The 115,343-nt window shown below is 45.0% G+C and carries 106 protein-coding genes (1 of these 106 running past the window's edge); 87 read left to right on the top strand and 19 right to left on the bottom strand.

The window, feature by feature from the left end; translation table 11 throughout:
* The 23 genes from HP548_RS07135 to HP548_RS07030 all read left to right on the top strand — a co-directional run.
* Positions 1 to 46 carry the end of a GNAT family N-acetyltransferase gene (locus HP548_RS07135; protein WP_175381282.1) on the top strand. Its footprint begins 509 nt before the window's first position, so the window shows 46 of its 555 coding nt (coding positions 510-555); its start codon lies beyond the left edge, outside the window; the stop codon is at positions 44 to 46.
* A gap of 63 nt (positions 47 to 109) precedes the next feature.
* Positions 110 to 586, top strand: coding sequence for a GNAT family N-acetyltransferase (locus tag HP548_RS07130; protein ID WP_175381281.1), 477 nt, complete (start codon positions 110 to 112; stop codon positions 584 to 586).
* Between the two features lie 171 nt (positions 587 to 757).
* On the top strand, positions 758 to 1,693 hold the full coding sequence (gene cysK, locus HP548_RS07125; RefSeq protein WP_175381280.1) for a cysteine synthase A: 936 nt from the start codon (positions 758 to 760) through the stop codon (positions 1,691 to 1,693).
* A gap of 135 nt (positions 1,694 to 1,828) precedes the next feature.
* Complete coding sequence (locus HP548_RS07120; protein WP_099853012.1) at positions 1,829 to 2,296, top strand: hypothetical protein; 468 nt, start codon at positions 1,829 to 1,831, stop codon at positions 2,294 to 2,296.
* Between the two features lie 73 nt (positions 2,297 to 2,369).
* Positions 2,370 to 3,428 carry an alpha/beta hydrolase gene (locus tag HP548_RS07115; RefSeq protein ID WP_217504643.1) on the top strand — a complete coding sequence of 353 codons (1,059 nt, stop codon included), beginning with the start codon at positions 2,370 to 2,372 and terminating at the stop codon, positions 3,426 to 3,428.
* 79 nt (positions 3,429 to 3,507) lie between these two features.
* Positions 3,508 to 4,449, top strand: a complete 942-nt coding sequence (locus HP548_RS33910; RefSeq protein WP_175381278.1) for a GNAT family N-acetyltransferase — start codon at positions 3,508 to 3,510, stop codon at positions 4,447 to 4,449.
* 130 nt (positions 4,450 to 4,579) lie between these two features.
* Positions 4,580 to 4,705: a hypothetical protein gene (locus HP548_RS33680; RefSeq protein WP_281364820.1), complete on the top strand. Its 126-nt coding sequence runs from the start codon at positions 4,580 to 4,582 to the stop codon at positions 4,703 to 4,705.
* Positions 4,706 to 4,729: 24 nt separating this feature from the next.
* The gene (locus HP548_RS07105; protein ID WP_175381277.1) at positions 4,730 to 5,251 is read left to right on the top strand and encodes a DinB family protein; all 522 of its coding nucleotides are present in this window, start codon (positions 4,730 to 4,732) and stop codon (positions 5,249 to 5,251) included.
* A 141-nt stretch (positions 5,252 to 5,392) separates the two neighbouring features.
* Positions 5,393 to 5,839, top strand: coding sequence for a hypothetical protein (locus HP548_RS07100; protein ID WP_175381276.1), 447 nt, complete (start codon positions 5,393 to 5,395; stop codon positions 5,837 to 5,839).
* Between the two features lie 159 nt (positions 5,840 to 5,998).
* Positions 5,999 to 6,856 (top strand): MBL fold metallo-hydrolase, encoded by an 858-nt coding sequence (locus tag HP548_RS07095; protein WP_175381275.1) that lies wholly within the window; start codon positions 5,999 to 6,001, stop codon positions 6,854 to 6,856.
* Between the two features lie 265 nt (positions 6,857 to 7,121).
* The gene (locus HP548_RS07090) at positions 7,122 to 7,763 is read left to right on the top strand and encodes a FusB/FusC family EF-G-binding protein (RefSeq protein ID WP_076289644.1); all 642 of its coding nucleotides are present in this window, start codon (positions 7,122 to 7,124) and stop codon (positions 7,761 to 7,763) included.
* A 152-nt stretch (positions 7,764 to 7,915) separates the two neighbouring features.
* A complete protein-coding gene (locus tag HP548_RS07085; RefSeq protein ID WP_175381274.1) occupies positions 7,916 to 8,359 on the top strand; it encodes a GNAT family N-acetyltransferase in 444 nt (147 codons plus the stop codon).
* 53 nt (positions 8,360 to 8,412) lie between these two features.
* Complete coding sequence (locus HP548_RS07080; RefSeq protein WP_076289645.1) at positions 8,413 to 9,048, top strand: hypothetical protein; 636 nt, start codon at positions 8,413 to 8,415, stop codon at positions 9,046 to 9,048.
* Positions 9,049 to 9,086: 38 nt separating this feature from the next.
* Positions 9,087 to 9,587, top strand: coding sequence for a GNAT family N-acetyltransferase (locus HP548_RS07075; protein WP_175381273.1), 501 nt, complete (start codon positions 9,087 to 9,089; stop codon positions 9,585 to 9,587).
* 50 nt (positions 9,588 to 9,637) lie between these two features.
* Positions 9,638 to 10,150, top strand: coding sequence for a DUF6886 family protein (locus HP548_RS07070; RefSeq protein WP_175381272.1), 513 nt, complete (start codon positions 9,638 to 9,640; stop codon positions 10,148 to 10,150).
* Positions 10,151 to 10,212: 62 nt separating this feature from the next.
* Positions 10,213 to 10,689 carry a GyrI-like domain-containing protein gene (locus HP548_RS07065; protein WP_175381271.1) on the top strand — a complete coding sequence of 159 codons (477 nt, stop codon included), beginning with the start codon at positions 10,213 to 10,215 and terminating at the stop codon, positions 10,687 to 10,689.
* Positions 10,690 to 10,789: 100 nt separating this feature from the next.
* Positions 10,790 to 11,338 carry a glutathione peroxidase gene (locus tag HP548_RS07060; protein WP_076289649.1) on the top strand — a complete coding sequence of 183 codons (549 nt, stop codon included), beginning with the start codon at positions 10,790 to 10,792 and terminating at the stop codon, positions 11,336 to 11,338.
* A 158-nt stretch (positions 11,339 to 11,496) separates the two neighbouring features.
* Complete coding sequence (locus tag HP548_RS07055; protein ID WP_099852974.1) at positions 11,497 to 12,357, top strand: AraC family transcriptional regulator; 861 nt, start codon at positions 11,497 to 11,499, stop codon at positions 12,355 to 12,357.
* Positions 12,358 to 12,409: 52 nt separating this feature from the next.
* Positions 12,410 to 13,180, top strand: a complete 771-nt coding sequence (locus HP548_RS07050) for an acyl-ACP thioesterase domain-containing protein (protein WP_175381270.1) — start codon at positions 12,410 to 12,412, stop codon at positions 13,178 to 13,180.
* 182 nt (positions 13,181 to 13,362) lie between these two features.
* Entirely contained in the window at positions 13,363 to 13,608 is a 246-nt protein-coding gene (locus HP548_RS07045; RefSeq protein ID WP_175381269.1) for a hypothetical protein, read from the top strand.
* A gap of 143 nt (positions 13,609 to 13,751) precedes the next feature.
* The gene (locus HP548_RS07040; RefSeq protein ID WP_076289652.1) at positions 13,752 to 14,354 is read left to right on the top strand and encodes a nitroreductase family protein; all 603 of its coding nucleotides are present in this window, start codon (positions 13,752 to 13,754) and stop codon (positions 14,352 to 14,354) included.
* 150 nt (positions 14,355 to 14,504) lie between these two features.
* On the top strand, positions 14,505 to 16,136 hold the full coding sequence (locus HP548_RS07035) for an S-layer homology domain-containing protein (RefSeq protein WP_343054785.1): 1,632 nt from the start codon (positions 14,505 to 14,507) through the stop codon (positions 16,134 to 16,136).
* 198 nt (positions 16,137 to 16,334) lie between these two features.
* Positions 16,335 to 17,264 carry an NAD(P)/FAD-dependent oxidoreductase gene (locus tag HP548_RS07030; protein WP_175381268.1) on the top strand — a complete coding sequence of 310 codons (930 nt, stop codon included), beginning with the start codon at positions 16,335 to 16,337 and terminating at the stop codon, positions 17,262 to 17,264.
* Between the two features lie 130 nt (positions 17,265 to 17,394).
* Here the strand turns inward: HP548_RS07030 and HP548_RS07025 are convergent, their stop codons facing one another.
* Positions 17,395 to 17,583, bottom strand: a complete 189-nt coding sequence (locus tag HP548_RS07025) for a hypothetical protein (protein WP_099852957.1) — start codon at positions 17,581 to 17,583, stop codon at positions 17,395 to 17,397.
* A gap of 171 nt (positions 17,584 to 17,754) precedes the next feature.
* On the opposite strand from HP548_RS07025, the gene HP548_RS07020 reads away from it, so the two are divergent.
* From HP548_RS07020 to HP548_RS06990, 7 genes are all read left to right on the top strand, one after another.
* A complete protein-coding gene (locus HP548_RS07020; RefSeq protein ID WP_246317978.1) occupies positions 17,755 to 19,155 on the top strand; it encodes an FAD-binding oxidoreductase in 1,401 nt (466 codons plus the stop codon).
* On the top strand, positions 19,152 to 19,703 hold the full coding sequence (locus HP548_RS07015; RefSeq protein ID WP_175381267.1) for an MFS transporter: 552 nt from the start codon (positions 19,152 to 19,154) through the stop codon (positions 19,701 to 19,703). The genes HP548_RS07020 and HP548_RS07015 overlap by 4 nt, the downstream gene beginning before the upstream one ends.
* A gap of 116 nt (positions 19,704 to 19,819) precedes the next feature.
* Positions 19,820 to 20,173 (top strand): DUF3243 domain-containing protein, encoded by a 354-nt coding sequence (locus tag HP548_RS07010; RefSeq protein WP_072732493.1) that lies wholly within the window; start codon positions 19,820 to 19,822, stop codon positions 20,171 to 20,173.
* Positions 20,174 to 20,409: 236 nt separating this feature from the next.
* On the top strand, positions 20,410 to 20,973 hold the full coding sequence (locus HP548_RS07005) for a hypothetical protein (protein WP_083678925.1): 564 nt from the start codon (positions 20,410 to 20,412) through the stop codon (positions 20,971 to 20,973).
* Positions 20,974 to 21,131: 158 nt separating this feature from the next.
* On the top strand, positions 21,132 to 21,989 hold the full coding sequence (gene cyoE, locus HP548_RS07000) for a heme o synthase (RefSeq protein ID WP_099852949.1): 858 nt from the start codon (positions 21,132 to 21,134) through the stop codon (positions 21,987 to 21,989).
* 194 nt (positions 21,990 to 22,183) lie between these two features.
* Positions 22,184 to 22,666, top strand: a complete 483-nt coding sequence (locus HP548_RS06995) for a tetratricopeptide repeat protein (RefSeq protein WP_175381266.1) — start codon at positions 22,184 to 22,186, stop codon at positions 22,664 to 22,666.
* 47 nt (positions 22,667 to 22,713) lie between these two features.
* A complete protein-coding gene (locus HP548_RS06990; RefSeq protein ID WP_076289659.1) occupies positions 22,714 to 22,917 on the top strand; it encodes a hypothetical protein in 204 nt (67 codons plus the stop codon).
* 16 nt (positions 22,918 to 22,933) lie between these two features.
* Here the strand turns inward: HP548_RS06990 and HP548_RS06985 are convergent, their stop codons facing one another.
* Positions 22,934 to 23,809, bottom strand: a complete 876-nt coding sequence (locus HP548_RS06985) for a LysR family transcriptional regulator (RefSeq protein ID WP_076289660.1) — start codon at positions 23,807 to 23,809, stop codon at positions 22,934 to 22,936.
* Between the two features lie 164 nt (positions 23,810 to 23,973).
* Here HP548_RS06985 and HP548_RS06980 point away from each other — a divergent pair, with 164 nt between their 5' ends.
* From HP548_RS06980 to HP548_RS06965, 4 genes are all read left to right on the top strand, one after another.
* Positions 23,974 to 24,921: a DMT family transporter gene (locus HP548_RS06980; protein WP_076289661.1), complete on the top strand. Its 948-nt coding sequence runs from the start codon at positions 23,974 to 23,976 to the stop codon at positions 24,919 to 24,921.
* Positions 24,922 to 25,123: 202 nt separating this feature from the next.
* Complete coding sequence (locus HP548_RS06975; protein WP_076289662.1) at positions 25,124 to 26,149, top strand: LacI family DNA-binding transcriptional regulator; 1,026 nt, start codon at positions 25,124 to 25,126, stop codon at positions 26,147 to 26,149.
* Positions 26,150 to 26,405: 256 nt separating this feature from the next.
* Complete coding sequence (locus HP548_RS06970; protein ID WP_175381265.1) at positions 26,406 to 28,955, top strand: beta-mannosidase; 2,550 nt, start codon at positions 26,406 to 26,408, stop codon at positions 28,953 to 28,955.
* Positions 28,956 to 29,157: 202 nt separating this feature from the next.
* A complete protein-coding gene (locus HP548_RS06965) occupies positions 29,158 to 31,068 on the top strand; it encodes an AraC family transcriptional regulator (protein WP_175381264.1) in 1,911 nt (636 codons plus the stop codon).
* A 104-nt stretch (positions 31,069 to 31,172) separates the two neighbouring features.
* Here the strand turns inward: HP548_RS06965 and HP548_RS06960 are convergent, their stop codons facing one another.
* On the bottom strand, positions 31,173 to 33,167 hold the full coding sequence (locus HP548_RS06960; RefSeq protein WP_175381263.1) for a beta-galactosidase: 1,995 nt from the start codon (positions 33,165 to 33,167) through the stop codon (positions 31,173 to 31,175).
* 192 nt (positions 33,168 to 33,359) lie between these two features.
* On the opposite strand from HP548_RS06960, the gene HP548_RS06955 reads away from it, so the two are divergent.
* From HP548_RS06955 to HP548_RS06930, 6 genes are all read left to right on the top strand, one after another.
* A complete protein-coding gene (locus HP548_RS06955) occupies positions 33,360 to 34,199 on the top strand; it encodes a helix-turn-helix transcriptional regulator (protein ID WP_175381262.1) in 840 nt (279 codons plus the stop codon).
* Between the two features lie 110 nt (positions 34,200 to 34,309).
* A complete protein-coding gene (locus HP548_RS06950; RefSeq protein ID WP_099852930.1) occupies positions 34,310 to 34,987 on the top strand; it encodes an SOS response-associated peptidase in 678 nt (225 codons plus the stop codon).
* 250 nt (positions 34,988 to 35,237) lie between these two features.
* Positions 35,238 to 36,368: an NADH-dependent flavin oxidoreductase gene (locus tag HP548_RS06945; protein ID WP_175381261.1), complete on the top strand. Its 1,131-nt coding sequence runs from the start codon at positions 35,238 to 35,240 to the stop codon at positions 36,366 to 36,368.
* A 150-nt stretch (positions 36,369 to 36,518) separates the two neighbouring features.
* The gene (locus HP548_RS06940) at positions 36,519 to 37,286 is read left to right on the top strand and encodes a DeoR/GlpR family DNA-binding transcription regulator (RefSeq protein ID WP_175381384.1); all 768 of its coding nucleotides are present in this window, start codon (positions 36,519 to 36,521) and stop codon (positions 37,284 to 37,286) included.
* A gap of 19 nt (positions 37,287 to 37,305) precedes the next feature.
* Complete coding sequence (locus tag HP548_RS06935) at positions 37,306 to 37,764, top strand: OsmC family protein (protein ID WP_076289670.1); 459 nt, start codon at positions 37,306 to 37,308, stop codon at positions 37,762 to 37,764.
* Between the two features lie 58 nt (positions 37,765 to 37,822).
* Positions 37,823 to 38,413 carry a DUF2062 domain-containing protein gene (locus HP548_RS06930; RefSeq protein WP_076289671.1) on the top strand — a complete coding sequence of 197 codons (591 nt, stop codon included), beginning with the start codon at positions 37,823 to 37,825 and terminating at the stop codon, positions 38,411 to 38,413.
* On the opposite strand, the gene HP548_RS06925 is transcribed toward HP548_RS06930, so the two are convergent.
* Complete coding sequence (locus HP548_RS06925; protein WP_175381260.1) at positions 38,391 to 39,320, bottom strand: AEC family transporter; 930 nt, start codon at positions 39,318 to 39,320, stop codon at positions 38,391 to 38,393. The genes HP548_RS06930 and HP548_RS06925 overlap by 23 nt on opposite strands.
* A 215-nt stretch (positions 39,321 to 39,535) precedes the next feature.
* Between HP548_RS06925 and HP548_RS06920 the strand changes: the two genes are divergently transcribed.
* From HP548_RS06920 to HP548_RS06850, 15 genes are all read left to right on the top strand, one after another.
* Positions 39,536 to 40,618, top strand: a complete 1,083-nt coding sequence (locus HP548_RS06920) for a lactonase family protein (RefSeq protein ID WP_175381259.1) — start codon at positions 39,536 to 39,538, stop codon at positions 40,616 to 40,618.
* A 269-nt stretch (positions 40,619 to 40,887) separates the two neighbouring features.
* The gene (locus HP548_RS06915; protein WP_175381258.1) at positions 40,888 to 44,424 is read left to right on the top strand and encodes an nSTAND3 domain-containing NTPase; all 3,537 of its coding nucleotides are present in this window, start codon (positions 40,888 to 40,890) and stop codon (positions 44,422 to 44,424) included.
* Positions 44,425 to 44,438: 14 nt separating this feature from the next.
* Positions 44,439 to 46,100, top strand: coding sequence for a restriction endonuclease (locus HP548_RS06910; RefSeq protein ID WP_175381257.1), 1,662 nt, complete (start codon positions 44,439 to 44,441; stop codon positions 46,098 to 46,100).
* A 396-nt stretch (positions 46,101 to 46,496) separates the two neighbouring features.
* Positions 46,497 to 47,129: a 3-hexulose-6-phosphate synthase gene (hxlA, locus tag HP548_RS06905; RefSeq protein WP_175381256.1), complete on the top strand. Its 633-nt coding sequence runs from the start codon at positions 46,497 to 46,499 to the stop codon at positions 47,127 to 47,129.
* Positions 47,130 to 47,134: 5 nt separating this feature from the next.
* Positions 47,135 to 47,698 (top strand): 6-phospho-3-hexuloisomerase, encoded by a 564-nt coding sequence (gene hxlB / locus HP548_RS06900; RefSeq protein ID WP_175381255.1) that lies wholly within the window; start codon positions 47,135 to 47,137, stop codon positions 47,696 to 47,698.
* Between the two features lie 511 nt (positions 47,699 to 48,209).
* Positions 48,210 to 48,569 carry a winged helix-turn-helix transcriptional regulator gene (locus tag HP548_RS06895; protein WP_076289676.1) on the top strand — a complete coding sequence of 120 codons (360 nt, stop codon included), beginning with the start codon at positions 48,210 to 48,212 and terminating at the stop codon, positions 48,567 to 48,569.
* Between the two features lie 404 nt (positions 48,570 to 48,973).
* Entirely contained in the window at positions 48,974 to 50,776 is a 1,803-nt protein-coding gene (pepF, locus tag HP548_RS06890; protein WP_175381254.1) for an oligoendopeptidase F, read from the top strand.
* 109 nt (positions 50,777 to 50,885) lie between these two features.
* Positions 50,886 to 51,401, top strand: a complete 516-nt coding sequence (locus tag HP548_RS06885; RefSeq protein WP_246317977.1) for a DUF2500 domain-containing protein — start codon at positions 50,886 to 50,888, stop codon at positions 51,399 to 51,401.
* A 240-nt stretch (positions 51,402 to 51,641) separates the two neighbouring features.
* The gene (locus tag HP548_RS06880; RefSeq protein WP_175381253.1) at positions 51,642 to 53,135 is read left to right on the top strand and encodes an FGGY-family carbohydrate kinase; all 1,494 of its coding nucleotides are present in this window, start codon (positions 51,642 to 51,644) and stop codon (positions 53,133 to 53,135) included.
* Between the two features lies 1 nt (position 53,136).
* Positions 53,137 to 53,898 (top strand): DeoR/GlpR family DNA-binding transcription regulator, encoded by a 762-nt coding sequence (locus tag HP548_RS06875; RefSeq protein ID WP_175381252.1) that lies wholly within the window; start codon positions 53,137 to 53,139, stop codon positions 53,896 to 53,898.
* A 67-nt stretch (positions 53,899 to 53,965) separates the two neighbouring features.
* Entirely contained in the window at positions 53,966 to 54,694 is a 729-nt protein-coding gene (locus tag HP548_RS06870; RefSeq protein ID WP_063563333.1) for a (Fe-S)-binding protein, read from the top strand.
* On the top strand, positions 54,691 to 56,208 hold the full coding sequence (locus tag HP548_RS06865) for a LutB/LldF family L-lactate oxidation iron-sulfur protein (RefSeq protein WP_175381251.1): 1,518 nt from the start codon (positions 54,691 to 54,693) through the stop codon (positions 56,206 to 56,208). The genes HP548_RS06870 and HP548_RS06865 overlap by 4 nt, the downstream gene beginning before the upstream one ends.
* The gene (locus HP548_RS06860) at positions 56,198 to 56,923 is read left to right on the top strand and encodes a LutC/YkgG family protein (RefSeq protein WP_076289681.1); all 726 of its coding nucleotides are present in this window, start codon (positions 56,198 to 56,200) and stop codon (positions 56,921 to 56,923) included. Before HP548_RS06865 ends, HP548_RS06860 begins: the two co-directional genes overlap by 11 nt.
* Positions 56,924 to 57,184: 261 nt before the next feature.
* Positions 57,185 to 57,739 (top strand): glutathione peroxidase, encoded by a 555-nt coding sequence (locus HP548_RS06855; protein WP_175381250.1) that lies wholly within the window; start codon positions 57,185 to 57,187, stop codon positions 57,737 to 57,739.
* A gap of 379 nt (positions 57,740 to 58,118) precedes the next feature.
* A complete protein-coding gene (locus HP548_RS06850) occupies positions 58,119 to 61,292 on the top strand; it encodes a bifunctional cytochrome P450/NADPH--P450 reductase (RefSeq protein WP_217504642.1) in 3,174 nt (1,057 codons plus the stop codon).
* A 235-nt stretch (positions 61,293 to 61,527) separates the two neighbouring features.
* Here the strand turns inward: HP548_RS06850 and HP548_RS06845 are convergent, their stop codons facing one another.
* The gene (locus HP548_RS06845) at positions 61,528 to 61,926 is read right to left on the bottom strand and encodes a hypothetical protein (protein ID WP_090896607.1); all 399 of its coding nucleotides are present in this window, start codon (positions 61,924 to 61,926) and stop codon (positions 61,528 to 61,530) included.
* Positions 61,927 to 62,046: 120 nt separating this feature from the next.
* Here HP548_RS06845 and HP548_RS06840 point away from each other — a divergent pair, with 120 nt between their 5' ends.
* Complete coding sequence (locus HP548_RS06840; RefSeq protein ID WP_175381249.1) at positions 62,047 to 62,391, top strand: hypothetical protein; 345 nt, start codon at positions 62,047 to 62,049, stop codon at positions 62,389 to 62,391.
* Positions 62,392 to 62,595: 204 nt separating this feature from the next.
* Here the strand turns inward: HP548_RS06840 and HP548_RS06835 are convergent, their stop codons facing one another.
* From HP548_RS06835 to HP548_RS06805, 7 genes are all read right to left on the bottom strand, one after another.
* Complete coding sequence (locus tag HP548_RS06835) at positions 62,596 to 64,242, bottom strand: MGH1-like glycoside hydrolase domain-containing protein (protein ID WP_175381248.1); 1,647 nt, start codon at positions 64,240 to 64,242, stop codon at positions 62,596 to 62,598.
* Between the two features lie 23 nt (positions 64,243 to 64,265).
* Positions 64,266 to 65,582, bottom strand: coding sequence for an ABC transporter substrate-binding protein (locus tag HP548_RS06830; RefSeq protein WP_175381247.1), 1,317 nt, complete (start codon positions 65,580 to 65,582; stop codon positions 64,266 to 64,268).
* Between the two features lie 88 nt (positions 65,583 to 65,670).
* Positions 65,671 to 66,510, bottom strand: coding sequence for a carbohydrate ABC transporter permease (locus HP548_RS06825; protein ID WP_175381246.1), 840 nt, complete (start codon positions 66,508 to 66,510; stop codon positions 65,671 to 65,673).
* A 5-nt stretch (positions 66,511 to 66,515) separates the two neighbouring features.
* Positions 66,516 to 67,430, bottom strand: a complete 915-nt coding sequence (locus HP548_RS06820) for a carbohydrate ABC transporter permease (protein ID WP_099852891.1) — start codon at positions 67,428 to 67,430, stop codon at positions 66,516 to 66,518.
* A 123-nt stretch (positions 67,431 to 67,553) separates the two neighbouring features.
* A complete protein-coding gene (locus HP548_RS06815) occupies positions 67,554 to 69,116 on the bottom strand; it encodes a response regulator (protein ID WP_175381245.1) in 1,563 nt (520 codons plus the stop codon).
* Positions 69,091 to 70,908 carry a cache domain-containing sensor histidine kinase gene (locus HP548_RS06810; protein WP_175381244.1) on the bottom strand — a complete coding sequence of 606 codons (1,818 nt, stop codon included), beginning with the start codon at positions 70,906 to 70,908 and terminating at the stop codon, positions 69,091 to 69,093. The genes HP548_RS06815 and HP548_RS06810 overlap by 26 nt, the downstream gene beginning before the upstream one ends.
* 108 nt (positions 70,909 to 71,016) lie before the next feature.
* Positions 71,017 to 72,306, bottom strand: coding sequence for a Gfo/Idh/MocA family oxidoreductase (locus HP548_RS06805; RefSeq protein ID WP_076289691.1), 1,290 nt, complete (start codon positions 72,304 to 72,306; stop codon positions 71,017 to 71,019).
* Positions 72,307 to 72,431: 125 nt separating this feature from the next.
* Between HP548_RS06805 and HP548_RS06800 the strand changes: the two genes are divergently transcribed.
* Entirely contained in the window at positions 72,432 to 73,316 is an 885-nt protein-coding gene (locus tag HP548_RS06800) for an AraC family transcriptional regulator (protein WP_175381243.1), read from the top strand.
* A gap of 50 nt (positions 73,317 to 73,366) precedes the next feature.
* On the opposite strand, the gene HP548_RS06795 is transcribed toward HP548_RS06800, so the two are convergent.
* Positions 73,367 to 73,654: a hypothetical protein gene (locus HP548_RS06795; RefSeq protein ID WP_175381242.1), complete on the bottom strand. Its 288-nt coding sequence runs from the start codon at positions 73,652 to 73,654 to the stop codon at positions 73,367 to 73,369.
* Positions 73,655 to 73,900: 246 nt separating this feature from the next.
* A complete protein-coding gene (locus HP548_RS06790) occupies positions 73,901 to 74,845 on the bottom strand; it encodes a glycoside hydrolase family protein (protein ID WP_175381241.1) in 945 nt (314 codons plus the stop codon).
* A 376-nt stretch (positions 74,846 to 75,221) separates the two neighbouring features.
* Here HP548_RS06790 and HP548_RS06785 point away from each other — a divergent pair, with 376 nt between their 5' ends.
* The 10 genes from HP548_RS06785 to HP548_RS06740 all read left to right on the top strand — a co-directional run bounded on the left by HP548_RS06785 (position 75,222) and on the right by HP548_RS06740 (position 84,518).
* Entirely contained in the window at positions 75,222 to 75,668 is a 447-nt protein-coding gene (locus HP548_RS06785) for a RidA family protein (RefSeq protein ID WP_076289695.1), read from the top strand.
* A 5-nt stretch (positions 75,669 to 75,673) separates the two neighbouring features.
* The gene (locus tag HP548_RS06780; RefSeq protein ID WP_409347646.1) at positions 75,674 to 76,264 is read left to right on the top strand and encodes a GNAT family N-acetyltransferase; all 591 of its coding nucleotides are present in this window, start codon (positions 75,674 to 75,676) and stop codon (positions 76,262 to 76,264) included.
* A 257-nt stretch (positions 76,265 to 76,521) separates the two neighbouring features.
* Positions 76,522 to 76,689 carry a hypothetical protein gene (locus tag HP548_RS06775; protein ID WP_163753275.1) on the top strand — a complete coding sequence of 56 codons (168 nt, stop codon included), beginning with the start codon at positions 76,522 to 76,524 and terminating at the stop codon, positions 76,687 to 76,689.
* A gap of 39 nt (positions 76,690 to 76,728) precedes the next feature.
* Positions 76,729 to 77,541 carry a phosphotransferase family protein gene (locus tag HP548_RS06770; protein WP_175381240.1) on the top strand — a complete coding sequence of 271 codons (813 nt, stop codon included), beginning with the start codon at positions 76,729 to 76,731 and terminating at the stop codon, positions 77,539 to 77,541.
* A 43-nt stretch (positions 77,542 to 77,584) separates the two neighbouring features.
* Entirely contained in the window at positions 77,585 to 79,894 is a 2,310-nt protein-coding gene (locus HP548_RS06765) for a class I SAM-dependent methyltransferase (protein WP_175381239.1), read from the top strand.
* A complete protein-coding gene (locus HP548_RS06760) occupies positions 79,891 to 80,478 on the top strand; it encodes a histidine phosphatase family protein (protein WP_175381238.1) in 588 nt (195 codons plus the stop codon). Before HP548_RS06765 ends, HP548_RS06760 begins: the two co-directional genes overlap by 4 nt.
* Positions 80,479 to 80,522: 44 nt before the next feature.
* Positions 80,523 to 81,215 carry a 3'-5' exonuclease gene (locus tag HP548_RS06755; protein WP_175381237.1) on the top strand — a complete coding sequence of 231 codons (693 nt, stop codon included), beginning with the start codon at positions 80,523 to 80,525 and terminating at the stop codon, positions 81,213 to 81,215.
* Positions 81,208 to 81,579 carry a hypothetical protein gene (locus HP548_RS06750; protein WP_175381236.1) on the top strand — a complete coding sequence of 124 codons (372 nt, stop codon included), beginning with the start codon at positions 81,208 to 81,210 and terminating at the stop codon, positions 81,577 to 81,579. Before HP548_RS06755 ends, HP548_RS06750 begins: the two co-directional genes overlap by 8 nt.
* A gap of 180 nt (positions 81,580 to 81,759) precedes the next feature.
* Positions 81,760 to 82,761 carry an ABC transporter substrate-binding protein gene (locus HP548_RS06745; protein WP_175381235.1) on the top strand — a complete coding sequence of 334 codons (1,002 nt, stop codon included), beginning with the start codon at positions 81,760 to 81,762 and terminating at the stop codon, positions 82,759 to 82,761.
* A gap of 167 nt (positions 82,762 to 82,928) precedes the next feature.
* Entirely contained in the window at positions 82,929 to 84,518 is a 1,590-nt protein-coding gene (locus tag HP548_RS06740) for an AraC family transcriptional regulator (protein ID WP_175381234.1), read from the top strand.
* Between the two features lie 211 nt (positions 84,519 to 84,729).
* Here the strand turns inward: HP548_RS06740 and HP548_RS06735 are convergent, their stop codons facing one another.
* Both HP548_RS06735 and HP548_RS06730 read right to left on the bottom strand, forming a co-directional pair.
* Positions 84,730 to 85,398, bottom strand: a complete 669-nt coding sequence (locus HP548_RS06735; protein ID WP_175381233.1) for an SOS response-associated peptidase — start codon at positions 85,396 to 85,398, stop codon at positions 84,730 to 84,732.
* 253 nt (positions 85,399 to 85,651) lie between these two features.
* A complete protein-coding gene (locus tag HP548_RS06730; RefSeq protein WP_053779906.1) occupies positions 85,652 to 86,029 on the bottom strand; it encodes a VOC family protein in 378 nt (125 codons plus the stop codon).
* A gap of 252 nt (positions 86,030 to 86,281) precedes the next feature.
* On the opposite strand from HP548_RS06730, the gene HP548_RS06725 reads away from it, so the two are divergent.
* The 7 genes from HP548_RS06725 (at position 86,282) to infC (ending at position 95,846) form a co-directional block, all read left to right on the top strand.
* Positions 86,282 to 88,552 (top strand): putative PEP-binding protein, encoded by a 2,271-nt coding sequence (locus HP548_RS06725; protein WP_175381232.1) that lies wholly within the window; start codon positions 86,282 to 86,284, stop codon positions 88,550 to 88,552.
* A gap of 221 nt (positions 88,553 to 88,773) precedes the next feature.
* Complete coding sequence (locus HP548_RS33905) at positions 88,774 to 89,859, top strand: HAD-IIIA family hydrolase (RefSeq protein ID WP_175381231.1); 1,086 nt, start codon at positions 88,774 to 88,776, stop codon at positions 89,857 to 89,859.
* A gap of 147 nt (positions 89,860 to 90,006) precedes the next feature.
* Entirely contained in the window at positions 90,007 to 91,947 is a 1,941-nt protein-coding gene (locus HP548_RS06715; protein ID WP_175381230.1) for an LTA synthase family protein, read from the top strand.
* 194 nt (positions 91,948 to 92,141) lie between these two features.
* Positions 92,142 to 93,149 (top strand): LLM class flavin-dependent oxidoreductase, encoded by a 1,008-nt coding sequence (locus HP548_RS06710; RefSeq protein ID WP_175381229.1) that lies wholly within the window; start codon positions 92,142 to 92,144, stop codon positions 93,147 to 93,149.
* Between the two features lie 90 nt (positions 93,150 to 93,239).
* Positions 93,240 to 93,992 carry a metallophosphoesterase family protein gene (locus HP548_RS06705; RefSeq protein ID WP_343054796.1) on the top strand — a complete coding sequence of 251 codons (753 nt, stop codon included), beginning with the start codon at positions 93,240 to 93,242 and terminating at the stop codon, positions 93,990 to 93,992.
* Positions 93,993 to 94,296: 304 nt separating this feature from the next.
* Positions 94,297 to 95,229 (top strand): manganese-dependent inorganic pyrophosphatase, encoded by a 933-nt coding sequence (locus tag HP548_RS06700; protein WP_175381228.1) that lies wholly within the window; start codon positions 94,297 to 94,299, stop codon positions 95,227 to 95,229.
* A 125-nt stretch (positions 95,230 to 95,354) separates the two neighbouring features.
* Complete coding sequence (gene infC / locus HP548_RS06695) at positions 95,355 to 95,846, top strand: translation initiation factor IF-3 (RefSeq protein WP_076289718.1); 492 nt, start codon at positions 95,355 to 95,357, stop codon at positions 95,844 to 95,846.
* A 185-nt stretch (positions 95,847 to 96,031) separates the two neighbouring features.
* On the opposite strand, the gene HP548_RS06690 is transcribed toward infC, so the two are convergent.
* Positions 96,032 to 96,859 carry a protein-glutamine gamma-glutamyltransferase gene (locus tag HP548_RS06690; protein ID WP_076289719.1) on the bottom strand — a complete coding sequence of 276 codons (828 nt, stop codon included), beginning with the start codon at positions 96,857 to 96,859 and terminating at the stop codon, positions 96,032 to 96,034.
* A gap of 272 nt (positions 96,860 to 97,131) precedes the next feature.
* Between HP548_RS06690 and HP548_RS06685 the strand changes: the two genes are divergently transcribed.
* Positions 97,132 to 99,879 carry a PAS domain S-box protein gene (locus tag HP548_RS06685; protein WP_175381227.1) on the top strand — a complete coding sequence of 916 codons (2,748 nt, stop codon included), beginning with the start codon at positions 97,132 to 97,134 and terminating at the stop codon, positions 99,877 to 99,879.
* A 98-nt stretch (positions 99,880 to 99,977) separates the two neighbouring features.
* On the opposite strand, the gene HP548_RS06680 is transcribed toward HP548_RS06685, so the two are convergent.
* Both HP548_RS06680 and HP548_RS06675 read right to left on the bottom strand, forming a co-directional pair.
* Positions 99,978 to 100,190: a hypothetical protein gene (locus tag HP548_RS06680; RefSeq protein ID WP_053779896.1), complete on the bottom strand. Its 213-nt coding sequence runs from the start codon at positions 100,188 to 100,190 to the stop codon at positions 99,978 to 99,980.
* A gap of 142 nt (positions 100,191 to 100,332) precedes the next feature.
* Positions 100,333 to 101,073 (bottom strand): hypothetical protein, encoded by a 741-nt coding sequence (locus HP548_RS06675; RefSeq protein WP_175381226.1) that lies wholly within the window; start codon positions 101,071 to 101,073, stop codon positions 100,333 to 100,335.
* A gap of 599 nt (positions 101,074 to 101,672) precedes the next feature.
* Between HP548_RS06675 and HP548_RS06670 the strand changes: the two genes are divergently transcribed.
* The 12 genes from HP548_RS06670 to HP548_RS06615 all read left to right on the top strand — a co-directional run bounded on the left by HP548_RS06670 (position 101,673) and on the right by HP548_RS06615 (position 115,305).
* On the top strand, positions 101,673 to 102,479 hold the full coding sequence (locus HP548_RS06670) for a glycoside hydrolase family 12 protein (RefSeq protein ID WP_175381225.1): 807 nt from the start codon (positions 101,673 to 101,675) through the stop codon (positions 102,477 to 102,479).
* Between the two features lie 261 nt (positions 102,480 to 102,740).
* On the top strand, positions 102,741 to 104,435 hold the full coding sequence (locus HP548_RS06665) for a M3 family oligoendopeptidase (RefSeq protein ID WP_175381224.1): 1,695 nt from the start codon (positions 102,741 to 102,743) through the stop codon (positions 104,433 to 104,435).
* A 131-nt stretch (positions 104,436 to 104,566) separates the two neighbouring features.
* On the top strand, positions 104,567 to 105,424 hold the full coding sequence (locus tag HP548_RS06660; RefSeq protein WP_175381223.1) for a GNAT family N-acetyltransferase: 858 nt from the start codon (positions 104,567 to 104,569) through the stop codon (positions 105,422 to 105,424).
* Positions 105,425 to 105,708: 284 nt separating this feature from the next.
* On the top strand, positions 105,709 to 106,860 hold the full coding sequence (locus HP548_RS06655; RefSeq protein WP_175381222.1) for an iron-containing alcohol dehydrogenase: 1,152 nt from the start codon (positions 105,709 to 105,711) through the stop codon (positions 106,858 to 106,860).
* A gap of 212 nt (positions 106,861 to 107,072) precedes the next feature.
* Positions 107,073 to 108,692, top strand: a complete 1,620-nt coding sequence (locus tag HP548_RS06650; protein WP_175381221.1) for an ABC transporter substrate-binding protein — start codon at positions 107,073 to 107,075, stop codon at positions 108,690 to 108,692.
* Positions 108,689 to 109,633 carry an ABC transporter permease gene (locus tag HP548_RS06645; RefSeq protein WP_246317975.1) on the top strand — a complete coding sequence of 315 codons (945 nt, stop codon included), beginning with the start codon at positions 108,689 to 108,691 and terminating at the stop codon, positions 109,631 to 109,633. Before HP548_RS06650 ends, HP548_RS06645 begins: the two co-directional genes overlap by 4 nt.
* Positions 109,630 to 110,496, top strand: coding sequence for an ABC transporter permease (locus HP548_RS06640; RefSeq protein WP_175381220.1), 867 nt, complete (start codon positions 109,630 to 109,632; stop codon positions 110,494 to 110,496). The genes HP548_RS06645 and HP548_RS06640 overlap by 4 nt, the downstream gene beginning before the upstream one ends.
* Positions 110,496 to 111,248: an ABC transporter ATP-binding protein gene (locus tag HP548_RS06635; protein WP_099852797.1), complete on the top strand. Its 753-nt coding sequence runs from the start codon at positions 110,496 to 110,498 to the stop codon at positions 111,246 to 111,248. Before HP548_RS06640 ends, HP548_RS06635 begins: the two co-directional genes overlap by 1 nt.
* A 2-nt stretch (positions 111,249 to 111,250) precedes the next feature.
* The gene (locus HP548_RS06630) at positions 111,251 to 112,036 is read left to right on the top strand and encodes an ABC transporter ATP-binding protein (protein WP_099852795.1); all 786 of its coding nucleotides are present in this window, start codon (positions 111,251 to 111,253) and stop codon (positions 112,034 to 112,036) included.
* Complete coding sequence (locus HP548_RS06625; RefSeq protein ID WP_175381219.1) at positions 112,020 to 113,078, top strand: pyridoxal-phosphate-dependent aminotransferase family protein; 1,059 nt, start codon at positions 112,020 to 112,022, stop codon at positions 113,076 to 113,078. The genes HP548_RS06630 and HP548_RS06625 overlap by 17 nt, the downstream gene beginning before the upstream one ends.
* 2 nt (positions 113,079 to 113,080) lie before the next feature.
* Positions 113,081 to 114,223: an amidohydrolase family protein gene (locus tag HP548_RS06620; protein WP_175381218.1), complete on the top strand. Its 1,143-nt coding sequence runs from the start codon at positions 113,081 to 113,083 to the stop codon at positions 114,221 to 114,223.
* A 143-nt stretch (positions 114,224 to 114,366) separates the two neighbouring features.
* The gene (locus HP548_RS06615) at positions 114,367 to 115,305 is read left to right on the top strand and encodes a tyrosine-type recombinase/integrase (protein WP_076289731.1); all 939 of its coding nucleotides are present in this window, start codon (positions 114,367 to 114,369) and stop codon (positions 115,303 to 115,305) included.
* The last annotated feature ends 38 nt before the right edge of the window (positions 115,306 to 115,343 follow it).

Raw genomic sequence — 115,343 nt, 5'->3', positions numbered from 1 at the left:
TCAAAACGAAGAAATAGCTTTGTATATGAGAAAGAAGCTCCAATAAGAGCAACTGGGTATTACCTTGAAACCGCTTAAATCTATAATGTTTGGTGAGGAGAGAGTCTGCATGATTACGCTCAGAAAAATAACACTAGATAACCGACGATCTATATTTAACTTGGAAGTTTCAGAAGAGCAGCGACAATATGTTGCATCAAACCTATCAAGTGTAGCATCGTGTTATGTTCTTGCAACCAATGGCGGCTCCCCATTCCCACTTGCAATTTACGCAGATGAGCAACCTGTATGTTTTGTAATGATAACTTACGGAATCACGGGTTATGATCTTCCTGTCATTGCTGACAATAGCTATTGTATTTTGCGACTGATGATTGACAAGCAGTACCAGAGCATGGGCTATGGCCGGGAAGCATTAAAGAAAATATTGGAGTTTATTCGAACTTTCCCAGCTGGACCTGCACGTTATTGTTGGATTCCATATAGTCCTGATAACTTGGCTGCCAAAAAGCTATATGAGAGCTTTGGATTCCATGAAAATGGTGAGGTGTGCCATGATGAGCTCATAACAGTATTGGATTTGTGATCTCAATTTTTAGATGGGGATTATATAACAAAGGTTTCACGCTCAGTTTAATAACTCTTGCTTTCCTATGTTATAAAGTAGAAGTTCAATAGTTGTATTATTTTACCATGCATGATAACTTGATATTAAAACCAACTAATTTAGTTGGAAATGTATTTTGGAGGTATGATCATGACTAATATTGCGAAGAATCTCACAGATCTGATTGGAAATACACCGCTATTGGAGCTTTCTAATTTTGCGAGAAAGTATCAAGTCGAGGCGAAGATCATTGCTAAATTGGAATACTTTAATCCAACAGGTAGTGTAAAAGATAGAATCGGATATGGAATGATTAAAGTTGCTGAAGAGAAGGGGTTAATTAACCAAAATTCAGTGATCATAGAACCGACTAGCGGAAATACAGGTGTAGGACTTGCTTTTGCAGCTGCTGCATTAGGATACAGATTAATCATAACACTACCTGAGAGTTTCAGTGTAGAACGTAGGAAGCTGTTGATCGCTCTGGGAGCAGAACTAGTTCTTACACCTGCCACAGAAGGAATGTCTGGAGCTATCAAAAAGGCTGAAGAAATTGCGGCTACAATCCCTAATTCATTTATACCTCAACAGTTTAAAAATCCAGCAAATCCACAAGTACATAAGGTAACAACCGCAGAGGAGATTTGGAGAGATACCGAAGGCAAAGTGGATATTTTTATTGGTGGTGTTGGTACAGGTGGAACCATATCTGGAGTTGGCGAAGCACTTAAACAAAGAAAAGAAGATGTGAAGATTATAGCTGTAGAGCCTTTGGATTCCCCGGTGCTTTCTGGAGGAACTAAAGGAGTGCATACCATTCAAGGAATTGGTGCCGGTTTTGTTCCCGACAATTTTAATAGATCTGTAGTTGATGAGATCGTACAGGTAAGCAATGAAGATGCATTTGGAACAGCACGTTTTTTAGCTAAATCCGAAGGGTTATTAGTTGGTATTTCGTCTGGTGCTGCTGCATATGCAGCAGTGCAAATTGCCAAAAGGCCAGAGAATAAAAATAAAAGTATAGTTGTTCTATTCCCGGATACAGGTGAACGATATTTATCAACAGACCTTTATCCAGAAGCATAAGACGGAAATGTTAAGCTGCCCTCACCGCTTAAAAGCATTGTTGCCGTTTCTTTGAAGAATTTAAACTGGTGAGGGCATGGATTCACAAACGTAATATGCAACCTCGGAAATCAATAAGTTTTGGAGGTAGTTTCGGTGAAGAGAAGGCGGAAGATAGTAGTTGCTTTATCACTCATTGTATCTGGAATCATTGGTGTATATTTAATATTGAATCAATACATAGTGCTTGATCGAACGAGTCAAGAATTGGGCATTTATGAATTCGTTTCATCCCAAGCTGATGTGGAGGTTTTAGTTGAAGGAACAGGTAAACAAAATATACTAGGAGACAGAGTCTCTACCAAGATAAAAATTGTAAACATCTTATTTAACAATACCTCCAGTAATCTTGTTGAGGGAAATGAAATTAAAGCTAATGAGTATTTAGTAGTGCATCATAATAGACAAGTGAGTGGACTGCAATGGACCCCAGGAAGAAGTATCTTCAGTATGGGCACAAGCTACAAACGCTTGAAGAAAGGTGAACAACAAACAATTCACTTAAAACTTAATAAAGAAACAAATCAATTTTGGATAATGCCTGAAGAGTTAATTATAAAATGAATTTAAGGCTAATCAATGAAGTTATGGAATCATACATTCAAGTCAATCTACAAATATTATAAGGGTGAATGCAATGACTGTTGGAAAAAAGATTTTTGTTTTAAAGGATGAATCACGTATTGATCCGATAAGTATGGAAACCAGAGAAGTGCTCATTAGTATATACTATCCTTCCAATCCAGTGGAGCATGAGTCGAAGTATATTTCGTTTTTTGAACCTAATATCTCTTCCGCTGTTGATATGCTCTCTAGTATGGGAGTGGATAAGGATTATATATGTAATCTGGATACAAAAATACATAATTATGAGTGTGTTGACATTACGGCTAAAAACTGTCCCATTATTTTTATAGCTCCGGCTTTTGGTATCGTTAGAGATATGTATTCCTTTTGTGTAGAGCATTTAGTGGAGTGCGGATTTGTTGTCATTACTATAGGAGCCACTCATGAATCTATATTTTCCATTTTTCCTGACGGTCGCTTTGTCCAGCAATCCAAAGAGATATCCGAAATAGACAGTTTAGATATTCATTCTTGGAAACAATTATTGAAGCTTAGAGTTGAAAATATCAGTTGGGTTTTGAAAAATGTAGATAAAGTCTTGGATTCAGATAATGATCTTAAGGCCATAGTGGATGTGAATGAAATGGGGATCATTGGTCATTCATTAGGTGGGGCTGCTGCTTATGAATTGCTTAAAAGAGAAAAGAGAATTAAGGCTAGTATTCTATTAGATCCTAGTTTCCATTTAATGACGACGAGTAAGGAAGAGAGAGTAACTGTTCAGTTATTGGTAGCTCGGCAAGAGAAATGCTCGTTTGAAGAACTGGAAAATGAAATCTCTCCAGACCTATTACCTTTGTTACTAAGTGGGTATGAGTCTTTGTTTAACTCGAGTGATCTGAATAGTTCATTTATTAAATTAAACGGTACTCATCATATGACTTTTAGCGATATTCCGATACATTACAACGAAGATGGGATAGAACAAAAGCATTCCACTATTAATAAGTATATCTCTGCTTTCCTTGAGGAGCATTTAAAGAAGGAAGAAAGTAAATTTCATGAGCTGCTGAAAAATAAGATTAATGACGGAATTGATCAAGTAAATAGTAAAGGACATGTTATTTAAGGAGGGGACTAGAAATGTTCAGATAACACATGCCTTAAATATTTTGTGGGTAGTTAGCATTGATGAGGAGGAATAACGCGTGGAATTAAATAATTGGTCCGAGGAACTTTATTCTTATGATTTATCAAATGAGTATTCCATTCAAAAGGCTGAGCCCGAAGAATGGGGACTGTATTGTTCCGTCTATTATAATATGGCCTATACTGGATTTTTTAGAGAGGAAGACTACTTCAATGTTTCGCGGAATAACTCTTTCTGGATTTATAAAGGAGAGTCAAAAATCGGTGGGGTAAGGATGGCACCCAATACGTTATATCATCTATTCTTTATGCCCCCATTCAATGATTCATTTGAGGTACTGAAGCTTCTTAAAAGAATACTCATAAAATGGTCTGATGCAACTCAACGTATCAAGATATATGAAATTCTCCCCGATCAAGTACATTTATTTACGAGGGCTGGATTCTGGCCAGATGAGTTCAGATGTCGCTGGATGCAGCGCCCGACAGATCATTTCAATGTGCGTTGGGATCATGATTTTATAGTTAAGAGCCCCGAAATTATTGAGAATGAAACGGGTGCTAAGCATTACATTAATGAAGATGAAATCGCTCAGTGTGACTTTGACAGCTTTGTAGGAGGTTTTGAAGCCTTACGCAGAAAGAAAACATCCCTTGAAGACTTTATCCCGAACGAAGAAATCTATTTTACCAACGAGGACCTAACGCAAGCTTCTACACTTGTATATGATAAGGTTACTGGACAGCTCGTAGCCAACTGTCGCCTTTGTTTGCAGGATAATCAAGCAGCAGTATACAGCATCGGAGTCAACCCCGCTTACAGAGGAAAAGGACTTGCTACACGCATGCTGCAAAGAGCCCTGACTTCTCTTAAAGACAAGTATCCAGTTCTAAGGTTATATGTCATGGAAGGCAATGATGCCGAATCAGTTTATTTTAATCTTGGATTTGTTTCTGGCGTTCAAGAGATACAAACGATGTATGTTCCTGTACATGAGTAGTCACGGTTAAATAATCAACTATCAACCCGAATGGATCTCTTTGAATGGGCAGCATCGCTGTTTCTAATCTCTCGGGTTTCTGTTGCTTGAGGAAAGGATGGTTATTATTGGGACTATATTAATGTTGGTAGTGTCTATGTTTTTTGGTATTTTTGTTGTGAAAATCGGAATGGATAATTCCAAGAGTAATCAGTACACCAAAGAAATATTGCAAGAATTAAGAGAAATCAAGGAGATTCTAAGGGAAGAACGATGAAGACAACCTCAAGGAGGCGTTAGGGTGCTTTATGATTTAAAAGGCGAAGCCAATATGTCACCTGTTGTTGGGTTGTTATTTGCTGCGGTTATAGAAAACAGCCAACGACTCCAACGAATTACAGACGGTATGTTGCAGGAAGAACTAGAGTATAAAGGACCTAATAACAACTTCAATAGTACCGCTCAATTAATAAAACATATCACCTACGTCGATCTGAATTTGGCTTATCGAATAAAGGGACAACCACTTCCTCAAAACTTAAGAGAGCAACATGGTCCTATGATTGATGAAAATGGCAGACTTCCGATGGTTCAGGAAATATCTTTGAGTACACTTATGTCGACATATGTAGGTGTCATAACCATGTTAAAGGATGCGTGTACACAATTAACGGATGATGATCTAGCGAGGATTGTCACTTTTGGACATGAGAATGAGAAGCAAGCGACCATACGCTGGGGTATATGGCATATCGCTGATCACAGTCGTTATCATCAAGCCCACATTAATCAACTTCGAAGATGGTATCATGAGGCTCACTAAAGAACGTTGAAAAAGTGGTATTCGTATTCTATTTGCTTTTGAACAGCTAACAGCTCATAGAAAAAAGCCGAACTTATAACATTGGAAGAGCGTCTAATATATAGCATCGTTTAAATTTCGGTTATTAGGAGCTATTCAATAATGAAGAAAATAAGTACCTATATTATAGTTTTATTAACATTGAGTTTAATCATTCTTGGTTTTAAATTTGTTGAATCTCAAAATCAAAGAAAAGAGCTTCAGAATTCGATTGATAATTCATTCAGATATGAAATAAGTAATGTCCTGCACAGCTTTAGTATGGTTGTTAATGATTATACGTATAGATCAATGATATCAAGTGTGTCTAATGCAGCTGCGATATCGGAACTAACTTCTTTTGAGAAACTGAATGATGATTTAGATATTAGTTTGAACCAATTATATATCTCTCTTAGAGAGGAAAGATCCAAAGACAAAGTCTTATCACGAATAGAAGAACTTAGAGAAATATTTAGTATGTTGGTCAGGGATCCGATAAACCATGAGGCAACAGACAGAATATTTCAGATCACAAATGATACATTTTTTAATGCAAAAGAAGAATGAGCATCTGGTGAGATGATGAAATATTTAGATGACGTGAAAAAACAAAAGGGGGTGATTCCATTGGTAAACAAATAAAATGAGAAAATCTAAATGTTGATTTAAATAAGCATGCAGATTTTCTCTCTTATGATCAAGAATTTATTATAGAGGAGAATGAACATGCTAAATCAATTAAGTGAAACGATCTATTATCTATCTAACCAAAATGATAAAGAAAGACCGACATTGGGGTTAGTTTGCGGTGATAAATACAGCCTCGTCGTTGACGCTGGAAATTCGGTTCAACATGCAAGGGATTTCTTACATGAGATAGAGAAGTTAAACGTTCCGCCCGTTAAATATGTGGTCATCACTCATGCCCATTGGGATCATTTTTTAGGAATGAATGAATACGGAGCTACGATTATTATGAATAGTCTAACTAACCAAAAGATGAATGATTGGCGGAACTATTCTTACGATGACCACTCTCTACAGGAGTATGTGCATTCCAAGAAGATGACCACACTGTGCATGGAAACGATACAACATGAAATACCGGACAGAGACACATTTCAATTAAGCCACCCGGATATCATTTTTGAAGAATCACTTCATGTGGATTTAGGTAATAAAGTGTGTATTCTGGAAACCATTCGCAGCACCCATACCGATGATTCAACTATTGTATATATTCCGGATGAAAAGGTCATTTTTCTGGGCGACAGTGCTTACAACACAACTACAAATTCGCTATATCATATCAAGCAAGACAAGTTATTGCCTATGATTGCGGACATTCAGCAATATGATGCCGTTCATTTCTTGCTTGGTCATGAGTCGATCTGTGACGTGGAGGAGATGGCTACGTATTGGAGAGAGCTCATCTCCGCCAATAATGCTGTGAAATCCACATCCTTAGAGGAAGCGATTGAGCGATTTGAGGCAGCCAATGATCGGAAAGCAAATGACAATGAGCTTTTCTTCTTACAAGGATTTGTGAATGATCAGATATTACAATCAAAAACAACGGCATAAAAGAACATCCATGAAAACTCATTTCAATTGATCCATGTGAAGTTCTCTGATATACTTTTCGCATGATATTTGATTGGGGGTTACTCAGATGGCAATGCTGAATTGCTCGTTAGCTAGAAATAACTCATGCAAAGCCTAATCGGGGGCGATACTTTGCGTGGGGCGCGATAGCTTAGATTCTTTCGCCCATACTTAATATTATCGTTTCTAATAACAGGCTTTGCCCTTATTGATTTTTTCTACAAAAAATAAGGAGCTGAAAGCTATGAGTACACCATTTATTAGAAACCACCAATATAATTTGATTAAAAGACAAGCGGAATTTGTTCGCAAAACCGTGCAATCCGCCGCGGATCGCAGGGTTCTGGAGACTGTAAGATACAGTGCTGCAACAAACATCATTGATGCATTTACGGATCTGACAGAGAATCAGCAGCAAATGCTGGAGCAAATCTCGTCGCTGGAGACAACAGACGATTTTCAACGGTATATGAAAGCACTAGAACCATACCTGGAGTTGTATCCACCGATTACGTTGAAACAAATTCAGAAGTTATTTCCGAAGAACAAAAAGATGAAAATGCCTGATTTAACATCCATTGATTTTCGATATGTAACGTATCTGAGCTGGGTAGATATTGCAACGAATAAATTATTCGTTGTGTATCCGTTCGAAGGACAGTTTATCGGTATTGAGGGAAGAATAACGCCGACACACAAGAAGGGGTACTGCCTATTCTGTAATCGGCATCAAGAGCTTGCATTCTTCACGGTCAAGACCAAGAACGCTTTACCGGATAATTATTCTGCGATTGGTCAATACGTATGCATGGAGAACCAAGGATGTAATCACAGCATTACCAATACAGAATCGCTGGAGAAGTTCATTCTCTCCGTTCGTAAATAAGGTTATATTAAGTAAAGGGCTGCCTGCAAAGGCGGCCTTTTTTGCTTATGATTTCTTTCCTAAAGGGTGTACAGAAATCATTGGAAAAAGAGGTTGAACATTGTTAACATGTAATCATAGACAAATACTATGAAATTGTGAGGACGTTAAAAATGAATATCCCTGCTGTTAACGACGAATTGAAAATTGTATTTGAAGATCATGAGGAGGATTACCATGCTGTCTGTAGCAATCTGTATCAATACAATCTAAGAGAAACAAATGGTCTGTTAAAGAAACCTGGCAAAAGCATCAATTTGTTTCTAAGGGATAAGACAGGCAAAGCAGTAGGTGGGATCTTCTGTGCTACGTACTGTTATACTTTATATATTGATAACTTTTGGATTGATGAAGAATACAGGGAAAATGGGTATGGGAAATCATTAATCATGCAAGCAGAGAGCATTGCTGTTAGTGAGGGTTGCAAACTTTCACATACAAGTACATTTTCTTATCAGTCTCCTGAATTTTACAAGAAGATGGGTTACGAAGTGTTTGGAATGATCGATGAATACCCGGAAGGAATTATTCAGTACTTCTTGAAGAAAAGATTATAGACCTACATAGGAATCTCAGCAACATTATATAACATCTACAAAGGAGAAATGATATGACGGTCGTTGGAATCTTGGGGACAATTCATAATCAAGAATTAAGAGAGAAATATAATAGTTCACTTACCCTGTATGAGGATCTGATTACAGAATTCAACCCGGATATGATCTGCGGTGAAGTGCATCCCCAGAGTTGGAAGAAGTATATCAAGGATAAACAGGATAAGGGATATTGGGGGGAGCCAGCCAGTGAGTATTGGGAGCTTATCTTTCCATTATGCGAAGAACGAAATATAGAGTTTGTGCCTATTGACTGGTTTGAGTTAGATGTCTGGAATGCTTTTGATCCATTTAACGGCTTCTCAGAAGAGCAGCGTGCAGCGTTGGAGAAGATCGATGATGAATGGTTTGCTAAACAAATGAATACACATGACGTTGGGTCGATTCCCTTTAACTCGGATGCATTTGATACTATGACGAAACAAAAATATGAATGGTTGGATCAGATTAATCCAAAAGCAAATAACTTTAGATGGATCGTACGAAATCAGATCATGATTCAACGTGTGAAGAACACGTATCATTCGAATCCGGGTAAGAAAATTCTATGTGTTGTGGGAGCAGATCATAATTATATTTTCAAAGAGGAATTGATCAATGAACCTATTGAATTAGTATATCCATTAAGATAGTTCAATGAATAGATTATAACCTTCAGGAGGTATATTCCATGATCAGATTGTGCAACAGCATGGACGCAGATACAATGGTTGAGATCATTAATGATGCAGCAAAGGCATACCAGGGTGTAATTCCTGAGGATCGCTATCACGAACCCTACATGCCATTGCAAGAATTGAATCAGGAAATCCATGATGGCGTTGTATTCTGGGGCTTTGAAGAAAATAATAGATTATGGGGCGTTATGGGAATTCAGGATAAAGGTGATGTTGCTTTAATCAGGCACGCATATGTAAGAACTCACCAACGTGGTAGCGGAATAGGCACAAAGTTGTTGGCTCATCTGGTGGCATCCACCGATAAACCGATATTAATAGGAACCTGGAACTCAGCAGAATGGGCTATAAAATTCTATTTGAAAAATGGTTTCACCCTAGTTTCATCGGATGAGAAGAAGCAGTTATTAACTCGATACTGGAACGTCCCCGAAAGACAAATCGAAACCTCTGTCGTTTTATGTGACGGGAAGTGGGGCGCTGTTGGAATGTAAGAGCATCTTTACCGAGGCTTAATAATCACTAAATGATGAGAGGTGCCTGAATGCTTTATCATTTTAGCGAGGTTTCAGATATCCAAGTTTTTATTCCAAGAGAGAAACAAAACAGAGCTGAATTTCCTGCAGTGGTGTGGGCTATTGATGAAGAGCATGAATATTCATATTACTTTCCAAGAGATTGCCCGAGAATCATTTGTAAAAAGACAGACACGATAAGTGCTGAGAATAACGAGAAGTTTTTCAAACATTCTAATGCGGATATCATCATTACGCTTGAAAGTTCATGGTATCCAAGGATTATGAATCAGATCATATACAGGTACCATTTCGATGACACCAATTTTGAACTCTTTGAAGCAACGGCTGGATATTACATTTCTTATGAGGTTACAAAGCCTCTACATATAGACCGCATGGAGGGTTTAATAGAGAGATTATTTAAGAAAGGAATCGAACTCAGATTTACTCCAAATCTGTACCCACTGAGAGAGGCGATACTTACATCGGATTTCAAAGAATTTGGAATACATAGATTCAATAACGCAACGAAAGTTTAGAGTGATTACATTTCGCTTTGATTCATTGAGTTATGACATGTTCTAAAAGGAGGGGATCATATATGGAAGCTAAAGTTGTGACTTTGCCCGCTTTTCAGGTGGTAGGGTATAAAATTGAAGCCACGGTTGAAGCATTTGAAGCGGGTCTTGGCAAGATACATCATGAACAACTGCACAAAAGAAAAGAGGAGATTCAGCTTCGGAAAAATGATAATGTCATATTGATGCAGATTTATCCTATGGACGCAGATTTCAATCCCAAGGAGGATGTATTTACACATCTGATTGGTTATGAGGTACTCGCAGACAGCGCTGCCCCACCTGATATGATTCTTCATGCAGTCAAAGAAAGCCAATATGTGACTTGTACGCACAAAGGGTTTGAATCGGAGCTTGATGCTACATATGATTATTTATATGGCCAATGGATAAGTGAAACGGGATATGAACTGAAGGACTATGATTTTGAAATTTGGGATGAACGATATCAACCTGATCATCCCAATAATGAGATTGATTTGTTCGTAGCGTTGCAGTAGTTATAGGCTTTTTTTACGATACAGAATCTTCTATTTCGTATATAATAGAAATTCATATGAGTCTATATAACTACATAACATCGCGAGGTGCACCAATTTTATGCCAACCATCTATGACTTTAGCGTAACCAAAACGAGTGGAGAACGTTTCCCACTCTATCAATACGAAGGAAAACCTGTATTGATTGTGAATACAGCGAGCAAGTGTAAGTACACACATCAGTTCGACGATATGCAGAAGCTTTATGATCGGTATAAAGAGCAAGGGCTTCAGATCATTGGTTTCCCGTGTAATCAGTTTGCGGAGCAAGAACCGGGAAGTAGTGAAGAGGCGGAGTCCTTTTGTCAGATTAACTATGGTGTGAAATTCCCCATGTTCTCCAAGATGGATGTCAATGGAGAAGCGGCGCATCCGTTGTATGACTTTTTGAAAAAGTCGGGACCTTTTGCAGGTTTTGATGAGTCAGATGTGCAAGCGAAACTGCTAAAGCTGATGGTGGCGGACAAAGCGCCGGAATGGTTGCATGGTGATGCGATCAAGTGGAACTTCACGAAGTTTCTGATTGATGGCGAAGGGCATGTGGTTAAACGTTTTGAACCTGTTGATTCGATTGACGAGATCCAGACGAGTATTGAACAACTACTGTAAGTTATCTTTCACAATCCTAAAGGGCCATGACACGTACCGTACAAACAAACGGATATGTGCATGGCCTTCTATATTTCAAAGTCTGTCCAGTACTATCCGACATGATGTGAAACGGGTAAAATGGTAAGAAACCTCTCCAGAACAGGAGGTACTTGAACGTGCCAAGTGTAATGCAATTTAGTGGTCCATTGGAATATAGCTATCGCTCCACCAGCACGTACGACCCAGGAGCATCGGATGGATTTCATTCGCATCCGCAATATGAGGTGTACTATTTTCATGATGGCGAGTGCACCTATCTGATTGGAGATCGAGTCTACAACCTTGAACCGGGTGACCTGGTCCTGATGCACGGCATGACCCTTCATCGGCCACATCCAATGCCAGGCAGACCTTATGTGCGAACGACGCTGCACTTTGATCCCTCGGCCATCCGCAGCAGTCTGCACCCGGACCGGGTGAGCGAAGTGTTAAAGCCGTTCGAAGAACTGAGAAACTGCCGGATCAATCTCACAGGCAATATTCGCTCCGAATTCGAAGCCTTGCTGCTGAGTTTGCATCAGCTTATGGTGAATCCGGGTGATTTCAAAGAGGAACGCATGAACGTTCGCTTATGTGACCTGCTGTATGTTATAGCTGGAATCTGCCGAGGCAGGGTCGAGGACCACCTTCCCTCTTCCGATAAGGAGCGGCATGTACAGCATATCATTGGTTATGTCGAAACTCATTATATGGAGGACATTGGGCTGGATGATCTGGCAAGTGAGCTTCATCTGTCCAAGCCTTATCTGGCCGGATTGTTTAAAGAAATGACAGGCAGTACCATATTTAAATATGTGTATGACCGCCGCATTAATCAGGCCAAGCTGTTATTCCAATACCAGCCGGATATCAGTGTGACAGAGGCTAGCCGGTTGGCCGGGTTCAAACGTTTATCCCACTTCAGTCGCATGTTCAAACAAAGCGTAGGGTGTGCACCTGATCTGTACCGCAGTCGATTACATCGATCGTTTGATTAATGTAGTGTTACCGATCAGAAATTATTTCTGCACAGCCTGAGGAGGTTACTAAGTGCAATCAGAAAAACCATTCAAGCTTGATTACCGAATTGGATCAGCCGATGCCGATTACAGATCACAATGTCGTGTATCTGCTTTACTGGAACATATGCAGTTGGCAGCAGACCGCGATTTAGCAGGCATGGGAGTTACCGTATCGGAGATGCTCGATCAGGGATTGGGCTGGATGCTATTAACGACAGATGTCACGATCATACGCCCAGCCCGCTTGGAAGAAGAAGTATCCTTGCAGACGTGGCATAAAGAAAATAAAGGTGTGACATGGTTAAGGGATTATATCCTCACAGATCGAGAGGGCACACATCTGGCTGAAGCTCGTACGGCTTGGGCATTGGTCGATCTAAAGAGACGCAGAGTCGTCAGACCTTCAGCTTTACCTTTTGAAGTGAAATCGCATCCTGATTTATCTTTAGGTGAAGCCCCTGCTAAAGTGACAGTTCCCTCTGAACTCAGCTTGCAGGAACAATATCGTTTAACTGTACAATACAGCAGCACAGACAGTAATGGTCATATGAACAACGCCCGATATGCAGACGTATGTTGTGATGCATTAACACTGGATGAACTGGCTTCAGGTATGAGCCGCCTGCAAATTTCATATCATCGTGAGATTCGTATGCAGGAGCAAATGATTGTTGAGCGTTCAGAGGTTACAGAGGGAACTGTGTGGGTCCGAGGAAGATTGGCTGAAGAGAATGAGAGCATTATTTTTGAAGCCAAATTAAGTCTCGCAGACTCAACCGCTTCGCCCAGTAATCAATAAAATGGAACTGAATACAAGTAGATGAAGTCAACCAGTCCGTTCTGGTTGGCTTTTTTTCTATTTTTACCTCCTGATGCAGATATAGATGCACCTGTTACGTTCATCGCATAGTTCGCGCCGTGTTTAGAAGGCAGACAGAAAAGGTAAAAGAAGGGTAAATGAAAACTGAGGAGGAATCACGAATGAAAGAGCGCACACCGGATCAAAATATCAAGGATGCACATATGGATCGTTCCCATGATAATCCGGAGCAGTATCCAACAGAGAAGGAAAGTTTGCTTGATCGGCATGAAGAAGAGCAGACGGTGGACCCCATTCCGATGGAAGATCTGAACATGGAGAAGCAGGAAGAGAAGAATAAAGATCAGACCAAGAGCAATTCGTCAACGGAAGAGAAATATCGCGCAGATTACCGCGAAACCAAGTGATCAGATTTATGCAATAGCTGTTTGAAAAAAAATAAAATGTACATTTAGTGAAAATAAAATAGTTTGTTGACTAATGTATGTTACTATATTATAGTTACTGTGTTGGCAAATTAGGAAATACCATTTTGGGAGGCGAATGTTTAATGTCTACATCTTTCTTTGAAGCGTTGAAAAACAGAAGATCTTATTATGGAATCAGCAAGGAATCCACAATCTCGGATGCTAAAATCCAGGAAATCGTGGAAGAAGCGGTAAAATACACTCCGACTTCATTCAACTCACAAACATCTCGTGCCGTAGTATTGCTCGGTGAACAACACGACAAATTGTGGAATCACACCGAAGAAATTTTGCGTGAAGTGGTTGGCAATGAAGAAGCCTTCAAATCTACAGCTGAAAAAATGGCTGGATTCCGCAGCGGATACGGTACAGTACTCTTCTTCGAAGACAACAATGTGATTGCGCAGCTTCAACAAAATTTTGCAGCTTATGCGGATAACTTCCCGATCTGGGCGAACCAATCCAACGGTATGTTGCAACTGGTGATCTGGACTGCTTTGGAACAAGAAGGTCTGGGCGCTTCCCTGCAGCACTATAACCCGTTGATTGACGAGAAGGTCAAACAGGAATGGAACATTCCGGAGAACTGGAGACTGATCGCTCAAATGCCATTCGGCAAACCAACAGCAACACCAGGCGAGAAAGAATTCCAACCGATTGAACAACGTGTAAAAGTACACAAGTAAGACTTTCGCCAGAAGCCGAATGTGACCTCGATTCACAAAAAATTGAGGTACCTCGCTTCAGCGAATTTCCCAATATTTAACCACATACGGCCTCGCTTCAATTTGATACGATGATGTAGATCGTACTCCAATGAAGCGAGGCTTTTTGATGTGAATAATAGAATATTTAAACGTACCCGGCGAAAGCTATGGAATGCTATTTTGTGCGGTGTACTGGTGATAGTATCAATCTCCATCGGTGAATCCACAGCTCAGGCAGCAGCAACACAACAGGTGTTCAAGGATACAAGCTCCAGTTATGCCAAGGATGCCATTGCACATCTGGTTAAGGCGGGAATTGCTGCCGGCACCTCCGAGAATACGTTTGAACCCAAAAAGGCAGTCACTCGTGCTGAATTTTCAACATTTGCTGTGAGACTACTGGGTCTGAAACCTGTTAAAAACAATATTAATCCTTATAACGATGTTAGCATGAGTGCTTGGTACTACGGAAACGTTGCAGCCATGACCAATCTTTTCATACTTGAGGGCAAAAGTCAGGGCGTGTTCCAGCCCAACGCTTCCATTACTCGGGAAGAGGCGGCTGCATTGCTGGTGAGGATGCTGAAACAATCCTCCAAATCAACGAATCTTCTGTCATCCACGTATGACGATGCAGCTGAGATATCCGACTGGGCGCGTCCTTATGTGCAGACCGTATATCAACTTGGCTTGATGCGCGGCAGTGATGGCAAGTTTCGACCTCATGACCAAGTGACCAGAGAAGAGGCAGCAGTGATGCTGGATGCCATTTTGCAAAAGAAAACCTGGTCAGATCAGCTGAAAAGCGAGGATCAGCTCGGTATTCAGCTAGGATGGCAATATAACGCCTCTACTGCTGAGTTCAGGAAACAGATCGAACAGTCGGAAGCAAACACACTGGTTCCCCGTTGGTTTTTCCTGAATAGCAGCATGAAAGTCACAGATCTCACGGACACGTCGTTAGTATCATGGGCATCTGCTACAGACCGACAGGTATGGCCGTTGCTTGGCAATCGTTCGAACCCGGACCTTACCCACCAGATGTTATCGAGCTCAGCCAACCGGGCGTCGGTGATTTCACAGGTCACATCTTATGTGAAAACATATAAACTGGATGGCATTAACGTGGATTTCGAGAACGTACTGCCAGCTGATCGTGAAGGAATGACCGCATTTATTACTTCCCTGACAACGGCTCTGCATGCGCTGGGTGCTGTTGTGTCTGTAGATGTATCACCCGATCTGGGGACAGACTGGACCGATGCATTTGATTATGCGAAATTGGGCGCCGTATCGGATTATATGGTACTGATGGGTTATGAGGAGCACTGGAACGGCGATCCGCAAGCAGGGTCTGTGGCCTCTCTTCCTTGGGTTGAAAGGGCTCTGGATACGATGCTCGCTGAGGTCGTTCGCGCCAAAACAATTTTAGCTCTTCCTTTATATACACGGGATTGGTCTTCCGTTAATCCGGCAGCCAGTTCATGGGACATCACATTGGCAGAACAGGGAACACGTGCACGAGCTTCGGGTTCCGTGAGACGATGGGATGCAGAGCTGGTTCAATATGTCATCGGCTACAACAGTAATGGGACACCGAGATATATTTGGGCAGAGGATAGTCGTTCATTATCCGCGAAAGTAATGATGAGCGGAGAACGTAACATTGCCGGATTGGCCTACTGGTATATGGGCGGAGAGACGGCAGATGTATGGAATGCCATTTCGAATGCTTCACGATTTGAATCATACATTTTCTGAATTCCGGTATTATAATCCTTCCTAAATTTCGACCCAAACGCACCGTTATTTAGACGGATGGTTTGGGTTGTTTTATTTTGGTAAAAGCTAAGTTGTAATGGATCACGTTTGATTTTGGTTGAATGGTGTAAATGGATAGAAGGATAGTGAACTGTCCAATAACATATAAGAGATAGAAGCATAGGAGGGAGATGGAGCATGCGAGAGTATGATTGCATCATAGTAGGTGGAGGACTCGCAGGACTTCAGGCAGCCATTCAGATGGGGCGTTACTCTTGCCATCGGGTGTTGGTAGTGGACGCAGGAGAAGGCAGATCAACGTTATGCCGAACCTATCATAATATTCTTGGTTTTCCTGATGGAGTATCCGGTGAAGAGCTGCGCTCCAAAGGAAGAATGCAGGCAGAGCGGACAGGAGTGTTTTTTGAGAAAGACCGTATCATAAAGGCAGGACGCCGGGGAGAACAAATTCAATTGTTCGGCTCTTCCGGCTCTGAATATATGGCAAAAACAGTCCTACTAGCAACTGGACTAACGGACAGGATACCGGCCATTCCGGGATTAAGGCCTACGTTGGGACGAACAGTATATGTGTGCCCGGATTGCGATGGATATGAGATTCAGGATCAGCGCACGATATTGCTGGGTGCAGGCGAAGCCGGTGCAAATATGGCTATGGTTTTGATTCAACGTACGACTGAATTGTTGTACATTAACCATGAGCAGTCGCCAATCTCTGCTGAGCTTCATCGAAGCATGAAAGAGGCAGGAGTTCGTTACCTTGAGGCCGCCGTCCAAGAAGTGCAACAGATGGAAGATGGTCATATTACGGGTGTGCTGACGGAAGATGGACAGATTTATGAGTCAGAGCGTGGATTCATCGCGTTTGGAGGCAATCGTGTACATTATGAACTGGCAGAGCAGCTTGGAGCCGTCATCGCGGATAATAAACACGTGGAAACCAACCCACGCAGTATGCAGGCCGCGCCTAATGTATGGATTGCCGGGGATCTGGGCCTTCACGCGGAACAAGCTACGGTTGCCATGGGTGAAGGTTCGATTGCTGCGATCTGGATTCACAAGGCATTGCAACAGATGAAAAAGGAAAACAAGGTGAATCAGATTTAAAAGCAAATTAAAATGCAGATGGTGAACATCCATATTCATAGAAAAAACAAAAAAGTCCCCGACCGTTGTGACTAAGGTTGGAGGACTTTTTGCGTTGTACGCAAGCTGTTTGCAAAAGGAGGGTCTGAATTTATTTGCTGTTTGTATCGCGGGTCTCGGCCGTTTTGCCTTTGTGAGGATGGGTGATATTGTCTACGATTTCTCCTACGGCCTCTTCAATCATGTCGGTTGGGCCAGGATTGTCCGGATCTGGGTGCAGAATTGTATTAACACCAGGCTCAAGATCTTTGTTTTTTCGCTCTTTTTTATATTCATTCATGGAAAATCCCTCCTTATTCAGGTATGTTTAAGGTGTTCCTTAACATATCCAATCCTTGTAATCTATATGTAAACGATTAACCAATTGAATCAAATTGAAACGCTAAGTGTTAGGGGAGGAGTTCATCTGTTCAAAAAAATGACCATGCTCCTGTTACTTCTGATTTTATGTATGTGGACATACTGGAGAACGGATAGCGATGATCAGAATCCGTATCTGATTACCGACTACAGCCGCCTTCATCCGGTTAAGGTTGAACGTGTAGTTGAAGGTCATGAAGAGCAACAGCTCGTTGAACTGCTTCAGGACGCCCGAGAGCGGAACCTGACGATATCGATTGCTGGGCAGCGGCATAGTCAGGGAGGACACACCTATTATAAAGATGGCATTGTCATAGACATGACCTCGTATAACAAAGTGCTGGAAGTCAATATCGATGCCAAAAAGATGCGTGTGCAAGCTGGGGCGACCTGGGCTGAAGTACAGCGAGCCATTAACCCATATGGACTGGCGGTCAAAAATATGCAGTCCCAAAATATTTTCACCGTAGGCGGATCTATCAGTGTAAATGCACACGGTCGAGAACTTCAGCAGGGTTCCTTGATTGAAAGTGTCGATTCCTTTCATCTCTTGACAGCAGATGGTCAGATTCGGCTAGTCAGTCGCACCGAGAATGCCGAGCTTTTCCCGCTTGTTCTCGGCGGTTACGGACTGTTTGGCGTGATTCTGGACGTTACGTTGACGTTAACGGATGACGAAGTCTACCGTCTCACAACTGATCAGGTGCAGGTTGAGGAGTATCCGTCTTATTTTCAAAAGAATGTCCTGGGAGATCCGATGATGAGTATGCATCTGGCCCGAATTTCAGTTCAGCCTGGTGCAGGCTACTTTCGCGAGATGTATGCATTGAATTATGCCTCTGATCCAACGGTTTCACTGGATGATTATAATCATCTGGATGAACGTGAAAGGGGCGTGCTTCCCAGCAAACTTCTGTTCAACCTGAATCGTGAATTCGAATGGGGGCGGGCCTGGTTTTGGCCGCTGCAGCAGCGGTACTTCGAGTCACAAGATGGCAAGAGGCTCAGCCGCAACAATACGATGGCTTCTGCTTCTGCCTTCATGGAGTATCATCAGCCGGGAGAAAATGATCTGCTGCAGGAATATTTTATTCCGGTTGAAGCCTTTCCCGCATTTGTTCAGGAGATGGGTGAGATCGTATCACAGGAGCAATTGGATCTGCTTAACATTACAGTCAGGTATGTGAAACACGATGAAGAAGCTGTGCTTTCCTATGCGACGCAGGATATGTTTGGTCTTGTCTGTTTATTTCACGCTTCATTGTCCGAGGAAGAACAAGGGAAGTTCAAGGACAGTATGCAGCAGCTGATAGATGTCGTCCTTCGTTATAACGGAACATATTATCTGCCCTATGCAGGTTATGCAACTTCAGAGCAATTCGAACAGGCCTATCCACGAAAGAATGAGTTTTTTGCAGCTAAAGAAAAGGTTGACCCCAATCATCTTTTTATGAACTATTTTATGGAGCAGTATGGAGGAAATCATCCATGATTATCAAGTGGCTTGTTCGATCTCAAAGTATTGTTACGCTCGCTTCGGGCATGATCTATCCGTATTATCTTTTGTTTCTCAAAAATCTGGGTAACAGCTTCTCCAAATATGGGCTTGCCTTTGCCGTATTTACAATCAGCTCGGCTGCTGCTTCACAATGGCTCGCTCCCCGGATGGATCGACACGCCAAGCAGTGGCTCATTGTAAGTTCGATGGGGATGGCTGCAGCCATGATTGCCTTTCCATGGGTCATATCCTATATCTGGGTGCTGCTGCAAATGATGATGGGGATATGCAATGCGATGCAGCGAATGAGTGAACGGGTGCTGCTCGCCGATTATACGGTGGCTGGGCAAAGAGGCCCAGCTGTAGGTAACTATCATTTCTGGACATCCGCCGCGTCTGGATTTGCGGTTATTGTTGGCGGTGTGCTGATTGATTGGCTGACGATCGATGTATTATTTTATCTGAGTGCCATACTGTATATGTGGGGAGCTCTGGCAGTATGGCGATTACGAAGCATTTCTGAGGAAGCAGTAAATGGATAAAGGATAGAAATGGTCTGATTAATCTCCAGCGAGAAGTTTATATTATAGATAACCTGGTATGATTAAGCATTTTGCTTACATTCCACAAAGCGATTATACTCAAGGAGGTTTTTCAGATGAATGAACAAAATCATGTTATCCATAAAGATGGCCAAGTTTCAACGGACAAAGTAGACAATGCGATTGATAAGATTGCGCCGGAGGAACGGGAACAGATTTTACAGAATTTTGATGCCTTTAAAGGATATCTCGGCAAACGAATTGCAATGGGAGAATCGATTGGACTGGGTGAGGAGCAGATGGCCAAAATCGCCGAGAAAGTAGCCGACTATTTGGCAGCCCGGGAAGAGCCGCGTAACCGTGAAGAGAAGTTGCTGCAAGAACTGTGGAATGTCGGGAAAGAGGAAGAGCGCCATATGCTGGCTCATATGCTGGTGCGTCTAGCACAAGGTTCAACCCCGAATCATTAAGATTGAGCTGAAACTAAAGCTAAGCCAATAGAGACTCTGGATGCCGTGGCATTTGGGGTCTCTTTTTTTGATGACATCTATTGTAACTATTTTTCATCTGGCTGATACTTTTACAGTGTGTACACCCAGTATGATAGGGAGAGTAGAAAGAAAGATTAAATATTCATATGAGCGTTTGAAGAGAAAGCCTTCCGGTTAAGGAATAGTAACGTTCATAATAAGGAGAGATGCTGCCTATGAAGAACGCGGCGAAACAATGGAAATTACGAATGCTGGGTGCGGCTGTTGCTTTGCTTGGCATGATTGTGCTTGCTACATATTTGCTTACACCAGCGAACGCTGAGGAGAGCTCAGACTCTGTACAGGCTTCTGCCAAAGCGCAGGCTGCAAACTCTGAGATGTTTACAGCGTATGTGGAAGACATACAGCATGAGGATGGTAAATTGTACTTGATTGTAGACAAGATTGGCTGGTATCAAGGTGCAGAGGCTGATAAAGTTTTTGAACAACGCAATCCGGACTCCGGTATAGATGGTGCTCCTGATGGTTATTATATTGTCAATGACAGCAAAGAGCAGGAAAAGGTAGAAGTAAGTGCTAATGCTGAAGTGTTGATGCAGTTGTATGATCGTGATGGAACAGTGTCGGGTACCAACATTCAATGGAATGAGTCAGTGGCGCTCAGCAAATTCGAATCCTTGTATGAGAATACCAATATTCTCGATCTGTCCGTATTCCCGTATCACCTCACTGTGCAGGATGGCAAAGTGACCAAAATTGTACAGCAGTACATTCCATAACATTAGATCAAAATGCAACGGTTAAGCATTCCTCCGGTTCCATTGAACCGGCAGGGATGCTTTTTGGTTATGACAAATTCATGAAGGAGATTGTAATTCATGGTATGTACATGTATCATTATAGGAATGGTGTTTTTACATAGTTCAGGAGGCTTCTCATGCTTAAAGACATGATTGCGTTAACGAAACCCGGACTTTTGCGGCTGAATGTGTTTGCGGTAGCGGTAGGGTTCTGGGTCGCTTCAAAATGGGATATCTCTTGGATATCTCTGCTCATGGTGTTGATTGGATCAACCTTGGTCATCGCTTCGGCTTGTGTCATTAACAACTATTGGGATCGTGAATTGGATCAGAAGATGGAGCGTACCAAAAAACGGATTGATTACATCAATCATCTCAAACCCAAGTTTGTATTGGGGTATGGAATTGTTCTTGGAGTGGCCGGTTTTGTACTGCTCTACTTCCTGGTCAATCCGTTATCCGGTTGGATGGCACTGCTCGGATGGTTTGCTTATATCGTGATCTACACGATGTGGCTCAAACGCAGTTCGACCTGGAGTACTTCATTGGGTGGAATTGCGGGGGCTATGCCGCCTGTAATCGGTTATTGTGCGGTAACCAATCAGATTGATGCAGGTGCCTGGTTGCTGTTTGCGCTGTTATTCCTGTGGCAGCCACCTCACTTCTGGTCACTCGGGATTCGCAGGGTGGAAGAATATCGTGCAGCCGGTTTCCCACTGTTGCCGGTAGTCAAAGGTGTGAAGCGTACAAAGGTGCAGATGATTCCTTACGTGTTTCTGTTGCTTCCTGCTGTATTTCTGTTGTATTACTACAACTACGTTGGACTTGTGTTTCTGCTTGTATCCGTTATTGGTGGTCTGATCTGGTTTGTCCATACATTAAGCGGATTGAAAACTCAGGATAATGAGAAATGGGCCAAGGTTAACTTTCTGATCTCCGTCAATTATCTCATGGTTGTATTCATTGTCATGGTGGCAAATACAACCTGGTCCTGAGCAATTCATCACTTTTGTATGTTTGTGAAATATTCGAATATGAAGACGCCGAGTTAGCTGTGGCATCTTACGAAAAAGCACGCTGTAGAACAGGCTTGGACAACCTCTGGTTGTCCCGGGCGTACTTCTCGGGGTGTTTTTTTGCTATAATTATACTATGGAAAATGATTTTGGAAGAATGGGAAGTGGAGTAGATGAATGATTTACAGCAGGCTATCCTCTTGAGAACGGAGGGGAAAATGCAGGAGGCGATAGAGCTGCTGCAGGAACTGGCGTTACAGGAACCGGACAATGCACAAGTTTGGTACCAGCTGGCTTGGGCTCATGATTCACTTGGACTGGAGCGGGAAGCGGTACCGCATTATGAGAAGGCTCTAAGTCTTCGGCTTCCGGTTGAGGACAGGACAGGTGCCATACTTGGACTTGGCAGCACGTATCGGACTCTGGGGCAGTATGAGCAGGCGAAGGCCTGGTTTGAAAAGGGGTTAAGTGAATTCCCGGAGCACCGGGAATTTGAAGTTTTTCTTGCCATGGTGCTCTACAATCTGGGCGAGCATGCGGAGGCTATGAGACGGCTGCTTGTACAACTGGCCGATACATCAAAGGATAAGGGAATAACCGACTACAGCAGAGCCATCCGTTTCTATGCAGATCAACTGGATCGAGTATGGGATTAGAACTGTTGTATTCGAGCGATAACACCTAATCTAAAGGAGAGGAATGGATGAATTCGAATCACGAACAAGAACAAGTGCACGAAAGACTTGACCGGCTTGAGCAGAAGTTGGATTACCTGGCAGAAGCTCAACAGGCGAACAGACGCTCACCCGGTGTACGCTTTCTGATTGGTTTTGCAATTGTGATTGCCGTTGTATTTATTCTCATGCTGGTCATTGGCATTATACAGTTTATTAGTAGTGGCAGTTGAGTCAACGGAGGACCGATTATAAAGATGGAGCTAGCCATTCCTGTACCGCTTCAATGAAACGACGCGAAGCGGGGGACAGATTGGTGAGAGACGGGCAAGCGATGCCAATGGTACGATAAGGATTTCCAGTGAGTGGAACAAGAGCGAGTTCATTCGTATGGTGTTGAAGAACCATTTCAGGCAAAAGACTGATGCCAAGACCGTTTCGAACCATCGCCATGATGGCCTGATCTTCGGCGACCTCATAGACCACATTCAGCTTGGCCGCATGCTGTCGGATCAACCGTTCGATCTCGTTATCACCGCCCCATTTAGGCAAAATAAAGGGCTGTTCCAGCAGTACATCAAATGAGACAGCCTTCTCCGTAGCGAGTGGATGTTCCAGAGGCAGGATGCACATCATCCTGTCTTTTTGTAATGGAATCGTCTCAAAAGGCGAAGAATCGCCAAGGGACAGAAAGCCAAGATCGATGGCACCTCCAGCCAGCCAGCCTTCAATTTCTGCGTAGTCCCCTTCCCACAGCTTAATTTCGATTCCAGGATGACGCAGGCGAAATTGCTTCAGGATGCCAGGCAGCCACTGCGTGGATACACTGGCGAATGTGCCAATACGAACGGTTCCAATCTCGGCGCCGCGAATTAATGAAATTTCCTGGTTCATCAGTTCCGTCCAACGCAGAATTTCACGAGTATAGCCCAGAATGCGTTCCCCTTCAGCAGTAAGTCGTACACCGGAGCGACCTCGATTCAGCAGCGAAAAACCACACTCGGTCTCCAGACTGGCGATCGCATGACTGACCGCTGATTGGGTAATATTCAATGCTTCTGCTGCTTTGGTGAGGCTGCCGTATTCCACTACGGCATTCAAAATTTCGTATTTGACCAATGACATGAAAGATTCCGTTCCTCTCTTCATTTAATACATGAGTTCGTTTCATATATATCATTATAAATATTCATTTTTATAATGCAAAGAGATCGTTTATACTTGCCAAGGCGAGTAGTTCGACAGAGCCTCGGTTAGATTACAATACATAGAATGAAGGTAGAAGCAAGATGAACGGAGTACGTGCACCACAAGGTCAGGCATCAAGAAGAGCGGATTTGCAGATGCTGCTCGCAACGGTAATATGGGGATCATCCTATCTATTTATGAAATCAGGACTGGAGTCCATGCAGGAATTGAATCTGGTCGCTTTCCGGTTTGGAATTGCCTTTATTGCGGCAGCTGTCCTTTTCCATCGGCGACTGTTCAGAATGGATCGAGGAACGCTTGCAGCAGGGGCTATTATGGGAACAGCGTTATTCGCGGCCTTTGTATTTATCACTTATGGAGTACAGCGCACAACGGCTTCCCAGGCAGGATTTTTGATCAGTTTGGCAGTGATCTTTGTGCCCATCCTGACGACAATTCTGCATCGACGAATGCCAGACTTGCGGTTAACGATAAGTATTCTCGTGGCGGTAATTGGGCTCGCATTGTTGACACTTCAACATGAGCTTAGCCTGCATATGGGGGATATCCTTTGCATTCTCGCAGCATTAATGTACGCGATCTACATTATGATTGCTGGCAAGTATACGCCGAAGCATGATCCACTAACGCTGGGGACGGTGCAACTGGGCGTTGCAGCCCTGTGGGGGCTGGCTGCTACATTTGTGCTGGAGACACCACGTTTACCTGACACACCTCAATCTTGGGCAGCCATTCTGGGTCTGGGAGTACTGTGCAGCGGTATTGGTTACATTTTGCAGACTCTTGCCCAGCGGCATGCTTCACCAACGAGAACGAGTCTGATCTTTTCGCTCGAACCGTTGTTTGCCGCAGCATTTGCTTTTAGCTTTCAAGGGGAGTCCCTTACGCTGCAAGGGTATGCGGGTGCAGCACTGATGCTCATTGGTGTTCTGATTACAGAGATCAGAGTCCCCTATCCGGTATTCTGGCGCAGAAAGCGGACAGCATTACAGACCGAACTGGGAGATCAGGGAGCACCGGGCGTATAATTTAGAAATAAAGCAAGAGTTCTTCCATCAACTTCATTGTGAAGGTGGTGGAGGAACTTTTTTTTGTTATTTATTTGAGGAATTTTAAGAATCTATAGCAAATCCTCAACCTAACAAAATGAAACTTTTCATAACTTGTTTTGTTGAATCTCTTTTTTTATGCTACACTAAATGAAAAATAAAGGAAAAACGGGTGAGAAAGATGGCCAAAAGAGTAACCATGCAGCAAATTGCCGACGCTGCGGGGGTATCCAAATTCGCAGTCTCTCGTGCGTTGACCGGTAAACCTGGTGTCAGTGAACATACCCGGGAGATGATTGTCAGGACGGCAGGGCAGCTCGGATATTTCAAAGCGGAACCGAAACGTTATCTAGTGGAAACCCCTGCTGAACAGGAGATGAAGATAGATAGACAGGGGACTATTCTGATCTTGTTTCCTAACATTCGATCGCAGAATCGTTCCTCCCTGTACTGGGGTCCTATCTTTGACGGGATATCTGCACGCCTGAATGAGAAGGGCATGGATATCCTGACCTTGACGGAACCTTCCTCGGATCGTATGTTTTCGGTGCTGAATCCCGAAGCTATTAGCGGAATTATTACCGTAGGTTCCATCTCCACATCCGTATTGCTTGAGATTTATCGACTGCACATTCCACTTGTGATGGTTGATCATGAAGATCCGGCAATTCATGGAGATACGATATTTACAGATAACATGAAATGCATGCAGGAACTGGTTTTGATGCTCGTTGGAAAGGGCTACAGACGGCTACAGTTTGCTGGCGAATTGCCTGATGCAGCCAGTTTCAGAGAGCGATGGCTCGGCTATCGTTCAGTACTGGAAGAGATGCAGCTGCAGGTCTCGCAGCAAGCAGATTTGCTGGGACCTGATCTGGATCACATTCGGGAATCGATTGTCGCCATGAAGATGGAGAATATCCCCGAAGTGATGGTATGTGCCAACGACCACATGGCCGCTGTTGTGATTGGTGCACTCCAAAGTAGGGGCATCGAGGTGCCGGAGCGCTGTGCAGTAACCGGATTCGATAATACCCGTACAGAAGAGCCGATTCTTGCTACGGTGCATATCGATAAGGAGAATCTGGGCAGACGTGCAGTGGACCAGTTATTGTGGCGGTTGGAACATCCGGACGGGCCTTTTGAAAGAAAGCTGATCTATTCGGAACTAATCATTCGTGATGAGTACAATGCTATTTTGCCGTGAAGCTAACGAACGTGAATTTAGAAATGATAAAAATAACACACGCCATCACGCTATAAACATGGGGTGAAAAGACATGGAGAGTTTGCTTCATGTTTTTTTTTGTTATCGGATATGTTTATTTAAATAATCCACAAAACAGATTGACTAAATTGAGTATATCGTGTTAATTTTGTTTTGTGAGTTATTTGTTTTCATAATAACAAAACCTAACAAATTGTTTTTTTAAACTACTTCAATAATGATAACGGAGGCTGTCATGAGCAAATTACAATCGCAGACTTTTCAGAATTGGACGTTCAAGGCTTGTGAGGATCAGGAATGGATGCCGGCTCACGTACCCGGCTGTGTGCATACGGATTTGCTGAAATTGGATAAAATACCGGACCCTTTCTATGGAACTAACGAAAAAGAAATTCAATGGGTCGATAAGAAAGACTGGGAATATCGCACGGAATTTGATGTGAATGAAGCACTACTGTCGCAGCAGCATCTGGAGCTGGTCTTTGATGGTCTGGATACATATGCAGATGTTTACGTGAATGAACAACATGTGTTGTCGGCAGACAATATGTTTCGGGTGTGGACAGTCGATGTGAAATCTGTAGTAAAGGCAAATGGCAACGTTCTCCGAATACGTTTTCGTTCCCCGATCAATGAAGATCTGCCGAAGCTGGAGAAGCTCGGATATGCCCTGCCTGCATCGAATGATCAATCTGACGTGGGGGGACTAGGCGACAAAAGAGTGAGTATTTTTGCACGAAAAGCCCCGTATCACTATGGTTGGGACTGGGGTCCACGTTTTGTAACCAGTGGAATCTGGCGTGAAGCACGCCTTGAAGGATGGACAGACGTACGAATTAATGATGTATTCATTCAACAAAATGAAGTAACCGCTGCTTCCGCTTCGCTCACTGCAGTCGTGGAAGTGGAGTCTACGCAATCGATAGAAACGGTTATTCGAGTAGGAACGGATGAACAGAGCTGGGAGCAGGTTGTAACCCTGAAACCGGGCGTCCAGACTGTGGAAGTTTCAATCTCCATTGATGAACCGAAGCTGTGGTGGAGCCGCGGATTGGGTGACCCGCATATGTATTCTTTCCATACGGAAGTGATCCAGGGCGAACAGGCTGTGGCTGAGTCCACAGTAAAAACGGGTATTCGGTCCATTCGTCTGGTTCGTGACAAAGATGAAGCGGGAGCATCCTTTTATTTTGAGTTAAACGGAGTTGCTGTGTTTGCCAAAGGTGCGAACCACATTCCCAATGACAGCTTCATAACAGAAGTGACACGTGAGCGCTATCTGCATGAGATTGTATCTGCTGCCGAGTCGAACATGAATATGCTTCGTGTGTGGGGTGGTGGCTTCTATGAAGAAGACGTATTCTACGAGTTGTGTGACGAATATGGTTTGCTCGTATGGCAGGACTTTATGTTTGCATGCAGCATGTATCCTGGAGACGAGGCTTTCCTGAACAGTGTGAAGCATGAGGCGATTGATAATGTGAAACGTCTGCGTAATCATCCAAGCATTGTGCTGTGGTGTGGCAATAACGAGATTGATTCAGCGTGGGCACATTACATTGAGGATGGCGGCTGGGGTTGGAAAAAAGATTACAACGCGGAGCAAAGAGAACGCATTTGGGCGGATTACGAAGCTATTTTCCATGATCTTTTGCCTGAAGTGGTTGAAGCTTATGCTCCTGGTGTGGATTATTGGCCTTCTTCACCACTGGTATCACTGTCGGGAGACGAGAAACAGCATGCTCACCCATCCACATCAGAAGGGGATATCCATTATTGGGGTGTGTGGCATAATGTGGAGCCCTTTGAGAACTACAACGTTCATGTTGGACGCTTCATGAGTGAGTATGGCTTCCAGTCCTTCCCTGAATACGATTCGGTTCGCAAGTATGCGGAGGAAGTGGATCTGGCATTGGAGTCTGAAGTTATGCTGGCGCATCAGAAGAACGGGGCAGGTAATCGTCTGATCAAACAATACATGGATATGTACATGCATGAACCGAAAGATTTCCCATCCTTCCTCTACATGAGCCAAGTGCTTCAGGCTGAGGCAATGAAAACAGCCATTGAAGCTCACCGTCGTCGCAAACCGTTCTGTATGGGAACGCTCTACTGGCAGATGAACGATTGCTGGCCGGTGGCTTCCTGGGCGGGTATGGATTACTTTGGACGCTGGAAAGCATTGCAATATTACGCGAAACGCAGCTTCAGCGATATTTTGGTATCGGTAGATGGTACGAAGGAAGATGTGACAGATATTTACCTCATCTCGGATCAGCTTGAACCTGTGAAAGGCAAACTCCAGGTACGCCTGATTGGCTTTGATGGCACAGTATATCGTGAGGAAGAGCATGAAGTCGCTCTGGCATCCAACTCTGGTCAACAGGTGCTGTCATTGAGCCAGGCGGAATGGCTGGAAGGCCGCGATGCTGCAACAACATTGCTGCGTATTGATCTGAAGCAGGATGGGGTAGCCGACATCGTACAGGAGCATTATTTTGCACCATCAAAGGACATTTCACTGCAACCAGCGCAAATTAAAGTAACTGAGGTTACCGAGAATGATGGCGTGCATCTGGTTTTGGAAAGTGATGTGCTTGCAAAACAAGTATGGATTTCTACTGAGGCAGAAGGGGTGTTCTCGGACAATTTCTTCGACCTCATTCCTGGCATTCCGGTGAAGGTCAAGTTTACATCCAGAGAGGAATTGCAAGGATCTAATGGTGCGGTCTCCAAGGCGGGGGCCATCCAGGTTCGTTCCATGGCTGATTTTATCAAATTGTAATTATAGACGAAGCAGCAAAATCGTTGAGATCTCCCATAGGGGGATTTCGACGGTTTTTTATTTTCCAGTGCTAAAAGGGAAATGGACTTCAAAGTTATGAACAAGATTGTTATAATTGATAATCATTATCAATTATAAGTGAGTTCTCTGTCACACTGGTTGGGCATTGGGCGTGTTATATCGCTTAAGAAAGGAAGTCTATATGGGAATTCAGGATGATATCAAGCTGTGGGATCAGGTTCAGGTACGGGTGCTTGATGTCCGTCTTATATCATTAACAACGAACGAAAGTTATCGAAATTATGTATTACCAACCAGCGCGTTTGTGTATGTAAATGGCAAGGGTCAAATTTGGTTGGATGAAGAGGTGTGGTCTACAGGCAGATTTCTATTGGTCCATGGAGGCAAAGGAAGGCGTCTGACGCTTGAAGCAACCGGAGTTATAGAGGTATATCTGATTTTCTACAAATCAACGCTGCCCTCCAACGTTCTTCTGGACTACCGGATGATGCTGTTACAGAGCAATCCCTTTGAACGTTCCTGGGGACTAGAGCCGGACACTGCGCTTCAGTTGCATGAACTTGTTCGGAATATACATATTTGCTGGACCCGACAGGACCAACTGGGTCTAATCCAGGTGAAAGGGTACTTCTTTCAACTGATACAGCTTGTATTGAACCAGCAGATACGAGTGGCATGTGAAGGTCAACAACTTTCTTTGACGGATCAGGTTTTACGTTACATAACAACTCATTTTCGTGAATCGATCTCGCTTGATTCCCTTGCTCAGTCTTTGAATTACAGCCCGCAATATTTGTCACGAAAATTCAAAGAACAGACCGGCGTTACACCGACCGAATATTTGATCCGGTTGAGAATTGGAGAGGCTAGGTCTCTGCTGTCCGCTACGGAGGCTTCACTACAAGAGATTGCAACCTATGTGGGTTATCCGGACCCTTTTTATTTCAATCGGATTTTTAAGAAAGAGATGGGAATCACTCCAGGACAATATCGAGTGAAGCAGCGGGAGAACACGAATGGAGTTTCAAAAAGTACAGTAAATGCAACAAATGAATCCATTGTAACAGGAGGAACAGAACGTTATCCTTTAATTGATGATGATTATCATTATCAATACAATGGAGATGAGGAAATCAACATGTTTAACCAGTTAAGATCAGCCATCATGTCACTAGTGCTTGTGTTTACATTAAGTGCTTGTGGGACAACCGGGCAAGAGGCAGAAACACCAGAGACTGCGGCTGAACCCGAACAACCGACAACGATGGAAACGAAAACCGTAAATACAACATTTGGAGAGGTGGAGGTTCCTGTACATCCAGAGCGAGTCGCTGCCATTGACTATTTGGGAACGGTTCTTGCTCTTGGTGTCAAACCCATTGCTGGAGGACAATTTCTCATGAATAGCCCTTATCTGGAAGGGCATTTGGATGGATTAGAAACGATCGGTGACTCCATTGAACAGCTCATGGAACTGGAGCCAGATCTTATTATTACCTTGAATCCAGACAAAGCGGCTTTTGAAAAATACAGCAAGATTGCACCAACAGTCTCTATTGCATCGATTACTTTCCCAACACTGAAGGAAGAGGTCACTTATTTTGGCGATGTACTTGGCAAACAGGCTGAGGCGAAGCAATGGCTCGAGGAATTCGATCAAGAGATTGCTAAAATAAAGCAGGAAGTGCATGACGTTGTTCCAGCTGATACTACATTCTCTGTGATGCAAGAATATGATCGCCAAGTATTTATTTTTGGCAATCAGTCGGGCCGAGGAGGGCGTAACATCTACGAGTTGCTTGGTTTGCAGGCACCCGCAGTTGTACCTGCCGATTTAATGCAAGGCGCCTATCATGAATTTTCAATTGAGCTGCTCTCCAAATACGCAGGCGATTACATCATTCTGACGAGTGAATCAAATCTTGAAGCTTTACAGGTAGACCCTGTATGGGGGTCATTGCCTGCTGTCAAAAATGGAAGAGTGTACATATGGACTGAAAAGCAGTCCTGGTTCCGTGACCCAATTGCTCTCCTGAAACAGACACAGGATTTGGCTGAATGGATTATTAAAATGAATAAAGAAACACAATGAGGACAGGCTGTTTCTGCCCATTCTTTAAGGCCCGGATGCACTTGATGTGCATACCCGGGCCTTTTCGTGGTTCATTTTCTTTTAAGCTGCAGAGAGGTTACATATTATTGAATCTCCAAGATTTCGATATCATACGGTCCCAGTTCCAATCGAGGTCCTTTCATAGTTCCATCCAATGCACTGGTGTATGATGCTTGCAACGGAATGGAGACAGTTTCAGGACTCAAATTCAGGATGAAACGAAACGTTCCATTCGGTCCTGAGCGGGTTGTCACCTGGACACCGTCTGGTAGGGATTGCATCTCGGACAGCCCACATTGTTCAGCGATGGTTCGCAATAACTGGCTCAGATAAGCTTCATCCGGCTGGGTCGCCACATAATAGACAGCACCTTCACCCCAGTTGTTCTGGGTAACAGCTGCACTTTCGGCATAAAATTGATCCACATAAACTGCAATTGCCTGTGCCGTGTCCAGTTCCAACACATCAGCCCATTGTGAGGCAGCATATGTATTGCCCTTCTCATCCCGAATCTGAATTTGGTCAGCACCGATGGGATCATATTCGGCAACCCGCACGCCCGAGCAAGCAGATAACATACCTGGAAGTGGCGCCATGACACAGACGTTGTTATCGTTTTTGACACCGGTGCGATGCGTTAAGACCAATATGCCACCATCCGCTGCAAAAGTTTGCAGACGTTCTGCGGTGTTCTCGTCCAGCAGATACAAGTGCGGTGCGATGATGATTTTGTAGCCATCCAGCGCTTCCGAGGAATGAATAACATCTGTACTGATTCCCCATTTGGTCAGGGCACGATGCCATACTTTTATATTTTCGTAGTACTCCAGTCCTTCCGCCTGTGGCTGAATTCGTAGAGCGTTTAACTGATTATGCGAATGCAGGATGGCAACTTCGTTCTGCAATGTAGAGCCTTGAAGGCGTTCACCCAGACTGTTCACTTCGGTACACAATTGCTGAAACTCCTTGAACCGTCGCCCTGGAACATTGCTGTGATCAATTAGTCCATGCCAGAACTGTTCTGCTCCTATAGTGGCACTGCGCCAGCGGAAATGCACAACCGCATCCGCTCCACGGGCAATAGTCTGCCATGAGTAAGCACGCAAGAAGCCGGGCTGGGGTGTGCGCCACATCGGAAACCAGCATCCCGGAGGTCCGCTAAGTTGCTCCATAATCCAGAAATTGCGGCGTTTGATGCCACGTGTCAGATCTAACGACAAAGCACCACTGTAAGGTGCGGTGTCCGTTTTGTTCGGTGAAGGGTTGGGATAGTAATCAAAAGAAGCGAAATCCAGATCCTGACCGATTTTATATTGATCTGCCTTTTGCGGATAGCTATGAAAATTATGAGTGACAAAATGATCGGGACAGTTATGCCGAATGATCTCGATTTGGATGCTTTGAAAAGCCACAATAGAATCCGACTGAAAACGGGAGTAGTCCAGCAGGAACGAAGGATTCTGAAACGGAGAGCCGCCATATGGTGGCGTCACCTGTTTCCAATCGCTGTATTCTCCACTCCAGACAACCGTACCCCAAGCCTGGTTGAGCTGCCCTAATGAAATGTAACGGGCACGAACCCACTCGCGAAAAGCCTCTGAACAAGCAGTACACTGACAATCCGTGAAACTGAACTCATTATCAGTCTGCCAGCCAATCACAGCGGGATGTCCTGCATATCGCTCGCTCAGTTTCTGGACAATTCGTGCACTGTACGTCCGCATGCTCGGACTGTTATAACAGCGGTGACCGCGGACTCCTTCGTGGTACAACTGTCCACTTGCTAAGACCGGCAGAATATCAGGACATTTTTCAGTGAGCCAGCGTGGTGGTGTCATCGTTGGTGTACCGATCACCACCTGAAGCCCATTGCGATGAAGGGTATCGAGCGCCTGATCAAGCCATGTCCAATCGAATTGTCCATCGGCAGGCTCCATTCGACTCCAGGCAAATTCACCCACACGTACAATACGTACACCACTAACGGCCATTAATCGGGCATCCTGCTCCCACAGATGAGGGTCCCAATGTTCAGGATAATAATCAACACCCATTTGAATAGGTCGGTATTGGTTCATGTATGTTACTCTCCTTTGGTCTGGAACATAATGATTTTCATGCACGATCAAGGCCGTGCTTAATGACTCCACTATCATCATCTTGTGGAAGATTGTCGAGTCTATTTCATTTTATAATGGATAATGAGAGGGGAATATAATAACATGTTGCGATAGGATATCATGATCTTGCTATTTTTGGGGGAAGAACATATGCGAAACCATTGGTTTATGCCGGAGCCCGGGCATGCAGGGTATGCATGTTATCCAGTAGCCTACGGAAGATATCTCGATCCAGAGCACAGGGAACATCGTCCGCACGGAATACGAGAGTATAATTTGCATCTGGTTTTCAACGGACAGGGTGAAGTGAGAACCGAGCAGGGCAGTGTTCGATTAACGGCTGGACAAGGTTTTCTATATGCGCCGGGACAGGCGCAACATTATAATGCCGATCCATCTGATCCCTGGGATATCAGATGGATTCATCTGCAAGCCCACGATCTGGAGCGGCTGCTAGGCTTGCGGAATTCGGATAAAGTGTGGCTCTTTTCATTCTCTGGAGAGGACCGTTTCGAGGAGCTGCATGAACAATTATGCCAGCTCGGTGAAGGTTATGAGAGTGTGCATGAACCGAAGTTGTCGGCGGTACTGTATGAGTTGCTAGTTGAATTGGCACGAAATTCGGAGTCCATCGAAGGGACGTCTTTACTGAACCATCAGGATACAATCCGCTCAACAGCCGATTATATTCGTCGTCACTGCACACAACCGCTAAGTCTTGCTGAAATGGCGGATATAGCGGGGTACAGCGTGTATTATTTTAATCGCATGTTCAAGAGTATCATGGGTGTTCCGCCCGGCAGGTATCTGCTGGACTGCCGCATTCTGGCCGCGAAGAAAATGCTTGTAGACTCGGAACTATCCGTAAAACAAATTGCTTCTCAGTGTGGATTTACACACAGCAGTTATTTTATTCGTATGTTTCGGACGGATATCGGGATGACCCCGCAGCAGTTCAGGCTTCTCTATAGCTCAGGCAGTGGGAAATAGGAAGATTTCACACGATTACTAATGCTTTCTATACAAGCATGCATAAATTCCCTGCAATAACAAACAATACAATCAAATTCAATTCAAGCAGGGAAAGGAAGTGCCTGAGCATGTGTAACCGTTTTTCATTGGCAGCCGATTTGGATGAGGTCAGGGATCATTTTAAGATTCAACGGGTGATGTATTATTACAAAAACCGTTACAATATCAGCCCAACCCAGCATACACCGATTATTTTGCATCAGGATGGTGAGCGGGTATTGGACGAGTTCCGATGGGGATTCATTCCGTTCTGGGGACGCGATGCAGTTAACGCGAACCTTATGACGGTGCATGAGAATCCATCCTACTACAAGCTGGTAGAGACGAAGCGTTGTGTAATCCCATGTAATGGTTTGTATTACTGGCGTCAGGAAGGTAAGAAAAGCTATGCGGTGCGTGTCGTTATGCCGGATCGCGGATTGTTTGGCATTGCGGGATTATACGAGGTATGGAAAGATACACGCAAACAGCCACTGCGCACCTGCACGATGCTGATGGCGGGGGCAAACATGGTTACACGGGAGTTTGGCAGCAAAATGCCGGCCATTCTGTCTGAAGAAGAGATCAATACTTGGCTGGATCCGGCGAACACACGTGTGACACAGCTGCTGCCGTTGTTGAAATCCTACAACAGTACAGAGATGAATCTATATCCGGTTACTCCGATGGTAGCCAATGATGAGCATGACTGCTATGAATGTGTGGAAGAGATGGATCAGAAGCTGGCATACGTACGCAGTTTCTAAGCTGAGCAAGCAGTTTTATGAGGCGGAGAGTCGTAAGACACTCCGTCTTTTTGGGTTGAGAAAGAAGAAAAAAGTGTAATGGACAAAAGGCGGATAGTGAATGGATCAGTGAGCTTTAAGCATGGAATGGATATGGGGTGAAAATGAAAAGTTGCATTGTGTGTGAAACGTAACTATAATCATTACAGTAATCGAACGCATATATTCATATATCTATTAAAAGAGATATTTAATCAGGAGGGAACCACGAATGAATCCAAAGTATAGCCAAATGTTTGAACAAGTTTCACTGCCAAGCGGCATTACGCTGAAAAACCGGATCGTGCTCGCTCCCATGACCCATATGTCCTCGAATCCAGATGGTACTGTCTCAGACGATGAACTTGCTTATTATGCACGTCGTACCGGCGGTGCGGGTATGTCTGTTACAGCGGTAACTCATGTAACTGCGAATGGAATTGGTTTTCCGGCTCAATTTGGTAGTTATGACGATAGTTTTATTCCCGGTCTGAAACGTCTGGCCGATACGATTAAGCAGCAAGGTTCTAAAGCCGTACTCCAAATTTTCCATGCAGGTCGTCTCACACCGGAACAAGCGGTGCCAGCGGGTCAAGTCGCTGCTCCAAGCGCTGTTGCTAGTGAGCGTCCGGGATCTCCTGTACCAAGAGAGTTGTCTGACGACGAAATTACGTCCATCATCAAGGACTTTGGGGAAGCAACCCGCCGCGCCATTGAAGCTGGATTCGATGGTGTTGAGATTCATGGTGCGAACGGTTATTTGATCCAGCAGTTCTTCTCTCCGCATTCCAACCGACGTGAAGATCGTTGGGGTGGAAGCATCGAGAAACGTCTCACATTCCCGCTGGCTGTAGTGGATGAAGTCCAGAAGGCTGTAGCTACACATACGAAACTGCCGTTTATCGTTGGATACCGTTTCTCACCAGAAGAGCCGGAAACACCGGGATTGACCATGGAAGAGACGTATGCATTGGTGGATGCGCTGAAAGATAAAAATCTGGATTACCTGCATGTATCCGTCAACGAGTTCTGGTCCAAGCCAAGACGAGGAGAGGCAGATACTCGCTCCAGAATTGAATTTATCCTTGACCGTGTTGGTGGTAAAGTGCCTGTGATTGGCGTAGGAGCCATCCATACCGCAGATGAGGCAGCAGAAGCTCTTCAAAGTGGTGTGGCATTGCTTGCAATCGGTCGTGAGCTGATTATCGAACCTGACTGGGTTGAGAAAATCGAAAGCGGACGTGAGGAAGATATCGAGACGATTCTCACCAAATCGGATCAGGAACGTCTGGTTATCCCTGACGGTTTGTGGAATGCAATTATTCACACCCCGGGCTGGTTCCCTATGGCTGACGATAAATAAGACACAATTTCATTCGAAATAGAGGGAGCGTAAGCTCCCTCTTTTTTGCACCCTCTGCGCCCTTGATGAAATTCTCCTTCCGAGGTCACTGTGGTATGATGGGATGAACAGGATTCATCTTGGATAATCAACGGTTTGGAGTGAATGAAGATGCTCGTGGCTGAACGTTATGAGAAAATTGTGGAATGGGTAGATGCGCAGGGAAGCATGCGCGTAACCGAGCTTAGTGAGCGCTGCGGTGTGACGGAAGAGACGATCCGTCGTGATCTGGACAAGCTGGAGCAGGCAGGAAGGCTCAGACGTTCCCATGGCGGGGCTGTCAGCGTAAAATATAAAGAAGAGGGGCAGTCGGAAATCCCTTATCCGGAGCGGGCTGTAACTCATGCAGAAGAGAAACGCAGAATTGCGAACGAAGCGGTGAAAATGGTAGAGCCTGGTGACCGGATAGCACTGGATGCCAGTACAACGGCGTGGTATATGGCTGCTGGACTGCCAAACATCCCACTCACCGTGTTGACCAACTCCATTAAGGTCGCAGCGGAGCTGAGTAATAAGGAACAGATCCGTGTAATTGCGACAGGCGGGCAGCTTGCTTCGAAGTCCCTATCGTTTGTAGGGCCGCTAGCTGAACGGTCGCTTGATGCTTATCATGTGGATAAAGTTTTCTTATCCTGCAAAGGAGTACATCTGACCAAGGGCATCAGTGAGTCGAATGAATTGCAGGCGCTGGTGAAGCAGAAGATGATTAGCATCGCTGATGAAGTTATATTGCTGGCGGATTCGAGCAAGTTTGGCGTGCAGGCTTTTACAAGAGTGGCGGAACTTAGCAGTGTGGCAAAAGTAATAACTGATCTAGGCTTAGCTGAAGAACAGGTTAGTGCACTGAATGAACAATCGATAGCATGTGTCCGTGTCTAATTAGAAAGGAATGAATATAATGAAACATCCTTTTCATCTGAAAGCTACTTGGAATGGTGGACGTAACAGTGAAGGGCATATTGATGCAGGTGGGTTAAAAACAGTTATTTCGATTCCACAGGAGATGGGTGGCCCGGGCACCGGAACCAATCCAGATGAAATGCTGCTGGGTGCAGCGTCTACCTGTTATTTGATTACGCTGGCAGCAATGCTGGAGCGATCGGATATTACACCGAATGAGCTGACACTGGAGTCCGAAGCCACGGTGGATGTTACAAATAATATATTTACGTACGAACGGATCATACACAGACCTCGCATTGTGCTCAAAGCCGATGCATCTGATGCTGATGTGACGAAGGCAGAGCGCCTGGCACATAAAGCAGAAGAGTCCTGCATGATCTCCAGAGCGGTGGCAGGTAACGTCGCCATCCAGACACAGCCAGTGATTATAACAGCAGGCGTTAACGCGGTGTGATATACTGAAGAATAGGCGGCTTGAGCCGTCATTTGTGTAAGATAAGGGGAAGTTCGGTATGAACCTACAGAAAAGCAAAAACTCACGTTTTGCACGTTTAACACGTGCTTTGAAGCTTAATTTTCTCAAATTGTTACGTGCTCCCGGCGGAGCACATAAAGTATCTACCGGATTTGCTTTGGGTTTTGGTTTGGAACTGATTGTTATTTCTACTGCATCACTGGTATATCTCGTGTTCTATCCAATTGTACGTTTGTCCGGTGGCTCGCTGCCAGCGGCTATTGTGGGCAACGTGGTCGGCAAGTTAACGTTCCTGCCCATCATATTGATGCCGCTTGCCAAGCAAATTGGTTCCTGGATATTGCCGGCGCACAGTATGGGTCAGGGGCTTGTTCATGAGAGTGCCTTTATGGAGCTGTTTCGTGGCAACTGGTCCGCGCTAAGCGAACTTTTGCTGGGTGGTCTGGATATTTTGGCAGGCATGTCCGTCTTTGGAGTCATCCTGGGTGTGATTTCTTACTTTGTCGTCAAATTCTTCTATGTCAGAGCACTCAACCGTCGCTTTGAACGCCGGTTGGAGAAACGCAAGCAGGCAGCGATGTCTCCAACTTCGGCTTCCGTGCTGATCAGGAAGACATCACAATCATAATCGGCAGAATGATCATGGAGGCAGCGGTTGTCCATAGAATACAGCGGGACACAAACTGCGGAGATGCATTGAATTGCTCGGCCAAAATGACTGCGTTCACTGCTGTTGGCATGGAAGCCAAGATCAGCAACACACTGAATAACGTTCCTTCTATCTGAAGTGCGGTTAGGATCAGATACGAAAGTACGGGTGCTGCGGCAAGCCTTACTGCAAGTCCAGTCCAGAACGCTTTGCGAACATTAGGTTTCCAAGGTTCCACCGAACCACGTGGTCTGAGCATCTGTGCACCGAGAATGGCCAGTACGACAGGAGAGTAGCCGGCTGCGAGCATGGAGATGCCTCCATCCAGTGCCACTGGTAAACTCAGATTGGATGCACGCAGGATGATGGCTATCGCAGCAGCATAGATGGAAGGCATACGGAAGACGGACAGAATCGCATTTTTGACCGTGAATTCCGATCTGGCAGCAAAAAAGATACCTACCGTGTTTACAATGATCATCTGTCCGATGACATATACCGAAGCCTTATCCAATCCAAGCTGTCCAAAGGCAAGCAACACAAGCGGGAGCCCATAATTCACGCAGTTCGTAAACGTGGAGACAAGGGTGAGTCCCGCTTTTTCGCTTGCCCCAAGATGGAATACTCGGCTCAGCAGTTCAGCTAGTGCCCACAGGGCGATCAGATTGATGATGGAGAACCAGAATGTGCCGGTTACGTCTGTCCATGTAATATCAGCATGCAGCAGTGTATCAAAGATAAGCGCAGGGCTCAAAATATAGAGGGAAAAGGTCGACAGCGGCCGAGTATCCCAATTTTTGAAGCGTTTTAACAATATGCCTCCGATCACAGGAAGTGATATCGGCAGAAATACATGATATAACGTAAGCAGAAATGAATTAAACAACCGAATTCAGTCCTTTCTGGATGAAAAACCTATTTTATCATAGCAGAAGTTGACCTTTGTCGGAATGGATATTGGTATTGGCTTATGTCATGAGCATATGTTTGAGGGCACTTCTTCGATGGCTGCACAGGGGCGGTGGATTGCTATTTTGATATGGCAGATTTATTATAGAAGAGGTGCAACCAGATTACATACACATAGAGGAGGAAACTGTAATGAGTGAATCAAAACGCTTGCTCGTATTGGTCGGCTCTTATGCCGAAGCGGAAAATGAGGGCATTTACGCATATGAATTGAATGAGGATACAGGTAACCTCTCCAAGCTTGATGGCATCTCCGGCGTGAAAAATCCAACGTTTGTAAACGTGGATGCTGAAGGTAACAAACTGTATGCGATCGGTGAGACGGTGTCTGCCGAAGGTAATAAAATGTCTGAAGCTGTAGCTCTGAGCATCGATCCTTCTACAGGAAAATTATCATTGCTGAATCGTCATGACTCCATTTCGGCTCCACCATGTCATATCCAACGTGATCCTTCCGGACGTTACTTGATCCTTTCCAGCTACCATGGTGGTCTGGTGGGTCTTCAAGCCTTGACGGATAACGGTGAAGTTGGAGCGCTTCTGGATGAGAAGAAACATGAAGGCAAAGGTGCGCATCCTGAGCGTCAGGACAAGCCTCACGTCCATTCTGCATTCTTCAGCCCGGATGGCAAATACATGATGGTACAGGATCTGGGTGCGGACAAAATCGCAATCTACTCCATTGATGCAGACAAGAATGAACTCGTACTGCACAGTGAAACCAAAACACATCCGGGTGCAGGACCTCGTCACTTGGCGTTCCATCCGAACGGTCAATTCGCCTATGTTATTAACGAGGTAGATTCTTCCATTACAACTTTCCGTTATGATGCAGCAGCAGGCACATTGACAGAGGTTTCTACCGTGTCCACATTGCCTGACGGCTATGACGGCAGTGAAAACACAACAGCTGAAATCGCCGTATCAAACGATGGTCGTTTCGTATACGGTTCAAACCGCGGGCATGACAGCATCGTGGTATTTGCAGTAGACGCTGAAACAGGACATTTGAAATTGGTTGAGCATGTATCTGCTGAGGGTGAACACCCACGTCACTTTGCATTGACTCCGAATGGCAAACTGCTGATTGCAGCTAACCGCGATACCAACAATCTCGTTTCCTTTACAGTAGATCAGGAGAGCGGGCGTCTGAAATACACAGGTCACAGCACAGGTGTATCCAAGCCGGTATGCGTGAAACCTGTGTATCTGTAAAATTAAAAGCTTGTTGCAATGCTCTAGAAGAAAAATGTTTATTATATCTGAAAAAGGGGCCCTGCCATTTGGTGGGGTCTTTGTTCTGTCAAAACATTTATATTGTGTGATTGAAGATGAATTAGATAAGTTATAATAGAGGTCTAGAACTCAGGATATTCCATTTATAGAATTGCTACATAATGAATCAATAGATACATAAACATCTATATTTTTCTTTACTAAACAATGAAAGAACTTTATAAAATTCTAGCGAGCAGGTGAAAACAATGCCTAACTATGATTTTCACAATTGTCTATCGCCACGAGAATTCGAAGAGTTGGTGAGAGATATTATACAGATAAAGGAACAAGTTCCTTTTGAAATTTCCGGTCGAGGGAAAGATGGGGGCGTCGATCTACGTTACTGGGAAGGTAATACCAAAATCATTGTCCAGGTTAAATGTTATCAAAACAATTACAATCAATTGTTCAATGTCTTAAAAAACCAAGAAAAGCAGAAGGCAAAGGCGCTAGAACCATCTCGTTATATTCTTGTAACTTCTGTTCAACTCGAATTAACTCAGCGTCATAAGATATTTGATCTGTTTGATGGTGTAATTGCAAGACATGATGACATTATAGATAGGGTTGATTTGAATAATCTTCTTGGAAATGAGAAGTACCATAATGTTGAACGTACTCACTACAAATTATGGATTAGTAGCACGAATGTCATTACATCACTTATTGATGAAGTTGTTCACCGAGATATCTTCGCGGAGTCGAGGTGGGAATTAGAGGAAATACAGAGAACGGTGAAAGTATTTGTTCAAAACCCCAGTTTTGGACGTGCTATAACTACTTTAGAGAAATTTAGGTATGTGTTGATTTCGGGAGAGCCTGGTATTGGAAAGACTACTTTGGGGCGTTGTTTAGCTGCATATTTTTTACAGCGAAAGGGATATAATGAGTTCATTTATGCTGATACAGTAGGCAGCGCACTAAGAATGTACAAAGAGCAGGAAAAGCAGGTCTTCTTTTTTGATGATTTCTGGGGAGATATTTTTAAAGATGAAAAACTTCCCCATAACGAGGAAAAACATTTGTTGAAGTTTATTCATCGCATTTCCAATTCGACTAATAAAATTTTGATTTTAACTTCCCGAGAGTACGTACTCCAGCAAGGTATAACCCAATATCAAAATGAACAACTCAAAAGAACGTTCAATATTGGAAAATGTCTTCTTCAATTAAAAGATTATTCAGATTTAGTCAAGACAAAAATTTTATTTAATCATCTTTATTTCTCACGCATTGAATGGGATTATGTCAAGGTTATAGCTCATGGCTGTGAAAGGATTATTAATCATTCTAATTATAATCCAAGAATTGTTGAAACTTTTCTCGACCAAGGATCAATCTTATATGAAGAGGTTTCCCCCTCGAAGTATTATAATGAACTTTTAAATTATTTAAGAAAGCCGCTAGATTTTTGGAAGAGTATTTTCATGAAGCAGACTTATGGTTCTCAACTAACTGCCCTTATTTTGTTTTTATCATCTCAACCTATAAGATTAAGCGATTTAAAGCTTTCTTACTATTCTTGTATAGAGGCTGGTAGGAAAAATAATATTTTCATCCAAGAATTTGAATTTGAAAGTATTGTTGCTCAATTAGAAAAAACGATGATAATGACCTATCTCGAAGAGGACACATCGACAATATTAGTGAAATTTCAAAATCCTTCTATTAAGGACTTTTTATATAGTCATTTGGTGGAGGCCGTACACTATTATGGGAGCGCGCTTATTCAAGGTAGTCCCTTTATAAATCAACTACTTTATATGTTTAAAGTTTCGGATGAAATACGTGGATTCCATGATGAATTTGAAGGTAACTTTTTTTTTGAGAAAAGGATAAGCTTACCTAAAAATCTTGAAAAACTATTAATTGATAAGTTAATTTCTGAATTTGACACTTTAAGATATTCTTATGCTGAAAGTAATATTTATGAGGGTAAACATTCTGTAAATGTTGATCCAAGAGATTGTATGGTAAGAAAATTGCACGATATATTATTTGTTTTTGACCTCAAAGAAAATAATCAAATGGGTGAGTTTATAAAAAATAAAATTCACCACATATGTTTAAAACTTCATGAAGAAGAATATCCACTTTCTTATGATGATATGGTTGACTTTCCTTTTTTTATTAAAGCGGCAATCCCCCTAAAAATTAACTTGGATCGGGATTTATTGATAAATAATTATTATAAACGTTCTAGATTTGCTGAACATTTGCTGGTACTTAATGAATTTGAAGAGATTTATCCGGATGAGTTTGATAATTTCAAGAAAACATATCATAGAACAATAAAGAGTAATATTAGAGATTTATTGCTAGATGATATTGATTTCTTTGCTTCCAATATGGAATATGACCGAATTGATTTTCTGATTGATATAATTTATCCGAGGATATTAGAAAGTTATAATCTTCCCGACAGCAATAAATTTTATAAAATATTAAGTAGATCCGTAGGCCCTTATGAAAATGATGAATACAATAAGAGTTGGCTTGAAGAGATGGAAACAGAAAAAATATACTCGGAGGAAGAAAAGCAGCGAGCTGAAGAATTATTAAAAGAAGAGAGGGAATCACTTATAGGAGTGACTGAGGAAATGTTTGATGAGGATATTATTGAATTTATCAAGAAAAATGCTCAAACTAAATCAGAAGCGTTAGAACTAATTTCAGTATTTCAGAAGGAAGAACCATGGTATATTTATCCGTTTTTTAGAAATTGGAACAGACTATCCCTTTTGCTTGCTATCTATCATCAAGAAAAGAATTTACCGTTAACAAGTGCTTCTTTTTATGAGAAATTATTCTTGCATTTAATTAATCAAATTACTAACACAAATGTATCAATTACGAATCTGAGTTCTATCGTGGAGATATTCTGTGAATTTGCGTTTGACATGATGGAAAAAGGCCAGTTCATATTTTCTGAACAGACTCTCAATAATCATCTTGTTTTTAAGGATAGATTGGAAACAAGTGGAATTGACTTGAATTTAATATTGTCTTGTCCTTTTATTGTTCAGAGAGGAAAGTGGTATGAGTTTCAAACCCTGGCGTATCAGGTTTATCTATCGCTGAAAAACTTTCTTCGCCTCAAAAAAAATGAAGGGCCCAATTCCTATAGCGCTTTTCTTGAATTAAAGGGTCCTTTTGTGGACATTGAACATGATATTTGGTTGTTATGCTCGGAGTTGGATCTGCAGAATTTTAATCGTTACTACTTGGTACCACTTTTAAAAGAATATCTAGAAGTAGTGGACCCGACTAATGCAAAAACAGTATGTACTACTACTTTTAAATTTTTCAGATTTATCTTAACTTTTAAAATTCCTCAAGATACGCTTATTCCTGAGATTACAGGATCAACTTGCAATGGGATTGAAATTTCTGCATTAGAGTTTATTGGTCAAGGCTTATTGGATCTGGAGTCTTTCTTGGATTATCACATTGATGATAACAATAAGGATCACTTGTCACATTTGTTACGATTGAGTAATTTCATTTTACAGCAAAATTCACCAGGTTATGAAGAAGATGAGTACGAACTTGATTTCGCTGAACATGGTAATGATCCAGAATTGCTGAAGATTCTTGAATCTTTAGGAGTATGTGAGTTTTTATTGATTTCGTATCAGCACGTATTAGAAAAGGTAAAGAATACAATGGCAGCTAAGTACAATTTACGCCTTGATTCTTATTTAAATAATTTGAAAACTCGTAGATTTGCTTTGGTCGATTAATAGAGGAGGAAAGTATGAGATTTCCGGACAGTTCAGGTTTATTGCTTGCTATCATGGATGGTTTTTCTAACGATGATGAGTTTATGGTTCAATGTATTGATAATTATCATTATCCTTTTCACGATTTTGTAAGGAAAGCCAAAACAAATGAATTTTCTTCTACTGATATTGAAGGGTACATGCAGACTCCTAGGCTTTATGTTATAGCTGGGCATAAAGATAAGATATATCGTATAGAGAGAGTTTGGAGATCGCGAATTAAACATGTTTTTATGCAGCTTTTGCAAAACAAGCAGATGCTGAAAAAAATTAAAGATAATTTGAAAGAAACAGAAAGATACTGTTTAGAGTCATTATACTGGCTTTATTTATCGGAATTAGTGACTGATGAAAACATTTATTATCCAGTAGCTAAGATGTTTGATGGTGGGGACGAAGATTTTATAATATTGGTTTTCTATATGACTGCTGATCCAAGTGACCATCAGTTTGATAGGGTTGAGGAAACCATTAATTTTTGGATTGACCGTGAGAGACCGTTCTTAAAAGGTTATCAATGTCTTATCCGTTCTTTAATTTTGCGGAACATGGTTGGTCGCAAGGTGTTAGCTTCTTTTCCTAATAATTATGGAAATTGGGGAATGTTACTGGAGGGAGGGATATTTTTACCTTTAGTAGATAATTTTGAAATTGGATTAAGTAAATTAAATAGTGAGCATATTGGCGAATGGACTCCAGGAGAAGTTGAAGAAATATTGCTTAATCCTATTTATTCTTTAGGGTACTATTATGAACATATAGATTTAGTTTGTGAGTGGTTTTATGTCTTTCTATATGCTCTGGCCACAATTGACGAAGATGAGTTGGCAACAATTAATTTCGAATTGGTTTACCGCAACTTCTGTGATTATTTGGGGGCCCATATTTGTCCTTATATCATTATCAAACAAAAAATAATAGAAGTAAGTGATTTTATAAAAGTACTTAGAATAACATTGGGGAACGTGAGAGAGTATTTAAAAGGGGAAGAAGAAACAGGTGTATCTAAAAATATTTTGTTAATGATGCGAAATCGTCATGCTTATTTACCCGAGGTATATCAATTTATTGTTAGTAATTCAAGCCTCACTATGAAGGATTTTTCCAGTTCTATTAGCTTTAATTACTTATACTGGAAATCTATTCTTCACAACTTAGAGGAAGTCTCAGGTTCTTTTCAGAAAGGGACTAGTTTGGAGAAATTGGTACAATATTTTATATGTACCGTACCTGGTTTGAAAATTACTGATGTTAGAGCAATAAAAGGAAGAGCTGAAGTGGATATTTATTGTTGTAATGTGTCATTCGATTCTTGTCTTTGGAAACTTGGGGCGTTAGTTTTGATCGAATGCAAAAATAGAAAAAATAAAGTGACGGTTTCGGATGTTCGTAACTTAGTTCCAACTATGGAAGCAAAAGGAATTCATGGGGCGATGATTTTTAGCAGAACAGGTTTCACATCGGTTGCTTTGAAGGAAATTAAATATCAACTTTCAGGTGGGAAAATGATTGTCCCCATTTCAATAAAAGAAATGGAGGAAATAGATGAGAGTAAGGGGGCCTATGACTTAATACGTGAAAAGATAGAACAATTTGATCGAATAATAGAGAATAACTCTGACAATCTGTATTTTTAGAAATTATGAAGGCTGTAAAGTAAGATTTATCCCCTCACGCTATTAAGACTTACTTTGAAACATAATTTTGTTTTTCTATATGTGAGGGGATTACATGAAAAAAATGATACAAAAATTAAATTTAAAAATAACTACTTTTTCATTCGGAAATTTTAAAATTTTCATGGAAAAATCCATTAAGATTCATATAACAACGAATAATTATCAATAGTATCGTGCAGGTAACTACCTGACTTCAAAGTGCGTACTTCCTGAACGGATAGTCAGGCTCTACAATGAATGAGTAGCCAGAACCAACACTGGATGCATCTGAACAGACGAAATGGTACAGGCTAAATATCTGATTATTTTTGTACAGGAACAACTCATACTTGAACAACAAAGGAGAAATAAATGATGAAATTGCAATTGGCACTCGATTTGGTAAACATCCCTGAGGGTATCGCACTGGTTAAAGAGGTTGAATCATATATCGATATCGTTGAGATTGGTACGCCAATCGTTATTAATGAAGGTTTGCACGCGGTAAAAGCGATGAAAGAAGCATTCCCTAATCTGCAAGTTCTTGCAGACCTTAAAATTATGGACGCTGGTGGTTATGAAATCATGAAAGCAGCTGAAGCTGGTGCGGATCTGATCACTGTGCTTGGGGCAACGAATGATAGTACGATCAAAGGTGCAGTAGCAGAAGCGAAGAAACAAAACAAACAAGTTCTTGTGGACATGATCAACGTGCCTAACCTTGAACAGCGTGCTCGTGAAGTTGATTCGCTTGGCGTAGATTACATCTGTGTACACACAGGTTATGACCTGCAAGCTGAAGGACAAAGCCCGTTCGAAGATCTGCAAACGATCAAAGCTGCTGTGAAAAACGCTAAAACGGCTGTCGCTGGTGGCATCAAGCTGGAAACATTGCCTGAAGTGATCAAAGCACAACCGGATCTGGTGATTGTGGGTGGCGGCATTACGGGCCAAGCAGACAAAGCTAAAGTAGCAGCTGAGATGCAACGTCTGGTTCAACAAGGGTAAGACAGATGAGCACAGGGCAATACGCAGTGGACATCTTGAAGGAGCTGGAACGTACGCTAAGCCAGATCGACGACTCGGAGATGCAGGCCATGGCGGAACATATTCTGGCTGCCGAACAGGTTTTTGTGGCAGGCGCAGGCCGATCCGGTCTGATGGGCAAGGCTTTTGCCATGAGATTGATGCAGATGGGGCTTCGGGTATATGTAGTTGGGGAGACCGTTACACCAGGAATCTCTCCGAAAGACTTCCTCTTGTTATGCTCAGGCTCTGGGGAGACAGGCAGTCTGGCAGCAATGGCTCAGAAGGCCAATAAAGCAGGTGCTCCTGTCGGTCTGATCACAATTAAACCAGAGTCCACCATTGGACAGCTGTCAGATACCTTGGTTCGTCTTCCAGCTTCTGCCAAAGAGGATACAGCGAGCGCCGGAGCCGAAGTGACCATTCAGCCGATGGGCTCCCTGTTTGAACAGGGGCTACTGCTGAGCATGGATGCACTGGTGCTCACCATGATGAAAATGAAGAGTATGACTGGAGCAGACATGTTTGGGCGTCATGCCAACCTGGAATAGACCATATGCCATAGACTTCATGAATTAGCATATATAAGTTGAACTAAACATCTACACAACAACGTAGAGGACAGAAATAAGCTGGAGAAGCGGAGCTAAAAGCTTTCTGAAAGAAAGCTACATCGGAAGCATACGCTTCGCCTTTATGACCAGATATTCACTTTTGATAAAGAGGATGAAAAAATCTGGGCATAACAGCGATCGGAAGATTGTTCTGTCATCGGAGTGGCTAGTGTAAATATTCATTAGTTCAACTTATAGATGGAAGACCGGAATTCCCTTAAACAAGTGGGAGTTCCGGTCTTTTCTGCTATTGTTGTCTGTGGTCTGATTCGGTCTGCTTAACATCAGGGTTGTACTGTAGTAGAATGTATACAAGCTGTATCGAGCCAATGAACCCGTTATATGATACAAGAGAGCGGCAAGTTCTCCTATTGCGGAGTGTTCTTGTGATATGCGAAATGCATTTTAGTGATAAAAGATTAAGTGGAAGAAAAGGGGGCTCGGAGCCATGGCAGCCGAAGTCAAGGAACGCATCAACTTGAAAGAGATCAACTGTGAGAAAGAATTGACCCTTGCTGTGATTGGCGGCAAATGGAAACTGATTATTTTATGGCATCTGGGTCTTGAAGGCACCAAACGTTTCAGTGAATTGAAGCGATTGATTCCTCATATTACCCAAAAGATGCTGACCAACCAGTTGCGTGAGCTGGAGGAAGACAAGCTAATTGAGCGCAAGGTGTATGCAGAAGTACCTCCTCGTGTGGAATATACGTTGACGGATCACGGACAGAGCCTGATGCCCGTGCTGCATGCGATGTATAACTGGGGTAAAAACTATGGTGAAAATGTAATTTGGAAATCAGAATAAGTTATAGTCAGAACGAACCGCCGGGTAAATGGATACTTCCATTACCCGGCGGTTTTTCTTTCCCCCTAATTCACTAACAGTTTAACAAAAGTTTTCTTGAAACGTAGAGGGCAGAAGTATCCTGAAGAAGCGAAGCGTTCGCCTAAAAGCTTTCTGAAAGAAAGCTACATCGGAAGCATATGCTTATCCCCGGATTTCCCCTTTAAAAAAGGGATCAAAAAATCTGGGGATAACAGCAATCGGAAGGTTATTCTGCCGGCGGAGTGACGCGAGCAAACTAAATTTTCCAACATGGTTGTGAATCCCTTGTACCAAAAGGCTCATTTTAGGATATGTAAGGCATAAATGCTCCGAATATGATACGATGAGAGATATTGGAAATGCAAGGAGGAGGACATTTAACGATGGAAAAAATACGTACACGCGATGAAGTAAGCCAAGAGACTACCTGGGACTTGCGAGACTTGTTTGGGACTGACGAAGAGTGGGAGCAGGAGCTTAGATCATTGACTGAAGCTGCTGCTCATATCGAAACATTCAAAGGACATCTGGGCGAAGGCGCTGAGCAGCTGCTGGCCTGTCTGGATGCCCGTGAAGCACTTCATGAACGGATTGGAAAAACAGCTTCATATGCCCGACTTAAACAGTCGGAGGACAGTACCAATCCCGTGAATATTGAGAATTCAGCCAAGGCAGGAGATATTTTATCGAATTTGTCGTCGTCCTTGTCTTTTGTTAATTCCGAGATCGTGAATCTTCCCGATGGAACGATTAAACGTTATATTGAAGAACTTCCGGGTTTGCAGCCGTATGCTCGAAGTCTGGATCGTCTAATTCAGGAAAAAGCACATCGTCTCTCGCCCGAAACGGAGAAGGTACTCGCTTCCCTTGGGGAAGTGCTGGACTCACCATACCGGATCTATCTGCGCGGCAAACTGGCAGACATGACGTTTGACGATGCACTTGACAGTGATGACAATAATCGTCCGCTTTCCTGGTCATTTTATGAGAACAATTATGAAATGTCTTCGGATACGAAGCTGCGCCGCTCTGCGTATGCCGCGTTCAGCTCCAAACTGAGCGATTACAAAAATACGTTCGCTGAAGGTTACGCCACCGAAGTGAAGAAACAGGTCGTTATGTCCAGGCTGCGTGGATATGATGATGTTACGGATATGTTGCTCAGCCCGCAGCAGGTGAGCAAAGACATGTACAACAATGTACTGGATATCATCCAGAAGGAACTTGCACCTCATATGCGCAGACTGGCAGCTCTCAAGAAACGTGAGCTAGGCCTGGACAAGCTGATGTTCTGTGATCTGAAAGCACCACTGGACCCTGAATTCAGCCCTGCCATTACATATGAGGAAGCCTGCACACTCATTCGTGAAGCTCTTGCGGTGATGGGACCGGAATATGGCGACATTGTGGAACGTGCATTTAGTGAGCGGTGGGTAGATTACGCTGATAATGCGGGCAAATCGACAGGAGCTTTTTGTTCGTCCATATATGGTTCTCATTCCTATATCCTCATCTCATGGGCAAACAATATGCGCGGAGCGTTTACACTTGCCCATGAAGTTGGACATGCCGGACATTTCATGCTTGCCGGGCATTACCAACGTCTTACGAATACACGACCGTCTCTCTACTTCATAGAGGCGCCTTCAACGATGAATGAAATGCTGCTGGCAGATCATTTGTTGAAACGTTCTGATAATCCGAGAATGCGTCGTTGGGTCATTTTGCAATTGCTCAATACGTACTACCATAACTTTGTTACGCATCTGCTTGAGGGTGAATTGCAGCGTCAGGTGTACGCACTTGCAACCAAAGATGAACCTATTACTGCGAAGACGTTAAGTCAGTTGAAAGGCAATATCCTCTCCGAGTTCTGGGGGCCTGATCTAGTTATTGACGAAGGGGCGAAACTGACCTGGATGAGACAGCCACATTATTATATGGGATTGTATCCATATACCTATGCAGCAGGTCTGACGGCATCTACCGCTGCTGCACAGCTGATTCGGGAAGAGGGACAGCCTGCCGTAGATCGCTGGCTTGATGCATTGAAAGCGGGAGGAAGCCTTAATCCGCAAGAGCTGATGAAGCTTGCGGGTGTAGACATGTCTGGACCTGAGCCGATTCGTGCTGCTGTTGCCTATGTTGGCAGTCTGGTCGATGAACTTGAACGTCTGTATTTGTAATCAGGTTCATATAGTATACGGACAAGGCTTGTAGGGTTGTCTACGTGCACCGTCTCCTTGGCAGGGGGGCGGTGCATCTTAATTTGCAGGGAGAAGGGAACGATGATGAATGACGTCATTGAGCATATCTTCATCACTGGGCTGGTTAAGCATGGATGGCTTCGGTATTTTTGATGACATGAATGATGTTCCGGGATTTGAGGGCAATCAGAGTGGTTTTTTTGCTGGATTCAATGAGATTGGTGCAATGAGTGCGTTTGGATCCATTTTTATCGGTGGCATTTTTCTCATCATTGCTGGTGTCATTGTTTATGCCATTATTTCAGGGGTACGCACATGGTCATCGAATAATGCTTCAGCGCTGTTAACCTTGCATTCAACGATTGTGGCAAAGCGAACGAGAGTTAGTGGAGGATCAGGGGACAGCAGTGCTTCAACTTACTATTACATTACATTTGAGCTGGACAACGGTGAACGGGTAGAACTGAACGTAGGTGGGAGTGACTACGGTATGCTTGTGGAACATGACCGAGGCATGCTGACATATCAGGGGACAAGGTTTAAGCATTTTGAAAGAGATGTTCAGCCTCAGTCCGGTGTTAACAAAAACAGCTTTTATACGTGAAATAACAGGAAGGCGGCTCCTCCCGAGTGGAGAGAGTCGTTTTTGGTATGAGTAAAAGAAACCAATTACAGGGTATTCAAACGCTTACATTGATGATATACTCGTAAAATAAAGCTAAACAGTATAAAACAAAAATAAACAAACAAAAAAATAAAGAATAAAGTACAGAGCAGTCATCATTGAAATCAAGAAATGTTCAAGGGCGAAATATAGTATGGGATGAAGGGCTGGTGAAGAGCGGTGAGTGTGCTGGCGTATGATTTGGGTGCTGGAAGCGGGAGAGCACTGCTGGGTCATCTGAATGATCGGGGAATGGAAACGTTGGAGATCCATCGGTTCAAGAATGAGCCGGTCAAAGCGGGGGAGCGGCTGCACTGGGATATATTGAGGCTGCACCATGAATTGCTGGAAGGGCTGAATCTTGTTAAACAAAAGGGAGAGCAGCCTGAAAGTCTGGGGATTGATTCCTGGGCGGTTGATTTTGGACTGCTTGGAAGTCATGGTGAATTGTTGGGCAATCCATATCATTACCGTGATGCACAGTTTAACGGCATGATGGATCAGGTGCGTAAGGAATTGACCTCTCAGCGAATTTTCGAACGCACAGGCATCCAGTTTCTTAGCTTTAACACACTATATCAGTTGGCAACGCTTAAGCGAAGTGGCTCCCCAATGCTTAACGAAGCGGAGCGTTTCCTCATGATCCCTGATCTACTTCGTTACTTTCTAACCGGTGAAGCGGTGAATGAGTTTACCAACGCCACCACAACACAGCTGTACAATCCAACCATAGGGCATTGGGACGGTGAACTGCTTGCACATATTGGTATTTCGGAGACGCTGTTTGGAGAAGCAGTCATGCCAGGTACTCAAGTGGGGCAGCTGCGTAGCAGCATTTGCAGTGATCTTGGCTTATCTGCCATTCCGGTTATTGCGGTTGCAGAGCATGATACAGGTTCGGCGGTTGTGGCTGTTCCGGCAACAGAGCGTTCATTTGCCTACCTAAGCTGCGGAACCTGGTCACTAATGGGCACGGAGATTGATCACCCCGCCATCAGTTCCGAGAGTTTGGCGCTCAATTTTACGAATGAGGGCGGGGCAGGAGGCACGTTCCGTTTGCTTAAGAACATCATGGGCCTGTGGATTTTGCAGGAATGTATGCGTGAATGGGAACGGAAAGGACAGGGAATCAGCTATGCGGAGTTACTAAGCAGGGCGGAACTTGCTCCTCCATTTGCGAGCCTGTTTGATCCCGATGATGACCGGTTTATGCCAGCAGGGGATATGACCTCTCGCATACAACAATATTGCCGTGATACAGGGCAGGCTGAGCCGCAAGACCAGGGGGCCATTGCCCGTTCTATTTTGGAGAGCCTTGCATTAAAGTATCGGCGAGTGCTGGAATGGACAGAACAACTGTCCAGACAGTCTTTTAATGGATTGCATATGGTCGGTGGTGGCATTCAGAATCGACTGTTATGTCAGTGGACAGCCAATTCCATTGGCAAACCGGTATGGGCGGGGCCAGCAGAAGGTAGTGCGATCGGGAACATGGCTGTACAGTGGATGGCAAGCGGAGCCTTTAAGGATATATGGGAAGCCCGCAAGGTCATACGTGATTCATTCCCAGTTACCGATTATGAGCCAAAGGACAGACCAATCTGGGAAGAGGCCTACGGTAGATTCCTAAGGTTGACGGCTTCGCCCAAATCACAGGCTGGAAGCGAGGTGTAACATGCTGGCAGCAGAGCGCTATGACCGAATTGTGGAGATGGTTAATGTTAAGGGCAGTATGCGTGTATCCGAACTTAGTGAGCACTGCCGGGTAACAGAAGAGACCATTCGGCGTGATCTCGACCGGCTGGAGCAAGCAGGGCGACTGCGCCGTTCCCATGGTGGCGCTGTTAGCGTGAAGGAAGAGCAGCCGGAGATCCCTTACCGGGTAAGGGAAACAACACATGCTGAGGAAAAGAAAAGAATTGCCCTGTCTGCTCTATCCATGATTCGTCCGGGTGATCGAATCCTACTGGATGCCAGCACGACAGCAGGTTATATGGCGGCCAATATGCCGGATATGCCATTGACTGTATTGACCAATTCCATACAGGTAGCAACTGAACTGAGCAGCAGGGACAAGATTGAAGTCATTTCAACTGGTGGCCAGTTGGCCCAACGATCTCTGTCTTTTGTTGGACCGCTCGCCGAACGTTCTCTGGAGACATATCATGTCGATAAATTGTTCCTGTCTTGTAAAGGTGTGCATCTGGAAGGCGGCGGAATCAGTGAATCCAATGAGCTTCAGGCACGGTTGAAGCAGAAAATGGTCGGTATATCCGACCGGGTCATTTTGCTTGCAGATACGAGCAAGTTTGGGGTTCGTGCATTTGCCCGGGTAACCGGGTTAAATGCGGTTCATGCGGTGATCACGGATCAGTCGCTTGGTGATGATTTGATAGAACGACTGAACAGCTATGATATCTCAATCACAAGGGTGTAAAACAATACGGTACTCGATACTTATAAGCGTTATAACAACAATTCATCAGTTATAGGAGCGTGTAATCATGAAGGTCTCCTTATTCATTACCTGCCTCAGCGATGCCATATATCCCCGCGTGGGGGAGGCCATGGTGAGATTGCTCGCCGCTCATGGCGTTCGGTTGGATTTCCCGCCCGTGCAGACCTGCTGCGGTCAGCCTTCCTACAACAGCGGGTATTGGGATGAGACACGGGTAGCCGCCAAAACGATTCTGGAAGCCTTTGATGACAGCGATTTTGTCGTCTGTCCCTCGGGCTCCTGTACGTACATGATTCATCATTATCCCGAGCTGTTTGTCGATGAACCTGTATGGCTGGAGAAGGCTAAACGTTTGGAAGCCAAAGCCTACGAATTCACGCAGTTTCTCGTTCAGGTGCTTGGCATCACGGATTTGGGTGCACATTTTCCGCATAAGGTTACATACCACCCCTCCTGTCATGGCAGCCGTTTGTTAGGCGTAAAGGATGAGCCTATGGCATTACTTTCGGCAGTAAAAGGTTTGGAATTTGTTCCCCTTCCTTACGGAGAGGACTGCTGCGGCTTTGGCGGTACCTTTGCGATCAAAATGCCGGATATATCTGGGGCCATGGTCACAGAAAAGGTAGATCATATCAAAGAGACGGAAGCTGAAGTATTAGTAGGACTGGATATGGCCTGTCTAATGAATATCGCAGGTAACCTGCGGTATCGGAACGAACCAGTGCGTGTGATGCATTTGGCTGAACTGCTGTATGAGGGGGTGCAAACAGGATGAGTCAACCCGGTGTAATGAATGTTACCGTCAAAGAACGTGCAGAATTGGCTTTGAATGATGATTTCCTGCGGAAAGCCGTCAAATTTACGACAGAGCGATTGCGTAATGGCAAGAAGTCCGCATCCGAAGAACATGGCAACTGGGAAGAATGGCGCGAACGTGGACGTCAGATTCGTCTGCATACGATCGCACATCTGGATTATTACCTGAATGAATTTGTCAATAATGCACGTGCCAATGGAGTTCATATTCATTTTGCCGATAATTCGGTAGAGGCAGCAGCGATTGCACTTGATATTGCGGCTCACAAGCAGGCTTCTACCGTGGTAAAATCCAAGTCCATGGTGTCCGAGGAAGTGCATCTCAACCATGTATTGGAATCCGCAGGTATTGAAGCAATAGAGACCGATCTGGGTGAGTATATCATTCAATTGGCGGGTGAAGCCCCATCTCATATCGTCATTCCGGCTATTCACAAAAACCGTTACCAGATTGCGGACCTGTTATCCAAGGAAGCGGGAGAAATTCTGGAACCGGACACCACCGTACTTGCCGGATTTGTACGCAAAAAGCTGCGTGAGAAGTTCCTTGAAGCAGATATTGGCATGACCGGCTGCAATTTTGCGATTGCGGAGACGGGTTCCATGGTTCTATTTGAAAATGAAGGCAATGCCCGCATGGTATCCACCGTGCCAAAAACACAGATTACCTTAATGGGCATGGAGCGTATCATTCCATCCTGGACGGATCTGGAGGTGATGGCAACCTTACTGCCACGCTCCGCGACAGGTCAAAAATTGACGATGTATATGTCAGGTATAACCGGCCCTCGCCGAACAGAAGACGGGGACGGGCCAGATGAAATGCACATTATTATCGTGGATAATGGACGTTCACTTCAGTTGGGTGATCCCGAGTTTCAGGAGCTGTTGAACTGTATTCGCTGCGGGGCATGTCTGAACGCTTGTCCGGTATATCGTCATATCGGCGGGCATGCCTATGGTGGAACCTACAGTGGACCGATTGGAGCGGTACTTACACCTGCACTGAATGGCAACATCGATGAATGGAACGACATCGCGGGTGCTTCCAGTCTGTGCGGAGCCTGTTATGAAGCCTGTCCGGTCAAAATTCCGCTACATGATATGCTCGTATATTTACGCAGACGCAAGGTGGAAGAGGGCCATGGCAATAAGCTTGAGAGCGCTGGCATGAAAGGTTTTGCAGCGGTTGTATCCAATTCTAAACGATTCGGAGCGGCTATACGTCTCGGACAGATTGGTCAGAAAGCCGTTGTACGGAATAACGAAATTTCACTTAAACTTGGGCCCCTCAAAGGCTGGAACAGCTATCGGGTTGCGCCAAGCCTCGCGAAGCGTTCCTTCCGGCAGCAATGGAACAAGCTGGATCAGGAGCTGAATCAAGACAAGAAAGAGATGGATTCTTCCGTTCGGGATCGAATGGAACAGATTCTGCGTGAGCGCGAGGGGGGTGGTGGTCAACATGAACACTGAACATCAGGAATGGCTGGAGCAATTGGAGAAAAAGTCTCGTGCGAAGCAGGAGCACTTTATGAATGACATTGCGTCCAAATTGAGAAGACCACGGCAGACACATGCTCCGACTCAACCTTTTCGCGGTGCACCCGCATTCTGGACGGATTTGGAGTGGGACATAGATAAGCGCATACAGGCATTCACCGATAATTTTGTGAGTGTAGGTGCTCATATTGCGCGGGTAAGAGACATTGGCGAAGCTTCAGACTTTATCGCTAATAAATCTCATGAATTGAGTGCGAAATATATCATACGTCAGAATGAACAGGCGCTGACGGATCTTGGATTGGAAGAGCAACTTCCCGATGTGCAGATTTCTGTATGGAACAGCCAAGCAGAGGAGAACTGGAAGGCACGGGCAGCCGAGGCAGATATCGGTGTAGTAATGGCGGATTATGCCACAGCATATACGGGTTCCGTCACTGTGCTTTCTTCGCCAGAAAAGGGACGCTCAGTGAGTCTATTGCCCACCGTACTCATCATTATTATTCCAGTTGAACGGCTCTACACCAGACTTGGTGAAACGCTTGATCGATTCGATGAAGCGGGAAGAGAGAATCTTCCGGCAGGCATACATTTTATTTCCGGTCCTAGTCGTTCTTCTGATATTGAAAATGATTTGACGATTGGTGTTCATGGGCCGGGGATTGTATATGGTCTTATTATGGGTTAGCTACATTTCGAAATGCACAACTTTAACGAATGACTGTCCAAAAAGCAGCTTTTTATCTGCGAAGGGCAGTTTTTTCTATTTCTAGTATGTCCATTATAAAAGGGATAATGAGCCATATAATCATATGGCAGCAGACAAGATGATTTATATATAAAAACTATTAATATTATAATCATTATATATTTAACCTATCAATAGAAGCGGCGTATAATCCATTTCAAGAGAGGGTTCAAGTGAGAACCGACCAAGGAGGCGTTATGAATGAGTATATTTAACTATCCGGTTCCATTCATGGATGGAGGTACGGGTGATTTATCTGTTTTGAGAGGGAAAGTACTGCTTATTGTGAATACAGCCAGCAAGTGCAGTTACTCTCGACAATTTACGGAACTTCAGCACTTGTATGAGCAGTATCGTGATCAAGGGCTGGAGATCCTGGCGTTTCCCTGTGATCAGTTTAATCACAAGGAACCGGGCAGTAATGATGAGATAGCTCAGTATTGCAGGAATCATTTTCATATTTCCTTTCCGATTTCTGAGAAGATCGAGGTTACCGGACCATTCATACATCCTTTGTTTCGCGATCTGGTCGAAACAGTCCCATATGAGGGTTATGATATGGAATCGGAAGAAGGTCGGTGGATGAATCAGTTCCTCAAGGAGAAACATCCCGAATTATACCGGGGAGACGGGATCAAATGGAATTTCACCAAGTTTCTGATTGATCGAACAGGGGAAGTGAGTGGTCGCTATGAGACTACGGTTACACCGAAAGAGATGGAGTCCGCGATTCGGGATTTGCTGAGACAGGCCTAGTTTGAGTTTGAGCGAACTGTGTATCTTCAAAATTCTAGTGTTCGTTCAGAGCAAAATATTCTCTATTTTAATGGACCAAAGGGGAAATTTACTCATGCCAATTTGGATGGATACCCATTGGTCCTAAGACTTTGAGACTGTTGAAGATTAGGACTGGAAATGTTAGGGTAAAAGAAAGATAACGAAGGAGCCCATTTTTTTTAATCTAAACTGACCAATATACCATTTTGGTCAGTCGGTTCCGGTATGATTTTCAGGTTATCTGGATGAAATATGAAAATTTGCAGAAAATGTAGTCATGTCTGTTGATCTGAAGTCGTAGTTGAACGAAGGTATTATTTTTTAGTCGAACGTAACACTTGGAAGAGGAGTGAGTATTATGGCGCAAATTTCAGTTCCCCAACCCAAAACTTTTGGACCTTTAGGAAACTTACCACAGTTAAACACCGATGAGCCTGTACAATCCCTAGTGAAACTCGCTGAAGAGTATGGCCCCATTTTTCGAATGGATTATCCTGGCCGAAGTGAATTGTATATTTCAGGTCATAAACTGGTAGCTGAGGTTACCGACGAATCCAAATTCGATAAACGTGTATGGGCACCGCTGGAGAAGGTACGTGCATTTGCCGGAGATGGCCTGTTTACGAGTTGGACTCAAGAACCGAATTGGAAAAAAGCTCACAATGTGTTGCTGCCCAGCTTTAGCCAGCGTGCGATGCAGGGATATCACAACAAAATGATTGATCTCGCTGTACAGCTCGTGCAGAAGTGGTCCAGATTAAACCCGGATGAGACGGTTAACGTACCTGATGATATGACTCGTCTCACCCTGGATACGATTGGATTGTGCGGATTCAACTACCGATTTAACAGCTTTTACCGGGAAGAACCGCATCCCTTCATTACTAGTATGGTTCGAGCGTTGGACGAATCGATGAGTTCGTTGCAGCGTTTGCGTCTGCAAGACAAGCTGATGATCACCAAAAAGAAACAGTTTGAGCAGGATATCCGTTCGATGTACTCACTAGTGGATCATATTATTGCGGAGCGTAAGGAGCAGCCCCAGGAAGGGGCGGACGATCTGTTATCCCACATGCTTAGTGGCAAGGACCCGGAAACCGGGGAAACGCTGGACGATGAAAATATCCGTTACCAGATCATCACCTTCCTGATTGCTGGACATGAGACGACGAGTGGCTTGTTGTCCTTTGCCATCTATTATTTAATGAAAAATCCGGATACACTCGCCAAGGCTCAAGCTGAAGCAGATCAGATTCTAAAAGATCCGGTTCCAACATACAATCAGGTCCGCAATCTGAAATATGTTCGCATGGTTTTGAACGAAGCATTGCGGTTGTGGCCAACGGCTCCAGCATTCTCCTTATACGCGAAGAAAGACCTTCTTCTGGACGGGAAATATCCTTTGCAAAAAGGGGATAGTGTCAGTGTGCTCATTCCCAAGCTGCATCGGGACCGCGAAGCATGGGGTGACGATGTCGAGGCATTCCGTCCGGAACGGTTCGAAGATCCGAGCAAGGTGCCACATGATGCCTATAAACCGTTTGGTAATGGTCAGCGGGCCTGCATTGGCCAGCAGTTCGCCCTTCAGGAAGCAACGCTTGTGCTAGGTATGGTCCTGAAGCATTTTGAATTCATCGATCATGCGGACTATCAGTTGAAAGTGAAAGAAACGTTGACGCTCAAACCCGATAACTTCACGATTCGTGTTCGTGCACGCGGAGGTCAACCGGTCATGGCTGTTCCGGGTGTTGCCGTGGAGGAACCGACTCCGGTTGCCAAACGACAAGAGCCGGATACAGCAAATGCCCATCATACCCCGATGCTCGTCCTGTATGGATCCAATCTCGGGACTGCGGAAGGCATTGCGCGTGAAATCGCAGATACCGCAAGATATCAGGGCTTCCGTAGCGAGGTGGCTACCCTGGATGATCGTGTAGGCAAACTTCCGAAGGAAGGCGTCGTCATCATTGTGAGTGCATCCTACAATGGTCAGCCACCAAGCAATGCCAAGGATTTTGTTGAATGGATTGAACATGCGGATGCAGGGGAATTCCAAGGCGTTCGATTCTCTGTTCTCGGATGTGGGGATCACAACTGGGCCAGCACGTACCAGCGTATCCCACGTTTGATTGATGAGCAGCTATCTTCTAAAGGAGCAGAACGGTTATCACCCATCGGAGAAAGTGATGCTAGCGGGGACTTTGAGAAACAGGTTGGAGACTGGACTGAGCAACTATGGCCGGATCTGGCACGAACTCTGGGCCTCAAGTTGAACACAAGCTCAGGTAGTGAGCGCAGTTCCTTGTCAGTACAGTTTGTCAGCGGACTGGCAGTAACGCCGCTCGCGGATACGTATGATGCACATGTTGCTGAAGTGCTTGAGAATCGGGAACTTCATGATGCGGGCAGTGAACGAAGCACACGTCATCTGGAGATTAAACTGCCTGAAGGCGCAACGTATAAGGAAGGCGATCACCTGGGCATTTTACCGCAGAACCCGTCTGAGCTCGTAGAACGAGTATTGAAACGATATGGATTCACAGGTACGGAACATCTGGTTCTGGATGCATCAGGTCGCAGTGCAGCTCATCTGCCATTGCACCAACCGGTTAATCTGGTCGATCTGCTCAGTCACAGTGTCGAGCTTCAGGAAGCGGCAACTCGGGCCCAACTGAGGGAACTCGCGGCGTACACGGTATGTCCACCGCATAAGAAGGAGCTCGAAGCGCTTCTTGATGAGTCTGTATACATGGAAGAAGTACGTAAGAAACGTATATCCATGCTGGATTATTTGGTGAAATACGAAGCATGTGAGCTGCCTTTCGAACGGTTCTTGGAACTGCTGCCTTCCCTGAAAGCCCGATATTATTCAATATCCAGTTCACCACGAGTGCAGCCTGAACAGGCCAGCATAACCGTCAGTGTAGTGCGTGCTCCGGCGTGGAGTGGTCAGGGAGAATATAAAGGCATAGCGTCTAACTATCTATCAAACTTGAAGCCTGGTGAAGAGGTAGTCATGTTCATACGTACGCCTGAGTCCGGGTTCGAACTACCAGAAAATGCAGAGGCTCCAATTATTATGGTTGGTCCGGGGACGGGCGTAGCTCCATTCCGTGGTTTCCTGCAGGCAAGACGTGTATTGAAGGAAAAAGGTCAGCAGGTTGGCGAGGCCCATCTGTATTTTGGATGTCGCAACCCTGAACATGACTATTTGTATAAAAATGAACTCGAAACAGCCGAACAAGAGGGGCTTGTCCAGCTTCATACCGCTTTCTCCCGTGTGGACGGGGAAGAGAAATGTTACGTGCAGCATCTAATGAGAGATGATACCCACAAATTGATTCCTCTGCTTGAGCAGGGTGGACATCTGTATGTTTGCGGCGATGGCAGCAAGATGGCACCTGATGTTGAAGCAACACTCAAGAAAGCGTACGCTGATGTCAGCGGCAACTCCACGGAGCAAGCCGATGCGTGGTTAGAACGTTTGCAGCAGGAAGGTCGTTATGCCAAAGATGTGTGGACAGGTATCTGAGTGATACGTTCCTGATTTCAATCATTGATAGGCATCTACGCGGTGAGACACAGAAGGATCCTGTGCTCACCGCTTTTTGCTATGGCACAATATCCGAGCAGACTAATGCACCTATGAGTTATACTAGGGAAGAGAAATATGCATATCATGACATGGGATAGATCCAGGGTATGGATCGTTCTTTAATCAAGATTGCAAGTACAGACAGATATGAATTCAGCGAAGTCTGGTCTCATTATTTCTTCTTTTTATTCGTTGGGCGATAGATCGATTCGACCTGAGTTAGCGGAAAGAGAATACGTGAGGAGAATTTACCCTTTCCCTGCAGCTCAATGTAATCCAGTCCAACACCAACAAGTCGGATATTGTTAAATGCATTTCGAGATGGGAATACCGTGCGGATGCCTACCCGTATGCCTCGCCGTGCTCGTGGTACATCAAATACACGAATGGAAAACAAGCTGAGTGGAATAAATAACTGCCGATTAACTTTGATGAAATTGCGCGGATATACTTTTCTAATTATTCCAGGTTCCAGACCAGACAATGGAGCATTCAGTTCTGCCAGATGTCCCTGGAACTCGGCCAGACGCTGCTGAAGTGTTTTTCCTGTATGAAGTTGGTGCCAATTCATAAGCAATCCTCCGTTCGCCATTTATACCTACTATATGAATGGACGAGGGCAAGAGGTGAGCAAAATGGCGCCCATGTTACTCATGATAAGGTACAACTTAAGATATAGGGAGTGATTCAGATGGACGTGGAAATGTATAAAGACCTCATTCGCGATGAACGTGGCAACTATTATATCGCGGTACAGATGGAGGGTAATGAGCTTACGCTTGTTAACGCATTTGTAGAAGCATCGTTTACACCGGAACTGATCTATAATGAAGAATTTCGGAATAAACATAAAGAGATGGAAGGCGGCTTTGTAGGCAAAATCGCAATGGACCTTCTCCGACATGATGTGGTCATGGGTTTGAAAAAAATGGACAGAAAGCTGCTGGAGCTGTCGGATGTTGAACAGAAGTACACGGTGAATTATATAGATACGATTGAGTTCTATCGCCACCCTGCGTGGGAGCGGAAAGCATAAGAAAATGTTGGCTTTCTCGTATAAATAAAGGGAGTCTTCAAAGTTAACTTCTCTTCATCCGTCGTGGACAGTCCATACGATATTAAATTGTAAAAGCGCAAGTACAGGGGATTTCCTCCTGCTACTTGCGCTTTTGCTGTTGAACTCTATATCGGCAAATGGGCCTGATTAATGCTCCTGTAGAAAGGATACTTTTTTAACTCACTAGCAATAAGAAGGAAAGATGATGCCAATATCCCGTTCTGTTTTCAACTTTCCCTCAATATATCGCTGGAGTTCATTTCCTTTGATTCGAAACGGAATGGATTTTCCTCGATAGATCAGTTCACCTTCAATCGTGCGCACGCTCATTCCGATGATGCCTTCCAAATGTCCACTACGATCCGTAATTAATCGAATTCCCGCTGGTCCTTCCATAAAAACCTTACCATCCTGATATACAGTTACCCGTTCTGGCGTGTTCACCAATTCAAAATGCAGTCCATTCATCGTGCGGCTGTACGCCGTATGACCAGCTACTTCTTCGCCATGATCCATGTCGATGGGGAGAAGACCGGTAAACCACAGTTGATCCGATCCAACCGGCATGATGCCGCATAACCGTTCCACATAATCAAGCAGGCAAAGAATGGAGGGGGAATAGGTTTCGGTAAAACCTTCCTCCCCGGTCCATGGACTTAAAGCCTGCGGAAAGCGCGTTGCTTTGGAAAGGGACGACAAGATGGGTTGCATCACCCAGGTCAATTCCACATAGCGATGGTGATATTCAAATGCATGTGGTGCACGGATCAGACTCAGGAAATTGGATGCTCCACCCCAACTGTTATAAGAGGAGAACGGATCGAACCTTGGATCATCCATCGACATGGAGGTAAACGGGTATTTGGCGAAAAACTTGCTTGTGTTCAGCAAATACCTGCGCAGCATGTTATCAAACAATTTACGGTCGCCCACCTCGCAGGCCATCACGCGCAGCAGCACATCGGACTGTACCCTGACGAATTCGTCGTTGCGATCCCGGTCGTAGAAGAACATATCCTCTTCGTCATAACAGTAGCGGAAGAGACTTTCGAGACTGGTTTCAGCTTTTGCTTTCCAATCACCACTAGACTCCCCAAGTTCCTCAGCCATTTGGGATAAATACATGCGCTGGCAATATATATTGGCGGTTAAGTCTGGTGCCAAAAAAGGCAGGACCGGAGAGTCCGGATGGTAGGACGCAGCATCATTCATATAAGGTGTATCCGGGACATGCCAGAACCGGGGGGACTGATCATGCCCGGTATCAAAGGTGCTAAATGCCTCCACACAGCCTTTCCCTCGGGTATTACGATACGTTGCAATCCATTCGTCGTATTGTACCATTGCCTTGTACATGGTCTTCAGGAAGGAGCGGTTCTTTCCATGAAGTTGGTAGTGGTTCCATACGCTTCGTGCCAATGGTGTAACGAGCTGAATCTGACGAAAGGAAGGACCGTTCTCCGTTAGCTTATAAGGCAGCAATCCATCTTCTCTTTGGTGTCGGGCAAAAGCTAGATAGGTCGTTTCCGATACGGAAGGAATCAGACGTGACAGCAGCTCCGCATTAATGGTGCCCGTACTCTCCAGCCAGCAGCCCAGATAGATGCCACCTTCCTGAAGAATGGGCTCACTGCCGTTCAGGGGCACAATGCAAGTCAGTAACTTCTCCAATGCGGAATAATAAGTCGCTTCCAAACGTCCGCCGGATGCCGCGAATCGAACACCCGACGCCTGCCATTCCTGTATTAACTTTTGATCCTCCGGTTTACCTGGCTGCACATGATCGTGGATCGAGATCTGCCGCAGCTTGTTCAGCAGGGCTTCTGTCATGTTGACCTCCTTGAAGCGGTTAATTATTGATTGGATTCAAAAATTCGTACGGTGCCATTATAGAAGTCAGTCACGGCTTGCTCCACACTTTTTCGGCCAAAGCCGATTTCCTGGTTGGTTGTCTGGGCCAGCTTGGAGAATTCAGCGAATCCCGGAGGATTATAGCTCACGTCAAAAGGCTCCGTTTTTGTAGCTTCAGATACAAAGCTGGTGTAATTATATACAATCTCCTCAACAGGTCCCGCTTCTTGTTGAAGCAGATTGCGGTTGGCTTCCGTAACGGGCACGCCGCGGTCGTTGCCGAGAATTTTGGCTGCGTCCGGATCATTAATCCAGAAATCCATCAGGATCGCGACTTCTTTTGCATGTTTGGTATTTGCATAACCGGACAACCCCTGACTGGATTCAAATACAACCCCAGTTCCTTTTGGACCCCGTGGTACAGGCAAAAGAATTAACTTATCTTCCGTGAGACTCTGGAAAGCAGCCAGCTGATTCGAAGGAAGCAAGCTCATAGCCGCCTTGCCCGTAATAAGCAAGGATTTACTCGTATCATCCGGTGGATTGGAAACCTGCAATTCAGGCGTGACCACACCTCCGGATTTGGAAGCCTGCTCCCAGTAAATGAACCATTCCAAAATGTCTTCTTTTGCAAATCCGAGCGTTCCGTTCTTCATATCATATAGCTGTTTGCCGCGTTGTTTCAAAAAGATGTCCATACCGTCAACCGTGAAATTATAGGTTCCATAAAAGCCCTTGCCGAGCTTGTCGGACAGCTCTTTGCTGATTGCAGCATAATCTTCCCAAGTCCAATCCGAAGCCGGCAAAGGGATTCCCGCTTGATCGAACAGCGCCTGATTGACGACAATGCCCCGTGCATTCGCACCCGCGGAAATATGCTGCAACTTTCCATCAAGACGCCCATACTCAACCATGGTGGCATCCATGCCATCCAGATTCAGTTCACTACCGACATAAGGGTCCAGGTTCAAAAGCACATCCTTCTTGGCATAGTCAACCACATTACCTCCAAGGAAGAAAATATCCGGTGCTGTGCCTGACGCGAGCTGTGTATTCAACTTGTCGAAATATCCGGAGGAAGGCGCAAATTCACCTACAATTTTAATATTCGGATGTTTCTCCTGAAAAACCTTCAGGGCTTCATTCGTAATATCTGCCCGTTTTTGATCGCCCCACCACATCATGCGCAATTCGACTTGCCCGTCTTCCGCGGTTTCCGTTCCTTTTTGCTCATCAGCGCCGGTATGATCCGTTCCAGAGCAGGCAGTTACCAATAACAGGAGCGAAGCTATAACAGTGATCATTAATCGTTTGAACATGAGAAATCCCCCTGACGATGGATAATGAAAAACATAATATCTGTTGTACACGTATTGCGTCTGGACAGGTATTTTCGTAATTTCGTAATCACTTCAGCCCAGTCGTTGCAATTCCCTCTAGAAAATAACGCTGAAATACCAGAAAGATAATGGTCACAGGCAGCAGAGACAGCGTGGACATGGCGAGCAGTGCGCCCCAATCCGATTGTCCCGATGGATCGAATAACGACCGAATCCCAAGCTGTACGGTAAACAGATCAATTTTGCTCAGGTAGATCATCTGACTAAAGAAGTCATCCCAGCTCCAGATGAAGGTGAAGATCGCTGTTGTGATCAGGGCAGGAACGAGAAGAGGCACCACGATTCTGAAAAAAATCTGCGATTGCCCGCAACCGTCAATAGTTGCACTCTCGTCCAGCTCCCGTGGGATACCACGGATGAATTGAACCATGAGCAGAATGAAGAAGGAATCCTGTGCCAGCCACTTGGGCAGAATGAGCGGGAAATACGTATTAATCCAATGCAGCTCGTTATACAGAATGTACTGAGGTACCAGGGTTACATGGTAAGGAAGCATGATTGTGACCAGCATAATGCTGAACCACAGGCCTTTGAACTTGAACTTCAATCTGGAAAAAGCGTAGGCTGCAAAGGAACAAGAAATCACATTTCCCAACACACTCATGACCGAGATCAACGCCGAGTTGCCGAAGAAGCGGCCAAACGACACCCCTTGCAATCCTTTCCAGCCATTCACAAAATGTTCAAGAGTAAAGCTGGTTGGAATCAGGCTACTATTCGTGAAGATGAGATGATTTGGTTTAAACGAACTGAGAATTAACCATAACACCGGATACAACATCAGCAGACCGAAGAGGATAATGGCGGCATGCCTCCCGGCTTGAACCAAACGTCGCTTTAGTGGCATGTGTACTATCTCCCTTCCTGATTGTCGCCGTAGAACACCCAGAATTTCGAGGTGAGAAAGACGATTGCGGTGAATACCCCGATAATGACCAGCATGATCCACGCCAGGGCAGAAGCATAACCCATATCAAAGAACGAGAAGCCTTTCAGATACAGGTACAAGGTATAGAACATTGTGGCGTCGAGCGGACCTCCGCGTCCATCCCCGATCACATAAGCGGGTGTAAAGGCTTGAAACGAATTGATCATGCTCATGATCAGGTTGAAAAAAATAACAGGCGAGAGCATCGGAAGTGTGATGCCGAAGAATTGGCGTACCTTTCCGGCCCCGTCAACGTCCGAAGCTTCATATAAATCGGCTGGAATTTGTTTTAGGCCAGCCAGGAAGATAACCATGGCCGAACCGAACTGCCATACAGAGAGCGTAATGATCGTATAGACCACATAATCGGGATGGGCAATCCAGGCGGGTCCGGTGATTCCGAACCAACTCAGAAACTGATTGACCAAGCCACTTCCTTCGAAAATCTGACGCCAGACGATCGCAATAGCGACGCTGCCTCCCAATAGGGAAGGGATGTAATACACGGTTCGGTATAAGCCGAGTCCCCGAATCCCTTTGTTCAGCGCCATTGCTACAAGCAGGGCGAAGGCAAGCCTGAGCGGAACAGATAGAAATACATAATAAAATGTTAGCCCCAAAGATCTGCGAAAGGTATCGTCTTCGGTAAAAATCTGGACATAGTTGCTGAGCCCCGTCCACGTTGGTGATGATAACAAATTAAATTTAGTCAAGGACAGGTAGAGCGACGCAACCATCGGTCCGAGTGTCAGACAGAAAAGTCCGATGAGCCAGGGCAGCAGAAACAAATAGGCAGTCATATTCTGCTGGCCGTATAACGGCTTGGACAGCTTTCTCATCATAGGCCTCCCTTCAGGATTGGATGTTAATTCGTGATCACCGCAAAATTGAATCCGCTTACAATATTTGCGGTGATTCTCTTGGTAAATTCATCATACTGGGGAGGAGGAGAAGCCGGAATCTCATTTCTTCGGATCATGATTATCAATTTTTTCGGAATGCAGCAAACGATAATCTGAAGGACTTATGTTGAACATTTTTTTGAATTTTGAACTGAAATAGCTTGGGGAACGGAAGCCTGTCAGCTCTGTAACATCCCAGACGGTTAGTTGGGTTTCCCTCAGTAAACGTATGGCATGTTTCATTCGCACCTCGGTTACATATTGAATAAAAGAGATGCCGGCAGCTTCTTTGAATATCTCTGAAAAATAGGTAGAGTTGTAGTTATAATGGTCAGCTAACGAAGTTAATGTCAGTTCCAGCATGTAATTTTCCTCAATATATCGTTTGGCCGATTCAATAACCGTATCTTCTCCAACCTCGGATGGCTGCTGTTGATTCACAAAATCTTCCGCCCAATGCATCAGCAGCAGTTCTGCCTGGTCTGGGGTCTTTAGCCAAAGCACCCATTCCGGGGAAATCCACGAGGATTCCTGTTCGAACAATAATGAAATTTGAAAAAGGCTTCGGATCATATGGGAAGTGGATATCCGAAATGAGTCAGCAAGCTCCTTTCGAATCACGGTGCGGAAGGAATCCAGCTCTCCACGAATGAGGCAACGATGCAGCATGCGACTGGTTTCCTCAGGCAGTAATGGACTATGATCTACTACGGGCACACGGTCCTGTGCACCTTTGCGCCCAGCAGAGTTCCAAGCCAAGAGGGAATGAATATAGCCCTCTTTCCAGCGCTCAAACCCAGACACGGACAATCCCAATCCAACTTGTACATCCATCGTTAAGACAGAGCGGGTCTGTGCTGTGATCTGCTGAGCAAATTCGTGCTGAATACCTTCCAATGTTATGAAATGCATGATTCCAGGGTGGGCTCCGTCATGGAACACTTGCACGTTATCTGGATAGGATTGAGCCATTTCGTGACAAAGCAGTTCAAAGGGTAGGTGGAGCTTTTCGGGAATACGTTCCACTGAGGCAGTCTGTATCCCAGAGTTTCGCATGCCAGCGGTGATGAAACAGACGCTGTGATCCTGCCAGGATTCCAGATGAAACAGCCGCATTCGTTCTGGCAGTGAAGAAGGTGGGAGGCGATGTCCCCTAACAAGATCAAGCAGGAAACGTTGCTTCATTTCTTTGTAATACTGGGAGAGACGCCATTGCATCATTTCGGAATCGCCGTGTAGCTGTTTCTTTTTATCCAACTCATCTTTGATTTTATTTAAAGTGGTTTTCAGTTCATCCCGGGTTACAGGCTTCAGCAAATAGTCCATGGCCTGGCTGCGCACACCTGCTCTGGCATAGTGGAAATCTTCATATCCAGTGATGATCATAATTTGAATGGAAGGATTAAGGCTTCGGCAAACGTCCAGTAATTGGACGCCATCCATGACCGGCATGTTCATGTCTGTAATTAACAAGTCAAAATGTTCAGTTTTCAGAAGCTCTTCCGCTTCGATGCCGTTTGCTACTTCACCTGAAATGATAAAGCCCATGTCTTGCCAGTTCACTTTCAATTTTAGTCCTTCGCGAACCTCGATCTCGTCATCTGCGATCAATACGTTGTACATCATATTCCTCCTGTGCGGGTAGAATCAGTTCAATAGACGTGCCGTTATGCTCTCCGTTCTCGATCTGAATGTTAAACAGACTTCCGTAATGCAAGCGGCAGCGTGCAACTACATTACCGAGCCCAATGTGCCAGCTTTGGCTTCGCAATAGGGGTTCCAGCTGAGATGCTTCAACAGGATCATGAATTTTCTGGATGATTTCGGCTGGAATCCCGGGCCCATTGTCTGAAATGTTGAAATGAAGGTGGTTATTCCGTCTGGAGATCAGGATGTGTACCTCTGCCGTCGTCTGATGCTGGAAGCTGTATTTGACGGCATTCTCGATAAGCGGCTGAAGAATAAATTTAATGATGACCAGAGAATTCAGCTTGCCTTCCTGTGTCAGAGAAATGTCCAGCTTATGACCGAAACGGGTTTGCAGAATGGAGATATAGTGGCGGATATAAGCCAGTTCCTCTGCAAGCTGTACCCTGTCGTCACTTGTATTCATGGAGAATCGCATCATTTTGCCCAGATCCTCAATGACCTGAACTGTATCATCTGTTCGGCGCTGCATGGCGAGACTGCTCACCAGTTCCAGCGTGTTAAACATAAAATGGGGATTAATCTGCATGAGCAGCGCTTTATACTCAGCTTGCTGGCGGAGTAGCTTCAGCTCGAATTCGTTCTGGATGTGCTGTCGCAATCGGCTGATCATGTAGCGGAAAGTGGAGATGACATAACTGACTTCGCTTTTTACATTTTTGTCCGGAGGCAGAAGGGACTCTGCTTGATCGAATGCGCCGCGCTGTACCTGTCTCATGGCCAATACCAGTCGTGTTAAAGGTTTGGTGACGCCATAAGAGAGCCAGGCAGCGGCAAACAAAGAGACGAGAATGAGAACAATGGTGACCACCAGAATGGTACTCTGAAGTTTGTGAAGAGAAGAATATAGCTCTTTTTCCGGTGCCAGACCAGCCAGCATCCAGCCCGTACGCCCCAGCTTTTTGTATACCAGAATATCACGCTGTCCTTCATCATTGTTCAGGTACACCACACCCGATTTGAGCGAGTTGTTCCGGATCTGATCGATTTCTGCTAAAGCTTCGGCACCAAGCTGATTGGCCTGTTGGGAAAGAATAGGACTTCCTTGTTCGCCCAGTAGAAAAATAGTGCTGCTCTCAGCCAAATGGATTCGGTTAAGCGGTTCCAGAAAGTAAGATTCGCTGACGTTAATTTTCATCACATTTTGGGCTGTAGCATGGTGAAAGGTCCCGATGGGCATTAGCAGACTAACTACCGGGTTGCCGTGATCCCTTATATTTTCATGTTGATCGGTATGTGGAGGCAGCCAGTGATTCTCTGAGATAAAGAAATTTTTGTACCATGATTCCTGCAAAAAGAGAGCGTCGGTCGTTACTTGATTTTCACTGCCAATCCTCAGTCCATTTCGTCGATAGATGGATACATCGGAGATACTGGTGTAGCTGTTCGTAGCCTGGGTCAGAAAACGGCTCATCGCCAGATTGACAAGCATCTTTTCCCCTTCAGGAAGGTTGGAGTCACTTATTGCGTTATCCCAGTTCTTGGCGGTATCGCTGTTGAAAACAAGAGAGGCTACATCATAGATCTGCATTTGAACCATATCGACATAGGAACCGTATTCCTCCATCTTCTCAAGAGCAGAAGATTCAATGTAGGAACGAATTACAGTGCGTGATTCCTTAAAGAGTAGGAAGGAGAGTGCGCCAAAACAAAGAACGAAGAGCACAATGATAAAGGCGATCAGGCGGCTTTTTAATGAGAAAAACATGGATTCCTCCTTAAGCGAATAGATTTCAAGACCGTCGTCAAAATGGGAAAAAGACTGCGTATTACACGCAGTCTTTGAATTAAATGTGGTTGGAGCGGCCTTGCGTTCCTAGAAACGAACCAGATTGTTGATGCGAACAGGTAAGCCGGTTGCGATGGCTCGGTTGGCTGCAATTCCGGTGAGGATGGATCTTGCTCCGTCGAATTGGTTGGCAGCGCGGTGGTATGGATCTTCCGCTGGCTCTCCAAACAGATCATTCAGAAGTACAGGATCACCTCCGCCATGACCACCTTCTTTTTCCTCGACCTGAACCTCGTATGGGGCATCGAACATGGGAAGGACACGCAGTGTTTTGCCAATCAATGCACCTTCAAGATTTTTGTCACCCAGCGAGTTAACATAGGATTGTTCTACAATGTTCATTTCGATCCGGCCTTTGGTGCCATTAATGGCGATGCGATAGCCTTCCCACGGCTGGTATGCAACCAGTGAATAGGTCAAAATGGCTTTGTTCTGATACTGGACAAGAACACCCATTGTATCCTCGATGTTGATGCCATCTCCGAATACGCTTTGATCCCGCTGGTAGCCGTCTTCCGGTTCAGCATCCAGATACATGGCTTTGAGATGTGCATCCGAATCCAGATGCAGGGCAAAAGGATCTTCTTGCGCAATCGGGTTGCCCGTTGCACGAGTGTAAAACTGGGTCACGCCTCGTTCCTCTGCGTTCTCTCTACCATAATACATGAGATCACCGAATGCGAAGACGGTCTCAGGCTGCGAACCGATCCAGAAATTGACCAAGTCGAAGTGATGCGTGGATTTGTGCACGAGCAGTCCGCCACTATTACGCTTGTCCCGGTGCCAACGGCGGAAGTAATCTGCGCCATGGCGCGTATTCAGCAACCATTCGAAGTGGACCGAAGTCACTTTTCCGATTGTGTCATTCTGAATCAGTTCACGTATTTTGGTATGGTGCGGCGCATAACGGTAGTTAAAGGTGACGCGTATATTTTGTCCAGTCCGCTTGACGGCATCAAGAATATCCTGACATTTGTGTTCATCAATGGTCATGGGCTTCTCAGTCACAACATCACAGCCAAGCTCCATTGCGCGAATGATATATTTGTGGTGGGTGCGGTCGATGCTAGTTACAATGACGAAGTCCGGTTTCTCGTTCTCAATCATCTGATCAAACTGATCTGCAGGATAGGTTGGCACCTCATTGTATTTATATTTTTCCCTCAGCAACTGATTGGCGTAATTCATGCGTGTCTGGTTAATATCACAAAAAGCTGCAAGTTCGGATGTTTCCCTGAAATTTTGGGCTAATGCTCCATAGAAAAATTCAGCACGGCCGCCTGTTCCGACCAATACGTAGCGTTTTTTGTTACTCATGTGTATCGCCTCCTTGAATATAGCTTTAGACTATAACAAGGAAGCACTTCATTCGCCGCTTTTTGTGCGTAATCGCTTTCAAATGCCGCTTATTTTGCTATAATTCAACTAAAGGGGGCAGCTGCATGATACAGACATTTCAAGCGGATTACCATGATCCCACCGGATATTTGAATATCGAATATGATCGCCGCCTTGGATATTTTTCCATGACCGATGACCATCTGCATGACCATTATGAGCTGTACTACCTGCTATCGGGTGAGCGCATTTACTTCATTAAGGATCGAACTTATCGAATCAAAGCCGGAGACTTCGTATTCATTAACCGGAATACCGTTCATAAAACAATGGAGAGTGGAAGACCAGACCATGATCGAATAGTTCTGTATATCAAGCCAGAGCTGTTCAACGAATTGGCTATTTTACCCGAGCTGGCTGAGGGACTGAAGGAGCCATTCGGCTGGAATATTCCCATTCTGAGGCTTCCTTCACAAGCAAGTGAAACAGCGGAGCGAATGGTCAGTGAAATGATTGATGAGATGGTCCATACCAGAGCTGGAAGCAGTCTGCTGCTGCGTCACCGATCCGTTGAACTGCTGTTGTTTGCTTACCGTAACAAACATTTGAGCACCGTGCACTCGGCCGACAGTGAGCCGGTTCTGCATCCCAAGGCACAGGCAGTGGTGCGTTATCTCAACGATAACTATCAGCAGGATTTAGCGCTGCCTGAGGTTGCTGCATTATTTCGAATTAGTCCCCATTATCTCAGCCGTTTGTTCAAACAGACTACAGGTTTCACGTTCAGCGATTATCTCAATCTGCTTCGTGTGAAGGAGGCGCAGCGTTTGCTGCGTGAAAGCGAGGATTCCATAACCGAGATCGCTCTGCGAGCGGGATTCAGCAATTTTTCACATTTCGGGAAGATGTTCAAGCGTACGGTTCAGGTGTCACCGAGGACATATCGACAGGAGTTTAGAGAAGTAGGTTCGACGAGAGTGCTGAGATAGGGTGGGTTTATTTCAAACGTTGGAGTCCCTTAATAATGATGTTTGTTTTATCACTTACCTTTTGTAATTCTTTCAATGAAAGCATAATATTCGAAAGCGTTCTTAATATTGTTCGTATAGATGCTCAGGTTTGTTTTATCTGTTGTTTTGTTGCTTTTGATGTATCGATCCAGCTCTTTTTTATAATGTATACTTTCCAGAATAACACTGCGGTAAGCTGAGTCGGCAGAAGACTCGATACGATGTTTGAGTTCACGATACTTATGAAAAAAGATGGATGCAATAATCAGAATGATAGTGAATAAAATCAGAATAATATGTCGTGTTTTTGTACTCATAAATACGTCCTTGTTTATGTATTTAGTATGTTCCCATTTTGAAAATGGAGTTCTACATAATATCATGTAACGACACTTAAACCTATAGGTAAATACAGGAAGGAAATTCTTGAAGACACGCGATCCAAAGTCGAACATGTAAAAAAAAAAGAACCTGAGCAATCCTGCGTGCGCAGACATTGGTTCAGGTCCTTTATTATGACGTTGTAAAACAGTGTTTAAATCTCACTTTAGGAACAACGCAGCTCAAACCGAAATTTGACTTGTATCGTTCTCCGGTCGCAACTTCATCTGTAACACTTCATCCCGTGGACAGACCATCACACCATCAATGACATCGAGACGTGCGGCCTGAATGGAGGAACGACGTGCGGGTTCGCTGGCATGATCGATACCTTCGATCCGGTCTGGGTGGGTAAAATAAAAGATATAGGCTTCATCATTCTGTACGACGACATCTGCATGCAAACCGATTACACCATCATCCTCACGATTTCCTGGCTGATCGAGAATCAGACTGTTCCATTCCCAATGCTCCAGGTCATCCGACTTGTAAACAGCCTGTCCTCTCCATTCGTCAACAATCATCCAATACGAATCACGGAAACGAAATACGTTAGGCCCTTCATGCGCACGCCCTGTAATAACCGGACCGATGACTTCCCATTGATAGAGATCCGGGCTATCTGCTGCATACGTATGGGATGAATTAGCTTCATCCTTGTACCACATCCGGAATTTTCCGTTCGGCAGCGGGTAAATACACGCATCAATCACACGATCCGAGCTAAGCACCAGTTTGCCGTGAAAAGTCCAACATATCAGATCCGTACTGGTGTAATGCAAAATGTGCCGATCATGGCCAGCCCAGTCATGAGGCACCCCTTGAATGTAACTGACATACATGTGATACGTGCCTTCATGCCAGAAAATTTCGGGAGCCCAGAACGTATTATGTCCCCATTCATGCTCCAACCCGGTTAACGTACCGCGATAAGTCCAAGACTGTCCACCGTCAGCTGAAGAAGCTACGCCCAAATCCGTGCCATGCACCCAGGCGAACTTTGGCCCTCCGGCTGTGGCTCTGCGATTGGTATAGATCATCCACCAGGTTTGCTCGGAACGATTCCATACAACGACCGGATCAGCAGCTCCATCAAAGATGGGATCACGAAACAATGGTGCACTCATGACGATTCCTCCTTATATTCAATCCCATTGATTTTAGAGTTATTGCTTCTATCGTAAAAGAAATGATTTGAAATTACAATATGACGTTTTCAATATTTAAGGAATTATATATTTATTAATTCATTTAAAATATCAATAAAAATATCAATTGAATCTAACATCGTAAACTGCACCCTGTATCCTAGTTTAGAGCATTTAATGCTGATCGACATTTGAAATGTAATTAATTACTTATATAGAAGGAAAATATTCCTTCAACCCATTTTACATCTTGCAGTTCAAGAGCAACCGGCGTATATTGAGATTTAACTAAATTAGGAATAAATTGAAAGATTGATAGCTTGTAAAGACATTTTTATACATAAAGGAGAAGCCGATGATACAGACCAGATTGGACGAATTGGGCATTGTATTGCCCCAAGCAAGTACGCCGGCAGCAAAGTATACCAATGCGGTGATTGTAAATGGAATCATGTATGTGTCCGGTAAAGGGCCGGATACGCAAGAGCGTGGCAAACTGGGGGAGCAGTTCACGACGGAGCAGGGATATGAATTTGCCCGAAATGCTGCCATCGAGGTGTTGGCTGTGGTTCAGGAAGTGCTTGGTTCACTGGATCGGGTGAAGCGGGTGGTTAAAGTGCAGGGGTTCATCAATGCGACCGCCTCGTATGAGGAGCACCATAAAGTGTTAAACGGGTTCTCAGATCTGATGCTGGAAGTGTTTGGAGAACAGGGCGCGCACGCCCGTTCCGTATTTGGCGCTGTATCCGTGAGGGATAACTTGCCGCTGATCATTGACTCGATTTTCCAAGTGGAGGAGTAGAGTTCATGACCAATCCCGCTTCAATGAATCCGTTAATGCTGTCTTTTCCCGAAAGTTTCGAAACACCGCGTTTGACCATTCGTGCCCCGAGGTGGGGAGATGGAGCGGCAGTGAATGAGGCAATTCGTGAAAGTGCGGAGCAATTACGTTTGTGGTTGCCTTTTGCTGAAAACATACCTTCACTGGAGGAATCGGAAGCGCATGCCCGCAAAGCCAGGCTGCAATTTCTGGAGCGTACCGACATGATGCTTCATTTACGTGACAGATTTACGGATGATTTCGTGGGCAGCAGCGGACTGCATCGAATCGACTGGAATGCACGTTGTTTCGAAATCGGTTATTGGATCAGAACTTCGCGTGCCGGTGAGGGTCTCATGACAGAAGCGGTCAGAGGTATTGAGCAGTTCGCAATAAGCTATCTGGAGGCCAATCGACTGGAAATTCGATGTGATGCCCGCAATGTGCGAAGTGCCAAAGTGGCTGAGCGCGCAGGCTATACGCTTGAAGGTGTGCTGCGCAAGATGCGGCGTGATAGTACAGGTACGTTAGTAGATATGATGGTGTTTGCCAAGGTAAGAGGCGATGAGTTTGAATAAAATAGTTTGAGTTGAGATAAGAAATGAATCGTAAGAATGATTTAAAAGAAAGAAACGGCTCCTGGAAGAACACGTTGTGTTGTTCTCCAGGGCCGTTTTTTTTGCTATGGCTGTCTTGAAGAAAAGTGAAGGCAAGTTCCACGATACGCATGCTGCTAACCGACGAACACAAAATATTATTGAAATTTATTTCCTTGTAAGCTGATTCTGTTTCTATTATATATGATGTATTTGCTGTTACGACGCAGGGGGATATAATGAAGAAAAGGATCCAAAATGGAAGAAAGAATGATGCATCTTTTCATGCCATCATATATAAACGAAGCCAATTGGGCCAGGAACAAATCACCAACATGCAAGACAGCCACCGGACGATTGGCATTCAGGGAAATGAATGTATGATAGCTGTGGGTGAACATCAATAGGCTGAATGAATCAAGCGTTCATATCAGGAGGAATGAAGAATGAGACGGATTGGGCAAGGAAGAACGGCTGAGATCTATGAGTACCCATCAAATCAGATTATGAAATTATACCATGCGGATTTTCCAGCCGAAGCTGTTCAGAATGAGTTTCGAATTACCGAGGCAGTATTCCAAAAGGGCCTACCTGTGCCACAGGCAAGATTGTATATGGATGATGAATCGCGTAAAGGGATTATATTTGAACGGATTGAAGGCAACACGATGTTATCCCTCATGATTCAGGAGCCCGTGTTGATCGAAGAACTATCGCGTCAAATGGCAGTCTGTCATCATAGCCTTCACGCCCAACAGGATGATGAAGGAGCACTCCCCACACATAAGCAGATTCTTACTGGGGCCATTCGCAATACCTCTCTATTGTCGGAAGAAGATAAGGTGCAGGTTATCAATTATATGTCGTCGCTTCCGGAGCGAAAGCAAATTTGTCATGGCGACTTTCATCCCGATAATGTCATGTTAAATGAAATGAGAGATCAATATTGGGTTATAGACTGGATGACAGGCATGTCGGGTGATCCAGCGGGTGATGTGGCACGAAGCTGGGTAATATTAATGAGCGGCACGTTGCCGGAGGATACAGACCCGGCTGTTCATAAGGGATTTGAATTGGCTCGCAATGTAATGCTGGATCATTATATCCAACATTACATCCAGATTTCCGGGATATCTCGCCAGGAGCTGGATGCCTGGATTTTGCCTGTCGCGGCTGCACGTCTAGACGAGAGGTTACCTGCAGTGGAAGCGGATCAGTTAATCAAGCTTGTGCAGGATCGTATTCGTCTGCTGAAATGACATATTTAGTGTAACTAACAAGGATAACGAGGTGAAGAAATTCATGCTGAACGCATTAAAGGCCATACAATCTTACAAGTCAGGCCATCTCCCGGAGGGGGAGCAGCCACTGTGGCTACAGCTGCTGGCAGCGGCAGAGCAGCCGAATATTAACCTGGAACGCATTCATTCTATAGCTGAACTGGAAGACACGAATCCGGTACTGGATTACGTAGAACGTACACTCCTGGTGCTGGAGCAACTTCAGGTTTCTTTTTGGATGCGAGAAATTCTGGAGGATGTGTTGGTCTGGTCGGAAACGGCAAAGGCAGGATCACCGAAACAGCGGCGAAAATGGCAGAAACAGGGGGTTAACCTGTTCGTGCACAATGTCGGTTCAGCACAGCTATATGACATGTATGGAAGTGTTGGACATTTGCATGGCAAGCAAGGCCATCGTGAGGAGGAACATTCATCTCGATCAGAATCCTCACGTGATTTATCAAATGATGATCCAAGCGGTAATACACAAATTGCGCAAACTGCATATGGTTCACCCACACCTCGGCATGAGATCATTCGTACCCTTATTGCCACACACGGACTTATTGGTCAGTACATAAGAGGAGAAATCCCATTTGCCGAAAATGCCCCACTGCACTCGTTCATAACGCAAGGGTGGCTGACCGCAGATGAATTGCAGGCCATCCTGATCGCATTAAATGAATGTATCATTGCTGGTGTTGATCCAACGTTGTGGAATCAAGTTCAGGCTGAAGTGCAGCGTATCGTAGGTTGGATCATTACAGAGCCGGATCATACAGACTGGAATGTGAAGGAGCGGCTGTCACGCTTACGGAGCTCATCTATACGTCAGGGAGAAGCGATGGATGAAGCATATGCCAAACTTCAAGCCAAGCTTGAGATCGAGAGACTTCTCGCTCCTCTTGCTCATCGGACCTTATGGTATGTGGAGTCAGCGATGCATGATTTTTCGTTGCAGGAGATGGTTAAGATCTTCCTTTTGACGCTGCACAGTGAAGCTATGGTGTTATCTGTAGATGATTTGACGATGAACAGCACAGGCATAGGCAGAGTAACCGAAGAAGAAGGAGTGGGCTTGAACTCGACTTCGCAGGAGCAACAAGGGGATATGGTAAGGCATATCAGCTTCGAACCATTAATGAACACGATGTATTACGATCATAAAGGTGTCAAGAAACTGAATGTTTACAAGAAACGAATGATTGAAAAGTATTTGGAGCAATATTCGTGGGAGCAGATTGAAGCAGGTGAGACGATTACTTACCCCCATCTGACACATCGGATTGAGCGGCACCCGGATTTGCGGGATACGGTTTTTGTGACATTTGAATTTTCCCCGGCGGCCGAGAAGCTAATTGCATTTTGTATTGAAGCAGAAAAGTCTCCGTTATACGAAAAGGCTGTGCTGTTGTTATTTGACCTATTTGGACTCCGTCGGGATGCGTATGATCGGTTCCATAATGAAGAGACGTATCTGGCCGACATGAATAGCTCAGGTGATTACAAGAAAGTACTGCTGGATTACATGGTTGGCAAACGTGTGCTCGATATCGGTCCCGGCGGTGGAATATTGCTCGATCTGATTGAGCAGGAACGACCTGAGATGGAACCAATCGGCATTGATATTTCAGCGAATGTTATTGAGGCGTTGGAGCGCAAAAAGCAGCGGGAGGCACATCGCTGGCAAGTATTGAAGGGAGATGCTCTCCAACTGGATCAATACGTGCAGCCAGGCACGGTGGATACGGTTATTTTTTCATCCATTCTGCATGAACTGTATTCGTATATTGAACGTGACGGACGAAGATTTAACAGGGATACGGTCGTAGCTGCGCTAAGAAGTTCATTTAACGTGTTATCCCCCGGGGGCCGAATTCTGATCAGGGATGGCATCATGACTGAACCCGAAGCGCAGAAGCGTCGAATTCGTTTCCTTGAACCGGATGGGATGCGATGGCTGGAGCGGTATACGCAGGATTTCCAGGGACGCAGCATTGAATTCGAGCGAATCTCTGAGGACGAAGCGGTGCTGGATATCAACGATGCGATGGAATTTCTGTACACCTATACATGGGGCGAAGAAGCATATGTCCATGAGATTCAGGAACAATTCGGCATATTTACCCCATCGGCATATGAGCAAAGTATTCGCGAAGCGCTGGGTGAGCAAGCCGAGATTATTACATTAAGACACTTTCTTCAAGAAGGATATACGGAGGCGCTTGGAGAACGAATTATATTTATGGATGAACAGGGTCAACCTTCACCTTTGCCAGACAGCACCTGCCTGATTGTGATTGAAAAGAAGAAAGGAATGGCGGACAGATGACGAATGAAGCCAACACGGCTTTATATTTTGTAAGGCACGCGGAATCTGAATATATGGAAGGGCAGGAACGTGAGCGTGGTCTGACGGAACAAGGAAAAAGGGATGCGGCGACCGTCGCGGGTCTGCTCCACCGGGAGCAGATACAATCGTTTTATTCAAGCCCGTATAGACGGGCCGTGGATACGATTCAGGGGTTGGCCGAAGTGTCAGGTGGCATTGTGGTCACCGAAGAGGATTTGCGTGAGCGTAAGCTGTCAGGTCCTGAAGTGAAGCATGAACATTTTCGGGAAGCCAAACAAAGGCTCTATGATGATCCTGCATTCGCTTATTCAGGTGGAGAATCCGGCGAAGTCGCTGGGGCGCGGGCAATTGCTGTTATACAGCGAATTCTGGATAGGCATCCGGGACAAAAAATAGTGATTGGCACCCATGGGGATATCATGACGTTGATTTTCAATTATTTTGATTCGTCCTACGGTTATGACTTCTGGGCAAATACAACGATGCCGGACATCTACAAGCTGGAGTTTGATCGTGAAGGTAGGTTGGTTCAGGTAACACGATTGTGGGAAGAACAGGTTTAGTCCTTTGAAATATGCGTTCTATAGATGAAAAAGGGGAGAGCCAAATGAAGATTACATTTATGCCGGATACGTACACTGTTGAAGAGCTAAGAGTCTCTCGCTTGCAAGATAGGATGTACTGCATATTTGATCTAGAGGGCACAGGGATTAATCCGGCAGAGGAGAGTGTGACCCAATTTGGTGCAATGAACTACAAAAAAGGAGAATCATTAGATTCATCGTTCACTTCACTTGCATGTGCCTTTAAACCGATTCCGGAAGCGGTCTCGAAGTTAACGGGTATTTCAAATGAGGATATGATCCAGGCTCCCTCATTTGCAGAAGCATACCAGGCTTTTCTGGAATTCATCGGGGATAAGGTGTTAGTAACGCAGGCGGGTTATGAGTATGATTTGCCCATATTGAAACGACATTGTGATATGAATGGGCTGCCGATGTTTACCAATCCGGTGTTGGATACAAAAGCGATGTTTACATATATTCATCCTGAAATCTCCGAGGTCATCTCTACCGATTTCCTGATCCAGTATTATGACCTGAATACAGACGGAATTCACAGGCACAATGCCTTAGCTGATTGTAGTGTGATTGCTCGTATTTTTGAGCATGTCCTGAATGAATATCAGGCTCTTGCATTGGATCATTTTACTGCGGATGGGGAACGTGAGATGAAGCGTTTTGTGATTCCCGAGATGTATTTAACAGCACCGAATGGAGGAGGGAAGCCGGATGAGTAGAGTGGATGTGGATAAATTGCTGGCTGATATGAATGAGGGGCGGCTTCTTAGTCAGCAGACATTCGAAGGACTGGATGTGGAAGCCTATCTGGATCAACGGGATGCTTCCGAATTTGCCGATGAGTGGATGCAGGCATTTGAACGGTTTGCTCAGTCTGACGTCGTGGAAGAAGAAGTGCTTCGTGCAAGCAGGGAACTGGCTTTCAAACGAACGATCGCTCTTGCGGGCGATCCTGAACTGGCCGGATATGTCAGTGATGATATTGGATTGATTGGCGCTGCCCTGTTACAGGACGAAATGCAGGATTCATTTGTTATGCAATTACTTGAACGTTATCAACAAGGTACATTGCCCCTGCGTTAAGCGGGGGTGACGGTTGTATATTCTTTTCGTTTGTATAAAAAAATAGCTGCGAATGTGTATTGTGAGTTTTACACAGCATAAGGTACAATTCATCTAAGCATTGAGTGAGAATGATAATCATTATTTATAAAACATGTTCTCACCGATACAACAACAGATTACATAGGGGTGAAGGGTATCATGGTAAGCTTCATTAAAGGCTTCAAAGGGTGGACGATCATACTGCTACTCATAGTGGTAGTTATATCGGGGTGTAGTGCAAATTCTGAGTCAAAAGCAGAAGAGGCTCCTGCATCTGAGACAGCGGTTTCGGATGGCAGTACATCTGAAACAACAGAAAAAGAAGCAGAGACACGTGTCGTTCAGGATGAATTCGGTGATGTGACGATCCCGGTGCATCCGCAGCGGATTGCTGGTATCTATGTGGAAGATTATCTCAAGGCTCTCGATATCACACCTGTAGTACAGTGGTATAATCCGATGTGGGGTGTGCAGGAATATCTGGATCTGGATGTGCCTCAATTCGATACTACAGGTAGCATTGAGGCTTTGTTGGAGTATGATCCGGATCTCATCATTGTGGATGGTGGAGCGGACATGGAGAAGTATGAGATGTATTCAAAGGTGGCACCGACGTATCGTCTGCCTGAAGATATTTTGCAGGATTCCAATCAAATCTTGACGACTATTGCCGATGTTGTCGGTAAACCGGACAAGGGTAAAGAAGTTGTTGCGGCATTTGAGGCCAAGATTGCAGATGCTAAGGTGAAACTTCAGGAAGCCGTTGGGGATGAGACCGTAGCGGTTGTCCGATTGAATATCAGCAATAATACATTGGCATTGTTCGGTGTGAAAAATCGATTTACCGGATTTCTTTATTCGGAGCTTGGTCTAACACCTCATCCTCTGGTCGCCAAGATGGAAGAATATCAGGAAATTCTTTCCGAAGAGGCTTTTCCAGAGCTTGATGCGGATCATATTATTGTATTTCCATCCAATGGAGAGTGGTCATCTCCAGAGAACAAGGAAGCTTTGAAGGTGCTGGATAGCAAGTTGTGGAAATCTCTCCCGGCAGTCAAAAACAACCATGTGTACATGATGGAAAGATCGTATTGGCAATCAGGTGCGATTACGGCAAACACAATGAAGATTGATGATCTCTTGCAAAAAATGACGCCATAAGCCCTTTTCCATAAGAAAGTTCTTCCCTCAGGGTTGAAGAGCTTTCTTTTTTCGTTTACACTATTGTAAATGATAACAATTCTCAATTAAGGAAGATGAATATGTGTCCCACGATTGTACAACTGATTCCCAAGCCCTGGTTATGCTTGCTTCAACATATGAAATACATGGATTATAACCAAGTCGATATCGCCAACAGGCAGACATATAACAAGACATCATCACACTCTCTTTTCGTAGTGACGGGTGGGCAAGGCTCAATAGACTCTTTGGACAATAGGGACACTCGTCTGGAAAAAGGGATGATTATGTTTGTTCCAGCTGGACGTACCATTGTGATTGAAGGCTCCTGTGAGCTGCAATATTATAGAATTGAGCTGATGGTAGCTGAGGTGAAAGAAGATAAGGCCAGTAGGTTGAGTATAACAGGTGAAACGATGCAACACGATCCGCCAGCCTTTATATCAGATCCAGATCGGTTGCCTCTTATTGAACTGAATTATAGTCCATGGAGTTCCTGTCTGAAATCGTTGGAACAGATATTGCATGGGCTGACTGCTCAAGACTGGTTGGACCAATGGGAGATACAACTGCGTTTTCAGGAGTGGTTCCGTGTGCTGCTTCGACAAAATGATCCCGAGATTGAATCGCCGGATGACCGTGCACGGCTTCAAAGCTCGATTCGTTATATTCGCGAACACTATGATCAGCCCATAACGGTTGACGATCTGGCAGCAGAGATCCGGCTTACCAGATCCAGTTATACCCGACAATTCAAGGAGATTACAGGCAAGCTTCCGCTTGATTATGTAAATGCTGTACGATTGGAGCATTCCAAACTGCTGTTACAGATGACCGATGATCGCTTGCATGATATTGCACAGAATGTGGGATTTAATAACGAATATTATTTTGGTCGCAGATTCAAGCAATATACAGGTGTTTCACCAGGATTATATCGGCGACATCACCGTCAAGAGGTGCGTGTGTTTGCTCCATATCTGGAGGACTTTGTTCTTGCCCTTGGAATAAAACCGATACTGCAAACTTCCCATCGTTCTTGGGGAAGACAGCAATATTTAGGGTTGGAAGATGTTCCTGAATTTGATGTTACTCAGCTGGACATAGGGTTTAATGAGACGAATGTACCTGAATTTATTATGCTGAACAACGGATACCAACGCTGGAATCTGGAGCGGTTTGAGCAAGTAGCCCCGACATTTTATATGGAGCACGAGGGAGAGGATTGGCGTTCCATTTTGAAATCGACAGCAGATATATTGGGAAAAGTAAATCGGGTTCAGGATGTAATAGGTGCCTATGAGGATAAAGCCGTTGAGGCCAAGGGACAGTTGGCACGTCATGCGCGGGGACAAACGGTAGCTCTTTTACGTATTTCGTCATCTGAAATTATACTCTACGGGAACCAATATGGTTACGTAGGACCGGTATTGTATCAAGATCTCGGATTGACCCCGCATTTCCGTGTACAGCAATGGGCGAGTCAAAGTAGAAGAGTCGGTATTGGGCTTGAGCAGCTGAGTCAGCTTGAAGCAGATCATCTCTTTATTACATTTGACAATATGGATTCTGCCTATCCCGGAGAGGAACGGAAGCTCCTGGAAAGAGATGAGTGGAGACGGCTGCCTGCAGTGATAAGCGGTCATGTATATGAGGTGGATTTTATGACCTGGATGAATTATGGTGTCATCTCCCACGGAAAGAAAATCGACGATATACTGCAGTATTTGGGATGAATTAGGCAACACGGGAGGACTAAATTAATTTAAAAAAATCACGAGGAAAATCACATTCTCTGCTAAATCTCACAATTGAATTATACTTGAGTAATCGTATACAATCGTTGACATGGCTGAGAATATGGAATCCTTAGAGCTTAATGATATATCTCTATTAATTCATTACATAAAGGAGCAGAGGGGATAACCTCGCTGCTCCTTTTTATTCTTAACTGACCTCTTTGATCAATTCCTCGTTATTATTTCGCACATTACCTACTGCAGAATCCACCTTGTAAGCTATCATTTCATCGGCCTCATGCGGGCTGAGAAGCCTCAGAACGCTTTCCTTGTCCGATTCCTTGTTTAGCCAATCCGCTTCATCTTGCGGCCGGAGAATGACTGGCATACGATCGTGGATGTCCGCCATAAGACTGTTAGGTTCCGTAGTAATGATAGTGCAAGTTGAAAGCTTGTTACCTTCTGGATCAATCCAAGTATCGTATAGACCAGCAAGCGAGAAGATGGAGGCATCTTTCATTAAAATCCGCATGGGTTGCTTTACGGATCCATCCTTTTTCCATTCATAAAATCCCGAGCATGGGATAATACAACGCTTGGAACTGATCAGGCGCTTAAAGGCAGGTTTCTCTGTGAGGGTCTCTGCACGGGCATTAATCATTTTATTTCCTATTTTTTCATCCTTGGCCCAATTAGGAACTAAACCCCATCGGAGCGCCCCCAATCGATTACCGTCTTTGCTACCGATAATTGTCGGGATGAATTGCATAGGTGCAGCGTTGTAATTAGGTTTGTACTCATATCCTTCAGCAATAGAAGCATAGTACCTGTCCATAATTTCTTCGATTGGATCTGTAATCGTGAATCTTCCGCACATATCGAAGCCTCCTTTAAAACGCTATAGTATGTAATTTAACTCAAATCTTTAACGTTAGAAACGGGTAATATGTGGAGTTGTATATCCATTTAAAAATAAATATGCAAAAAATCACGTGGAATTACTGCGCAACAACATGGGAAAACAGCAACGTATGCAGGCAGGTTTGCATATGAGCAAAATATATAGAAAAAAGCCTGTTCACTACTGAACGGGCTTTTTGATGTGGTATTACTCAGGTGATCCAGGAGATTTAATTTTTCTCCATAACAGCAAAGTAATTGTTTTCGTCATCTGCAAAGTTGAATACTCTTCCGCCAGGCATCGTTACAATCTCGCCAACCGTAACTTGTTTATTGGATAAGTGAGTGTATAGTTGATCCAAGTTATCTGTGAAAAGCATGAGAGATGGTGTGCCAAGGTTTAATTCAGGGGACATTTTGGCAACGAATTCTTTGTCGTGCAGGATAATGGTGGTTTGAGCATCCTTCACAGGGGCAATCTCGATCCAGCGCATGCCATTCCCATTGACTTCGTTAACGATATGGAAACCTGCTTTTTCCGTCCAAAATTGAAGAGCCTTATCCTGATCGTTTACATACAACATAATTTGCCCGACTTGAGTAAACATTGATTTACACTCCTTATATACGTAGTTGATCATGGTTGAAGCAGGTATGCGTTTGAATGTAGCTTTTTTAGATTGAGTCAAGCTTTATATTACCATATACGAGCGCCCAACATACAACTTCAATTCAAGCACAAAAAGAGGAAGCAAATGTCCTTGACTGCCGTATTGCGACATACCATTAGATAAAGGACAATTCGAGTGACTGAATTGCCTTTTAAGCACAGCCATGTAATGGCAGATGGGAGCGCTGTAATGACAAAACGGGTAGTTCTATTGGAAGAAGGTACGGCAGAGATGAAAGGGCTGATGGGTAGTAAAGCGGCTGGACTTGCGGCGTTGCTCCAGGCAGGTTGGCCCGTTCCGGCCGGATTCATTGTAACAAAGGAAGGCTGTCGCACGTTCTGTACCCGTCTTGCACATCTTTCAGCTGAAGGAGCCCAAGAGATTGGCAGCGCAATTCAGCATCTTGAGAAGCATTCCGGCAAAATCTTCGGTGATTCCTCAGCACCGCTGCTGCTTGCCGTCCGGTCAAGTGAAACGTGTCCCCGTGGCACAGCATCCCATGCTTTGCTTCATGTAGGACTGAATGATGTGACCGTGGAGGGTTTCGCAAGGCAAACGAATGATCGTCCGTATGCCCTTAATTGTTATCGAATTTTATTGCAGGATTATGGTCAACTGGTGCACGACATTCCGTATGCCCTATTTGAAGAAAAATGGGGAGACATCTCGATACTCGATGAAGCGAAGTTAGAATTCGCCATCGCGGAATATAAACGCTTAATAGAAGAGAAAGGACGTCATCCTTTCCCTCAAGATGTTCAGTTACAACTAAAAGAAGTGATGCGTGCAGTTTCTGAATCACAGCGTGTTATACGGTCCAACTCCCAACAAGAACTTCTTCGTAATCCTTCTCTTTTCTCCGATGAAACTCAAGGAGCAGCTGTTCTTATACAGGTGATGGTCAATGGCGAGCGTGGTGACCGCAGCGGGTTCGGAACGGTATATTCTCGTCATCCAGGTACAGGGGAACGAGGTATGACAGGGGATTACGTTTCAACTGCTGCTTCTCGGCCTTCGAATGAAGGACTGGATCAACTGCGGAGTGAAGAGTCTGAACTGTATGGTCTTTTGCAGGACGCTTGCGGTTATCTGGAGTCTCACACGAGAGAGGTACAGGAAGTCCAATTTGTTGTGGATACTGGGACCCTGTATCTTGTGGAAATCAGTGAAGCGAGGTTAACCTCACAGGCGACGCTGAGGAGTACTGTAGATCTCGTGGATGAAGGGGTAATCACCAAAGAGGATGCCATATTACGTATCCAGCCTTGGCATTTGAAAGAATTGCTGGAATTTTATCCAACTTTATCACCAGAGCTGCAGCTTCTACTTGAATGGGCAGATGAAATGAAGGGGCTTACAATACTTTCGAATGTGGATCATCCCAAGGACGCCGTGAAGGCCCGCACGTTAGGGGCTGAGGGCATTGGATTGTGTCGGACAGAACAACTGTTGTTGTCTGCTTCGAGATTTCCTTTTGTACAGAAAATGATTCTGGCAGACAGCGAAGCTGAGCGCAAACGTGGACTGGAACGTCTGTTGCCGATGCAGCAGGCTGATTTTGAACAACTCTTCGAAGCGATGGATGGTTATCCGGTAACCATTCGATTGCTTGATCCGCCGCTGCATGAGCTGCTGCCTGATATTGAAAGGTTAAACGAACGACGTGAACAGTTGGCTCTCAGTGCATTGGAGGAAAACAGCACTGAGGTGCAGGAGCTTGAGCGTGTCATTCGCAGGGTGCTGGAATTACATGAACAATATCCGTTGCTAGGGCAGCAGGACTGTCGACTGGGAACCGTGTTCCCGGAAATCTACGATATGCAGCTTGAAGCCATTTTTCGTGCAGCCGTGAAGGGCATTCGCCAAGGGCAGTGGGTACGGCCTGAGATCATGATTCCTTTGGTGGGTCATGCCAATGAACTTCAGGTCATGAGAGATCTGGTGGATCATGTAGCGGACCAGGTGCTTGGAGAGGAGAAGCGTCACTGTCTCTACAGAGTGGGGGCACGGATTGAAGTTCCTCGAGCGGCACTGACCGCAGCTCCTATTGCGCGTCATGCGGACTTCTTCTCGTTTGGCACCGATGAGCTGACACAGATGACGTTTGGTTACAGCCGTCACAATACGGAGAAGCCATTCCTTCATTTTGTTGAGCCACAGCGCTCACTGCCCAGCAATCCATTTCAGGTACTGGATATCGACGGAGTGGGGCAGTTGGTGGAGATGGCTCTCGTTCAGGGCCGAATCCGGAAACCTCATCTAAAAGCAGGCATCTGTGGTGAGAATGCAGCTGATCCGGCATCCATTGCTTTTTGTCACCGTATTGGTCTGGATTATGTAAGCTGTCTGCCAGAACAGGTACCGCTTGCTCGTATTGCTGCCGCTCAGGCAGCACTCCTTGCTCAGAAGCAGGACCCAAATGTGAACAGGCAGGACGGCGATATATCGACGATTGCGTAATGTTTCTGGTAAGCGATTAATGAGGTAATTGGATCGGCAGATGGTATAATACGGAAATGATAGAGAGGCAAAAGCTTTTGTGGACATAACTTGTTTATGGTGTTCACTTGTCTGCTGTCAACGTATGACGATCACCTTGCGGATTCGTTACCTCTTTTTAATTTGAAATAAAAACGGAATTCATTTTCGTCCACAATGAAGCATAAGGAGAGACATCCAATATGACTACTTATGATAATCCCCCTATCCAGGCTATCTTTATCGACCGGGATGGCACCATTGGAGGTACAGATGAAATACGATACCCTGGTGAACTGGAGCTGTATCATGGAGTTGAAGAATCCATCCGGAAACTATCTGGACAGGGTATCCGATTATTTGGATTCACAAATCAACCGGGTATTACAAAAGGTAAGTCAACGATCAAAGCTTTTCAGCAGGAGATGAGGCTTTTTGGCATTGAGCACACCTATGTATGTCCTCACCCTGCCGAGGCTCAATGTGAATGCCGTAAACCACAACCAACGATGCTCAAACAGGCAGCACTAGAACATGATTTGAATCTTGAACAATGCATTGTTATTGGAGATCGGTGGTCTGACATGACTGCTGCGCGTGCAGCTGGCTGTTTATGCATATTGGTGTTGACCGGAGCAGGCATAGAGTCGCTTGAGCAGAACCGTACCCGATGGGAGGCGCTGGAGGCAGACTTTTTGGCTACTGATTTTAACGCTGCGGTACAGTGGATTTTACAAATGAGGGAGAAGCCAATCGGGGATGTTATTATTCGCCAAGCCTGTGCCGAAGATGCAGCTCGTCTGCTGGAACTACATCGGGCACTGGATCGTGAAAGTACTTATATGCTCTATAATCCGGGCGAGCGCAAGACCACGTTAGGCGGGCAGGCTCGTTTTATAGATCAGTTGGACGCTACTTCGAATAGTTCAATCTGGATCGCGGAGCATCAGGGCAAGATCATCGGCCATCTTACGGTCATTGGAGGCACAGCAGAACGTATCCGACATCGGGCGAGTATCGTTATTGGAATAAGACAGGCTCATACCGGCCAAGGCATTGGCAAAAATCTAATATCAGCAATGGAAGAGTGGAGACCTACTGCGGGCATTACTCGTCTTGAGCTGACTGTTATGAGCCATAATTTTAATGCGATAGCTTTATATCATAAGGTTGGTTTTAAACAGGAAGGAATCAAGCCTAAGTCTTTATTGGTAAATGGTACATATGTGGATGAAATTATTATGGGTAAGCTGTATGAGGACATGAACAAGAGCAGCTTAACTTTGTAGAAACGAGAGATTTCAAAAGAAGGAGTTTGCTTAAACTTTTTTTGTCTGCTGCCACCCCTCATGGAATACCAACCCCAAAACTGTTATACTAAAATATGCGTTTTGTAAAAGGAACGTAAAAATTTCAGATAAGGGTTGAAAGCGACCATGTTTAATTCCAAAAATGAGCGGACCTCATCACGGACCTTATTTGCCGTGTTGTTTATTCTGATGCTGCTGAAGCTGTCGCTTTTGCGGTATTTCTTTTTCCAGGGTCTGTCCGGCATCGGTTTCGTCGTTACTGACGCATTGGGGGCCCTGACAGTGGTATGTATCCTTGATCTGATCGTGCCAAAAGCCTGGAAGCGTTCAGTGTACGCAGGTTTTAATGTGTTGTTCTCGCTGGTATTGTTCGCAGCGACACTCTATAACGTACATTTCAGTTCGGTTCCCACATATACGGCACTCAGCGAACTGGGCCAAGTCGCCCAAGTGAGAGGCAGTATCGGACCTTTGGTAAGACCTGAGCACTTCCTGTTTTTTGTGGATATCGTACTGGCACTGCCCGTATGGTTTATCTTGCGCAGTCGTCGTGCCTCAGCTCGTAACAACAGCTATCGCGACAGTGGACTCCATTTCGGCAGAAGCCGGAGACGGTATTGGGGCAAGTTGGGTGTAGCCCTTACGGCTGCATTTTGCATCGTGCTGTCAGGCAGCTTCATTGTCAAAGGGGAAACGATTGATAATGAACTGGTTCGTGCCGAAAATCTCGGCTTCCTGAATTATCAGGTATCATCGGCGATTCTGACGAGCAAAGAGAATGAAGCCATTGCGAATGGCAACATTAATGAAACCATCGACAAAATTAATCAACTGGTTAGCAAGTATCCGTATCAGGATAAGCTCAGTCAGGGCACGGCTATCAAAACCAAATATTTTGGTCAGGCTAAAGGAAGTAACCTGATTGTCCTCCAACTGGAGTCATTTCAAAACTTCCCGATAAATGCTTCTCTCGACGGTCAGGTATTAACCCCCGTTCTGAATGATCTGGCCAAAGAAAGCTATTATTTCTCTCATTTTTTCCAACAGATCGGACAGGGAAATACATCGGATGCTGAGTTCATGTCGAACACATCCATCTATCCAACCGGAGTTGTACCCATGTCAGCAGGATATAGTGACCGTGATCTGCCAAGTCTTCCAAAACTGCTTGATAAAGAAGGATATGAGTCAGAAACGTTCCACGTCAATGACGTTACCTTCTGGAACCGGAACAAAATGTATCCGGCGCTTGGATTCAATCGGTACTTCGACAAACCCAGCTTCAAGAATGATAAGTTTAATGATTTTGGACCGTCGGATGAGGAATTATATCGTGTAGGTGTGGAAAAAATGGCTGCGCATCAGGCTGCTAATCAGCCGTTCTATGCTCAGTTCATTACAGCTTCCAGCCACTCACCGTTTACGGTTCCTGCGGACCGGGCGAGAATTACGATCCCGGCCACAATCACCAATACGCTGCTGCATGATTACCTGCAAGCGATCAATTATACGGATTATGCGGTAGGTCAACTGATCAATGAACTCAAGGCAAACGGGTTATGGGATAATACAACACTCGTTATATATGGTGACCATTTCGGACTGCCGGCAAACGATGAGATTACTCAGCAGATCCAGACCAATCTGGGCGTGCCCTATGACGGTAAAGTTAGCCGCTTCAATATCCCACTCTTGATCCACACGCCAAAACAGGCGAAAGGTCAAGTTATAGAACAGCCTGGTGGTCAATTAGATATACTGCCAACGGTGATGAACCTGATGGGTGTCTCTTTGAAGGAAGAGAAATTTACAGCCTTTGGACACGATCTGCTTAACATGGACAACAATGCGTTCGGTATCCGGTATTACTTGCCGACAGGTTCATTTGTGAATAATGACATTATGTTTATTCCGGGTGCGGGCTTTGATGATGGAACAGCCTACTCGTTAAAAACGTATGAACCCGTCACGGATTTGGAGCCGTACCGTTCTGATTATGAGCACGTGCTCAGTTTGATGAAGCTGTCTGACGAGTATGTGAAGCTGTTACCCAAACGTGCACCGTAATTTAATTCTTATATGTATGAAATACTATAGCGTCACTGGCTCACGAGCTGGTGGCGTTATTTGTTTATTCATCGTACATCTTTACGTGTAATGAACGTGTAACTGAGAAGCAGATATCCTTTGAAACTGTAATCAATAATGTTACAATGGGAGATGCAGCCACTAACGCAGGATGACGAAAGGAATGAATATAGATGAAACTTAGTGTACTTGAACATGGACATATTAATGAAGGACGGACGGTACAGGATACCCTTCAGGAGACGGTAACGCTTGCCAAACATGCAGATGAATTGGGATTCTCCCGCTTCTGGATGTCGGAGCATCATGGCAGCGGAGCACTGTCATTTTCCAGTCCGGAAGTTATGATTGCACACGTTGCAGCACATACAGATCGAATTCGCGTAGGTTCAGGCGGCGTTATGCTGCCCCATTACAGTGCATATAAAGTTGCCGAGAACTTCCGTTTGCTGGAAGCGCTACACCCCGGCCGAATCGACCTTGGCATTGGCAGAGCACCGGGCGGTATGCCGATTGCCAGTAGAGCTCTGAATGAAGGAAAGTCATCGAATGTGCAATTCTTCCCGCAGCAGATTGCCGATCTGGGTGGATACTTTCATGAACAGCTGCCGGAGGATCATCGTTTTGCTTCCCTAGTAGCCGGACCATCCGTAACCACTGTTCCGGAAGTATGGTTGCTTGGCTCCAGTTCCGAAGGAGCAAGAATCGCTGCGGCACAAGGGACCGCATACGCGTTTGCCCAATTTTTCGGAACGCCGGGTGGGGAGGAAGCGATGAAGCATTATCGCAGACATTTCAAGCCTTCCATCCTCAATGACAAACCACATTCCATGATTGCGGTGTCGGCATTTTGTGCAGAGACCGAGGAAGCGGCTGCTGAACTGGCTCGCAGCAATGAGTTATTTTTCCTGCGGCTTGGCCGGGGTCTGGAACAGAACTCATTCCCATCCCTAGAAACGGTGAACAACTATCCATTTACGGCCATGGAGATGGAACAGATCCGTCAACGCCGCTCTTTTTCCATTGTGGGTACACCGGATCAAGTGAAGGGAAAAATTACGGCAATGGCTGAACGCTATGAAGCGGATGAAGTTATTATTGCATCAGCGATTCACTCATTCGAGGATCGTTTGCGTTCATTCAGCTTGATAGCGGAAGCCTTTAATTTAAAGCAGGATTAATCGGTACTGAACGGGAATTATATTCTGAAATGGCTGGAACCTTGTTTAGCAAGGTTCCGGTTAACTCTTGCGTGATCAGGGAGAGGAGAGATTCACATTCGCAGATGTGTCATTAGTGATATTCATGGCTGTTACGACGAATTCAATGCTCTGCTTGAGCAGGCAGCATACGATCCGAAGCAGGACCAGCTGATTTTGTTAGGTGATTATGTCGACCGCGGACCGAAGAGCAAAGAGGTCGTGGAACAGATTATGCAGATGCACGAGCAGTACAACATTATTGCGATCAAAGGAAATCATGATGCGATGATGGTCAAGGCGCTGAATCATGATGTCGAGGAGTATGACAAACATTGGATTCGTAATGGTGGCTTACAGACGCTGGCCAGCTATGCCGAGGTTTCTTTGGATGATGACCAATTGGACTGGGATGTTTATAGTGAAGCCAAACAGTGGCTCCGTACACACTATGAGCATCATCTTCGTTTTCTGGAACAGCTTCCCCTTGTATACGAAATTCCTGGTTATATCTTTGTACATGCCGGGATTAATCCGGATGTGGAGGATTGGCGGACCCAGTCAGAGCGTGACTTCATTTGGATTCGGGAGCCGTTCTATTCCAGACCAACATCGCTCAAGGAGACGGTGGTATTCGGTCATACTCCAGTCAAAAATTTGCATAACGAGCCAGGTGTCTGGTTTGACCCTACGGGGGACAAGATTGGTATTGATGGCGGATGTGCTTATGGTGCTCGACTGAACTTGCTGGAGATCAGCGAAGACGGAAGTGTGCAGACTCTTTTTGTGAAAAGAGGAGAGACCCGTCAGGGTCCCGAGGTTTAATCCACGCGGCGAATTTCAAATAAATCCCTTAAACAAGAGTATAAATTAAATCCCGTTGAAGCTCTAACTTTTACTTTCTTGAGAAAGTGGATTGGTATACATACCGACAATGGATCGAAGCTGGTGGAACGGCAGAGTTGTGCATTCGTTTACGGAGTATAAAGACAAGACCCTGACATGATTTTGTAATTAATTCGCTGTAAAGGGATTGGAATTAAGCCTTATTAACGCTATAATCAGTAAGGGTATGATTGAAATATTACATTTTATTCATCTAAATCAGAATTGACGGAGGGCTATTAATATGGAAAAAGCATTAATCTTCGGTCACAAAAATCCCGATACGGATACGATCTGCTCGGCCATTGCCTATGCAGACTTGAAAACAAAATTGGGTCAGGACGTTGAAGCTGTTCGTCTCGGTGAAGTAAATGGCGAAACTCAATTTGCACTGGACCAATTCAAAGTGGCAGCGCCACGTCTGATCAAAACAGCAGCTAACGAAGTGAATAAGGTCATCCTGGTTGACCACAACGAGCGTCAGCAAAGTGTCAGCGATATTGAGGACGTGACGGTTGTTGAAGTTATCGACCATCACCGGATTGCGAACTTTGAGACAAGCCAACCTTTGTATTTCCGTGCAGAACCTGTAGGTTGTACAGCAACCATTTTGAATAAATTGTACAAAGAAAACGGCGTGGAAATCAGCGCATCGATTGCTGGTTTGATGCTGTCCGCGATTATTTCCGACTCCCTGTTGTTCAAATCTCCAACATGCACAGAGCAGGATGTAGCAGCAGCACGTGAACTGGCTGCCATTGCTGGTGTAGATGCAGACAGCTATGGTCTGGATATGCTGAAAGCGGGCGCAGACCTGAGCCAGAAAACGATTGCTGAACTGATCTCCCTGGATGCAAAAGAATTCGCTATGGGTCAAGCAAAAGTGGAGATTGCACAAGTTAACGCGGTTGACGTGAATGATGTGCTTGTGAAGCAACCTGAGCTTGAAGCAGCGATTGAAGCCATTATTTCCAGTAAAGGTCTTGACCTGTTTGTATTTGTCGTAACCGACATCCTGAACAACGATTCCGTTGCATTGGCTTATGGTGCTTCCACCAAAGCTGTTGAAAAAGCGTACAATGTGACATTGTCGGATAGCAGAGCGCTGCTCAAAGGCGTAGTATCCCGCAAATCGCAAATTGTTCCAGTTCTGACCGAAGCGTTCAACTCGTTGTAAGATGCACAAAACCGACGTATAACCATTACGTCCAGATATACGATGAATATTCAGTTACAACATCCAAGCCTGCTCTTGATCTGTCATAGGTCAGGACAGGCTTTTGTTGTAGAGGAGGATGTACCATGATCAAAAATGAAAAGATCAAAGCGACTGAAGTCCAGTTGACCGGCCTGAACGGTGAAGATCTCGGCATAATGTCTACGCGTGACGCACTTGCACTTGCGAAGCAGCATAAGGTCGATCTGATCTGTATGTCTCTAATGACCAGCCCGCCGCCTTGCAAACTGATGGGCGCTGGAGCAGCAAAACAGGAAAAGCAGCAAGAGAAGAAGAAAGCTGCGAAAACACCGGATAAACGTAAAGTGAAGGAGATCCGACTGAATCTGCAGATGGAAGACCACGACCGGGAGACCAAGCAATCTCAGGCAGAGCGTATCTTGACGAAGGGTGATTCAGTGAAGCTCGTCATCCAGGTGCATGGAGCCAAGGAAGGGACAGCAGGCAAAGAATGGGCAGAACAGCTGTGCAAATCTCTGGCTGAGTATGGCAGTAAAACGACGGGTATTCAGGTAAGTGGCAAGCAGGTCGTTGTACAGTTAGACCCCATCGAATAATAACGATGAACGAATTCAGCTAAATAACAAGGAACGGTGGGACAATCCGGTTGTTATTAGGCTGGCTTATCCCAAATGCTCCAAAAACCCCGTGAAGCAATAGTTGTGCTGTTGCTTCACGGGGTTTTCAGCATGTAATATTGTTACAGCACTTTAACACCTAATGAATTACGCTTCAAGCCGGTTTAGGTTCGCAAATATCGGCTACTGCCAATGCGTACGTACAACTGTCCTGGCAGGACCGGGGTAGATGAGGCTGTCTGTGAATTCGCGTTACTGTTTTTAGCGTAGCGGGATAGATATAGAAAGTCAGGATAAATAACCGTATCCATTAAATAGGCTGACACTGTACTTCCAGGAATGCGATTTTGATTCAGTGAACGAATGATTTCTTCCCCGCTTGCAATCCCGATTCCATGACCATAATATAAGTCTTCACGCAGCATAACGGTATTCTCCCCCTGCCACTCTGGTGTTTCAGGGGAAACGTCCGGATTTTTGAAGTACAATACATCTCCAGGAAGCGCTGAGTCGCTGCCGTTCTTCTCCGTTAATCGCAGATCGCTGTCATAGTGCCAATCGTAGAGCAGCAGGTCGCGGAATAATGAATTGAAATCATCTTCCCGAATACTGTTCAATACACCGCCATAAAGGACAATGACAGTCGCTGTTGCACATTCAAAAGCATACAAATGACCATTCTTCCAAATGTCCCGGATTCCTTCAGCAGGCGTTACCTCAGATCTTAACTCAAAGCCACCTTCAGCATTTCGGTTCCAATAGGCAGGGTTACATCTGGATTTCTCGAATGAGGCAAAGCTGACCCCACTTCGATCGAGCGCTTCCGCTGCATCCACAAGAGACTCGCGCAACGTCCATTCAAAGTGAAGATGATCCATGGATTGATATGTGTATACGGTTGGACTGTTCTGTAGTTGTTGTAACCAATGCCATGCAAAAGCAGACCAATCCGAACGCACCAGCTCAATCGGTTGATTCGCAACAATGATCATAATCATAACCTCCAGTATCATTTGGATGTTCAGCCTTGTACAAACGGATATGCACGCGTATTCTGTAGTATATGACGCCACTTATATGGTTTTGTATGTCTACCAAGTACAGACAGCATGAACACGATAAGATTGTCGATAATTGCCTGAATTTTTGTTGATCTCGTTTATAAATCATGACATTTGGGGTACTACTCTTATAGATGAAGTTATGTTCAGGTCGATCTGTTCATACGGAATATATTCAGATTCCCCATAAAGGAGGATATGTGGTGTCGAATCCAATTGCAGAGAATCGCTCTCTGTTCGAGCAGTTATACACACATGCACCGATCGGCATTGCTGTTGCTTCGCATGTGAATGGACGTTGGCTTCAGCTTAATCCGGCATTTTGTGAAATGCTGGGGTGCAGTGAAGATGAATTGATTGACTCTCCGATTGTACATATGATCCATGAGGAAGACTTAGAGATGGAGGAGTTTAGGTCCCATTTCTGGGATATGACCAATGGAATAAGTCTGATGTATGAAACAGAGTTACGGCTTAAGCGCAAGGATGATTCTCTTCTGTGGGCCACGGTAAGAGCCTGCATCGTCAGGGATGAAACGAGCGGCGAGCCGCTATATTTGCTTGTGCAGGCAGCGGATATTTCGAAGCAGAAGGATGCAGAGAGTCGACTCATTATACAACGCAAGCAGTTGGAGGAGAGCAGTCGAATCTCAAGATTGCTGGTTGAATCCTCGCTTGACCTGATTGCCATTCACCATGCCGATCCGGAACGGACGTTCAAGTACGTATCGCCAGCCAGCCAAAGCATGTTGGGATATGATCCTGAAGAAGTCGTTGGTCAATCTGGACTGTTCTGCATTCACCCCAGCGATGTACCTCTTGTCGAAGCTTACGTGGCGGGTCAAATTCAGGGCCTTGCTCCTGATCGAATGAGCTATCGGCTCCTGCATAAAGATGGTTCTGTTGTATGGGCAGATACCATCACTCATTATCTATATGACAAACAGGGGAATTTGCAGGAAATGATCGCGGTGACCCGTGATATTACAGCAAGTATGCAACAGCAGTTAAGTCTTCAAGAATACCAATCATTGTTCGACAGTAATCCACTTGGAGTTGCTTCATTGGATCTGGAAGGAAACCTGTTGAAGGCCAATGCAGGTCAGGAGCAGTTGACCGGCCACACCAAGGAGGAACTGCTTAGCGGGCCGTTTGATCATCTTATTGATCCGGTGGACCTGGATAAGACAAGGTATCATTTTGAACAGACCGTAAAAGGAACTGCACAGAGCTATGAGGTAGGGCTGATTCACAAGAACGGACAGCGTATTGAAACGAGTGTGATTAATGTTCCGATTTTGCTCGAGGATCGGGTCGTAGGGGTCTATGGAATAACCAGCGATATTACCGAGTCCAAAAGGTATGTAGAGGAAATTGAAAATCTCAGTTATGAAAGGGCGTTGATTCTCAATGCCATGTCTGAGGGAGTCATTGGCCTGGATCAGAAAGGAAATCTCATATTTGCCAACCCGATTGCAACAGAGATGATGGATTTCTGTCCGTCTGAGATGAATGGCAAGCCGCTTGAAGAGATTATGTTACAAATGCAAAGTGAGGGTATCCCTTATCCGTCCAATGGCACTCCAATTCTTCAAGCTGTACGTGAAGGGCGAAGCCTGCCGCGATCTGAGTCTGTATTTTGGAAGCAGGATGGCTCCAGCTTCTTGGCGGAGTTTCAATTAAAACCGATTATGGAGCAGGGGGACAATCGTGGGGCAGTTCTGGTTTTCCGCGATATGACATCGGTGAAGGAAATCATTCGTGCCAAAGAAGTGGCAGAACATGCGGATCGAGCCAAATCCGAGTTCCTGGCAATTATGAGTCATGAGCTTCGTACACCTCTGAATGGAATCATGGGCATGGCTCACCTTCTAAAAGAAACTGAACTGGATGAGGAGCAGAACGGCTTCGCTGATATCATCATCGACAGTGGTGAATCACTGCTGCATATTTTGAATGAAATTTTGGATTTCAGCAAGATTGAAGCAGGCAAAATGGATCTCGAACGACAGCCAGTGGATCTCAAGGCCGTTCTTGGCGGGGTTATGGAACTATTTGCGCTTAGAGCTTCCGAAAAGAATATTGAACTATACTGTGAAATGTCAGATCAGATTCCCGAACGCGTAAGAGGCGATGAAACACGTATTCGTCAGATTCTAATAAATCTGGTGGGCAATGCCGTCAAATTCACGGAGAAGGGAAGCATTCAGGTTCATGTGAACGTTAAGCCGGCGGAATTTTACAATGAGAATCACCTTATCTTGTTAGTTTCGGTCAAAGATACGGGCATTGGCATTCCGTTCAACAAGCAGCATCAACTTTTCCAGTCCTTCTCGCAGCTCGATCCGGCTATTAATCGGAAATATGGAGGTACAGGTCTGGGGCTGGCTATCAGCAAGAAGCTTGTGGAACTCATGGGAGGCGCCATTGGTGTACAGAGTGAGACAGGAGAGGGAGCGAATTTCCAATTCACCCTGTTACTTGAACGTTGGCAAGACGAGTCCACGGATCGGATTGAAGAGGTGGCTGATCACGACCTGAGGCTGGATCGTACAAGTCTTGCAGCGGGGATCAAAATTCTTATAGCTGAGGACCAGTCATTGAACAGTCATTTGCTGGAGGAAATGCTTCGTAAGCTCGGCGGTGTATGTGATATTGTGGAGAACGGTGCTGAAGCGGTGAAAGCATTGGAAAGGGAAACATACGACCTTCTCTTTATGGATATCCAAATGCCTGTTATGGATGGGATTGAAGCGACCTGTCGAATTAGGCAAAGCCATCCTGAAACTCCCGTCATTGCAGCCATCACAGCATTTGCAGGAGCGAACGACCGGGAAGCCTGTCTAAAATGCGGCATGCAGGACTTTATCAGCAAGCCGTTCAGCTCTACGGAAATAAGTCGTGTGCTAAACACATGGGTTCCGTATATTCGGTCCCAGCAAGAGCGCTGATGGTCTTTTGCACTAGGAATATAGAGATAAGAAAATAACCTGCCCCTAATTGAGGGAGCAGGTTATTTTGCATATCGTCGGTACTGCCCTGACAGATATCAGGACCATCCGCCAATTAACCCCGAAAGGGTTACGCACTCGTCATCTTCCAGTTCTGCAATTAAGGTAAGTTCTTCATTGTCATTGGGGTCCACCGAGAATAATTCACGGCGTCCATCTTCGTGGACAATTATGACCAACTTATTACCGCTTTTTGTATCAAACTGGTACTTCACTCCGATACCAGGCAAAGGGCATTCCCGGATATTCATGAAACCTGTCACCTCTTTAGCTTTTCCATAGTTAAGTTAACCGTTCACACAGTACGGATGTATTCTACTATCCATAACACCGTTTGGCAAGTCGGAAATGAAATCGTAGTCATCTCATCCAACCTTCTTGAGCTGAGGTTAGTTATACATTTCGACCCTGACGGATTCGTCTGCGACGGACCATAAACCAGATAAGTAATGCAATGATCAGCACCAAGGCAATGCCCCCCGTAATTATGATGTTCCGAATATTCGGGACCTGTACGGTTAAATCCAGTTTATTCGTATTCAGTGGGGAGACGTGCCAAATAAGGGTTTTTCCATGATCTTCGACCAGATCTGCATTGGAATCCTGCACCTTGATTGGCAGTGTCAGCTTGAAATCAAAATTGACATCTTTCAACAGCAAGTTTTTGAGAAATCCGGGGACCTTGCTGATTTGGTCTTTGACTTCTCCATCAGGTATAGTCTGCAACAGGTCTGCTTCAGCAGCAATATGCAATTTGGAAGTGAAAAAGCCAGGTGTAGTGGATTGCTCCACCTTGATTCCATCAGGCAGATCCGACATGCTGAAGGTAGAGACGGTATTACTTTTCTCATAATGGGTTGTCGCTTTGAGTTGTGTCCGATCTCCCTGGTCTGAAACTTCGGCCTGGAAATTATTCTGTTTCAACGTATTTGCGAGCATTGTCATGAGATTCTCTTGTCCCATCATTCCCAAGGCTGAGTCGGTTACGCTGAGATTCAGATCCAGATCGGATGAACCGTCCATATTAACCGTGACATGAGCTTCACCATCAGCACAGGCGGATAGTATAAACAGCATAAGAGTTAGTAGAAAAGCGAATAATAGCTGACGAAAATAGGGTGTGCGAGTCGACATTCAGTTCAAACCTTTCTGCGTATAATCCAATTCCAATTCATAGATTTATAGTATACACCGTATGTATGGCGGATGAAACTTTTGCGAACTGTGAATATGTGTTTTGAATATTTGGATGCAGATACGGTGGATGTGGAATAATCGAATTAGTAAGATGACGGTTGGAATTACAATGAAAAAGGACACAATATGTTGAGTGAAAATGAAGATTTCGTATTTTTGTCAATGTTCAGTCAATTCAAAATGGGTTTCACCGTGTAAACTGGTAGTAGTGTGAAGAAATACGGAGCAGGGGGGTTACATTCATGACATATATCATTATTATGGCAATCATTATGGTTGTGGGAATGGTCGGAATGGGCTGGTTCTACAAGATTATGGACAACGATCAACACTAGAGTGTATTAAGAAAAATGTCAAAAGACAAGCCTATAAGCTGGCTTCGCAATGGATGCGAGGCGGGCTTATTTGTATATAATGCCAAAAAGTCTAAATATAGCATGAAATAATGTCGGATTTAAGTGGTATGCTTGTATATGGAAATGTTTTACACTTAAATCTGTAAGCGTTTACATTTAAATTTATGGGAGGCTAACATTATGGGTTTGAAGGTGAAGAAAGGATCAGGCAAGAAAGCATGGATGCTGCTGGTTATGTCATTAATGATTGCGGCCGTTCCAATTACAGCCAGCGCAGCATCGGATTCCACAGCGTACGCCAAACTTAATTTCAGCAACAACAAGTATTATATATTCAACAATAGCTGGGGAAGCTCAAGTGTCAGTGGCTGGTCCCAGTCCGTGTATGTGAACAGCAATACTGATCTGGGTTACGTTTGGAACTGGCCAACGACTGTGGGTGGGGTCAAAGCTTATCCTTCACTAGTCAGCGGCTGGCACTGGACAGAGGGCTACACACCAAGCAGTGGGCTGCCAACGAGATTGTCTGCGAACAAAAGTATCAATACCGGAGTAAGTTATTCTAAGGCGTCCAACACCACTGGGGAGTATAATAATGCTTATGATATCTGGCTGCACGACATCGGCAATGCGACCTGGTCAAGCACACCCACCGAGGAGATTATGATCTGGAACGATTGGACTTCCGGTGTAGGGCCTATTGGTTCCAAAGTGTTCTCGGATGTGTCCATTGGTGGACAAACCTATGATCTGTATCGCGGTGAGATTACCGACAACGGAGTGCATCAGTGGTGGGTATACTCGTTCCTGAAAAAGTCAAAATCCCCTAACAACTATAGCATCAATGTCAAAAACTTCACTGATTACCTCATCTCCAAAAGTTATTTTACCAACAGCAAATATGTCAGCAGTGTTGAATATGGAACCGAAATTACGAAAGGCAGCGGCCAGATCAATTACTCTAATTGGTACGTGAACGTTCAGTAACGGTCTGTTTATCACGCCTTTTCCTGATTTAATGAGATGCTGCTCGGAGGAAAACCCATTTCCTGCTGATGCAGCATCTTCTACTTGTGTATTGTACCTAACATTCATCCGTAACATATGTAACGAGTGATGTAGCTCCATTTGACCGATGGACAAATATTTTTCGTAAAGTTGGGATTTTTAGGCTGCTCTTTTGTATAATAGGGTTTAGTTCAACTCGGGGAATCCCGAAATATGCCTAACAGGAAAGGGTGTACATAAATGAAATTTAGTGAGTATACGTATACACGTCCCGATCTGGAACAAATCAAAACGTCATTCCGTGAGCTTCTGAGTGGTTTTGAAGCCGCAACTACGGTTGAAGAGCAGAGTGGATATATGGACAAGATTAACGCTTTGCGCAGTGACTTTGAGACTCAGGCACAATTGGTCTACATCCGTCATTCGATTGATACCAATGATACATTTTACAAAGAAGAAAATGAATTTCTGGATGAAAGCTCTCCGATCATTCAAGAATACATCACCGATTATTATCGAGCATTGGTAAATTCCAAATTCCGTGCTGAACTGGAACAAAAATGGGGCTCACAGCTGTTCCAGCTGGCGGATCAGTCTCTGAAAACATTCAGCCCGGAAATTATCGAGGACCTTCAGAAAGAGAACAAACTTTCTACGGAATACAATCAGCTGATTGCTTCGGCCAAAATCCCGTTTGAAGGTGAAGAACGCACATTGCCGCAGCTGCATCCTTTTGAGTTGTCCACAGATCGCTCCATGCGAGAACGCGCATCGGAAGCAAGATATACGTTCATGGCTGAACATGAGGCTGAATTCGATCGCATTTACGACGAATTGGTGAAAGTGCGTACACAGATCGCGAAGAAGCTCGGATACCCATCGTATGTGGAACTCGGCTATGACCGTATGAACCGCACGGATTACAACGCGGAGATGGTGTCCAATTTCAGAGCACAAGTCCGTGATTATATCGTGCCTGTAGCGACGAAGCTCAGAGAGCGTCAGCGCAGCCGGATTGATGTGGATACCCTCTATTTTTACGATCAGGGTTTCAGCTTTAAGACGGGGAACCCGACACCTAAAGGGGATGCGGACTGGATCATTGACAATGGTAAGAAGATGTACGCTGAATTGTCACCAGAAACGGATATGTTTTTCCAGATGATGACCGACAATGAACTGATGGATCTGGTGAGCAAAAAAGGCAAGCAGGGTGGGGGCTATTGCACCTTCCTGAATGATTACAAAGTGCCGTTTATTTTCTCCAACTTTAACGGTACATCAGGCGATATCGACGTGTTGACACACGAAGCGGGCCACGCATTCCAGGTCTATGAGAGCCGTCACTTCGAAGTACCTGAGTACAACTGGCCGACCTATGAATCCGCAGAGATCCATTCCATGAGCATGGAATTCTTCACTTGGCCGTGGATGGAATTGTTCTTCAAGGAAGATACGGACAAATACAAATTTGATCACCTGTCTTCCGGACTGCTCTTCATTCCTTACGGCGTAGCAGTCGATGAATTCCAGCATTTTGTTTATGCAAACCCGGATGCAACACCAGCGGAGCGTAAGCAGGCTTGGCGCAATATTGAGAAGACTTACCTGCCGCACATCAATTACAAAGATAACGCTTATTTGGAACAAGGCGGATTCTGGCACAAACAGGGTCATATCTTCTCGTCGCCGTTCTATTACATCGACTACACCCTGGCACAAATCTGTGCATTCCAGTTCTGGAAACGCAGTAACCAGGATATGAAGTCTGCATGGGCTGACTACCTGACATTGTGTAAAGCCGGAGGAAGCCTGTCCTTCACAGGATTGGTAGAACTGGCAGGTCTGAATTCTCCGTTTGAAGACGGCTGCGTATCCTCTGTCATCGGAGATATCGAAGCCTGGTTGGACGCAGTAGACGATAAAGCGCTGTAAGCGAAAAATAAAAATAAAGGTCGAAGAGGTGAAAGGGAACGAGGAATACACCTGACGTTACAGCATTCTGAGGCAGGGCGGATTTGAATGTTTTTTTCACCCACCCTATACAAAGAATGCGAGGTTATACCATGTTGGTTTTACTGGATCAACCGTCCCAAAGGAAGCAATTGACGCCCTTCATCTCGGGTACAAACGGGCATGTGGTTATGGGTGGAGTACTTGCAGGACTTCAATGCGGGTGTGTCTATGCAGACCAGCTTCATGCTCCGAAAAGCGCCCTGATTTGGGCCAAAAACGAAATGTTTTACCTAATCGGAAGATCGGATAATGAACATTTCAATAGCCTTATCAGGGAGGTACTTGTGCAGGAGCTATTGCCTGAAGCGTTAGATGCTGGCGAAGACATGCTGAACCTTGAAGTTTACCCAGAACCCGGCTCGGATTGGTCTTCAGTCCTGGATCACATGTTCAACGGGCGTTTGCGAGAAGGATTACGAGTTCCTTTCCAATTCAATCTTACGCAGTACGGACAGTGGCTGGAACGCAGTTCCAGCTCCTTGTTCGTCCCTCGTGGATATGAGCTTCAAGTTATCGATCGAGCTGCAATGCTGGAGGACAAAAGCTGTATCATTGAGCAGGAAATTTTGAAATTCTGGCATTCGGTGGAGGACTTTTTTCAATACGGAGTTGGAACATGCACGGTGCATCAAGGGAAGGTTGTAGGTACATGTATCTCAGTGTTTGTCAGTGGCATTCACCATGAAACAGGCATCAACACCTACGATCCGATACACCGTGGCAAAGGTCTGGCTACGGCCATGGCAAGCGCTTATGTGCAATCCGTTCTGGAACGGAAGTGCGTTCCACACTGGACGACAGAGGATTTCCGTCATGATTCCATTACGATTGCGAGTAAGCTTGGTTTTGAACAAGGTAGAGCCTATCCCGTCTATTACATGCCGATCCAGGAGCTTCTGGATTTCTGACATCATCTGCAGGGGCTGTCCTAAAGTCATGAAAATGACCAGGGGCGGCCCCTGTTTTTTGATTCGAGAGGCGAAACCTGTGAATCCAAGATCAACAAGCTCTTTTTAATACACGCACAGATAAGCCAGTTAATGAAGAACAGTCATAATCATTGAATAATTCTTGGATAATTCCGTGCAAAAGAAACATTTATCAACTTGGTTGTGATTTATTTCACTATATCTGAAAACGGATTCAGTTACAATAAAGATAGTAAATCAGGGGTAACAGGAGGCTGGTTCAGATGGCAACACACGCTTATTATGTTCCGCCCGTGAACTTGATGGGTAGAGGATGTTTACACGAAGCAGGAAAAATGATTGAGAAAATGGGTATTCGCAAAGCGCTTGTCGTAAGTGATCGTCGATTGATTTCTTCCGGCGTTGCTGAACAAGTGCTGTCTATACTAAGAAAATCAGGGTTAGACTATGTGGTATATGATGAGGTTCAGCCTAATCCAACCTGTCAGAATGTACATGACGGACTTCACGTATTTCAGGCTCATGGCTGTGACGCCATTATATCGATAGGCGGAGGTTCACCTCAGGATGCTGCCAAAGGGATTGGTATTGTAGCAACTAACGGTGGGCATATCCGTGATTATGAAGGTTTGCATCAATCGAAACACAAGTCCGTGCCGCTTGTTGCAATTAACACAACAGCTGGCACGTCCAGTGAGGTGACCATGAACTACGTGATTACAGATGAGGAACGCAAGGTGAAAATGGTGATGGTGGATCGAAACAGTCTCGTCGACCTATCGGTGAATGACCCGGAACTGATGCTGAGCAAGCCGGCCAGTCTTACTGCGGCCACGGGCATGGATGCATTGACCCATGCCGTGGAAGCCATGGTCACGCCTGGTGGGTTTACGGTAACGAGCGCTACAGCAGCGGCTGCCGTTGAGCTGATCTTTGAATATTTACCCAGAGCCGTCAGGGACGGCAGTGATCTGGAAGCAAGAGAGCATATGACGTATGCGTGTTTTCTTGGCGGGATTGCTTTTAACAATGCAGGCTTGGGTTATGTTCATGCGATGGCCCATCAACTTGGTGGAGTCTATGATCTGCCGCATGGGGTATGTAACGCGATGTTGCTCCCTTATGTAGAAGAATTGAATGCAAAGCATGTGCCAGGTAAATTCCGTCATATAGCCAAAGCAATCGGTATGGATGTAAAAGGCAAACGAGATGAGGAGTGCTCGGAGTATGTGATTGAAGCCATTCGTCAGCTTTCCAAGGAGGTTGGCATTCCTGAGAGACTGTCTGAATTGGGTGTGAAAGACCCTGATGTTGAATTACTGGCGGATAATGCCATGAAAGATGCCTGTGCACCGGGTAATCCGTATCAACCTTCCAGGGATGAAGTGATGGAGCTATTCCGCAAGATCATATAAAGTTAAGAACAAAGAGAGAGCCAGAATATATTCTGGCTTTTTTGGTGTGTCAAGTGCTTCTGAGCCTTTATAAATACGGATTCATTTCCTTCAATGGATAAAATAGTTTTATCTCGCAATGGTCATTATTTTTTGTTTGACAGAGGGGGTGCTTTAATCCATAATCAATCCATACTAAACACATAAGCTTTATTGGAAGGGGAGAGTCAGTCATGTCACAGTTTAAATCATCAACGAGAAAGTCATTATGGGTAGGAGCGTTAGCCGTTCTATTATTGGTAATCGTTAGCGGTTGCTCCGGATCGTCCAATGATCCTGCTCCCAATGCAGCAGCCCAGCCTGGGACGAACCAAGGTACGGATGAAAATTCAAAGACGGACGAGACTGCAACGGGGGGGACTTTTGTATATGGTCGCCCGGCTTCCGTAACCTCGTTTGATTTGCATAATCAGATTACATCGAACAACGCTTTCGCCATTGATAAAGTATTTGAATCTCTGGTTGCTTTTGATAGCAAAGGCGAGATTGTGGATTGGCTTGCCAAATCGCATAACATCAGTGATGACGGTCTGACGTATACGTTTGTGTTGCGTGATGGCTTGAAGTTCTCTAATGGCACAGATGTTACGGCAGATGATGCCGTATTCTCGCTGGAGCGGCATTTGAAGGTTGGTGGCCCGCTTGCAATATCCGCGAAGGTGGATACGATCAAAGCCAAAGATAGCCACACACTTGTAATTACACTTAAAGAGCCGTATACGCCGTTTATTTCCGAGCTGTCCAACTTCTCGAACGGTATTATTCCTAACAATTTTGGCGGAGTTACCGAGGAAGAATTTTTCAAGAAACCGGTAGGTACAGGACCGTTTGTAGTTGAGCAGTGGGACCCTGCAGGCGATGTGACCTTTACGAAGAACACTTACTACTGGCAAGAAGGAAAGCCATCGGTTGATAAGCTTGTTTACAAGCTGATAGAAGATGACAGCCAAGCAATCAATCAATTGAAAGCAGGAGAAGTGGACGCGATTGAGTCGCTGGCTCTGCAAAATGCCGATGAAATCAAAAATGGCGCGGATACAACTGTTGTAACCAACGGCAGCTGGGTGACAGAGCAATTGTTCTTTAACACGCTGGATAAGCATTTTTCGGATGTGCATGTTCGTCGGGCATTGGCTCTGGCACTTGATCGTGACGGTCTGACTAAGGCGCTTACCTTTGGTTATGCACAGACCGCTAATTCATTGCTGCCGACAACGATTCCTTACAATTCGAATGATACACTCAAGGCGCTGAATTTTGATGTAAATGCAGCTAAAGCGGAACTTGCCAAATCGGCCTTCCCTGATGGATTTACTACAAAACTGCTTGTAGCTTCAGGCAACAGTACCAGAGCGCAAGAAGCGCAAATCATTCAGGCAGCGGGGAAACAAATTGGCATTAACATCGAGATTGAATCGATTGAACTCGCTACCTTCCGTGAACGATTCTTTGCTTATGATTTCGCAGCGATGCTGAACAGTGGGCAAGCCGATTCTCCGGAAGCGAACTCAATCATTGCGTTCCAGACCGACCCTGATGGTTTCAGCAAATCTTACTGGACGCATTACACCAATGATGAAGTAACCAAGCTTTTGTATAAAGGCCAACAAACACCGGACGGCGATGGCCGTGCCGAAATATACTCCAAACTGCTTCAAACGCTTGCCGATGAAGTGCCTTACATTCCGCTTTATTATCCGGATATTCTGATTGGTGTTCGTTCTTCAGTAGATGGCATTGTTGTTTTGCCTAACGGCAGTGTGCGTTTTGAAGACGTTCGTATTCAGAAATGAAGAAGTTCTGGTTGATCAGTACTGTGGGAAGAGCGTTGGCAGTGATCCTTTGTGTGATGACAGCAGTCTTTTTTCTCATCAGAATGGTACCAGGAGATCCTGCCAAAATGATTCTTGGCGAGTACAGCACCCCCGAGGCCGTTGAGAGCATGCACCATGCTCTCGGGCTGGATCTGCCGCTGGGGGAACAATTCATACGGTTTGTGAAGACACTGTTCACTCAGGGGGATACCGGCAACTCCATTATTAACGGAACCTCCACTAGAGAATTGATTGCTGATCGTGCACCCGTTACCTTGCTGCTCATTGGCATGGCATGTGCATTGGCAATTGTCATTGCACTCGTGCTTGCTACACTGGCCGCTACACACAAGGATAAGCTGCTGGACCATTTGATACGTATTTTTCCTACGGTAACGCTAGGTATGCCAATCTTCTGGGTTGGCATCCTTTTGATTCTGCTGCTGAGTGTTCATCTTCACTGGTTTCCCGTTGGTGGAGTCGGGGAAGGGTGGTGGGGCACCTTATACAGTTTGACACTTCCCGCCATTACCGTAGCTTTTTCACAGATTCCAACATTGGTTCGTTCATTAAGAGCCCAGATGCTTGAAGTACTGGAATCTGATTTTGTAGTTACATTGAAGGCTGCGAGATTACCGAGCCGGGTCATTCTATTCAAACATGTCCTGCGCAATGCGGCACTTCCGACGCTGATCCTTCTTGGCGTTAATATCTCTTATCTCATTGGCGGCACATTGGTCGTTGAACAGGTATTTGGTATCAAAGGAATTGGCAGTCTTTTGTTTAGTTCCATTTCCAAACGGGATTTCCCGGTCATTCAAGGCATAGCCCTTTACTGTGCTGTATCTGTCGTGATCATCAGTCTCCTGATAGAGCTTCTGTCCAGGTGTCTAGATCCCAGAACGAAAGGAAGACCATGAAAACGATACGAATTGAACCTCAGTTATATGAAGACAGCCAAAACACCAGTCTCTTGAATCGCATATTGAAAACTCCTACCCTGCTTGTGGGAAGTGTGATGTTTGCTGTGCTGATCATCTTGGCTGTAATCATACCGTGGGTGAGTCCTTATGACCCTTCGGAGCAAAATTTGAGTGCCTTTTTGCAACCGCCGTCTGCTGAACATTGGTTGGGCACAGACCAACTGGGACGTGATTTGTTCACTAGACTGATTTATGCTGCGCGAACCGACTTGAGCATTATGGTGCTGGCGGAAATTGTACCCTTTTGCATGGGTGTATTTCTAGGGATGCTCGCAGGGTATTACGGAAAATGGATTGATAAGATCATATCGTTAGTTACCGATACCCTTATCGCTTTTCCTTTTTATCTCATTGTCATTATCGTGGCTTTTGCCAGCGGAGCAGGTGAGCGGGGGATTTATATTACGTTTATGCTCGTTGGCTGGATTGTCTTTGCCCGTGTCGTCAGAGGGCTGAGTGCATCCTACCGCAAGCAGGAATGGATCGCATCCGCACAGACGTTGGGTTTGCCGGGAATACGGATTATCCTTCGTCATCTCCTGCCCAATGTATTGCCTCAGGCGATCGTTGTCCTCATGACGGATATGGTTGGGCTGCTGGTGGCGATTGTTACGCTTGGATACCTGGGCATTGGCATCGCACCACCGACCCCAGATTGGGGCACGATGATCTCGGATGGACAATCCTTTATCACGACAGCCTGGTGGCTCTCGGTAGTTCCGGGATTTGCAGTCGTTTACACGGGAATTGCTTTGTCGCTTGTCGGTGATGGATTGGCCGATGTATGGAGGAAAAAATAATGTCCACTGAACCGATTCTTGAAGTCAAGGCGCTATCTCTGTCAACCAAGTCAAATCAAAAATTAGTTCAAGATGTACATTTCTCGCTTGGGCGAGGGGAGAGCTTGGGATTAGTAGGTGAATCCGGCTCCGGTAAATCACTAACTCTTCGTTCCATTCTGGGACTGCTGCCAAGCGGTGTAGAGCAGACGGGTGGAACCATTCGAAGTGACGTGAACAGCGCGATGGTGTTTCAAGACCCGAGAGGTGCGCTCGATCCGCTCTGCCCCGTTGTTAAACAGCTGGCGGAAGTTGTTTATTACAGGCAAAAGTTAAGCAGGAAGGCCTCCAGGGTAGCAGCGCTGGAATTACTTGAACTGTTGGGGCTTCCCGACTCGTTGAAGCGTGAGGACCGATACCCTAGCCAGCTGTCAGGTGGGCAGTGTCAGCGGGTAGTCATTGCACTGGCCCTGGCGTGCAAGCCAGGCATTCTGCTCTGTGATGAGCCAACAACGGCTTTGGACGTTACTGTGCAGCGTCAAATTATGGAGACGATCCAACGTTTGCAGCATGAACTGGGATTCGCCATGGTCTTTGTAACACATAATTTGGCGATTGCAGCGACGCTGTGCTCTAAGCTGTGCGTGATGAAGCAGGGGCAGATTGTGGAGCACGGGGATTCGCTTAGCGTACTGCAAAACCCGCAAGATCCTTACACCCAGATGCTCATCAACTCGGTGCTTCCTTTACCGAAGCTTGAAGGGAGCGAATAACAATGGAACTTTCTTTGCAAGTTCAGAATGTCACGGTTCAATATGGTGACTTTACTGCGCTGGACAACATCACGCTAAATCTTCAGAGGCATACCACGCTTGGTCTTGTTGGTGAGTCCGGTTCGGGCAAATCTACTCTTGCGCGAGTCATTGCCGGTTTGATCACGCCGGATGAGGGGCAGATTTTGCTGGGGGATCAGCAATTAAAGAAGAAGAGAAGTCGTGAGCAGTATAAAAGCATACAGATGATCTTCCAAAATCCGGATGCTTCACTGAATCCCAAACATTCCATTCGCCAGATTCTTGCTGAAGCGCTGTTGTTTCATCGCATTGTAGACCGTTCACAGGTGGAGAAAAGATCGAGAGAGCTTCTGGCCCGTGTCCAGCTGGAAAGCAGGGCACTGGACAAGTATCCGCATGAATTCTCCGGCGGTCAGCGCCAACGTATCGCCATTGCACGCGCTTTAAGCGTAGAACCGAGTCTGCTGATTGCGGATGAGCCTACGAGTGCACTCGATGTTTCCGTGCAGCGGAGTGTGCTCGATCTGTTCAATTCACTTAAGAGGGAACTTAATCTTACGCTACTGTTCATTTCTCATGATCTTGGAGTTATCCATGCCATTAGCGATACGGTAGCAGTCATGCGGCAGGGTCAGCTGGTGGAGATTAGTCCCAAAGATCAATTCTTCACACGACCTGAAACGGCATACAGCCGAGAGCTGTTGTCCGCAGTTCCAAAGATGCCGAAATCAAGTTCTTTAGGAGGTTTATATGAGCCAACAATATAAAGGAAACATCCCCCTTACCCTGTCGGAATACGATACGCTTACACAATTGCTCTCCAGGCTTTTGAATACAAAGTATCCTCCGGTGATCATTCCGGGAGAGGCTATCTTGGGTATAGAGGCCGTGGCAGCTGGAATATCTGCGCCGGGTCGTACAATTGTCAATGTCGTAACAGGGCCATATGGCAGTTTGTTTGGTCAGTGGCTTGAACGCGGAGGGGCAACGGTTATTGAAGTCAAAGTTCCTTTTGATGAAGTTGTACCTGTGGAGAAGGTCGCTGCCGCGATTGAAAAGCATCAACCGTCCGCACTATCCTTTGTTCAAGCAGAGGTGGTTACAGGCGGGTCGAATCCAACAGAAGAAATTATAAAGATTGCGCGTGCCCATAACCTGATTACAGTGAGCGACTCTGTCTCAGCAATTGGGGGAGAGCCTCTGCTGGTCGATGACTGGGGCATTGATTTTGTAGCAGTGGGTGCACAAAAAGCTCTGGCCGGGCCTAACGGCATCAGCGCAGTAAGCATTTCACCGCGTGGATGGGAATTTCTCGAATCCAATGCGCATGCACCGCGCAACTCCATCCTGTCTTTGCTTGACCTAAAGCCCTCCGGCGAAGGGTCTGCACCGGTCCGCGTTCCTCCCAACATTCCAACGCTGGAAGCCAGAGCACTGATTTTGGCTTTGACAGCTATTGAGTCTGAAGGATTGGAGCAGGTAATCAAGCGTCATGAACAGGCTGCGTTATCTGCTATAGCGGGAATTCAGGCCCTGGGTCTGGAGCCTTGGCAAAAAGATAACAGAACATATTCGACACTGACTACGACAGTTCGAATCTCCGGGGAGAAGAAGTTGCATATCGATCAGCCGATCGGCATCGTTGCTCCGGGGGATGGAGAACTTTTTGGTCAGCTTCTGCGAATTAATCATTTTGGAGTTAATGCGTCCTTGGCAGGTGTGGAGGAAGCTGTTGCGACCATTGCAGCATTATTGAATCAGGACCATGAGCAAGCCGTTCAGGCTGTTCGTCTCGTTTGGGGGGAATGAATATGACCCAGGTAAAATCGGAGGAGCAAAGCTTCAAACATATCTTTATAGCAGGCATTGAAGGCAAACGGTTCGATGTCTCCATTCAAAATGGACGGTTTGCATCTGTTACAGAATCCGTGCCGCAGAATGATGACTCATCGTCTCCGGGTACAGATCAATGGATAAGTCCCGGAGTTATTGATCTTCATACACATCTGGCCTGGACAGACTTTGACCATGCGGATCAATTGAAACGGGACAGCCACGAGGTCGAAGTGATGCAGGCGCAAGCTTTTGCAGCTACCCTCAAGACGGGGGTAACCACGGCGCGAGATGCGGGCGGGTTGTTACCAAGCGCCGCTCGACATCTCGCTCAGCACTATCAACACCCCTTAAGAGTTGAAACCAGCAGTGAAATGCTAGGAGCGGCAGATGCCCTTGGTGTGAAGCATCTAGAACAACGGCTGAACGGAATTTTTGATACAGGCGCGGGATGGGTTAAAATTATGGCTACAGGTGGACTGGGAACCCCTACGGAACAAGTGCTCGATCCTGTATTTTCGGAGGAAGAGTTCGCGTTCATCGTTCGCTATGCGCATGCCCACCATAAAAAGGTACTGGTTCATACCTGGGGTGGCGTGACGGTAGACTGGTCCATTCAGGCAGGAGTGGAGTCTGTGGAGCATGGCATGTTCTTAACTGAGGATCAGGCCGGCAGACTTGCCGAGTCTCGAACGGCCTTTGTCCCTACCACATCGATATATCGTATTGCCGCAGATCCAAAAGGCGTCCTGGCGTTGCCTACTGTTATCAGTGATCGTGCAGCACGCGCTGCTGAAGCTCATTCTACAGCCATCGGATATGCCAAAAGAGCAGGAGTCCGTTTCGGTTTCGGTACCGATTACGCCACACCTTCACTTCATGGCTATAATTTGCAAGAGTTGGATACGCTGATTGATTATGGCTTGACCCGGGCAGTGGCGTGGCAATCTGCAACGACCAATGCTGCTGGGATTCTGGGTCGTGGCCACGAATTGGGGCAGATTGCAGAAGGTTATATTGCGGATGCTATTATTTTCAATGCCGATCCGTATCAAACGAAAAATGCAGATCAGCTGCGAGAGAGCATCGTGTCCGTAATTATTGGAGCGCAGAAACCATGAAATTGGTTTCTGCGTTTTTTTCTTTTTGCAAGAAAACAGTATTAGACAATCTATAGCACTTTGGACATCTTCACAAATAAGCTGGCATGCGCAATAATGTAGGTCGAGCGATGCGACATATCATATATACATCAGGAGGCACTATGAAACTCGGCAATCATGACTTGAATACATACATCAAGCAATATGAAATCTATTTAAGTGTAGAACGAAACCTGTCCCAAAAATCGATAAAAGCTTATCTGTCTGACCTCAACAGACTCGTTGAATGGTTTAATGATAATCAAATATATGATGTAAACAGAGATAATTTAAGAAAGTATCTTGAACAATTAACAAGTGAGCAAACGCTTAAAGACTCTACCATTAAAAGAAAATACATATGCTTTAAAGCATTTTTTAATTATTTGGTACAGGAAGGGGATATTGCAGAATCCCCTATTTTTGGTTTCGGAAGAAATTTCAAAACAGCAAAACGTATTCCGAAGACTCTCTCTGTAAATGAGGTTGAAAGGTTGTTAAACGCTCCACAAGAAGATATGAAGCAATTACGAACAGATTTTAGGAAACGAATTAACCTGCGAAACGATGCTATCATTGAGTTGCTTTACGTGATCGGAATTCGTATCGGCGAATTAGTGGGTATCGATATTGAACATATAAATCTGGAGGAAAAAACGGTATTGATCTTTGGGAAAGGTCGTAAAGAGCGTTTATTGTATATTTCCAGTAATGAGGTGATACTCAAGATTAAAGCCTGGTTGCATGAACGTGAGCATTTCAATCCCAATTCCAATGCGCTGTTTATTAACAAATATGGCGATCGCCTTTCGATATATTCGATTGAAGATATTTACTCGAAGTACAGGGATTTGTCTAAGGTCAGTAAAAAATCAACACCGCACTATCTCAGGCACAGTTTCGCAACGCATCTTCTCAACAATGGTGCTGATTTACGTTCAGTCCAAGAAATACTAGGGCACACGAACGTTAGTACAACTCAAATTTATACAGAGGTGTCTGTTGAGCGGAAGAAAGATGTGCTGTCGAGGTTCAATCCGAGAAATAACTTAAAGGTGTAAAATAAAACCTCCAAATAACTATAAATTATTTGGAGGTT

It is taken from the genome of Paenibacillus taichungensis (assembly GCF_013359905.1).
Taxonomy (GTDB): domain Bacteria; phylum Bacillota; class Bacilli; order Paenibacillales; family Paenibacillaceae; genus Paenibacillus; species Paenibacillus taichungensis.
The sequence above is the reverse complement of the archived record's forward strand: the minus strand, read 5'-3'. Positions and strand labels throughout refer to the sequence as shown.

What these genes read in the sequence shown, in the direction of transcription:
- HP548_RS06615 (WP_076289731.1), top strand. Translation starts at nt 114,367, where the DNA reads ATGAAACTCGGCAATCATGACTTGAATACATACATCAAGCAATATGAA.
- HP548_RS06975 (WP_076289662.1), top strand. Translation starts at nt 25,124, where the DNA reads ATGGCCAAAAGAGTAACCATGCAGCAAATTGCCGACGCTGCGGGGGTA.
- HP548_RS06690 (WP_076289719.1), bottom strand. Translation starts at nt 96,859, where the DNA reads ATGATCATTGTTGCGAATCAACCGATTGAGCTGGTGCGTTCGGATTGG.
- HP548_RS06775 (WP_163753275.1), top strand. Translation starts at nt 76,522, where the DNA reads ATGAAGAAAAGGATCCAAAATGGAAGAAAGAATGATGCATCTTTTCAT.
- HP548_RS06665 (WP_175381224.1), top strand. Translation starts at nt 102,741, where the DNA reads ATGAAATTTAGTGAGTATACGTATACACGTCCCGATCTGGAACAAATC.
- HP548_RS07025 (WP_099852957.1), bottom strand. Translation starts at nt 17,583, where the DNA reads ATGAATGAATATAAAAAAGAGCGAAAAAACAAAGATCTTGAGCCTGGT.
- HP548_RS06805 (WP_076289691.1), bottom strand. Translation starts at nt 72,306, where the DNA reads ATGAGTAACAAAAAACGCTACGTATTGGTCGGAACAGGCGGCCGTGCT.
- HP548_RS06865 (WP_175381251.1), top strand. Translation starts at nt 54,691, where the DNA reads ATGAGTCAACCCGGTGTAATGAATGTTACCGTCAAAGAACGTGCAGAA.
- HP548_RS33905 (WP_175381231.1), top strand. Translation starts at nt 88,774, where the DNA reads ATGACTACTTATGATAATCCCCCTATCCAGGCTATCTTTATCGACCGG.
- HP548_RS06895 (WP_076289676.1), top strand. Translation starts at nt 48,210, where the DNA reads ATGGCAGCCGAAGTCAAGGAACGCATCAACTTGAAAGAGATCAACTGT.
- HP548_RS07065 (WP_175381271.1), top strand. Translation starts at nt 10,213, where the DNA reads ATGGAAGCTAAAGTTGTGACTTTGCCCGCTTTTCAGGTGGTAGGGTAT.
- HP548_RS06650 (WP_175381221.1), top strand. Translation starts at nt 107,073, where the DNA reads ATGTCACAGTTTAAATCATCAACGAGAAAGTCATTATGGGTAGGAGCG.
- HP548_RS06855 (WP_175381250.1), top strand. Translation starts at nt 57,185, where the DNA reads ATGAGTATATTTAACTATCCGGTTCCATTCATGGATGGAGGTACGGGT.
- HP548_RS06990 (WP_076289659.1), top strand. Translation starts at nt 22,714, where the DNA reads ATGAATTCGAATCACGAACAAGAACAAGTGCACGAAAGACTTGACCGG.
- HP548_RS06715 (WP_175381230.1), top strand. Translation starts at nt 90,007, where the DNA reads ATGTTTAATTCCAAAAATGAGCGGACCTCATCACGGACCTTATTTGCC.
- HP548_RS06915 (WP_175381258.1), top strand. Translation starts at nt 40,888, where the DNA reads ATGCCTAACTATGATTTTCACAATTGTCTATCGCCACGAGAATTCGAA.
- HP548_RS06910 (WP_175381257.1), top strand. Translation starts at nt 44,439, where the DNA reads ATGAGATTTCCGGACAGTTCAGGTTTATTGCTTGCTATCATGGATGGT.
- cysK (WP_175381280.1), top strand. Translation starts at nt 758, where the DNA reads ATGACTAATATTGCGAAGAATCTCACAGATCTGATTGGAAATACACCG.
- pepF (WP_175381254.1), top strand. Translation starts at nt 48,974, where the DNA reads ATGGAAAAAATACGTACACGCGATGAAGTAAGCCAAGAGACTACCTGG.
- HP548_RS06755 (WP_175381237.1), top strand. Translation starts at nt 80,523, where the DNA reads ATGAAGATTACATTTATGCCGGATACGTACACTGTTGAAGAGCTAAGA.
- HP548_RS07085 (WP_175381274.1), top strand. Translation starts at nt 7,916, where the DNA reads ATGAATATCCCTGCTGTTAACGACGAATTGAAAATTGTATTTGAAGAT.
- HP548_RS06960 (WP_175381263.1), bottom strand. Translation starts at nt 33,167, where the DNA reads ATGAACCAATACCGACCTATTCAAATGGGTGTTGATTATTATCCTGAA.
- HP548_RS06920 (WP_175381259.1), top strand. Translation starts at nt 39,536, where the DNA reads ATGAGTGAATCAAAACGCTTGCTCGTATTGGTCGGCTCTTATGCCGAA.
- infC (WP_076289718.1), top strand. Translation starts at nt 95,355, where the DNA reads ATGATCAAAAATGAAAAGATCAAAGCGACTGAAGTCCAGTTGACCGGC.
- HP548_RS06725 (WP_175381232.1), top strand. Translation starts at nt 86,282, where the DNA reads ATGACAAAACGGGTAGTTCTATTGGAAGAAGGTACGGCAGAGATGAAA.
- HP548_RS06635 (WP_099852797.1), top strand. Translation starts at nt 110,496, where the DNA reads ATGTCCACTGAACCGATTCTTGAAGTCAAGGCGCTATCTCTGTCAACC.
- HP548_RS07100 (WP_175381276.1), top strand. Translation starts at nt 5,393, where the DNA reads ATGAAGAAAATAAGTACCTATATTATAGTTTTATTAACATTGAGTTTA.
- HP548_RS06735 (WP_175381233.1), bottom strand. Translation starts at nt 85,398, where the DNA reads ATGTGCGGAAGATTCACGATTACAGATCCAATCGAAGAAATTATGGAC.
- HP548_RS06815 (WP_175381245.1), bottom strand. Translation starts at nt 69,116, where the DNA reads ATGTACAACGTATTGATCGCAGATGACGAGATCGAGGTTCGCGAAGGA.
- HP548_RS06965 (WP_175381264.1), top strand. Translation starts at nt 29,158, where the DNA reads ATGGGAATTCAGGATGATATCAAGCTGTGGGATCAGGTTCAGGTACGG.
- HP548_RS06830 (WP_175381247.1), bottom strand. Translation starts at nt 65,582, where the DNA reads ATGTTCAAACGATTAATGATCACTGTTATAGCTTCGCTCCTGTTATTG.
- HP548_RS06825 (WP_175381246.1), bottom strand. Translation starts at nt 66,510, where the DNA reads ATGCCACTAAAGCGACGTTTGGTTCAAGCCGGGAGGCATGCCGCCATT.
- HP548_RS06655 (WP_175381222.1), top strand. Translation starts at nt 105,709, where the DNA reads ATGGCAACACACGCTTATTATGTTCCGCCCGTGAACTTGATGGGTAGA.
- HP548_RS07015 (WP_175381267.1), top strand. Translation starts at nt 19,152, where the DNA reads ATGATTATCAAGTGGCTTGTTCGATCTCAAAGTATTGTTACGCTCGCT.
- HP548_RS06795 (WP_175381242.1), bottom strand. Translation starts at nt 73,654, where the DNA reads ATGAGTACAAAAACACGACATATTATTCTGATTTTATTCACTATCATT.
- HP548_RS06670 (WP_175381225.1), top strand. Translation starts at nt 101,673, where the DNA reads ATGGGTTTGAAGGTGAAGAAAGGATCAGGCAAGAAAGCATGGATGCTG.
- HP548_RS06645 (WP_246317975.1), top strand. Translation starts at nt 108,689, where the DNA reads ATGAAGAAGTTCTGGTTGATCAGTACTGTGGGAAGAGCGTTGGCAGTG.
- HP548_RS06785 (WP_076289695.1), top strand. Translation starts at nt 75,222, where the DNA reads ATGATACAGACCAGATTGGACGAATTGGGCATTGTATTGCCCCAAGCA.
- HP548_RS06970 (WP_175381265.1), top strand. Translation starts at nt 26,406, where the DNA reads ATGAGCAAATTACAATCGCAGACTTTTCAGAATTGGACGTTCAAGGCT.
- HP548_RS07130 (WP_175381281.1), top strand. Translation starts at nt 110, where the DNA reads ATGATTACGCTCAGAAAAATAACACTAGATAACCGACGATCTATATTT.
- HP548_RS06870 (WP_063563333.1), top strand. Translation starts at nt 53,966, where the DNA reads ATGAAGGTCTCCTTATTCATTACCTGCCTCAGCGATGCCATATATCCC.
- HP548_RS06680 (WP_053779896.1), bottom strand. Translation starts at nt 100,190, where the DNA reads ATGAATATCCGGGAATGCCCTTTGCCTGGTATCGGAGTGAAGTACCAG.
- HP548_RS07095 (WP_175381275.1), top strand. Translation starts at nt 5,999, where the DNA reads ATGCTAAATCAATTAAGTGAAACGATCTATTATCTATCTAACCAAAAT.
- HP548_RS07005 (WP_083678925.1), top strand. Translation starts at nt 20,410, where the DNA reads ATGAAGAACGCGGCGAAACAATGGAAATTACGAATGCTGGGTGCGGCT.
- HP548_RS07080 (WP_076289645.1), top strand. Translation starts at nt 8,413, where the DNA reads ATGACGGTCGTTGGAATCTTGGGGACAATTCATAATCAAGAATTAAGA.
- HP548_RS06675 (WP_175381226.1), bottom strand. Translation starts at nt 101,073, where the DNA reads ATGTCGACTCGCACACCCTATTTTCGTCAGCTATTATTCGCTTTTCTA.
- HP548_RS06840 (WP_175381249.1), top strand. Translation starts at nt 62,047, where the DNA reads ATGGACGTGGAAATGTATAAAGACCTCATTCGCGATGAACGTGGCAAC.
- HP548_RS06950 (WP_099852930.1), top strand. Translation starts at nt 34,310, where the DNA reads ATGTGTAACCGTTTTTCATTGGCAGCCGATTTGGATGAGGTCAGGGAT.
- HP548_RS07030 (WP_175381268.1), top strand. Translation starts at nt 16,335, where the DNA reads ATGCGAGAGTATGATTGCATCATAGTAGGTGGAGGACTCGCAGGACTT.
- HP548_RS07070 (WP_175381272.1), top strand. Translation starts at nt 9,638, where the DNA reads ATGCTTTATCATTTTAGCGAGGTTTCAGATATCCAAGTTTTTATTCCA.
- HP548_RS06700 (WP_175381228.1), top strand. Translation starts at nt 94,297, where the DNA reads ATGGAAAAAGCATTAATCTTCGGTCACAAAAATCCCGATACGGATACG.
- HP548_RS06885 (WP_246317977.1), top strand. Translation starts at nt 50,886, where the DNA reads ATGACGTCATTGAGCATATCTTCATCACTGGGCTGGTTAAGCATGGAT.
- HP548_RS06985 (WP_076289660.1), bottom strand. Translation starts at nt 23,809, where the DNA reads ATGTCATTGGTCAAATACGAAATTTTGAATGCCGTAGTGGAATACGGC.
- HP548_RS06860 (WP_076289681.1), top strand. Translation starts at nt 56,198, where the DNA reads ATGAACACTGAACATCAGGAATGGCTGGAGCAATTGGAGAAAAAGTCT.
- HP548_RS06750 (WP_175381236.1), top strand. Translation starts at nt 81,208, where the DNA reads ATGAGTAGAGTGGATGTGGATAAATTGCTGGCTGATATGAATGAGGGG.
- HP548_RS06810 (WP_175381244.1), bottom strand. Translation starts at nt 70,908, where the DNA reads ATGTTTTTCTCATTAAAAAGCCGCCTGATCGCCTTTATCATTGTGCTC.
- hxlA (WP_175381256.1), top strand. Translation starts at nt 46,497, where the DNA reads ATGAAATTGCAATTGGCACTCGATTTGGTAAACATCCCTGAGGGTATC.
- HP548_RS06770 (WP_175381240.1), top strand. Translation starts at nt 76,729, where the DNA reads ATGAGACGGATTGGGCAAGGAAGAACGGCTGAGATCTATGAGTACCCA.
- HP548_RS06995 (WP_175381266.1), top strand. Translation starts at nt 22,184, where the DNA reads ATGAATGATTTACAGCAGGCTATCCTCTTGAGAACGGAGGGGAAAATG.
- HP548_RS06625 (WP_175381219.1), top strand. Translation starts at nt 112,020, where the DNA reads ATGAGCCAACAATATAAAGGAAACATCCCCCTTACCCTGTCGGAATAC.
- HP548_RS06640 (WP_175381220.1), top strand. Translation starts at nt 109,630, where the DNA reads ATGAAAACGATACGAATTGAACCTCAGTTATATGAAGACAGCCAAAAC.
- HP548_RS06710 (WP_175381229.1), top strand. Translation starts at nt 92,142, where the DNA reads ATGAAACTTAGTGTACTTGAACATGGACATATTAATGAAGGACGGACG.
- cyoE (WP_099852949.1), top strand. Translation starts at nt 21,132, where the DNA reads ATGCTTAAAGACATGATTGCGTTAACGAAACCCGGACTTTTGCGGCTG.
- HP548_RS06845 (WP_090896607.1), bottom strand. Translation starts at nt 61,926, where the DNA reads ATGAATTGGCACCAACTTCATACAGGAAAAACACTTCAGCAGCGTCTG.
- HP548_RS07045 (WP_175381269.1), top strand. Translation starts at nt 13,363, where the DNA reads ATGAAAGAGCGCACACCGGATCAAAATATCAAGGATGCACATATGGAT.
- HP548_RS06820 (WP_099852891.1), bottom strand. Translation starts at nt 67,430, where the DNA reads ATGAGAAAGCTGTCCAAGCCGTTATACGGCCAGCAGAATATGACTGCC.
- HP548_RS06935 (WP_076289670.1), top strand. Translation starts at nt 37,306, where the DNA reads ATGAAACATCCTTTTCATCTGAAAGCTACTTGGAATGGTGGACGTAAC.
- HP548_RS07010 (WP_072732493.1), top strand. Translation starts at nt 19,820, where the DNA reads ATGAATGAACAAAATCATGTTATCCATAAAGATGGCCAAGTTTCAACG.
- HP548_RS06730 (WP_053779906.1), bottom strand. Translation starts at nt 86,029, where the DNA reads ATGTTTACTCAAGTCGGGCAAATTATGTTGTATGTAAACGATCAGGAT.
- HP548_RS06875 (WP_175381252.1), top strand. Translation starts at nt 53,137, where the DNA reads ATGCTGGCAGCAGAGCGCTATGACCGAATTGTGGAGATGGTTAATGTT.
- HP548_RS06630 (WP_099852795.1), top strand. Translation starts at nt 111,251, where the DNA reads ATGGAACTTTCTTTGCAAGTTCAGAATGTCACGGTTCAATATGGTGAC.
- HP548_RS07040 (WP_076289652.1), top strand. Translation starts at nt 13,752, where the DNA reads ATGTCTACATCTTTCTTTGAAGCGTTGAAAAACAGAAGATCTTATTAT.
- HP548_RS06745 (WP_175381235.1), top strand. Translation starts at nt 81,760, where the DNA reads ATGGTAAGCTTCATTAAAGGCTTCAAAGGGTGGACGATCATACTGCTA.
- HP548_RS06850 (WP_217504642.1), top strand. Translation starts at nt 58,119, where the DNA reads ATGGCGCAAATTTCAGTTCCCCAACCCAAAACTTTTGGACCTTTAGGA.
- HP548_RS06760 (WP_175381238.1), top strand. Translation starts at nt 79,891, where the DNA reads ATGACGAATGAAGCCAACACGGCTTTATATTTTGTAAGGCACGCGGAA.
- HP548_RS06765 (WP_175381239.1), top strand. Translation starts at nt 77,585, where the DNA reads ATGCTGAACGCATTAAAGGCCATACAATCTTACAAGTCAGGCCATCTC.
- HP548_RS06940 (WP_175381384.1), top strand. Translation starts at nt 36,519, where the DNA reads ATGCTCGTGGCTGAACGTTATGAGAAAATTGTGGAATGGGTAGATGCG.
- HP548_RS07060 (WP_076289649.1), top strand. Translation starts at nt 10,790, where the DNA reads ATGCCAACCATCTATGACTTTAGCGTAACCAAAACGAGTGGAGAACGT.
- HP548_RS06660 (WP_175381223.1), top strand. Translation starts at nt 104,567, where the DNA reads ATGTTGGTTTTACTGGATCAACCGTCCCAAAGGAAGCAATTGACGCCC.
- HP548_RS07075 (WP_175381273.1), top strand. Translation starts at nt 9,087, where the DNA reads ATGATCAGATTGTGCAACAGCATGGACGCAGATACAATGGTTGAGATC.
- HP548_RS07090 (WP_076289644.1), top strand. Translation starts at nt 7,122, where the DNA reads ATGAGTACACCATTTATTAGAAACCACCAATATAATTTGATTAAAAGA.
- HP548_RS06740 (WP_175381234.1), top strand. Translation starts at nt 82,929, where the DNA reads ATGGATTATAACCAAGTCGATATCGCCAACAGGCAGACATATAACAAG.
- hxlB (WP_175381255.1), top strand. Translation starts at nt 47,135, where the DNA reads ATGAGCACAGGGCAATACGCAGTGGACATCTTGAAGGAGCTGGAACGT.
- HP548_RS06780 (WP_409347646.1), top strand. Translation starts at nt 75,674, where the DNA reads ATGACCAATCCCGCTTCAATGAATCCGTTAATGCTGTCTTTTCCCGAA.
- HP548_RS06835 (WP_175381248.1), bottom strand. Translation starts at nt 64,242, where the DNA reads ATGACAGAAGCCCTGCTGAACAAGCTGCGGCAGATCTCGATCCACGAT.
- HP548_RS06800 (WP_175381243.1), top strand. Translation starts at nt 72,432, where the DNA reads ATGATACAGACATTTCAAGCGGATTACCATGATCCCACCGGATATTTG.
- HP548_RS06945 (WP_175381261.1), top strand. Translation starts at nt 35,238, where the DNA reads ATGAATCCAAAGTATAGCCAAATGTTTGAACAAGTTTCACTGCCAAGC.
- HP548_RS07115 (WP_217504643.1), top strand. Translation starts at nt 2,370, where the DNA reads ATGACTGTTGGAAAAAAGATTTTTGTTTTAAAGGATGAATCACGTATT.
- HP548_RS07020 (WP_246317978.1), top strand. Translation starts at nt 17,755, where the DNA reads ATGTGGACATACTGGAGAACGGATAGCGATGATCAGAATCCGTATCTG.
- HP548_RS06980 (WP_076289661.1), top strand. Translation starts at nt 23,974, where the DNA reads ATGAACGGAGTACGTGCACCACAAGGTCAGGCATCAAGAAGAGCGGAT.
- HP548_RS06790 (WP_175381241.1), bottom strand. Translation starts at nt 74,845, where the DNA reads ATGAGTGCACCATTGTTTCGTGATCCCATCTTTGATGGAGCTGCTGAT.
- HP548_RS06620 (WP_175381218.1), top strand. Translation starts at nt 113,081, where the DNA reads ATGACCCAGGTAAAATCGGAGGAGCAAAGCTTCAAACATATCTTTATA.
- HP548_RS06930 (WP_076289671.1), top strand. Translation starts at nt 37,823, where the DNA reads ATGAACCTACAGAAAAGCAAAAACTCACGTTTTGCACGTTTAACACGT.
- HP548_RS06955 (WP_175381262.1), top strand. Translation starts at nt 33,360, where the DNA reads ATGCGAAACCATTGGTTTATGCCGGAGCCCGGGCATGCAGGGTATGCA.